This is a genomic window from Acinetobacter sp. CIP-A165 (assembly GCF_000367985.1).
GTDB lineage: Bacteria > Pseudomonadota > Gammaproteobacteria > Pseudomonadales > Moraxellaceae > Acinetobacter.
In genome coordinates, this window is the sequence record NZ_KB849202.1 from 230385 (window position 1) to 322610 (window position 92226).

A 92226-nucleotide genomic window follows, 5' to 3' on the forward strand; every position below is an offset into this window, starting at 1 on the left:
ATATCTACAGATGAAAATTGGCAGGGGCGGCTGGATTCGAACCAACGGATGCCGAGATCAAAACCCGGTGCCTTACCACTTGGCGACGCCCCTAACGCATAACTTCGAAATTTCGTAAAGGTGATTCTGCTAAACTATTGACCACGTAAGCTTTACATGGTGCGTTTTGCAAGATCAACGCGATGTCCATCTCTTCGGTTACTTCAGTAAAAACACAAGCACCTGTACCTGTAAGCTTTGCTAGACCAAACTGATCTAAATATTGCATTGCTTCTTCAACTTCAGGATATAACTGTCGAGCCAAAGGTTCAAAGTTATTTCTAAAAAGAGAAGGTTGTAACTGATAGGCGCAAAATGTAGTGATCTTAGAATCTCTTGTCAATGATTTTTGTGAAAATAGCTGTTGAGTGCTGATAAAACAGTCAGGTTTTAAAATTATGAACTTTTTTTGCGCTAAGTCTATGAATGATAAATGTTCACCGATCCCTTCTGCCCATGCATTTCGTCCATAAACGAAGATGGGAACATCGGCACCAAGTTGTACGCCATACTCAGCGAGTTGTTGATCATTTAAACCGCATTGCCAAAGCTGATTGAGTACAATCAGGGTGGTCGCTGCATTGGAAGAACCGCCACCTAGCCCCGCACCCATTGGAATATTTTTTTCAATTTGGATCTTGAGACCACAGGGTTTTTTGGCATGGGGGCGGAGTAACTGGGCTGCTCGATAGATTAAATTCTGTTCGAGTTGTACTTCTGCTAAGCCTTGAATTTGAATGATTTCTTCATTAGTTTCTTCAAAAGTCATCCAGTCATACAAGTCAATCAGTTGAAAAATCGTTTGTAATTCATGATAACCATTTTCTCGACGACCTGTGATATGAAGAAATAAATTCAATTTAGCAGGGGAAGGGACTCTAATCATAATAGAATAATCTAAGCTATCGGTTTTGAATGACCATTGTAATACGGTTTTCTTGATCTTCGGCAAGCGCTTGTTTCAATAACAGCTTATTGGGTAGCGTTTGGGCATCGTTATAACTAAAGTCGACGGTCCAGCCATCTTCAATCAGTTGTTTTAAACGTTGGTTTTCATCTCGGGTTGCTTGCGCGTGTAGGGTCGCAGGTTTGGCCTGTACCCAATGTGTTAAATGCATAATAGGCGCTTGCCAACCTGTGGCTTTTTCTAATAATTCCTCAGGTGATGTTGCCGTAATTAAACCAGTTTTAGCACTATTGAGCGTGACCTCACCCGATCTACCCTGAATCTGTGTTTTTCCGACACCAAGGATGCCTGTCAGTTCAATATCAAATTGTTCTTGCTGTTGTATCCATGTGAAGAATGCACTACCAGACTGTTGTGGTGTGCGTACGCCAATTTTTCCTTGCAAACTGAAGTTGTTTTCATCCTGTACTTGGGGAGATGTAATAACTTTTTTGGGTTGGCTTAAATGTTGGCAGCCAGTTAAAAACAGCGCGCTACTGCTACATATTGCGACGCATAGTTTTGGAAAAAAACGCATGGATTTAACTCTTTTTTACAGTGACAGGTAAGATTAAGCTATCAAGTTGTTGTAATTGTGGGGCATTCGCATGTTTTTGTTTCAATTGCTGTAACACATCGCTAAATTGCGTGAGTGAACCTTGCATATACAGCGCTTTGGCATAGCGAACCCCGATATTGATGTTCTGACTCAGACCATAAGCTTGTTCAAGAACCGCAACAGCAGTATCAAAATCATTTTGCAAAAAAGCAATATAACCGAGTGTATCTAAAATAGATGCTTGTTCAGGCGCGTATTCAAGCGCTAGTTCTGCATATTTTCGTGCTTCTTTCAAACGGCGATTTTGTAAGGCGAGTGTATAGGCATAAGCATTTAGATAGGTTGGGCTATTCGGCTCAATCAATAACAATTGTTTTAAGGTTTTATCGAGCTTATCTCGGTCGGTAAATGGATCGAGTAATAAAACTTCGGCATAAATCAATTCAGGATCATCTGGAATATTCTTGATGGCTTCATCAAGCAACGCTAAAGCAGCTTTTTTATTGTCCATTTTCTTTAAAATATCCGCTTGGGCTTGATATAAGAAACTGGCGTGTTGCGGATAATTCACTCGCTCTTGTGTTAAAAAACGCAGCGCATCATTGAGTTGTTGTTGCTGTTCAAAAATAGAAATCATGTTGCGTCGAGAAACAATATATAGACTGCCATCGACCAGACGGTAATAGGCTTTTGCCGTTTCAAAATGTTGCTTACGTTGCGCATTAATTGCAAGGTAATAATAGGCCTCATTTTGGTATTTTTCAGAATGACGCAACTCAACCAGATATTGCTCGGCATGTTCGTATTGTTTGAGATCAATACTGGTCAAACCAGCAATAAATAAGGCATCTTCGGCTTGGGGATGATCTTTAATAATCGCTTTCAGCTTATCAAAAGCTTGTTGCTGTTGATTGAGCTGAATGTAGTAGCGCGCCTCTGCTAAACGGATATCAATATTATTCTTGTTTTTGCGACTGGCCTGAGCGAGCCATTTTTGAGTTGCGGTTTCATCACCTAAAGCCATGAGTAAATTGGCTTTCATTAAAACGAAACTCGTGGATTTTGAGCGTTTACGCAGTGCACGATTAATATTGGTGAGCGCTTGTTCATATAAGCCATCTTGTGCTTCTAACCCTGCGATGAGTGCCAAAATTGATGGGTTGTTTTTTTCTTTACTTGCACTGAGTGCATTTAATAAAATCTTGCGATCTTGCGCTTGTTCAGGTGCGATCCCAGCTAAAATTTGTTCTAAATCAGCAGTTGGATCAATATTTAAAATCTTATCCAGTGTTTTTGCGGCAAGGTCATATTCATGGGTTTTGAGCGAAATATGTGACAAGTAGAATAATGCAGGAACATCTTCTGGCTCTTGTTCAACCCAATGGGTGGCAATATCTAAAGCGGCTTGCAAATCGTCATATTCAAGTGCAATGTCTAGCGCGCGCTGTTTGATGGTGGTTGAATTGCTGCGAATCGCAAGCACAGTATAATTGTGCAATGCTGTTGGAATATCATCGTAGGCGAGAGAAAATTCAGCAACCATGCTTTGTTTCAGTGCGTATTCAAAGCTCTGATCTGCATACATGTCGTGTATTGCTTGTGCGGAGGCGTAAGCGCTCATACTACCTAACAATAAGATTGTGGTAGAATACCGTCTAATCGTCTTGCCGTGAAAATGGATACGGCGATATAGTTGACGCAATTTTTATTGATCCAAAGTAATGCTTTTTATGACACCGATGTTGCACAATAGCATAAATTTAGCGGAATGATGATCTGATATGTCTTTCTTTGCACTGGGTGTCAACCATCAGACAGCTTCTGTCGAACTCCGTGAGCAAATTGCTTTCAATGCAGAGCGATTGGCCACGCTATTGCTTGATCGACACCAACACCCAGCGCTTAAAGATATGGTGGTGGTTTCGACATGCAATCGGACGGAAGTGTATGCCATAACTGAGGATGCGGATAGCGTCCTGCATTGGCTCGCCCAAGTGAATAATATTGATGTTAAACAATTGATTCATCATGTTTATCGTTACGAAAATGCCCAAGCTGTTACACATTTGATGCGCGTGGCAAGTGGTTTGGATTCACTCATGCTGGGTGAGCCACAAATCTTAGGGCAAGTGAAAAGTGCATTAGCCCTGTCTAAAGATGCCGAAACCATTTCTCCAGAGTTAAATGGTATTTTTGAATATGCTTTTTATGCGGCGAAACGCGTTCGCTCAGAAACCTCTGTTGGCAGCCATGCTGTTTCAATGGGGTATGCAGTTGCTCAGCTCGCTTCTCAGGTCTTTAGTCATCCAGAAAAATTAACAGTGATGGTGGTTGCGGCAGGTGAGATGAATACTCTTGTTGCCAAACATTTGGCTGAAATGGGAGTGGCTAAAATCATTATTTGCAATCGTAGCCGTGAACGAGCTGATCAATTGGCACAAGAACTTGCACATCAAGCTGATGTTGAAATTATTTCTTTCTCAGAGTTAGCACAAAATTTACATAGAGCTGATGTGATTTCAAGCTGTACAGGTAGTTTGCATCAAGTGATTGAATATAATGACGTTAAAGTCGCATTAAAAAGACGCCGTTATCAACAAATGCTGATGGTTGATTTGGCTGTTCCACGCGATATAAATCCGAAAGTAGAATCATTGGATAACGTTTATTTATATGGTGTGGATGATTTACAAAGCGTCATTGAAGAGAACTTAGCGCAACGACGTCAGGCTGCTGTTGAAGCCGAGATCATGGTCAATCAATTGGCGACTCAATTGATGACCCAACAAAAAGTCAAAGAAGCAAGTGGCACGATTCAAGCCTATCGACAACATAGCGAAGAAATAAGTCAGCATGAGTTGGCACATGCTTTAGAGTCATTACAACATGGTCATGCACCTGAACAGGTTTTACAAGAATTTGCCCACCGTTTAAGTCAAAAGTTAATGCATCCTACTTCGATTTTATTAAGAGAGGCTGCCAAAGCTGAAAATCCTGACTACTTCGAATGGTTACAACAACATCTGCACGACGTATTTGAGCATGAACGTAAGCCGAAACAGTAAAGCTTGTGACTAAGACAATAAGCGTAGACTAATTTGTTTCGTTAGTTCATTGAGTTGCTGACGTAAATTACGTGATTCAATTAAAGAAATTGGTGATTTAAGTTTTAATCTTAAATATTTTTCTTGTAGTCCCAAAGCATATTCTTTTGCCAGTTTATCTGCAATTTCAGGCGCTTCAGTGAGTGACTGAATATTGGTACGCTGCATAATATCGGCAAGCTCATGAGCATAGCTGCTACATGCACCAAGTACATAATAGGTTGCTAACTCTTGATCATCAGGTAAATCATCAAACACAGTATTCAGTACTGCCAATATTTTGGCTAAGAGTTCAGTTGGATCAATGACCGCACGAAGTTCTTCAAAGTGAATATACAGATAAGGGTGATGCATTAATATTGCAATCGCAAAGTCTTCATCTTTGGTGTGAATATTGAAAGATAAAGATGCATCATGGCTGACTTGAGGAGTAAAACGTTTGCCTAGACCTAATTTTTCACGGAAAGATTGTGTCAGCAAATAACGAAATGAACCATGCTTCGGCAATAATTCTGTCAATTCACGCAGTTCTCCCATCACTAAGCTTTTACCTTCAGGTGAACTGATGTCATGCTGTCCAGTCAGATGGGCAAATACAAAGTCAGAGAGTAGAGGCGCTTGTTGTAATAATTTCTGGAAACTTTCTAAACCTTCACGACGAATTAAAGAGTCTGGGTCATGTTCATTTGGAAGTACGAAAAACTTTAACTCACGTCCATCGTTGAGTAAGGGGAGTGCGATTTCCAAAGTTCGACGTGCTGCTTTTTGTCCCGCAGCATCACCATCAAAGGCGATAGTGATTCGTGAGTTTTGTTTAAACAAGGTATTTAAATGATCTGCATTACTTGCAGTTCCAAGCGTCGCCACTGCGCCATTGATGCCATACTGCTGTAGGGCAATCACATCCATATAACCTTCAACCATTAGCCAGTCATTGGCTTTTTGTTTACGCCCTTCGTATAGCCCATAAAGCAATTGATTTTTATGAAAGACTTCAGAATCTGGGGAGTTGATATATTTAGGTTTGATCTCATTGTTGAGTGCACGACCACCAAAACCGACCACTCGACCCTTATGGTCACGAATCGGAAAAATTACCCTTTCACGTAATAAATCAAAATCTCGACCGCTATCACTTGAGCGAATCAGCCCCAGTTGTTTCAAGCCTTCAATATCTTGAGGAAAGGCTTTTTCGAGATGTTGCCAATCTTCGGGTGCATACCCTAAACGCCAAAATTGAATGGTTTGAGCAGATAAACCGCGCTGTTTAAAATAATTTTGTGCCTTTTGATTATTGGGTAATTGGCGTTCATAAAATTGCGCTACATTTTCCAAAAGGTCATATAGATTTCCTTCCTGCACATATTCATCCCTGTTAAATGATGGATCAAATTGGGCAAAAGGATCATCCATGTAGCGATCCATATCAACAAAATGACCATCAATTGGTTCATCAATGACGGCTGGATTTGGCGTTGGACTATGAGTTGTTTGTGTTGGTGGATTCACCGCTACTTGGGTACTACGCTTATAAGAAAGTTTTTTATTGTCATGGTTGTCTTTGGGTAGCTCGACGCCCGTTTTATTTGATAAGTCCTGCATCACATCGACGAAGTTCCGACTATCAATATCCATCAAGAATCGAATTGCATTGCCATTGGCCTGACAGCCGAAGCAATGGAAATACTGTTTGTCTCGATACACATGAAAAGACGGTGTTTTTTCTTGATGGAATGGGCAACAGCCTGAATAGGTTCTTCCTGTTTTTTTTAACTTCACACGCTGACCGATCAAATCGACAATGTCGGTTCGATCTAAAATTTGATCAATCGTATGTTGTGGAATAGCCATAAGGTTTAACCAATAAGAAGAATTAAATGTCTTTAGCGGAGTCTTGTTTAGCGCTCATCCAATTTTAGGATAAACCTTCGGTTCGACCTACTTTGGTTTTGCCCAAATGAGAAGCAACGCTTCGCAAGAAAGGCATCTTGCGCTGCTATAATCGCAGCTCACCACAAAACCTGTTCACTTTATGTATTTCTTTAAATACAGTATTTAGTATACAAGCCTTGTTACTCTTTTGATACCACGCAGGTTGTGGGTGACGTTTCCGAGTATCGTATTGCAGGGGAAATTGTATCTGTGATTTAGTAACTAGAAAATGAAAAACAGGCAAGGGGTGACTTGCCTGTTTGCCGAACTAGATTGTGATCGCAGGATTAATTTGCGGCATCTTCTTCGCTAGTTTGTTCAGTTTCTGGTTTGTCGAATAAACCAAAACTTAAGCGATTGGTTAAACTGCGTTGTTGCTCAGTTTTAACATCATTTTCTTCAGTTTCGACAGTTTGAGACTCACGACCCAATAAACCTAAGGTAGCGCGATTGACCCAACTGCCTTCTTTACGTGCTGCACGTAAATTCACGTCACCATTTGATTTGACCAAATTTGGATAGTTCAATTTTAATATTTCAACGTATTGTTGTGACGTTGCTTTGTCACCCAGTTTGTCATAGCTATAAGCAAGTGTTGCTAATGCTTCCGGCGTTTGAGGCGTTTGAGGATAATGTTCAATCACCCATTGTGCACGCTCAGCAGCAGCAAGCCATGCTTTACGCTTGATATTAAAACGTGCTGCATTCATTTCATTTTCAGCAAGTTCTTGACCAATAAATTTCATCCGTTGCGCAGCATCAACCGAATACTGGCTGCTAGGAAAACGACGGATTAAATCAACAAAGTTTTGATAAGCAACTTTGACATAGCTCACATCACGGTGTGATTGTTGTAGTGATGTATAGCGAATCAAGCTATCGTAATTCATTTCCATATTCGCAACACCGCGAACATAGTAGGCATAATCAACATTTGGATGTTGAGGATTTAAACGAATGAAACGATCTGCAAGCGCGATTGTCCCTTCATAATCCTTTTGTTTAAATTTGGCATAGAGAAGTTCGAGTTGCGCTTGTTGCGTGTATTGACCAGTCGGATAATAGGTATCCAAGGCTTCCAGTGACTTTACGGCATCAGTGTATTGATTGCGCTCTAGCGATTTTTGCGCTTTTTCAAAATAAATTTGTTCACTCGATTGTGGTCCTTTATCAACCACTTCTTTCTTGCTTGGATTGCTGCTACAGCCCACAAATGCAGATGCCACACCTAAAGATAGTGCAAGCATCGTAATTTTATAACGTGGTAGCGACATAAAAACTCCTCTGTTATTCTGGGCAATGAGCTACAATGGTTGTATTAAACCATTTTTGTACCGATCATCAAATGACTTCAGCACAATCTTCCAATTCAAACGTATCTGAAACAGATTTCTTACTCGAAGAATCTGTCGATGCAGATAATCATACTTCTGACTCAACTGCAACACGTTTATCGTTGCAAATTCAACTCGATGAAGACTATTTAGGTCAACGTATTGATCAAGTAGCGGCATTGGTTTGGAGCGAGTTTTCTCGTGAAAAACTTAAACAGTGGATGAAAGACGGCCATCTGTTGGTAAATGGTAACATTGTTAAGCCCAAGTACCGCTGTGAAGGCAATGAGTTACTCACACTCGATGTTGAGCTTGAAGCGCAAACCTCGAGCCAACCTGAAAATATTCCACTCAATATTGTCTATGAAGATGATGATATTATCGTGATTAATAAAGAAATCGGCATGGTGGTTCATCCGGGTGCGGGTAATCCCTCAGGAACACTGGTCAATGCTTTACTTTATCACTGTCCTAAACTTGCGGAGCTTTCTCGTGCAGGTTTAGTGCATCGTATCGATAAAGATACCAGTGGCTTGTTGGTGGTTGCGAAAACATTAGAAGCGCAATTTTCACTCAGTAAACAACTGGCAAAGAAAACGGTTTATCGTGTTTATGATCTTGTTACATACGGCAATATCATTGCGGGTGGAACGATTGATGAACCGATCAAACGCCATCCTGTTGATCGTGTCAAAATGGCGATCCTGCCAGGCGGGCGCGATGCTGTGACTCACTATAATGTAAAAGAGCGTTTCCGAGACTTTACTCGTGTACAAGCGCAATTGGAAACAGGGCGTACGCATCAAATTCGTGTGCACTTTAGCTATCTTGGGCACGGACTCGTTGGAGATCCTGTGTATGTCAACCGTGTGCGCTTTCCAGCTGGGGCTTCAGCAACCTTAACTGATATGTTGCGTAATTTTAAGCGTCAAGCCTTACATGCCGCAAAACTTGGACTCGTTCACCCACGCACAGGTGAAGAAATGATGTTTGAAGCGCCGTGGCCTGAAGACTTTATTAAATTACTTGAAGTGCTTCGTAGTGAAAATGAGGCTTATTAAGCAACGATGTTAAGGAATTAAGGCATGGAATTTGTACAAGGTTTGCCTAAAGGTGTATACGTTGGGCAGACACGAATTGAACACCCTCAAATGATTGCAACGGACAATAAAAATCTTTATGGTTTTAATTTGGCATTGCATGTCAATGATGATGTGCAACGTGTTCAACAGCATCGTATGGTGTTGTTGCGTGAGTTGTCTCAGTTCGGAGTGGATAAACTGACATGGATGACTCAAACGCATAGCACCATTTGTCATACGATCAATGAACAAATTCCATTTACCGCGCTTGAAGGTGATGGCTTAGTCACGCAGCGTACAGGTCATGCCTTAATGATGATGACAGCTGATTGTTTGGCTGTGGTATTGGGCAATGCCGAAGGAAATGAAGTTGCCAATCTTCATGCAGGTTGGCGTGGCTTGGCCAGTGGTATTGTTGAAAACACAGTCAATGAAATGCAATCACAGCCGACTTGGGCATGGTTAGGTGCCGCGATTAGCCAACCTTGTTTTGAAGTTGGTGCAGAAGTAAAAGCGGCTTTTTGTGATAAATATCCCGAACTAGAAAGTGCTTTTATCGCTGGTCAGATTGAAGGGAAATACCAAGCTGACTTATATGCGATTGCTCGATTTATCCTCAATCGTTTAGGGGTTGAGACGATTCTAGGAGGAGATCAATGCTCTTATCAACAGGCGCAAGACTACTTTTCTCATCGCCGTGATGCGAAAACAGGCCGCATGGCGACCTTTGTTTTTATGCAATAAATTGCATTCTTTATGCGCTTGATTCGCCTTGTATCTGAGAAAAATGTTAAACTTGATTCAATTCATTGGTTTTTAAATTTTCCATGTTCGTTATTGATCAAGACACTCCCAAAGTTAAAGTTTGTGTGATTTATCATAGTCCTTATGGTCATACAGCTAAAGTCGCGCAACATATAGCGCAAGGTGCAGAGCAAGCTGGTGCAGAAGTTCACCTGATTTCTGTTGCAGCACCGCTATGGGAATTGCTTGATCAAGCGGATGTTTTAGTCATGGGCTGCCCAACGTATATGGGGAGTCTGACCTCTGCATTAAAACAGTTTATGGAAGATTCTTCTAAACGCTGGTTAGCACGGTCATGGCAAGGGAAACTGGCTGCTGGTTTTACCAATGGCGGTGGGCTGAGTGGTGATAAGCTCGCGGTATTGCAGCAAATTAATTTATTTGCGATGCAACATGGCATGTTATGGGCAGGATTGCCATTTATGCCGACAGGGCGCAGTCCACAGGATATTAACCGTATGTCGAGCTTTTTAGGTTTGATGACACAGTCTGATAATGCCAGCGTAGAAATCACGCCACCTGAAGGCGATCTGGAAACGGCACGAAAATTTGGGAAATATTTGGCTGAGCTAAAGTTAAAGCATTTATAAAATGAATTTTTCAGCCATAAAAAAACCTCCAATCATCATGATTTGGAGGTTTTTTTATTACTTATGCAACATTCTTGATTTGTCACGTTGCCAGTCACGGTCTTTTTCCGTGGCACGTTTGTCATGCAATTGCTTACCTTTTACCAGTGCAATTTCTAGCTTAACCAAATGACCTTTCCAATAACAGGCTAAAGGAACACAGGTATAACCTTTTTGGTTGACTGCACCTAATAGGTGTTCTAATTGACGACGAGAAAGGAGCAACTTACGCGTGCGGGTTGCTTCTGGAACGACGTGCGTTGAGGCAGACAACAAAGGCTGAATTTGTGCACCAAATAAAAATGCTTCATTATTTTTAAAAGTCACATAACTTTCAGTTAAGCTCATCCGACCAGCGCGTAGGGATTTAACTTCCCAGCCTTGCAACGACATGCCAGCTTCAAATTTTTCTTCAATAAAGTAATCGTGACGCGCTCTTTTGTTTTGAGCAATCGTGCCACCATTATGTTTTTTTACTACTGTTGCTTTCGCCATAATTCAAACTTCCACAATTGTGCTTATTGTGCCGTAAAACGTAATCTTTTTCCATCATTTAGGAATTTCGCGTTTATGCTTAACTTTTGTTAAAATACCCAACTTATCTCATTGAAGCAGAGTACAACGCATGTCTAAAACACGTGTGATTTATCCAGGGACTTTTGATCCAATTACCAATGGACATGTCGACTTGGTTGCAAGAGCATCAAAAATGTTTGATGAAGTGGTTGTTGCGATTGCGATTGGTCACCATAAAAATCCAGTGTTTAGCTTAGAAGAGCGTGTAGCATTAGCCAAAACATCATTAAGCCACCTAAATAATGTAGAATTTGTGGGGTTTGATGGTTTGTTAGTCAACTTCTTCCGTGAACAACGTGCGACAGCGGTACTGCGTGGTTTAAGAGCAATTTCAGATTTTGAGTATGAGTTTCAGTTGGCAAATATGAATCGCCAACTTGATCCACAATTTGAATCGGTTTTTTTAACGCCATCTGAGCAATATTCATTTATTTCATCGACTTTGGTCAGAGAGATTGCGCGTTTAAAAGGTGATGTAGCTAAATTTGTGCCTCCCGTTGTGGTTGAGGCTTTTGAACGTAAACATCAACAAGGCTGGTAACGTGTCCTTATATATTACAGATGAATGTATTAACTGTGATGTCTGTGAACCTGTGTGCCCCAATGAAGCGATTTATATGGGCGAGCTGATTTATGAGATTGATCCTGCACTTTGTACAGAGTGTATCGGGCACTTTGATCAGCCACAGTGTCAGTTGTTTTGTCCAGTGGATTGTATTCCACTGGATCCTCAGCATGCCGAATCACATGATGAACTCATGCAGAAATATAAAAAATTAACAGCGCAAAAAAAATCGAGCAATTAAGTTCGAACTTTGCTAATATGCGCGACGAAGTGGGCTGGACGGTCGCTGCTGTGGAGGTCTCCGTGACTGAAACAGGGGAGGAAAGTCCGGGCTTCATAGGGCAGGGTGCCAGGTAACGCCTGGGCGGTGTAAACCGACGGCAAGTGCAGCAGAGAGTAGACCGCCTCATTCGTGAGGTAAGGGTGAAAGGGTGCGGTAAGAGCGCACCGCGTGTCTGGTAACAGTTCACGGCAAGGTAAACCCCACCAGAAGCAAGACCAAATAGGAATCCTGAGGCACGGCCCGTGCTGGATTCGGGTAGGTCGCTTGAGCGTACGAGTGATTGTACGCCTAGAGGAATGATCGTCCTCGACAGAACCCGGCTTACAGGCCCACTTCCCAGATTTTTTAAAAATTGTGCTTGACGTGTGTAGTAAAAGTTTAGATAATGCGCGCACAGTTTTCGGCTATGTAGCTCAGTTGGTTAGAGCACCGCACTCATAATGCGGGGGTCACAAGTTCAAGTCTCGTCATAGCCACCATTTTATAGACCACGCTCCTGCGTGGTCTCTTTTTATCTGCTGTTTTTGTCAAACTTAAAAAATTATTTTAATCGTTAACTTTGATGTGGTTCTAGGATTTTAGACCACGCCTATAAGTGATAATCTACTCCCCAATAAGCATGGGAAATGCTTGTTTTTGGAGTCAACCATGACACGAAGAAAACGTCGTAATCATTCAGCAGAGTTTAAAGTTAAAGTTGCTCTCGCAGCAATTAAAGGCGACCACACACTCGCTGAACTTTCTACTCAATTCGATTTACATCAAAACCAAATCATCGATTGGAAAAATCAACTGCTTGAGCAATCAGTCAATATTTTTTCACGACCAACAGCACAACAAGAACCAGAGATTGACCTCAAAGCTCTACATGCCAAGATAGGACATCAGGCATTGCAAATTGATTTTTTAGAAGGTGCGCTCAGAAAAATAGGGCAGCTGAGCGGCAAAAAATGATCGATAAGACCCATCAACTTTCGGTACGACAACAATCGCAATTGATTCAAATCAATCGCAGTACGTTGTATTACAAGTCCAAAGAGATTTCATCAACTGATTTGAGTTTGATGCGCCTGATCGATGAAATTCATCTCGACTACCCATTTATGGGCAGTCGAATGATACGAGATATGCTACAGCGTCAAGGGCATCAAATAGGTCGGCGTAAAGTCCGACGTTTAATGCGCTTGATGGGAATACATGCCTTGTATCCAAAACCCAATACCAGTAAGCCTAATCTTGCACACCGTATTTTCCCATATCTGTTGAAAAACATGGTCATCGATCACTCTAATCAAGTCTGGTGTACAGATATCACGTACATTCCTATGGCTAAAGGCTTTGTCTATCTGTGTGCAATTATAGATTGGCATAGTCGTAAAGTACTGGCTCATCGTGTATCGATCAGTATGGAAACAGGCTTTTGCATAGATGCGTTGCAAGAAGCAATTGTGAAATATGGTTGTCCTGAGGTGTTTAATACAGACCAAGGCAGTCAATTCACAAGCGAGGCATTTTTGAATGAGTTAAAATTGCGAAATATCCGTATCAGTATGGATGGGAAAGGACGATGGATGGATAATGTAATGATTGAGCGTTTATGGCGCAGCGTGAAGCATGAGGAAGTCTATTTGAAGGCTTACGATACGGTTAAACAAGCGAAACAATCAATTGCTGAATATTTGGATTTTTATAACATGATACGTCCTCATTCAAGTTTGAATAAGGCAACACCGGATGAATTTTATGATCAACATTTACTAAAAGTAATGGCAGCATAATTTAAATATTTAGAGCGGATTTATCACTTATAAAACTGAATTGAGTGGTCTAATTAACGGAACCACATTAACTTTTTGGATTTTTAAATTCAATCTATTGGAAATATTGATTGAATTTTAATATGTGTTGTTGCTTGTGCTGAAAAATGAACAATCGCAAATTAAGCGCGTAAAAAATGTGCATATGTTTTGTATTTTCAAAGTCATAGGCTTGACCTACTCAGTAGAACCCTAGATAATGCGCTCACAGTTTACGGCTATGTAGCTCAGTTGGTTAGAGCACCGCACTCATAATGCGGGGGTCACAAGTTCAAGTCTCGTCATAGCCACCATTTTATAAACCACGCTCCTGCGTGGTTTTTTTTATCTGTTATTTGTATATGGATGATAAATTGGAGCGCTAAAAAAGCCCGTCAATAAGTCATTTATGGACAGGCTATTATTTTTTATAAGTGTTTTTCGATGCAGGCTAAAGTCTGGGGATTTTCATAGAAAGGTTTTAAAATCATGGTGATGATCGGTTCCAAAACACCGTGTTCATCTAAAGCCGCCACAACCTTTGGATAAAAACGAACAGCTTCATTTTGAAGGTCGCTTTCTTCTAGTCCAATTGCAGTGAAAACATCTTCTAAGCTTTCGTCTTTATAAAAGTCATAAAAGACTTTTACGCCATATAAAATAAGATCTTGAAGGAATGAGGATTGGCGTAATTCTTTCCAATATTCGTAGATCATGACAAAGAATTCTTCGACATCGAGTGGGGTGACTTGCTTGGTATACTCTGATAGCGGTTTGGCTTTGTTGTCATCCCAAATATTACGTGCAAGGCTTTCTAAATCATCATTTGAAAGTAGGCTTAAATCGACGAGTTGTTCTTGAATAAAGCGAGCAATACTTTCTTCTATTTTATGTTCGATACGCTGTTGTTGACGGTGGGAAAAGGTTTTTAGTTTTTGTTGCCATTCATATTTGCTGTCAGAAATTCGTTCTTCATCTGTTTGTGAAAATAGTTTTGGTAATTTATTTTGCAGTGTTGTTGTTGCGATGTATTGGCAGAGCTGTTGAATCGATGGGCTTTCTTTTAAGAAATGGTTTAGGTAATGGCGAATATTTTCAAGTTCTAAAAATTTAGACAGCCATATTTCAAATTGTTGATCTGAAAATACATCCTGTAATTGTGCTGATGACTGCAAAGAAAAGACATGAAGTTTTTGTGCGATTTCACCAATAAACTCTAATAAACCTGCGCCTAACTGCATCTCAAACGCATAGCGTTTAACAACGGCTTGGATTTGTTCTAACTCAATGACTTCTTTGAGTTGAATATTGGGTGCGTGTTGTAAAAAAAGTTGAATGAATTGCTGAAAAAAATCAGCAGAAAGTTGCGTGGTGAGTTGAGTTTTATAAAATGAAACTTGCTCAAGCAAAAGTGCTTGAGCAAGTAATTGTGACTTTTCAGAAACAATTTGTTCAGTCATTCGCGGTCCATCCGTTGACGATAGGGTAGCGTCGTTCGCGATTGAAAGCACGTGAACTAATACGTGGCCCAATTGCGCCTTGACGACGTTTATATTCATTACGATCGACCAAGCGAATCACTTTTTCTACCACTTCGGCTTGGTAGCCTTTTGCGATAATGTCTGCTTGGCTGAGATCTTCTTCTATATAAGCATATAAGATTGCATCAAGTACATCATAGGCTGGCAATGAGTCTTGATCTTTTTGATCAGGACGTAACTCTGCTGATGGTGGTCGAGTGATCACACGTTCAGGAATCACAGGTGTTTCACTCAGTGTATTACGGTATTTTGCGAGTTCAAATACAATCGTTTTGTAGACATCTTTCAGTACAGAGAAGCCACCAACCATATCACCATACAACGTACAATAACCGACAGAGATTTCAGATTTGTTACCTGTAGATAGAACTAAATTACCAAATTTATTGGAGAGTCCCATCAACAGTGTGCCACGCGTACGCGCTTGTAGGTTCTCTTCAGTTGCATCCGCAGGACTATTGCCAAAGAATGGAAATAAGGTTTGCATGAAGCTATTTACGATCGGATGAATTTCAGCGATACCAAATGTCACACCCATGCGACGCGCTTGTTCTGTCGCATCTTCTACACTCATTTGAGAGGTGTAGGTATAAGGCATCATCACCGCTTGTACTTTATCTGCTCCAATCGCATCAACAGCAATTGCAAGTGTCAAAGCTGAATCAATACCGCCAGACAGACCTAAGATAACACCAGGGAAGCCTGAGCGTTGAACGTAATCACGGGTTGCCATGACCAGTGCTTGATAAATCTCAGCAAAAGTATCTAAAGTTGGTGTTGTTTCTGCGGTTTTAAATTGTTTTTGTTCTGCATCATATTCTGCAAAATAAACAGATTCTTGGAAACTTGGCGCTTGGAGCGCAACTTGCCCGTTGTTATTACTTACAAAACTAGAACCATCAAAAATTAAGTCATCTTGTCCGCCGACTTGGTTCACATACACAATATTTAAGCTCAATTGTTTTGCAAGTTCATTCAAGCTTTGAATACGATGCTGTGGTTTGCCAACTTCATAAGGAGAAGCATTGAGGATGAGTACAGTTTCAACATTGAGCTGGCTGAGTTGTTTTACTGTATTCAATGACCATACGTCTTCGCAAATCAGCACACCAAATTTGTGACCTTGATATTCAAATACCAGATGTTGATGACCTTCTTGGAAGTAACGACGCTCATCAAACACACCGTAATTTGGCAAGTTATGTTTATTGTAGATTCCTAGAACTTGTCCATTCTTCATTACCGCAGCAGAGTTGTAACGCTGGCCATCTTCAGTTTGATTTACAAAACCGAATACCATAACGATATCTTTGACTTCACTTAATTGAGCAAATGCTTTCTGGGTGCGTTTTTGTAGATTTGGGCGAATTATCAAATCTTCGGCAGGGTAACCGAGTGTTGATAGTTCAGGGAAGATGATTAAATCGGCCTTTTGTTGTTTCGCTAAATTAGCTTGTTCAACCATCTTTTGAGTATTTGCGTCAATATTGCCAATATGCGGAGAGAATTGAGCAAGGGCAATTTTAAAATTTTTCATTCAAACCTAATCCTAAGTCTTAACTGATGCTGATATACAAGTTTTTGATTTATATAAGTATAGTTTTAAAAACATGTGTATATCATGGCGCCAAACATTCTATATCTAGAAGAGAAATCATAAGTTGACTAATATATACTAAATGCACATTTTACTGCGTAAAAATAACAAGTTTTTCTGTATAAAATACGAAGATGTGTAGGTGGTTTTTCGTATTTTGGCGTGTTTTCGTGCTTATGCTGTGATTGTGAATCGCTTTAATCATGCAACCTGAGTTTTTTCATACCATTTTCTCAGGTGTAAATGACATATCAATGACGAGAAAAGCCAGCTTTAAATGAATTTAAAAAATAAAAAATAATCAGAAAATGAGTTTAATGGGTTCTTATTAATGATCTTTTAAAACTATTATTACATTTTATTCAATAGCTTATGTTTTTCTGGTTATTTTATATACCGTTCGTCGGGAATCTCTTTGCGACACTTGAGTGTACATTCGTGCACTGCTATTATCCTAATCAATGTGAACACATGTACACTGTGGTGAAAATCCTAGCATGTGGTGAATAAACAAAAGAGAGGTAACACATATGTCAATTTTATTTTTTCTTATCATTGCATCAGTTCTAGCGATCGTTGTCGGACGTTTAGGTACGATTTTATTGCAATATAAAGAACAACAAGTTTGATCTTGTTTAATTTTTAAGGAGACGAATATGTCAATTATATTATTTCCAGTGGTAGCCGCAACTTTAGCAATTGTTGTTGGTCGTGTCGGGACAGTGATGTTGCAAAAGCAAGATCAATCTAAATCGAATTAATACGATTTTAGCTGTCACCTATAAATCAAATTAGAGAGGTAAGCCTAATGATAGTTCCAGTAATTTTATTTCCTGTCGTTGCGTTTGGATTAGCAATTGGTATAGGACGTGTTGGTACAATTGTTAAAGATGCAATGCGTGTAGATTTTACGACTGAAATGGATGATAGTCATGAACGGCTTTGTTGCACAAACCTATCTGTAAAGGGTTTTTCAGCGATATAATTTTCAAATGAAGAAGCCTGCACACAAAATCTACCGCACAACCAATTGGCCCGCATATAACCGAGCACTCATGAGTCGCGGAAATATTGCCATTTGGTTTGATCCTGCTACGCAATGGTATGCTCCGTCCATCGGTAAACAAGGGCGAAATCAAACCTACTCCGACGCAGCCATCCAATGCTGCTTAATGATTAAATCCTTATTCCGTCTGTCTTTACGTATGGTCACTGGCTTTGTGCAAAGTCTGATTAAACTTTGCGGATTAAATTGGATAGCTCCAGATTACACCACGCTTTGTAGAAGACAAAAGCATATTGATATTGTAATCAGCTACCAAAAAAGTAGCGATGGGCTGCATCTACTCATGGACTCTACAGGCATGAAGTTTCTAGGTGAGGGCGAATGGAAACGCAAGAAACATGGACCTGAATATCGTCGCCAATGGCGTAAACTTCATATTGGTATAGATGCTAAAACCCTACAAATACGAGCAGTTCAGCTTACAACCAATAATGTCAGTGATTCACAGGTGCTTGGTGATTTACTTAATCAGATTCCACAAGATGAGCAGATTAACTCTGTTTATACCGATGGAGCTTATGACACCAAGCAATGCCGTCAGGTCATTGCAGATCGGCAAGCGCATGCGGTGATTCCACCTAGAAAAAATGCGAAACCATGGAAAGATACAAAGAGTAGCTCGCTAGAGCGAAATGAATTACTTCGAACAATTAAACGTTTAGGCAGGACACTATGGAAAAAATGGTCAGGCTATCATCGGCGAAGTTTGGTTGAAACTAAGATGCATTGCATCAAATTATTAGGAGATAAACTCAGTGCAAGGAGTTTTGATAGCCAAGTCAATGAGATCCATGCACGTGTGGCAGTCCTTAACAGATTTACGGAATTAGGTCGACCACTTACCCAAGTTACGCCTTAAATTTGGCTCAATTAGGGGCGCTTTGCATTTCAAATCTTTGTGCAACAAAGCCGTCATGAACTCAAATCTGAAACTCGCAAAGGTTCTGCTGCGTAAAGCTGATTGCGATTTACTTAAATAAAAAGCCCTGTAGATAAAATGACAGGGCTTTTTATTTTTCCAAAATAATATTAGGGATTTTCTTCAGAAAAATATCGCGAGCAATATCACCTTGTTGTTCAATGTTGTAATCATTAAAAGCTTTGCCTGATATAAATTGGTAGTGATAGGGATTGTATTTTTTAAAGCTTAAATAATAACCCAATTGTAAAATTGCCCCTTTAAAAATGACATTGGTATGTTGCTGATGCTGCAAGATGTGGGCAAGTTCGTGGATAAAAATTGCTTTTAGGTGAATTGGGCAGATTGAATAATCTGGACAATAATTTTGCTGGTGTACAAATAGGTTGCCGTTCGGCGCAATGAAAATATTGACGGGCTGCCACGGTAAGTAGGGAATATTAAAAATTCTAACTTGTGAATAGTCGATAAGATTGCCAAAGACGGGGCGAGCCATCTCAATCTCAGCTTGAGTGAGTCCGCGATAAGCAAATTCATTTATTTTAAAAAAAACAATCAAATTTGAAATGAATCTCGCTTTTAATTTTTGAGTTAATCGATACCAAAGTTTGGACATTTTGAGAATCTAAGGTGGATGGTGTTTAAAAAATATCTAGGTTTTTAATATTGAGTCTAAAGAAAAAACCCCAGTTAAAACTGAGGTTTTACAACAACTAAAATGATGATAGCAAATAAAAGCAGCGTTGGCATTTCATTGAAAAAGCGCCAAAACTTATGCGATTTGTAGTGCGCGTTGCCAATCAACTTTTTGCGATAATAACCGCACACAAAATGGTAAATTACCAATAGCCCGACTAAGCCGACTTTAAGATAAAACCATAATGCTTCATGGTAATGTCGGGTTGCATCGCCCCATTCAACGAGAAAGTGGGCAGTCACTAATGTGGCAATCATAGACGGCCACATGATACCGCGATACAACTTACGCTCCATGACTTCAAAGCGTTGATGACTAATCGCATCTTCACTCATGGCATGATAAACATAAAGACGTGGTAAATAGAACAATGCAGCGAACCAACATACCACAGCAATTATATGTAATGCTTTTACCCACAAGAAAGCATCAGAAGGTGCATCCATCGATAATCCTACGTGTGTATTTCACGTGGGATTTAGGCATCCCACTTCTTGAAAATAAGGCAGGCATTAACGCCGCCAAAGCCAAAACTGTTACTCATCACAGTATTCAGTTTTGCATCACGTTTTTCAAGTACAATATCGAAACCTTGCGCGCCTTCATCAAGCTCAGTGACATTGATGTTCGGTGCAATAAAGTCATTTTGTAACATCAAAACAGAGTAGATTGCTTCGTGAACGCCAGCAGCACCTAAGCTGTGACCAGTCATCGATTTAGTTGAGCTTACAGGTGGAACTTTACCCTCACCAAATGCACGCTCCATGGCTTTAAGTTCGGTAATGTCGCCCGCAGGAGTTGAAGTACCATGTGTATTTACATAATCGATTGATTCAACGCCGTGTTGTTTCGCTTCTTCGAGTGCCATCAAGATACAGCGAGTTGCGCCTTCGCCACTCGGTGCAACCATGTCTGCACCATCACTATTTGCTGCGTAGCCAACAACTTCAGCTAAGATTTTTGCACCACGTGCTTGAGCGTGTTCGAGAGATTCAAGAATTACGAAACCACCGCCACCTGCGATTACGAAACCATCACGGTCTTTAGAGTAGGGGCGTGAAGCAGTTTCAGGTGTGTCGTTATATTTAGAACACAAAGCACCCATTGCATCAAACAGTAAACTTTGTGACCAGTGATCTTCTTCACCACCACCTGCGAGCATAAGATCTTGTTTACCTAAAGCAATGAGGTTATATGCATAACCGATTGCATCAGCAGACGTTGCACAAGCACTTGCGATAGAGTGAGCTACGCCTTGAAGTTTAAATGCAACACCGACGTTTGCAGTAATGGTATTTGTCATGTTGCGAGGTACGAAGAACGGACCTACTTTACGTGCGCCTTTCGTTTCTAAAAGTTCAGTCATTTCTACAACAGAAGCAGTTGAACCGCCGCCGCTACCACCTGCAATACCATAACGTGGGTTATCACCTAAGTCTTCTGCTTTTAAGCCTGCATGTTCAACAGCCGCAACAGCAGCATTGTAGGCATACATCGCACAAACACCCATAAAGCGTTTTACTTTACGGTCAATACCATCAAAATCTTGCTCTGCGGCTGCGCTGACATGGCTTTTAAAATTCAGTTCGGCATAAGTTGGGTTAAAACGTGTCCCAGAGATTCCATTTTTTAACGAATGAGTGACCTCTTCTAAAGAGTTACCGATGCATGAGTTGATGCCCATACCAGTGATTACAACACGTTTCATTTACTGATCCCTTTTATGGTAATACTAAGCCTTGTTTATCATCTCTATGAACAATAACGAGGAGAATATAATGATTAAAATGGCTTATGAGTGAATGACATCATGATAACAGAAAGGTTTTTTATTTCTTATGGCAAATTTTATGTCTATTTTCAGTTGTGTAAATATTCGTAATGATCCGTGAGCTAGAACAGAAACACGATGAAAGTATACAGATAAACATTGAGATAAATCTGTATTCAACCTAGTATTTACCTAGAAATGCACAGAATATAGAACAGAGGTACTTGATGACAAAATCTAAAAACAAACCATCTTCGGGTTTATTTGCACAAGCCTTTGGAGTGGCTAAAAAGCTCAGTTCGGAATTGCAAAAATTACAAGTTGCCCCAACGACTTCTGGTGTAGCAGGTCTTGATTCATCCAATGTGATTGAAGGAAATGCACGTTTGAAGGGCTCGTTTGAGGTGGAGAAATATGAAAGTCCGCAACAGATGTTGCGCCAACAATTTCCCAAATTATCGCACCAACTGTTGGGTCGTCACTACACCAAAGTCAATAATGTGGCCACTTTTATATCTCCTGATTTAAGTGAAAAAGTCTCAGACTATTTATTTCAATGGTTAAATGAATTTAGTTCAAATAGCTCAATGACTGAAAAAATCCTTGAAGAAGCTGGCGTAACCGCGATCGCTGAGTTAACCAATGATACTGGGCGTTCGCAACGTTTAAGCCAAGCATTGATTGAACAAAATAAACTATTGGCTGCTGCTCAGGGTTTAGTGACAGGTGCTACGGGTATATGGGGTGCCGCGATTGACATTCCTGCTTCAATTGTTTTGGCACTGAGAACGATCTATCAAACAGGTCGCTCTCATGGGTTTGACTTAACCGAAGAAACTGATCAAGACGTTGTTGCTTTTATTTTTAAAGAAATAGATCTAGGCATTGTTGCTGAGAAACAGACATTGTTGCTTGCTTTGAAAGCCCTTAAATCCATGTTGGAAACTCATGATTTACAGCAGTTTCAACAAATATTGGGTTCAAATAATGATATTGAGCTCGTCAAAAAATGGTTAGTGGATGAGGAGGGCCAATTTAAATGGGGATGGCTGAATCGTATTCCGCAAGTTTCTGTGATCGGAAAATTAACGCCAGTTGCTGGTGCTGCATTGGGTGGTTTTTATAGTTGGCGGTTTTTGGAAGATGTTGGACATAAATCTCAATCGGTCTTTGGGGCAGCACGTTTCTATTTAAATGAACATCCATCAGAGAATATTTCGCCATTAGAAGCCTATTATAAAGCTGAAGACTTATTGAAAAAGGCGAATCCGAAGCGATTGGGTGCTACAAGTGCTGAGTCACATCAAGCGATTGTATCGGATGATGTGAAAAATAATGTGATTACCAATGTCACTGTCCAATTCAAAGAAGATGTGAGAAAGCAAACTCAAAGTGATGAAAAAGTCGAGGATGGTATCCAACAACTTGCTGAGCAACATGTTGTTGAACATGAGCATACTGAACAACAACCCGCTTTAAAAGTAGAGCAAAATGAGTTGTTTGCGGATGAAGATCAAGAGGCTGTGAGTGAGAAAAAAACCATTGATATAGAGCCTGCTTCAACAAAACATAGTTAAATTTTTGATGATGTATCGATCAACTCAAAAAACGATTTAATTCTAAGAATGGTCAACATTTGCTGTGTATTGCAATGTTGACCATTTATACTTCTTGGCTTACAATTGTGTGCCCTTGAAAAGAGGTGTTTTTCTTTTTGAGGTTGTTTAATAACGGGAGAATTGCCAAATGGCAACAACAAATCAGTTGATCCGTAAGGGTCGTACAACTTTGATTGAAAAATCAAAAGTTCCTGCGTTGAAGGCTTGTCCACAACGTCGTGGTGTATGTACACGTGTTTACACGACTACACCTAAAAAACCAAACTCAGCAATGCGTAAGGTTTGCCGTGTTCGCTTGACTTCAGGTTTTGAAGTATCTAGCTACATCGGTGGTGAAGGTCATAACTTACAAGAGCACAGTGTTGTTCTTATCCGTGGTGGTCGTGTTAAAGACTTACCAGGTGTACGTTACCATACCGTTCGTGGTTCTTTAGACTGTGCTGGCGTTAAAGATCGTAACCAGTCACGTTCTAAATACGGTACGAAGCGTCCTAAGAAGTAATTCTAGGAAGCTCGCACAAGCAATCCTTTAGCGTTTCGCTTGTTTGAATTCTTCATAGATTTGTAATTCAAGCGACGTATAGTAAGGCCAGCGTAGAGTACATGACACTTGTACAAACTGCTGGATTATCCTGAAGTGTCATATTATTAGGTGTATTAAAATGCCAAGACGTCGCGTAGTCGCTGCTCGTGAGATCCTTCCAGATCCAAAATTTAGCAGCCAAACAATCGCTAAATTCATGAACCACGTAATGCAAGATGGTAAAAAATCTGTTGCTGAAGGTATCGTTTACGGTGCTTTAGAACGTGTTCAAGAAAAAAACAAAGTAGATCCAGTTGAATTTTTCGAGACTACTCTTGAGAAAGTTCGTCCTATGGTCGAAGTTAAAGCACGCCGTGTTGGTGGTGCTACTTATCAAGTACCTATGGAAGTACGCCCATCCCGTCGTACTGCCTTAGCAATGCGTTGGTTAGTAGATGCTGCTGCTAAGCGTTCTGAAAAAACGATGGCTTTACGTCTTGCTGGTGAGTTGCTTGATGCAGCTGAAGGTAAAGGTGCTGCGATCAAAAAACGTGAAGATGTGCATCGTATGGCTGAAGCCAACAAAGCCTTCTCTCACTACCGTTTCTAAACGGATAAAACAGTCCCTAATCAGGAGAATATTCATGCATACCGTAGCTCGATTCAACATCGCTCTCTATCAAAGTGGAGGCTTTGCGGGTATTTAAGTTGCCTGCTTGAATATTCGTGCGCATCAATTTCATTGATGCGCCCTGTTTTAAATATAACATTTAGGAATGTAAGACATCATGGCTCGCCAAACCCCTATTAATCGTTACCGTAACATCGGTATTTCTGCGCACATTGACGCAGGTAAAACAACTACAACTGAACGTATTTTGTTCTACACAGGTGTATCTCACAAAATTGGTGAAGTACACGACGGTGCAGCAACAATGGACTGGATGGAACAAGAGCAAGAGCGTGGTATTACCATTACTTCTGCTGCAACGACTTGTTTCTGGTCTGGCATGAGTAAACAATTCCCACAACACCGTATTAATGTAATTGACACCCCGGGACACGTAGACTTCACGATTGAAGTTGAACGTTCTATGCGTGTTCTTGACGGTGCGTGCATGGTTTACTGTGCAGTTGGTGGCGTACAGCCTCAGTCTGAAACTGTATGGCGTCAAGCGAACAAATATAAAGTGCCTCGTTTAGCATTCGTGAACAAGATGGACCGTACTGGTGCAAACTTCTTCCGTGCGGTTGAACAAGTTAAAACACGTTTGGGCGGAAATCCTGTACCAATCGTTATACCAATTGGTGCTGAAGATACATTCACAGGTGTTGTTGACCTGATCGAAATGAAATCAATCATTTGGGATGAAGCGTCTCAAGGTATGCAGTTTGAATACGGTGAGATCCCAGCTGACTTAGTTGATACTGCTAATGAATGGCGTACTAACATGGTCGAAGCTGCTGCTGAAGCTTCAGAAGAGTTAATGGACAAGTACCTTGAAGAGGGTGAGCTTTCTAGAGAAGATGTCATCGCAGGTTTACGTGCTCGTACATTAGGTTGTGAAATCCAAGTTATGCTTTGTGGTACTGCATTCAAAAACAAAGGTGTTCAACGTATGTTGGATGCTGTTATTGAATTCTTACCATCACCGACTGAAGTTAAGCCAATCGAAGGTATCCTTGACGATAAAGCTGAAACTAAAGCGATTCGTGAAGCATCTGACGAAGCACCGTTCTCTGCACTTGCGTTCAAAATCATGAACGACAAATTCGTAGGTAACTTAACATTCGTACGTGTTTATTCTGGTGTGCTTAAACAAGGTGATCCAGTTTATAACCCAGTTAAATCTAAGCGTGAACGTATCGGTCGTATCGTGCAAATGCATGCGAACGAACGTCAAGATCTTGATGAAATCCGTGCAGGTGATATCGCAGCGTGTGTAGGTCTTAAAGACGTGACCACCGGTGATACATTATGTGATGAGAAAAACATCATTACACTTGAGCGTATGGAATTCCCAGAGCCAGTAATTTCATTGGCTGTTGAACCAAAAACTAAAGCTGACCAAGAAAAAATGTCAATTGCTTTAGGTCGTTTGGCTAAGGAAGATCCATCGTTCCGCGTTCGTACAGATGAAGAATCTGGTCAAACGATCATTGCTGGTATGGGTGAGCTTCACCTTGATATTCTTGTTGATCGTATGAAGCGTGAATTTAACGTTGAAGCGAACATTGGTAAACCAATGGTTGCTTACCGCGAAACGATCAAAAAGTCTGTTGAGCAAGAAGGTAAATTCGTACGTCAAACTGGTGGTAAAGGTAAGTTCGGTCATGTATATGTCCGTCTTGAACCGCTTGATGTTGAAGAAGCTGGTAAAGATTACCAATTCGTTGAAGAAGTTGTTGGTGGTGTAGTACCTAAAGAATTCTTCGGCGCAGTTGATAAAGGTATTCAAGAACGTATGAAGAATGGTGTATTGGCTGGTTACCCTGTTGTGGGTATCAAAGCGACATTATTCGACGGTTCTTACCATGATGTCGATTCTGATGAATTGTCGTTCAAAATGGCGGGTTCTTACGCTTTCCGTGATGGTTTCATGAAAGCAGATCCGATTCTTCTTGAACCAATCATGAAAGTTGAAGTTGAAACTCCAGAAGACTACATGGGCGATATCATGGGTGACTTAAACCGTCGTCGTGGTATGGTTCAAGGTATGGACGATCTTCCTGGTGGAACAAAAGCGATTAAAGCAGAAGTTCCTCTTGCTGAGATGTTTGGTTACGCAACTCAAATGCGTTCTATGTCTCAAGGTCGTGCGACTTACTCTATGGAATTCGCTAAATACGCTGAAACTCCACGTAACGTGGCTGAAGGCATCATCGCTAAGTTCCAGACTGGCGGTAAAAAAGGTGACGACGAGTAATCTTTCGATTATTATATTACCCAACTAAAACTTAGTTAAAAACCAAGTGCTCATGGGTGACCCTCATGAGCAGTTTATAAAGGAAGATCATCATGGCTAAAGCCAAGTTTGAACGTAATAAACCACACGTAAACGTGGGTACAATTGGTCACGTTGACCATGGTAAAACAACTTTAACTGCTGCGATTGCAACTATTTGTGCAAAAACTTACGGCGGTGAAGCGAAAGATTACTCACAAATCGACTCAGCTCCTGAAGAAAAAGCACGTGGTATTACCATTAATACATCACACGTAGAATACGATTCTCCAATCCGTCACTACGCTCACGTAGACTGCCCGGGCCACGCCGATTATGTTAAAAACATGATTACTGGTGCTGCTCAGATGGACGGCGCGATCCTTGTATGTGCTGCGACTGATGGTCCTATGCCACAAACTCGTGAACACATCCTACTTTCACGTCAGGTTGGTGTACCGTACATCATCGTATTCTTAAACAAGTGTGACCTTGTTGATGATGAAGAATTACTTGAATTAGTAGAAATGGAAGTTCGTGAACTTCTTTCTACTTATGACTTCCCAGGTGATGACACTCCAATCATCCGTGGTTCAGCGCTTCAAGCATTAAACGGTAACGACGGTCCTTATGGCGAACAAGCTGTAATCGACTTAGTTGCTGCACTTGACTCTTACATTCCAGAGCCAGAGCGCGCAATCGATAAAGCATTCCTAATGCCAATCGAAGATGTATTCTCGATTTCTGGTCGTGGTACAGTTGTAACTGGCCGTGTAGAATCGGGTATCGTTAAAGTTGGCGAATCAGTTGAAATCGTTGGTATTCGTGACACTGTTGTGACGACTGTAACTGGCGTTGAAATGTTCCGTAAATTGCTCGACGAAGGTCGTGCTGGCGAGAACTGTGGTGTTCTTCTTCGTGGTACTAAGCGTGAAGACGTACAACGTGGTCAAGTACTTGCTAAGCCAGGTACAATCAAGCCGCACACTAAATTCGACGCAGAAGTATATGTACTTTCTAAAGAAGAAGGTGGTCGTCATACTCCATTCTTAAATGGTTACCGTCCACAGTTCTACTTCCGTACAACTGACGTAACTGGCGCAATCCAATTACAAGACGGCGTTGAAATGGTTATGCCAGGTGACAACGTTGAAATGTCAGTAGAATTAATTCACCCAATCGCAATGGACCCAGGTCTACGTTTTGCGATTCGTGAATATGTGCTGCGACTGATGGTCCTATGCCACAAACTCGTGAACACATCCTACTTTCACGTCAGGTTGGTGTACCGTACATCATCGTATTCTTAAACAAGTGTGACCTTGTTGATGATGAAGAATTACTTGAATTAGTAGAAATGGAAGTTCGTGAACTTCTTTCTACTTATGACTTCCCAGGTGATGACACTCCAATCATCCGTGGTTCAGCGCTTCAAGCATTAAACGGTAACGACGGTCCTTATGGCGAACAAGCTGTAATCGACTTAGTTGCTGCACTTGACTCTTACATTCCAGAGCCAGAGCGCGCAATCGATAAAGCATTCCTAATGCCAATCGAAGATGTATTCTCGATTTCTGGTCGTGGTACAGTTGTAACTGGCCGTGTAGAATCGGGTATCGTTAAAGTTGGCGAATCAGTTGAAATCGTTGGTATTCGTGACACTGTTGTGACGACTGTAACTGGCGTTGAAATGTTCCGTAAATTGCTCGACGAAGGTCGTGCTGGCGAGAACTGTGGTGTTCTTCTTCGTGGTACTAAGCGTGAAGACGTACAACGTGGTCAAGTACTTGCTAAGCCAGGTACAATCAAGCCGCACACTAAATTCGACGCAGAAGTATATGTACTTTCTAAAGAAGAAGGTGGTCGTCATACTCCATTCTTAAATGGTTACCGTCCACAGTTCTACTTCCGTACAACTGACGTAACTGGCGCAATCCAATTACAAGACGGCGTTGAAATGGTTATGCCAGGTGACAACGTTGAAATGTCAGTAGAATTAATTCACCCAATCGCAATGGACCCAGGTCTACGTTTTGCGATTCGTGAAGGTGGTCGTACTGTAGGTGCTGGTGTTGTTGCGAAAGTAACTCTCTAATCATCTAGAGTAATAAAAAACACCCCTCTGGGGTGTTTTTTTATGCCTATTGTTTGCTCTTTATTTTCTTGCGTCGGGAAAATTAATACTTAATTAATTTTTCTCTTGCGTCGAAATAAAGCGATGGTTTATTTCTCCTCCATCGGGAAATAATTCCATAAATGATATTTCCCCTTGCGTCGGAAAAATTAATACTTAATTAATTTTTCCTCTTGCGTCGAAATAAAGCGATGCTTGATTTCTCCTCATGTCCCAAACTGATACTTAGCTGTCCTAAACTGCACTTAATTGATACCAATAAAACAGTAAGATAAAACTCAAGAAAATGAACAAAATTACTCAGTGAGAGATTTCACTTAAAAGGAGTAGGCGGCATGAATGCTAAAGTAAATATTTCTAATCGTGCAGGTGCAAGTTTTCCTGTACGTCGCATGAACTTTGACTTTGACCAAGTCCCTGAATATTGGATGAGTGGATCAGCGGGTTTAACTCATTTCATGACAGCTTTGTCTGCGTTGTTTCCTGATGGTGAAAAGCTGTTTATTGATTCTGTTCGCGCAGTACGTCATCATCCTGCGATTAAAGACAATGAAGCATTACAAAAAGAAATCAGTGCTTTTATTGGTCAAGAAGCCATGCATACGCAAGAGCATGTCGGTTTTAATCAGTCCGCACAGAAATATGGTCATGATGTTACAACTTTGGAAAAACGTACAGCGAAACTGATTCAATTCACACGTAAGAATTTTGCGAGAGTGGTTAAGCCATTTGGCATGACACAAGAAATGGTTGATTTAACTGCAACGACAGCATTGGAACACTTTACTGCGACGATTGCTTCTGAACTATTGCGTAATCCGCACATTCAAGAACTGATGACAGATGACACTATGTCATATATGTGGTTTTGGCATGCAGTCGAAGAAAATGAACACAAAGCAGTTGCCTATGATGTTTATGAGGAAATTTTTGGTCGTGGCATCAAAGCCTATGCATTGCGTAATACAGCATTAGTGGTGGCAATGGTCTTTATTTTCTTAGCACAATCATCATTTGTCTTACGCTTGCTTAAACAAGATGGCAAACTGAATCTAAAAGAATTGGGTATGATTTATAAATATGGCTATAGTCCATCAAAAGGGATTATTGCAGGGATGGTTGGTGAGATGCTGGCATACCTTAAACCAGGCTTCCATCCGAACGACTTGGATACTGTACAGTTGCTCAAAGATTGGAAAGTAAAGTTAGGTTTGTGATTTCTAGTTTCAGCTATTAACTATATGTTATGAAAGGACAATTTGATTGTCCTTTCTTGTTTTTTATGAAAACTAGATTTTATATTCTTATTCGATAAATTTCCCTTGCGTCGAAATAAAGCGATGCTTTATTTCTCCTCATGTCCTAAGATGATGCTTTAATGACCTTATCTGCACTTATTTAATGCATATAAAAGCGCGTATAACTAATAAATAGAGCGTAATTAAAAAGAATATTTGCATTATAGGAGAACAAGGTATGAATGCTAAAGTTAATATTTCAAACCGTGCTGGTGCCAGTTTCCCTGTACGCCGGATGGATTTTGAATTTGGTGAAGTACCACGTTACTGGGCACATGGCGATGCAGCATTAACTCATTTTATGACTGCACTATCAGCACTCTTCCCAGAAGGTGAGCAATTCTTTGTCAATAGTACTCGTGCCGTGAGAAATGATCCTAAATTAGCTGACCCTATATTACAGAAAGAAATTAGTGCTTTTATCGGTCAAGAGGCGATGCATTCCAAAGAACATTTGGCTTTTAATGCAGCTGCACAAGCCTATGGTTACGATGTGCGAGAAATGGAAGCACAAACTGGACGTTTGATTAACCGTACAATCGGCATAATTTCACAAGCGCTTAAACCTTTTGGGTTTAGCAAAGAAATGATTGGTTTGACAGGAACGTGTGCCTTAGAGCATTTTACTTCGACGATTGCAGAAGAATTGTTGAGCAACCCAGACATTCAGGCAATGTTCCAAGACGAAACGATGTATCACCTTTGGATGTGGCATGCAGTAGAGGAAAACGAACATAAGGCGGTTGCTTTCGATGTATATGAAACGATGTATGGTCGAGGTGCAAAAGCGTATTTTATGCGTTCATTGGCGCTTGTGATTGCAATGGGATTGATCTTCATCACACAATCATACTTTACAGCGAAGCTACTCAAAACTGATGGCAAGCTTACTTGGCGTGATACCAAATATATGATCAAATTTATGTATGGTTATAAAGGCTTTATGTCACGTCAGATTCCGACATTACTCGATTTCCTAAGACCTCGCTTTCATCCGAATGATGATGATACAACTGAGCTATTAAATAAATGGCGTACTGAATTGGGTTTCAATCCAAGTTAACTTCAACGGACAGTGAAAACTGTCCATTTTTTTATTCAAATTTTGGCTAAAATTGCTGATAATCGCATCATCATATTTATAGAGTAGTAGATTTTGATCCGATTGATGCAAGAAGGTGACGTGGATCATGTTGCTGCGATTGAGCGCTTAGTTCAGACACATCCATGGTCTAAACAACAGTTCCAAGAATCTTTAGTATCTCATCAATGCACTGTTTATGAACAAGCCAATCAGGTGGTAGGCTTTTGTATCTTACAGCCTGTGTTGGATGAAGCAAATTTATTACTGATGGCCATTCATCCAAGTCAGCAAGGGAAAGGATTGGGCTATGCATTACTTGATTATTCAATCGAGCAATTAAAAAATCATCCGATTCAGATTTTTTTAGAAGTGCGAGAAAGTAATCGCGCAGCAATTCGTTTATATGAAAAAGCGCAATTCCATCAGATTGATTTACGCAAAAACTATTATCCAAATGGTGATGGTTCAAGAGAGCATGCTGTGATCATGGTCAGAACATGCACTGATGATTTTGCAGCGCTATTTCAATAAACGCTATTTAATAATTAAATTATTCCATTCGGATGGAAGTGTACTCATTAATGAATCTCCAAGTTGCTGTATTTCATTGTTGGAGAGTGGACGATTTAGCCTACGCCATTGTCCATCAAGCAATAATTCGAGTGGCGTATATTGTGATTTGTAATTCATTTTTTGTGAGTGTGGAACCCAGTAACCTAGATAGAGGTATTCAAGGTTTAGACTGCGGACATATTCGATTTGTTTGAGGATCGCAAAGACGCCTAAAGAACGACGTTGTTCGTCTGGGTCAAAGAAGGTATAAACGGCGGATAGCCCATCATCCATGAGATCACAGGTTGAAACCCCAATTAGTTTCTGATCTTTCCATAGTTCCAGAAAGAAACTATCGGTACAGCTATGCACAAGGAATTTTTCAAACTGGTCAAGGTTTGCTGGATACATATCGCCATCTGCATGGCGTTCATTGATATAGCGTTCGTATAAATCGTAATGTTGTTGCATCGCTTGAGAAGTGGGCAAAATATTCATTTTTAAATCTTGATTACGTTTCCATGCCTTTTTCTGGCTACTATTCATTTGAAATTCTTGAATAGGTACGCGACAAGATAAACATTGGCGACACAAATGGCACTCAGGGCGATAAACAAAATCACCACTACGTCGAAAACCGACGCGAGAAAGTTCCGACAATGTCACCACATCGATACGGTGAATTGGATCTAAAAACACCATTCGAGCTGATTTGCTATCGAGGTAGCTACAATCATGCGGTGGCGTGATGTAATACTGTAAGTCATTTAAAAGGGACTTGGGTTGGTATGATTTCATGAATCTGTCCCTCCAAGGTGTTCGTCCGTTAACCGTCTAATTTTGCATTAAGTGCTATTGTTTTACTTGAAAATACACGTTCTTGATAGCTTTTCCAATTGATAGGGGGGGCAATAATTACATCTTGTAACGATTTTAGATATATTTGGCGAGAAAGTGTACGTGCGCCTAAACTTATGAGGTGTTCATTGACCAGTTGGCAATCCACCCAAGCGAACTGATTTTCTTGTCCGATTAGCATTAAGGTATAAAATGCCATTTTCGATACATCGGTTTCAGTGCTGAACATTGACTCACCAAAACAGCCTTTGCCAATGCTAACACCATACAAACCACCGACAAGTTGCTGTTGATGCCAGACCTCAATACTATAAGCATAGCCCGCTTTGAATAAAGCACAATAGCCTTGAATAATATCTTCGCTAATCCATGTTTCATTGGTATAGCTACGTGGCATTGAACAAGAGCGCATGACCTCTTCAAAAGCATGGTTAATGGTAATCCGATAATCATGCTTTTTCATATTACGGATTAAGGATTTGCTTGGCTTGTATGATCGCGGTTCGATAATGCAGCGAGGTTCGGGACTCCACCAGCATATCGGTTCATCCTCATTGAACCAAGGAAATAAGCCGTGGGTATACGCTTCGAATAAAGTGGAAGGGGATAGATCCGCGCCAATACAGATAAATCCATGACCGTCAGGATCTGCTTCTATTGGATTTGGAAAATTGTATTGAGATAAGGGGAGTTGTTGCATATCAGGGAAAGTTAATAGGAATGATTCTAAACTAACTGAACTGAAACAGAATGGCAATCGTTGAAAGATCACCATTCCATTGACAGGCTAATTAAATAAACGAAGTTGTTTCGCGATTTCAATTTTTTTACTATCAATAAAGATTTGCGCTTTGCCTTTTATGATCTCAAGGCTCTGAGTTTTATCAGCCACGGTATTGCCATCTTTATCTAAAACTAGCCATCCAAGTTGACTGATAACATTTTGGACATAAATCGCAAAATCACTTGCTGTTTCTAATCCATCAATAAAATGTGCACGATAGAATAGCTGATGGAAGTGTTCTGTTGGAATGCCGATACCAGTAAGTGGGCTGACTAAGACGTTATAGTTTTGATGAAAACTGGCTTGTTTCAGAATGTGATGGTTTAAATCATGGCAGTGTTTAACCGTTTTCTCTTTTGGTTTAAGATTTTGACAAGGTTGCGCCAAACCGAGATGACATAAAATTACTAATGCATTTAAAATCTTTGCGTAGTTTAGTTCTGGAAAACTTTGTTCAAACTCCGCGATTGTTAATGGTTGATAATTATCCTCAGCAAATCGATTAGCAATAGGTTGATAAATTTCTTCAATTAAATTGAATGTACCTAATAGACCATTGATACTTGTTGGTAATTGTTCTTTAGCCGTAAGTAACACAAAAGCGGTCTTGCGTAATTTTTCTTGGACTTGTAGTGGAGTTAAATTGTTCTTTCCACGAATGAATAAGTCTCTCCTAAACTGTGTATTTGCAAAATAGTCTCGGCATTGCTCTTTGAAGATTGGATGTTCAATTGCATCTAAAAACTTTTGATGTTCTTCAGAAAAGTTAATATTATCAAGATGAGAACCTAAATCAGTAGAACCAGCATAAGACAGTTTGATTTCATCAAGAATGCGGACAATCTGTTGAAATGAAAAACATTGCCAATCTTGGTTTAGATATTCATGAATCAAATAGTTGGGATTTTGTTGTTTTAAGTCTGCAACTTTTTGTGTGGCGTTTGGATTACGCTGAGCAAAAACAGGGTTTTGTTTGAGTAACTCATCACTAAAGTTTAGTGCTTCATTCACCTTTTGAATTGGGTTGGTACTTTTACTATTAAATTTGAAATGACTATGAAATAGCTCACGGATTGGCATGTTTGCAGCCCAACCAGTGACGCAGTTATAGCTGATATATACAATACCATTTGGTTTTAGAAATTTTCGAATGAATTTTAATATAATGTGTTGATTTTCATAGCTAATCCAGCTCCATATACCGTGCAAACTGATCGAGTTAAACATCGGCAAATCATGGCGATTCAGAAGTTCCTCAAAGCTATCATCATAAAAAAAATGCTCAATATGGCTTTGTTCTGCTAATTGATTGGCATGTGCTGCATGGGCAGGATTAAAGTCGGTACCGTAAAATTTAGCTTCATTACTTGTGGCGTGAATATTAATACTAACGCCTTGTCCAAAACCAAGTTCACAATGGGTTTGGTTATCCTGAAAGTCAGGACTTTCGATGCCATTGAGTAGTAAGCAGAATTTTTGAAAATTCGGGCTCAAGTCACGATAATAACCATAGGTATAATTTACTTCTGTTTGATAGCCGTTAGTCCATGTTGTTGTCATTCATACATCCATTATCAAATTTTGTTTAAAAGGTATTCATGTTTTTGATTGTATGAATGATTTATAAAAAAAACCACCAAAAATTTGGTGGTCTTTTCATAAATTGTAAATTAGTTCGAATTGTCTAAATACTTCTCAGCATCTAAAGCAGCCATACAGCCTGATCCAGCTGAAGTAATCGCTTGACGATAAATACTATCCGCGACATCACCTGCAGCAAAAACACCTTCAATAGAAGCTGCTGTTGCATTACCAGAAGTACCACTTTGCACTTGGATGTAGCCATCGCGTAGGTTAAGTTGACCGTCAAACATACTGGTATTCGGTTTATGACCAATCGCAACAAATAGACCTTGGACTTGAACGTCTTGAGTGCTTGAGTCTTGCGTTGATTTGATACGAACAGAAGTTACACCTGTTTTATCACCCAGCACTTCATCGACTTGATGATTCCAAATGATACTGATTTTGCCTTCTTTTTCTTTAGCAAAAAGATGCTCTTGTAAAATCTTTTCTGAACGTAAGCTGTCACGACGATGGACTAAAGTGACATGTGCAGCAATATTTGAAAGATAAAGCGCTTCTTCTACCGCAGTGTTACCACCACCAACAACCATGACATTTTGGTTCTTGTAGAAGAAACCGTCACATGTTGCGCAAGCACTGACGCCTTGACCCATAAATGCAGCTTCAGACTCGAGACCTAAGTACTGTGCAGTCGCACCTGTTGCAATGATAAGCGCATCACATGTGTATTCAGCCATATCGCCCTTTAATACGAATGGGCGAGTTTTGAGGTCAACTTCATTAATATGATCGTAGACGAGTTCTGTACCGAAACGTTCTGCATGAGCTTGCATACGATCCATAAGTACTGGACCAGTCAATCCTTCAGGGTCACCCGGCCAGTTATCGACTTCAGTGGTCGTGGTCAATTGACCGCCTAGTTGTATACCGGCGATGAGTGTCGGTTTGAGGTTGGCACGCGCAGCATAAACTGCCGCGCTGTAACCTGCAGGACCAGAACCCAGAATAATTAATCGTGAGTGACGAGCGCTCATTAAAGAACATCCTTCTTATATTGAAAATGCTAAAATTATACGTGAATCCGCACAAGATTGGGGGCAAAACCATGTGGATAATATTGATAAGTTCAATCGAAATAGGCTATATCATGTTTGAAGAATTGATTATTTCAAAATTACGTGTCGAAAATGTGAATCGGCCTTCGATGTTAACAACAACAGTAAACAATCGTGCATCTTTTTTTTTAGAACGCGTGCATAATATAAAACTTATTGATTAAGGTAAGTTAGACCTTAAAAGATACCAACAAATAACGAATTGGGTTACAGGATTGTATATGGCTGCGGTGTCAAGTGTTTATGCACAACGCTTTTTAATGACATTATTTTTAATTTCTTTTGGCATTTATTTATTTCTTGCCACAGTGACCTACACACCTTTTGATCCGGGTTGGATGCATATCTCTAGTGATACCCAGCATGTTTCAAATGCAAGTGGGGTCGCTGGCGCTTGGATCGCAGATTTATTATTTGGTTTCTTGGGCTGGGCGAGCTTACTTATTCCTTTATTTTTATTTATAGAGGCGGTACAGGTTTGGTGGCCAAGAAGCTTTCTAAATTTACCTTTTCGCTATGCAGCACAATTCTTTTTGATCTTATCGATCTCTAGTTTATTGTATTTACACTGGAACACGCCTGCGGATACGCTGGATAATGCTGCAGGTGGCATCATTGGTTATGAGTTAGGGCAAAGTTTGTCTCACCTATTAACCATTTATGGAGCGACATTTTTTTTACTGGCATTTAGTATTTTATTGATTACTTTGGCTTTTGGTATCCAATGGAATAAAACATGGTTGATGTTGAAAAAGACACCTGCCTATTTACAAGATTTATTCTATAGAAATGTGCCGCAGAATGAATCCGCTTATGACCGTACTGAACAATTGGTGGAATCAGAAATACCTGCAATAAAAAATAAAGTACCAGTACAGACTGAATCGGATGTGCAGCAAGCAACGTTAACTAGCGCAACGGTAGATGATGTTCAAGCCAAAGCAACAAAAATGGATGATTCACATCATCAGATTTTGGCTGAAAAGTTGTTTGCTGATGTCGTTGCGCGAGAGCAACAAGGTAATCAACCACAACAAACGCCGCAAACCGAAGACTTTGAGCAAACCTTACAACGCGCACATCAGTTTGAAACTGAAAGCCAACGCCTCGTTCAAACAGGTGAGGTATGGCGCGCGCTACAAAGTGATGATGCGAATCATAAACAGGAAATTGATGCGCTCTTAAGAGCTGCTGATGATGAAAGTTCTTCTACAGCGCCACAGCCATCGCAGTCAGAACCAGAGATTCAGAAAAGCAATCATCGCCATTTAGACTGGAATGATGATCAAATTTTTGATGAATTATTGGCTGCAGTTCCAAACACCAAGACAGCGACGGATTTACACACACCATTTACGCCAGAGTTGCAACAAAATGCACATCATACGGTGGACATGGATATTGATTTTGATTCGCCACTAAGTGAATCAACGCCAACAAAAAATCTTTATTCCCAAACATCGCCTGCCAAAAATGCACATCTAGATGCGCAGGATGATTTCGATCATTTTAATGATCTTTTAGTTGAAAGTGAGCAAGACAAAATAACCACGCCAACAAGCAGTAACCCTCATGCACAACTTGCTGCTGTAAGTGCCACCGCTGAGATGCAAAAAGAAAAGTTATCCAAAGAAGCATTTATTGAAGCATGGCAAGAAACGGCTGGAAAAGCTGAAACAGATTTAGATTTAGAAGATGATTTTGATTTGGATGCGCCATTAACGGATACATTTGGGCGTCCAATGTCACGTGCGATGCAGGTTGCGCAGAAACGTCGTGACTTGCCAACTTTACCGGGCTTAGAGTTGCTGGATAAAGTTGATCCAAACAAAAAGGTGAATTTTACAGCGGAACAATTGGCGCGACTTTCTGAATTATTAGAAATTAAGCTACAGGAATTCAATGTAAAAGCACAGGTGGTTGAAGCTCAACCTGGACCTGTGGTCACGCGTTTTGAATTGGATCTTGCACCAGGCGTTAAAGCATCTAAAGTGACTAATATTTCGCGTGACTTAGCGCGCTCAATGTCGATGGCATCTGTGCGGGTTGTAGAAGTCATTCCGGGCAAACCTTATATTGGTATTGAAGTTCCAAACAGCACGCGTGAAATGGTACGTCTGATTGAATTATTGACCATTCCTGCTTTTACCGATCCAAATAGCATTCTTTCTATGGCGATGGGTAAAGATATTTCAGGTAATCCTGTTATTGCTGATTTGGGGAAAGCACCACACATGTTGGTCGCGGGAACGACAGGTTCAGGTAAATCAGTTGCGGTCAACTCGATGATTTTGTCGATGTTGCTGAAATATACGCCTGATCAATTGCGTTTTATTTTAATTGATCCAAAACAGCTAGAATTAGCCAATTATAATGATATTCCTCACTTATTAACGCCTGTTGTAACCGACATGAAAGATGCGGTGAGTGCATTGAATTGGTGTGTAAATGAAATGGAACGTCGTTATAAACTGATGTCATTTCTTAAAATTCGTAAACTCAGTGACTACAATCGTAAAGTTGAAGAAGCGATTGCAAATGGTGAGGATTTAATTGATCCAACGTGGAAACCAAGTGACTCAGCAACACAAGAACGTGCAGCACGTCTGACGCCGTTACCTTCGATCGTCATTGTTGCGGATGAGTTTGCTGACATGATTATGCAGGTTGGTAAAAAAGCGGAAGAAATGATTACGCGTTTAGCACAAAAATCTCGTGCGGCAGGTATCCATTTGCTGCTTGCAACGCAACGTCCATCTGTAGATGTAATCACAGGTTTGATTAAAGCCAATATCCCAACCCGTGTAGCATTGCGTGTAAACAGTAAAATTGACTCGCGTACGATCTTAGATGCGGGCGGGGCAGAGGACTTGCTTGGTCATGGTGATATGTTGTTCTTAGGGCCGGGTAAAATTGAGCCTGAGCGTGTTCATGGTGCATTCATTAGTGATGACGAAGTCAATCGCATTTGTGATGCATGGCGTGAGCGTGGTGAACCGAACTATGTTGATGAAATATTGACGCCTTTTGATGAGGAACCGTCTTCACGTGGTTTTGAAGATGGTGATGGTGATCCAAACCGTGATGCGCTTTATGATCAGTGTGTTGCTTTTGTTTTGGAAACACGCAAAGCTTCAACTTCTTCATTACAGCGCAAATTTAGTTTAGGTTATAACCGAGCTGCCCGTATTATTGACCAAATGGAAGAAAATGGTATCGTCAGTGCGATGGGTGCAAATGGCAAACGAGATATTCTCGTTTAACGAGAAAAATCCAATAATAAAGCCTCTATTTAGAGGCTTTCTTTTTATATTTACTTATTTTTATATAGTAATAATCACATTTTTTATTTAAGCTTACGCTTTGGAGTCCCATTGCTAGGGTGAGCTATGTTAGTTGCATTGAGTACGCTAATTTTCATTCATTTTTGTGCATTAATTACGCCCGGACCAGATTTCTTTTTGGTCTCACAAACGGCGATCAGTCGTTCGCGTAAAGAGGCTGTATTGGTCGTTTTGGGTATTTGCATCGGTGCAATGCTTTGGTCACTATTGGCGTTGATGGGACTCAATATCATTTTTGAGAAAATGGCTTGGCTTAAACAAGGGCTGTTAATTGCGGGCGGTTTATATTTGTGTTGGCTTGGCTTCCAGATGCTTCGCTCGGCTTTCTCTAAAGGGGATCAGACGGTAAATCCGATTGTCTTGCCTCAATCACCTTATTTATTTTTTATGAAAGGATTGCTAACAAATCTGTCAAATCCAAAAGCAATCATCTATTTTGGTAGTGTATTTTCTCTGTTTTTAACCAATCCTTTATTTGATCAGCATCATTCATTGCTTTTTATTATTGTTTCGGTTGAAACCGCGTTATGGTTTACTTTGGTCGCATTTGTATTTTCTCTACCTACATTTCGCACAGCGTATCAAAACTTTGCAAAATGGATCGATGGTGTTTCAGGTGGGATTTTTACTTTGTTGGGTGTGTATTTGATTGGCAGTCGATAATTATTCAAAAAAAAGCCTGCATGATGCAGGCTTTTTTTTATTAAGCAAACTTTGCTAAGACTTCTAAGAAACCATCTTTTTGGCGTGGAAATTGTGCAATTACGTCATGGATGCGTAATCCTTCAGGATTGGTTGCATTCAAGTCACGGCCATCAGCCAAAAACTGAGTAATCAATCGCTCATAGTCATTTGGACGCATGTGTTTAAATGCATGATAGAGGACATGAAAGTCAGCATTGACACCTGTTGGTGGAAGTTGGTTGAGGTAGGCAAAAACACGCTCATCTGACCATTCTTCATTGAAAGTTGCTGGCTGTGATAATGCCATGACAGTCTCCTCAGTCTTTAATAAAGGAAAAATATTCTACTCGAAGCGTAGCTTCTCGTCTTGCGACTGGGCAAAGCGTTGCTTTGCTTACCCAGCCTCATATTTTGCCTTTATTTGCAAAAAATCGCTAATGAAAAAACTACTATCGATCTTCAGGTAAATTGATATTCATTTCTAACATTTCAATATTTGCTTCTGAACGAACTTGCATTTGAATATGCTGTTCATCCACACCTCGAACGTAACGACTGACGACCTGCATGATTTCTTTTTTCATTTGGTCAATCTTGTCTTGGCTTAAACGACGACCTAAGCCTTGTTCAGATGCAACAATTACCTTTAGACGATCTTTGGCAGTTTGTGCACTTGATGACTTTTCATCACTGCTAAATAATTTACTCCAGAATCCTGCCATCATTACGCTCCAAATAGTCTAGCTAACCAACCTCTTGGCTGTACCACAATGTGTCGATAAGGACGTTCTTCACCAAGAAAACGAGCCACTAAATCATCATAGGCTTGACCAGCTTTTTCTTCTGTATAAAGAATAACAGGCTTACCTTCGTTCGATGCTTGAAGTACGCTCGGACACTCAGGAATAACACCCAAAGTCGGAACACGTAAAATATCTTTAGAAATGTCATCAATCGTCAGCATTTCTTGTCTATCTGCACGTTCTGGATTGAAACGTGTGATACACAAGTGCTTACGGATACGGCCTTCGTTTTGCTCAACTTTTTTAGTTTTGCTATCCAACATACCGATGATACGATCTGAGTCACGAACAGAAGAAATTTCTGGGTTTGTGACAATGATTGCTTCATCAGCATGATACATCGCTAAAATTGCACCACGCTCGATCCCTGCTGGTGAGTCACAAATGATGTAATCAAACTCTTGTGACAATTCATCAATCACGCGGGCAACACCTTCATCACTTAAGGCATCTTTATCACGGGTTTGTGAAGCAGGTAATATATATAGGTTTTCAATTTCTTTATCACGGATGAGCGCTTGTTGTAAGCGAGCTTCGTTATTGATGACATTAACAAAGTCATAGACGACGCGGCGTTCGCAGCCCATGATTAAGTCAAGATTACGTAAACCTACATCGAAATCGATCACAACAGTTTTATGACCACGTTGGGCTAATCCTGTTGCAAAAGATGCGCTGGTCGTAGTTTTACCTACACCACCTTTGCCTGACGTTACGACAACAATTTTGGCCACCGAATCCACTCCTATTTATGGTCATACGCCCCTAAAAGGGCTTTTTTGGTGTTTATAAATTAAAACTGCAAAGTTTCAAATTCAAGCTCTTGCTTGGCGTTTAAATAAATATGTACAGGTTTCTTGATCAGATCTTTAGGAATATCATCTGCAACACAATATGTCCCTGCGATAGAGACCAGTTCTGCTTCGAGAGAATTGCAAAAAATGCGCGCTGAAGTATGTCCACCTGCACCTGCAATGACTCTACCACGTGCATTACCATAAATGTGAATATTTCCAGATGCAATCACTTCAGAGCAGCTGTTCATACCTGCATTTAAGATAATATCGCCTTGATCTTGTACCAAACATTGCCCAGTACGCAAAATCTCATCATGATAAGAGGTGATATGCGTATGCGCTGTGTTTTTTTGTGGTGTTTGTATTGCAGCACTATTCGCTTGCTCTTTAGCTGGGTGAGCCACCACTTGTTCTTTCGATGCTTTAATCCGCTGTAAGGGTTGATCCGCAGGTAAAACAGGGAATTGAATCGCTCGTGCTTCATCACCTAAGAGACCATCAATCACTGCCATTGGTTGTAGGCCTAGATCGATTAACACTTGAATTAAGGCGATGAGTTCTTGTTCAACGGTACTGTCTATAATTACCAAAGTTCCTAAATAAGAACCTTCATTGAGTGTGCTCGTCAATTGCTGTCGGATTGCATTGTGGTCATTTGTGTCGAAAGTTAATCGACTAAAATTCACCATTCTGCCCGTAATCCGTATATCAGCCATAATGTATCCTTCAGGGCTTTTAAGCACTCTAGTGTGTTAAAATAAAAGCAAATGCTAGAACAAATTACAGCAATTCTCTAGCTCGAATAGTAAATTTTCTTGTAATCATTCTGCTTTTTTGTTCAATTGAGCATTTTCATCCAGCATTTCTTGCCATTGCTTGACTCGAACTTGTTTGCTTATCGCCTCAATGCTTTCAAATACGACAGATTTAACCAATTCTTCCAAGTATTGATTATTAATATTTAGCTCACTGACTTTTTCTGCAATCAGTTGAAAATTTTCATTGGGCTGCTGAGGTGAGCCTGCTGTAAAAGGCTCGATTAAACCTGCGCTAATATTTTCCCCCAAGCGTTGTCCAATACTTTGAATCTGTTGCTCAATCCGCCCACCGACGATCGGAATAAGGCGTAATAGCTGGGTCAGTTCAGGGGTATCTTCGATGGCTTGATTGACAATCGCACCTACTTTTTGGGTAATCGCAGGTTGTTGCTGTTGTAAAGCAGTCGCCAAAGATTCTTGTAGCAAAGAGGAAAGTGTCGTCACAAATAACTGGCGGTGATGATCAACCAAATTATGAATGGTTTGTTGATGGCTATTATTGGTTTGTAACTCACGCTTTAGCCCATCAAGTACAGTCAGTACCACGCGATCGGATAACTCTTCCATCACCACACGATAATAAAATAAAAGTGTGCGCTGTATCTTTTCTGGGATCACTTGATAGCCCATTTCATATAAGCGGTAGGCAATAATCCCAGCCCGAAATAAACGTAGGAAACGCAAATAAGGAATAATGGCTAGAATTTCATAGAAATGCACAAATGGAAACCACCACCAACGAGCATGGTGTTTATTGATGATCGCAAAAATCCAACGTACAACCAGTTCTGCAATCAAAAAGATAATAAACCAAGCTTCAGTGGTGATAACCCAAGGGTTGAGATGGGTTCGATAGAAATCAAGAACGCTGAGTAGATGAATCTGTTGAAATAACCATTCCCCAAGAGAACTCATCAGGAAAAGGTTCATACCTAAGCAGAATAAGTTAAATACAATAATAAACACCATAAAGATGTCATAGAGCAAAAACAGTCGGAAAGGCCAACTGTTTTGATCGACACTGTGGTATTTAGATTTTGGCTTCTTATTCTGCTGAGTCATAAATTTACTTAATGTCCGATGTGGTTGTATATTTTTCTTTCATTTGCTGAATGAGCTGATCTTTTTCAGTCCAGATTTGATCGACCCATTTTTGGAAACGTTCACGAAACTCTAGATCATCCTCGTAGTTGCCCCCAAGCACCCAATCAGGAATCTCAATTTTACGTAAATCGACCGCTATGCGGGAAACATCACCCAGCCAAAAATCGCTATATTCAGGCGGACCATCTGGATAAACAATGGTCATATCAACAAAGGCATCTACTTTATCACCCAGAATATTTAACGCCAATGCTAAACCACCCGCTTTAGGCTTAAGCAGGTTTTTATATGGTGACTGCTGTTTGGCATGTTTTTCTGGGGTAAAACGTGTGCCTTCTAAATAGTTGAGTAAAGTAAAAGGCTGACTCAGTAATTGTTCACAGGCTTTGCGTGCTTCGAGCATATCGCGTGATTTTAGCTCAGGATTTTTAGCAATCTGTTCTTTTGTATGACGTTTCATCATTGGGAAGCCTAAAATTTTAAAGGCTTGACCAACAAAAGGAATGAAAATCAGCTCCCACTTGGTAAAGAAGCGGGTAAGCGGCATACGGGTTAAACCAAAATATTGATTAACCGTGGTGTCGACCCAGCTTTGATGATTACAAATCATCAAATATCGACCTTGTAAGCTTAGATCGAGTTTTTCATCGATGCTGATATCCCATTGTAGGTTGGGCAGTACATGCTCAATGAGTTGGTTATTTATCCCAATCCAGCTATTTGCGAGTTGGATATTCGTTTCATCGACTTTCGCAGATTTTTTGAATAATTTTGTCAAACCTAAAGCCAGCACAGGAGGGCCATGCAAGAAGGTGCTTCCTGTAATGACAGAACCAACGGTCAATCCTTTACTAATTTTTTGCAATAAAGATGCTTTTTTATTTGAGGTAGACATAAATCAAACCTTGAGTGCAAATGTTTAAAAAATAGATGATCCAACTATAAACAACAGAAATTGAAATACAACCGTATATTTGAGGATCTTGACAATTTTTATATATTTAGATGGGTTAGAGCGCATTTCTACAAAATATTAAAGCTTCTACTGAGGTGTGAAATACCAATTTGTAGTAAACTTAACAATGAAAATGGTGATATTATTTTTGAAAAGAACAGTCAACGTATAACGATGAAGGAAATGTGTTGCTTTATTCAAGTAAAGTGCATCAAAGTATTACAAAAATATAAATAAACTGTTTATTATTAACAAAATATCAATGGTATGGCATCGTTTTCTCATCCATTATTCACCAAGACAACAAAATACATAGACAGGAGCTACGCAATGCGTGCATTAATGATTTCAACACTCGTAGGGGCTGGATTGGTACTTTCTGGTTGCCAAACTACTGGTAATAATATTGGCGGCGTAGAATATGATAAGTCTGCTCTAGGCGCATTGATTGGTGCTGCTGCGGGATATGGCGTTTCTAAAGGTAATGCAAATACAAGTAAGCAAAATAACCGTGCTGCGGCGATTGGTGCAGTTTTAGGTGGTGCTGGTGGTTTATATCTTGACAACAAAGAGAAAAAACTTCGTCAACAAATGCAGGGTACTGGTGTAGATGTTGGCCGTAATCCAGATGGTTCTGTTCAATTGATTATGCCTGGTAGCATTACTTTTGATACTAACAAATCAAATATCAAGCCAAACTTCTATACGACTTTAAACAAAGTTGCGCAAGTATTGGCTGAAGATAACCAAAGTGCGATCTTAGTAACTGGTTATACTGACAACACAGGTAATGATTCAATCAATATTCCATTATCTCAAGCACGTGCTCAATCAGTTAAAAACTATTTAGCTGGTAAAGGTATTTCAAGTGGTCGTATTGATGCACAAGGTTATGGTTCATCAAATCCAATCGCAGACAACAGTACTGCTGCTGGCCGTGAACAAAACCGTCGTGTAGAAATCAGCATTTATGCAAAACAGTAATTTTTACTGATTTTTAAAGAACCACCTTCGGGTGGTTTTTTTATTGCTTAAATTTCTTGCGACAAGCTGTGGCGTGTTATTTGCAGAAGACATCATAATTTATACATATCCCAAGATTTATTATTGGGATTCTAAAACAGAGATGTCTATAATCATGCTCGGAAACGTGAGAGGTATTACAACGATGTCATCTGCCAGTCAATTGAATGACAAGCAACTTGAAGCCATGAAATATGTTCAAGGGCCTTTGTTGGTGCTTGCAGGTGCAGGTTCAGGTAAAACTTCAGTAATTACGAGAAAAGTTGCTTTTTTGGTGCAGCAGTGTGGTATTCCTGCTCATCGCATCACTGCAATGACTTTTACCAATAAAGCAGCACGTGAAATGAAAGAGCGTGTCAGTAAGCTCCTTTCTCGTGAAGAGGCAAAAGGGCTTTCTGTCTCGACCTTCCATACATTTGGCTTAAATTTATTACGCTTAGAATTAAAAAACTTGCCGCTGAAAGCCAATTTCTCAATCTTAGATGCAGATGACTGTAAACGAATTTTGATGGATTTGATGCAGCGTGACAATTTATCAGGTGCTGAAAGCAAAGATTTGATTGCGAAAGCAATGCGAAAAATTTCAGATTGGAAAAACGATCTGGTTTTGCCTGAACATGCACATTCAACCTGTGAAACGGTCGATGATGTTCAGCTTGCGCATCTCTATCAACTTTATGAACGTAACTTACGTGCTTATAATGCGGTTGATTTTGATGATTTGATTGTGATGCCAACGCGTTTACTTCAGGAAAATGCGGAAGTGCGTGATAAATGGCAAAACAGAGTCCGTTATTTGTTGGTGGATGAATATCAAGATACCAACACCGCCCAATATACCTTAGTTAAGCTCTTAGTCGGGGTGATGGGACAGTTCACTGCGGTAGGAGATGATGACCAATCCATCTATGCATGGCGCGGAGCAAAGCCTGAAAACATGGCTTTACTCAAAGAGGATTTTCATAATCTAAAAGTGATTAAGCTTGAGCAAAACTATCGCTCGACTAGCCGTATCTTAAAAGCTGCCAATGCCGTGATTGAAAATAATCCGCACATTTTTGACAAGAAGTTGTGGAGTGATAAAGGCCATGGTGAAACCATTCGTATCATCACTTGTTTGAATGATGATGATGAAGCAGAGCGTGTGGTTAAAGATTTAATCACACATAAGCTCATGAATGGTAAAAGTTGGAAAGATTATGCAGTGCTCTATCGTGGTAATTTCCAAGCGCGTGTTTTAGAAACCCAACTGCGTCAACTACAGATTCCTTATAAATTATCAGGTGGGCAATCATTCTTTGCGCGTGCCGAAATTAAAGATGTGATGAGCTATTTACGCTTAATCATCAATCCTGAAGATGACAGTGCATTCTTACGAATTATTAATACCCCAAAACGTGCCATTGGTCCGGTCACTTTAGAAAAGCTCGGTCTATTTGCACAAGAAAATACTCTGTCATTGCTAACAGCATCATCAGACCAACGTCTGTCGATGGTGTTGCCAAAGAAAGCGACGACACAATTACATGAGTTCGCGGATTTTATTGCTACATTCACTCGTGAACTTTTAGATGATGATGAACCTGTACCTAAAGTCCGTCAGATGATCAATGAAGCTGGCTATATTGATTATGTGCGTGAACAAGCGGCGACACCAGCACAAGAAAAAACCAAGATAGACAATATTGAGACGCTATATACCAGTATCCAAAACTTGATCAATCGTGCCGACGATGTTGATGAGAAAAATATCGAAAGCGTAATTCGTAAACTGGTCTTATTGGATATGCTCGAACAGCAGCAAGAGGAAGAAGACACTGACAAGGTGAACCTATTGACGCTGCATGCAGCCAAAGGTCTAGAGTTTCCTTATGTCTATATGATTGGTTTGGAAGAAGAGTTACTGCCACATAAAAACTCGATTGCAGCGGAAACCATCGAAGAGGAACGCCGTTTGATGTATGTGGGGATTACCCGTGCACGTCAAGGTTTAACGTTGACACTGGCAGAGCAGCGTAAAAACGGTGGGCAAATGCGTCAGATGACACCAAGTCGCTTCTTGGATGAGCTACCGCAAGATGAGCTGGAATGGCATGGTCGTAAGAAGAAACTTGCGCCAAATGTTGATCCGAAAGAGCAGGCGCAGCATTATCTCGCAAATTTAAAAGCTTTATTGAAACGTTAAGAAAGTGTAAGTAGGAAGTCGAAATGAAAGTCCAAGTTAAAGTATTAGATGCACGTTTAGGTCAAGAGTGGGCATTGCCTTCTTATGCGACGACAGGTTCAGCAGGTTTAGATTTACGTGCTTGCTTGGATGAAGCGATTGAGATTGCTGCAGGTGAAACGGTTTTAGTCAAAACTGGCTTGGCGATTTACATTGAAGATCCAAATTTTGCGGGTTTGATTTTACCACGTTCTGGTCTAGGTCATAAGCACGGTATCGTGTTGGGTAACTTGGTTGGTTTGATTGATTCAGACTATCAAGGTGAGTTGATGGTGTCTGTTTGGAATCGTGGACAAAACACCTTCCGTTTAGAACCTGGTGAGCGTTTAGCACAATATGTGCTCGTACCTGTTGTACAAGCACAATTTGAACAAGTGAATGAATTTGTTGCGACTGAGCGTGGTGCAGGAGGTTTTGGGCATACAGGCCAACAATAACGTTTCAATTAATCTTTTGGAGTGCAATGTTCTCGCGTGGAACGTTGCATTTTTCGTATTGATTGTTGCTTAAATATATATTAAAAAGCAGCTGACGATTTATTTTAATTTTTATCAACAAGGGTGCGTTAATTTCTTAATAGTAATATTTTTTGAATAGTCTTTCGATTATAAAAAATAGGGGCTTACTGTGAATATAAAACATACATTTCCTCTGAATATTTTTCGTGCTTATGATATCCGGGGAAAGCTAAGTAATTTAACACCTCATGTTATTCGTTCAATTGCTTACGCTTTAGTACTACAGTATAAAAAAGCTGAACAAAACCAAATCGTAATAGGGTACGATGCGCGTTTAACCAGTCCAACTTATGCCAATATTATTCAGCAAATATTTGAACAACAGGGCTTTAAAGTCACCAACATTGGGTGTTGTTCATCACCAATGATGTATTACATTGCAAGAGATTATGGTGGTAATGGCATCATGGTCACTGCAAGTCATAACCCAAAATCGGATAATGGGATTAAGTGGATTTTGAGCGGTGAACCACCGAATCCTGAAGCGATTCAAAAAATCGGTCAATTGGCTCAAGTCTCTTTGTCTGATTTAAATCAAGCACATGATTTGGAAAATGTCTTGCATAAGATTATTCCTCAGTACTGTTTGCAGTATCAGCAATCATTGCTCAGCGATATTCACTTATCACGCCCTTTGAAAGTTGTTTTAGATGGTTTGCATGGTTCGGCTGGTCGTTGTGCAAAACAGGTTTTAGAAAAGTTAGGCTGCGAGGTGATTGCTTTACGCTGTGAGGCAAATGGGGATTTTCCAGATCATGCTCCAGATCCATCGCATGCAGCACACTTAAGACAATTACAAGCCGCAATTATTTCTGAAAAAGCAAATTTAGGCATTGCTTTAGATGGAGACGGGGATCGGGTGGTTCTACTGGACGAACACGCGCATATTATTAGTCCTGATCGTTTATTATCTTTGTTCGCACAGATGTGTTTGTTACAACATCCACATAAAGAAATCGTATTTGATGTGAAGTGTTCTCGGATGGTTGCAGATACGGTGCAGCAACTCGATGGACAAGCGAAAATGATCCGGACAGGCAGTAGTTTCTTACGTGCTTATTTATCACAGTCGCAAGGTGAAGCCGTGTTTGGCGGGGAATATGCTGGTCATTATGTCTTTAATGATGGGCGTGGTTTTGGCTATGACGATGGTTTATACGCCGCATTGCGTGTAATGGAGTATTTTACCCAATCCAATGCAGGCAGTTTTTCTGAATTATTTGCGATTTATCCTGAACGATATTGCACTGAAGATACCTATATCAGTACGCACGAAGCGAATCCTAAACAAGTTTTAAATGATATTGAAATTTTAAGTCATCGTTTAGGCGCTCGTTTAAGTAAAATTGATGGCGTAAGACTTGATTTTGACGATGGTTTTGGCATTATTCGAGCATCCAATACGGGTGAGTATTTTACCGTTCGTTTTGATGCAGATAACCCAGATCGATTAATTGAGATTCGCCAAGAATTTGTTTCTATGTTGCAAGATCAATATCCTCTAATTGCACAAGAACTCGCACAGGCTTAATAAGGAGAGATACATGCCACCTCACGAGCATATCGGCATTGATAAAGCTAAAATTTTGATTGAAGCTTTGCCGTACATCCAACGTTTTGCAGGCAAAACTTTGGTGGTGAAATACGGTGGCAATGCGATGACTGATCCAGAGTTGGAAAGTTCATTTGCTCGTGACATCGTGTTATTAAAAACAGTGGGTTTAAATCCAATTGTGGTGCATGGTGGTGGACCTCAGGTTGACTCATTATTAAAGCGTTTAGGCCAAGAGTCTGATCGTATTGATGGTATGCGTGTCACCGATCAGGCGACGATGGAAGTTGTCGAAATGGTCTTGGGTGGTAGTGTCAATAAATCTATCGTGAACTTGATTAATCAACATGGCGGTCGTGCCATTGGTTTAACGGGTAAAGATGGAAATTTGCTTCGCGCGCGTAAATTGTTGATGGAAAAACAAGAAGCAGATGGTTCAATCTCTCAAATTGATTTGGGCATGGTTGGCGAAGTCATCGGCGTTAAAACCGACGTACTTGAGATGTTTACCCAAGGTGATTTTATTCCTGTAATTGCACCATTAGGTGTCGATGACGAAGGTAATACCTATAATATCAACGCGGACTTAGTGGCTGGAAAAGTTGCAGAAGCGTTAGGTGCTGAGAAACTGATTTTACTCACCAATATTACTGGTGTACTCGATGAAAATAAAAACCTGTTGACAGGTTTAAGTACGCAGGAAGTTGATCGTTTAATTGAGACGGGTGTGATTTATGGCGGGATGATTCCTAAAGTTGGTTGTGCGCTTGATGCGGTCAAAGGTGGTGTAGTGAGTGCGCATATTGTTGATGGTCGTGTGCCACATGCAACCTTATTAGAAATCTTTACCGATCATGGTGTTGGTACGTTGATTACTAATCGTATGAAGCATTAAATATTCATACCAAGATGAAAGAGACCTCATATAGGTCTCTTTTGTCATCAGCTCTTCATGTTTTAGTCATGGCAATGTCATTTAAGCGATTTAAGGTAAGTCTAGTCATAAGGAGCTTTCATTATGCTAGAAAAATTAAACCAATATCGCCAAAATTTGACTTTACCTTTACGTCAAAAACCTTCGCAAACCCAGTTTCGTTTTGAATGGGTAGATAATTTAAAAGAATTACAACAAGTACAACGTTTTAGAGCAACGCAATTTAGCCATCAATTTGGGATGACTTTTGAGGATGGTCTCGATCAAGATATTTATGATTTTGGTTGTGAACATGCGGTGTTACGTGAGAAATGGACAGGGGAGATTGTGGCTTATACACGGCTTAAATTGTTCCAAGGACATGAAATCGGACAAAGTTATAGCGCACAAGAGTTTGATGTGGTCCCACATTTTTCACATTTGCCGAATGTATTGGAAATCGGACGAACCTGTGTTCACCCACAATTTCGTTCAGGTAAAGCTTTATCCATGTTATGGCTGAATTTAGCCCCGAAAGTTCTTTGGTCAATGCGTGCCAAGTATTTAATGGGCTGTGTCAGTATTCATCTTGAAGATAATTCAGCCCGTGCCTATTATACACATCGTCAAATTCAACAACTTGCTGCACATCAGAGCATTGATATCCGTTCAAAACGTGCTTTTGAGCCAGAACGTCCTGACTATAGTTTTCCGCAAGATGAGCGCATGCCTAAGCTATTTCAAACGTATTTAGGAATGCAGTCGAAGTTATCCAAACAGGCATTCTATGATGAGGATTTTAAATGCTTAGACTATTTCGTATTCTTAGAAGTGAATAAAATTGCAACCTCATTTGTGATGAATAAAATGGTGCAACGTTAGGGCTTTGTCATATTTAATCTCATTCTGTGCACATATTGAGATTTACAAGGCATCTAGGGCTCATGCACAATAGGTAAAGATGTCAGAAAGTAAAAAAGATATGTGCCAACTATTAGGAATGAACTGCGCAACACCGACAGATATTACTTTTTCCTTTCGTGGTTTTTCCCAACGAGCAGGTGTGACGTCTGATCATTGTGATGGTTTTGGTATCGCTTTTTTTGAAGACAAAGCCTGTCGTTTATTTGTCGATAATCAATCCGCAGTTGAGTCACCAATTGCGGATTTAGTACGCAACTATCCAATCAAATCACGCAATGTCATCGCACATATTCGAAAAGCCACGCAAGGTAAAATTACCTTAGAAAACTCGCATCCATTTTTACGTGAGTTGTGGGGCAGACATTGGATATTTGCGCATAATGGTGATTTACATAATTTTAACCCTGTATTGAATGGGCGCTTTGAACCTGTTGGCAACACTGATAGTGAATACGCATTTTGCTACTTATTAGATCAAATGGTTGAAGCGTTTGGCTATACAGAGCCTAGTCTTGAAGAGCTTTTTTCTCTGTTAGAACGTATCGCCCCTCAAATCGCTGAACATGGCACATTTAATTTCTGCTTATCCAATGGTCAAGCATTATTTAGTTATGCCACCACCAAACTGCATTGGCTTGTGCGAGAGTATCCATTTCAACATGCACATTTGATTGATTTGGATGTAGAGGTTGATTTTAGCCAAGTGACGACAGAGGAAGATCGGGTCGCTGTGATTACCACTGAGCCTTTAACTCATAATGAGGAGTGGACGGCTTTTCAAGCAGGTGAAATGATCTTATTCCAAGATGGAAAATCGATTAAACATGCATTAACACGCGTTGAACGACTTATTCGTGAAGCAGAAAATCCATCACTAAAACGGGTCACTAAAGCCGATCAATATTAGACGCTTTGTATTACTCCCAACTCGAGAAAAAATGGGATTTATAAAACAAGTCTATCCATTTATAAGAATGAAGTAGCATCGCTCAAATGTAGATTTTTTCTTAATTTAAAGATGTATATATCATATATATATCAATAAAATTAGATAGATAATTTTTCTAACTGGTTAAAAAATACTTGAGTGTTTTAGTGGGTGAAAAATTTAAAATAAATATAAAACAATAGGTTAATTTATTTATTTGAAAAATATGTAAAATCTGACAAAAATGCTTTGTTTTTATTTCCCTCCTTTATCGATATTATTCTTTTATTCAATAAATAATATTGATCTTGGGGGATTTTGGGGATGAAATGGTCTGTTGATTATAATACAGGTATTGAAGTTATTGATGATCAACATCGTCGTATTCTAGATTATATTAATGAAATAGATGAATTAAAACACAGCAATGATCGGGTAAAAATGAAAGGTGTTTTGGATAATATTATTGATTATACCCAATCCCATTTCACCTTCGAAGAAAGCTTACAAGAAGAAGCGAACTATAAGTATCGTGTTCCACATAAGCGTGTACATGACTTATTTATCAAGAAGATAGAAGTTTATCGAGAGCGTTTTGAATTGGGACAGGAAATCGATAAAGAGTTACATGAAGCACTGTCTAAATGGCTGATTAATCATATTCGTCATGATGATGCTGATTATGTTGGTGCGGTCAAAGAAAATATGATTGGCATCATTAAAGAGAATGAAAAGAAAAAAGGGAAAAACTGGTTTTCTCGCTTTTTCTCATAATAATAAGATAATAAAAAAAAGGCCCTTTATTGTAGAAAAATAATAAAGCAAGTATTAGTGTAAATAAAGGGTCTAATGAGTAAAATAATAATTCATGCGCGGCAAATCATCTAGATGGTGGTTTGCCTTTTTCTTTCTCTATCTTTTATTTTGATTTTCAGGCTTGAGAAAGGCAAAATAGATTGAATATTTCATTGTAAGCACCATAAAGTGCAATGAGTTCAAAGATTTTTCAAGGAATGCATTATGCAGGACACAACTCTGTCACGCTGGTTAGCTCCAGTGATGGCGTTTTGCTTATCTTTTGTCATGATTACTACTTTAGCCCCTACGGTTGGTGTCCAAATTGATCGTCAATTGGATTTCTGGTTGTTATGGTTAGGCACAATGTTTTTATTGGCATTGCCCATTGCTTATCTTGAAATTGCTTTAGCAAAGCGATCACAGACAACAGCATTGCAAGCATTATCCACACTCACACGTGATGCTGATGCGTCACCAAGATGGCGTATTGTTGGCTGGTTAGCAGTTGTTTTTATCCCGTTTTTTGCGGGTAGTGTTTTAACAACAGCAAGCAGTGTGGTGAGTCCACAAATTGCATTCGATCTTTCTGATCAAGTCCTTTTTGCTATTTTTGCCGTTATTGCACTCGGTTTATCCTTTATTCCACGCCAGTTTTTGCTTGCGTTGACAACCTTGGGTGTAGTTGCAGCTTTTATTCTTGCAAATGTGATGGGTACTGAGCTATCTGCATGGCATTGGACCGGTATTGAATTTAAAGAGTGGGGCAATGCCACTGTGCTTGCGTTAGTCGCAAGTGGTTTAGGGCTTGGTTTATATTGGCAAAGTAGCTTATCAACGGTGAGGCAGCAGCCAGCAGCGACTACAGCTGTATTGCCGATTTGGCTTGCTCAACTTGTTGCTGTAATTGCTTTTGGTTTCTTCTCGGTTCAGGCTCAACTTCCTGCATTGGCATGGGTGTTCGCTGCGATCATGACGGCAGCATTGTTGATTCAATTGACAAGAGAACAGTTAGCACAACGTCAACTCGCTCCTGTCATCCAATGGGTGATTGTTGTTGCTGCGATCGCAGTGTGGGCTATTCCACAAGTTGAACAAATTTTTAATACGTTGCTAATGTTATGGGGCTTGGCGATTTGCTTAATCTATGCTGTTTTTGCTGGCTGGATTATGAAGATCAGTCATTTACGTAAAGCGATGGGTTTTAGCAATGAGTTGTTTTATAACTTATGGCGTATCGCTGTACGTGTGGTGTTACCACTGTCAATCGTTATTGCTGCCATCGCTGTGATCGGACAGAGCTTTTAATGGAACAAATCAAGCAGGTTTGGGTTGCTTTTAGCAGCCCTGAGCAACAGTTTCATATTGCGGTTGCATTTGTTGAAGGGATGACTGCATTACAAGCCATTCAGAACAGTGGTTTAGCCGATCAAGTCAATTTACCTGAACCTTTACAACTCGGTGTCTTTGGTACAAAGATTGAAGTTGAAACCGTTCTTCAAGCAGGCGATCGGGTTGAAATTTACCGTGCGTTGACGATTAACCCAAACGATATTCGGCGTAAACGAGCTGCTAAAAACCCAGTAGGGCGTTTCGCCAAAGGTAATCGTTTCAAACTATGAGCTTGATAAATAAAACCCCTCACGAATGATTCGATGAAGGGTTTTATTTTATAGCAAAGCTACTATAGTGGTGGTGCAGTCAAAATCGCTTCTTTTGATGCCGGTAAGCCTGGTTGTGATTCTGGAATCGTATCTAAACCTTCGATACGCTCTACATTTCCAGTTGCATCAAAGTAAATTTTGAGATGTTGGCCATGTGCTGCAGGTATTTTTGCTTTTTTGGCATAAGTGCCTGGGATATAGTTATAGATATAGTCCCAACGTTGAGGATTCAGTGGATCTGAAACAGTCGGGCTTCCTAGCAAGAAACGGACTTGCTGGAAACTCATGCCGACTTGTACCTGAGATGCTTGTGCCTTGGTTAAGGGCGTTCCTTGTGGAATGTCGACTTTATAAACACCAAAGACAGAACAACCGCTTAGTACTGAAGTGACGAATAACGCCAGCATGATTTTTTGCATTTTGCTACACTATCCTGATAAATGATGATGCATTTGATCCGAGGATAGATCATACTGCATCTAAACTCTATTTCCTATTCCAACTTAAGATTTGTTGAGAGACCTTTTTTCATGCCTATTTCCAATCAAGACTTACGCAAAGCTGGACTTAAAGTTACCCTTCCTCGTATTAAGATTTTGGAATTATTAGAAAATTCAAAACAACATCATTTAAGCGCAGAAGATATTTATAAAACTTTGCTTGAACAAGGTGAAGATGTCGGTTTGGCGACAGTTTACCGTGTGTTAACACAATTTGAAGCTGCAGGTATCATTCAGCGTCATCATTTTGAAAATAATCATTCAGTTTTTGAAATCATGCAAGAAGATCATCATGATCATTTGGTTTGCTTAAATTGTAATAAAGTAATTGAATTTACTAATGATATTATTGAAAGAGAGCAGCATTTGGTTGCAGAAAAGCATGGTTTTGCCTTAACTGGACACTCTTTGAATCTTTATGGTTATTGCAAAGATACAGAATGCCAAGAGGCTTATCGTAAAAAATAAGTTTGATTCGGTTAAAACTAATCAGTTCACTAAAAATGAACAATTAAAAAAAGGAAGGTTACAAAAACCTTCCTTTTTTAATCCCTCCCAACCTCCCTTTATCAAAGAGGGGCTAGGGAAGATTTTACTGACCATCAAAGGTAATATTGCGACTCGCATTTAAGAGTTGGTCTGCACCTTCTTCTGAAAGTTTAATGGTGAGACGTAAATCATTTGGTGAATCTGCATGTTTAAGTGCATCTTTATAAGTGATTTCACCTGCTTTATAGAGATCAAATAAGGCTTGGTCAAAGGTTTGCATGCCAAGTTCACGTGAACGTTTCATCAGATCTTTGATCTCATGAATCTCACCTTTACGGATATAATCAGCTAATAATGGTGTATTGATTAAAATTTCAATTGCTGCACGTCGTGAATTGCCATCTGGTGTTGGAATCAATTGCTGAGCAACCATCGCTTTTAAATTCAGTGACAAATCCATATACAGTTGCGTATGACGATCTGCTTCAAAAAAGTGAATAATACGATCCAGTGCTTGGTTGGCATTGTTGGCGTGTAGGGTTGCCAATACCAAGTGACCTGTTTCTGCGAAAGCAATCGCATAGTCCATGGTCTCACGAGAACGAATCTCACCAATCAAAATAACATCAGGTGCCTGACGTAACGTATTTTTTAAAGCAACTTCAAATGAGTCAGTATCAATACCGACTTCGCGTTGCGTGACGATACAACCTGCATGTTGATGTACAAACTCAATCGGGTCTTCGATGGTAATAATATGACCTTTGGAGTTGTGGTTACGGAAACCAATCATCGAAGCCAAAGAGGTAGATTTACCTGTTCCTGTTGCACCCACAAAGATAATAATGCCGCGCTTGGTCATGGCAAGATCTTTGAGTACGGTTGGAAGTTTCAACTCATCCATCGTTGGAATGACGGTTTCAATTCGACGTAATACCATACCTGGCATATCACGTTGTTGAAATGCACTAACACGGAAACGTGCGGTTTTTTCACGGTTCATAATCGCAAAGTTACATTCACGTGTTTCCGCAAATTCTTTGCGTTGTTTATCACTCATAATTGAGTGCAGTAACTGACCGACGATTTCACCTGATAATTTTGTTTTGGCTACAGGGACAATCTGTCCGTTAATTTTCATCGATGGTTCTACATCATCAGTGACAAATAAGTCAGATGCATTTTGTTGAATCATCAAATTGAGCAAGTCATTAAAGTCCATGAGATTTCTCTAATCCATTTGTAATTTTTATAGGAATGATTCAGGTTGCTTGGCGGCGGTACGTGCCGTTTGAGGGCTAATCAAGCCTTTAGAAACCAGTGTTTTAAGACTTTGATCTAATGTGGTCATACCGTAGTTGGCGCCCGTCTGAATCGCAGAGTACATTTGTGCGACTTTATTTTCACGAACAAGGTTACGAATCGCAGGAATCCCGATCATGATCTCGTGTGCAGCCACACGACCACCGCCGTTCTTTTTCAACAAGGTTTGAGAAATTACCGCCTGTAATGATTCCGAGAGCATGGCACGAACCATATCTTTTTCTTCAGCAGGGAAGACGTCGATCACACGGTCAATGGTTTTGGCTGCTGAGGTGGTATGCAGTGTACCAAAGACCAAGTGACCTGTTTCTGCTGCGGTTAAAGCAAGACGAATGGTTTCTAAGTCACGCATCTCACCGACTAGAATAATATCAGGGTCTTCACGCAGTGCTGAGCGTAATGCTTCATTAAAGCCATGTGTATCACGATGCACTTCACGTTGGTTGATTAGACATTTTTTAGACTGATGTACAAATTCGATTGGGTCTTCAACTGTTAAGATATGGTCATAACGATTTTCATTGATATAGTCGATCATCGCCGCAAGGGTGGTGGATTTACCTGAACCTGTTGGCCCTGTAACCAATACAATACCACGTGGATAATCGCAGATTTGCTTGAAAATCGTACCTAAACCCAAGTCTTCCATCGTCAAAACTTTAGATGGAATGGTACGGAAGACAGCACCAGCACCACGGTTTTGGTTAAATGCGTTCACACGGAAACGGGCAATATTTGGGACTTCAAATGAAAAATCGGTTTCAAGGTCTTCTTCAAAATCACGACGTTGTTTGTCATTCATGATGTCATAAACGAGACGATGGACATCTTTGTGCTCTAGAGCGGGTAGATTAATTCGGCGAACCTCACCATCTACACGAATCATCGGTGGCATGCCCGCCGAAAGGTGCAAATCCGATGCACCATTTTTTACTGAAAAGGCGAGTAATTCTGTGATATCCATAATTTCCCCGAAACAATTAAAAAAGTAATTCATTATTTTGTAGAATAATATAAGACTTTCCCCGAAGCTTACCAAGACTTCTGATTGTTGTTATGCAAAAAAAGATGTCGTGAATGAGAACTGTGTCAATGAATTTACTCCAACAGCAGCGCCAACAAGTATTAAGCCAAATCGAGCAGGCTTGTCAGCGAGTTAATCGAACGGCAGCATCTGTACAATTATTGGCTGTCTCCAAAACGCATCCGAGTAGCAGTCTCCAAAAAATGTATGCGGCTGGACAACGTTGTTTTGGCGAAAATTATTTGCAGGAAGCTTTAGAAAAAATAGATGAGCTAAAAGATTTAGAGATCGAATGGCATTTTATTGGTCATGTACAACGTAATAAGACCAAACAGTTAGCGGAAAAATTTGATTGGGTGCATGGGGTAGATCGTTTGATTATTGCTGAACGGTTGTCTAATCAGCGTTTAGATGGTCAGCACGCTTTGAATATTTGTCTTCAAGTGAATATTGACGGACAAGACTCTAAAGATGGTTGTCAGCCTGATGAAGTGGCGGAGTTGGTTCAGCAAATCAGCCAACTGCCAAATCTGCGCTTACGTGGTTTGATGGTGATTCCTGCACCTGAAAATCATGCTACGTTTGCTGATGCTCAAGCTTTATTTGAGCAAGTAAAGTCTCAGCATGCACAGCCTCAAGATTGGGATACATTGAGTATGGGCATGTCGGCAGATTTGGATGCCGCAATTGCAGCAGGTTCAACGATGGTCAGAGTTGGGACGGCGTTGTTTGGGTTGAGGGATTATTCAAGTAAGAGTTGAGCATAACCTAAATTATAAATGCTTTAAAATCTCGCTGAATTTTTCATAATTATGTAAGTTAGCATCGGCAATCAATGATTCAACTTGCGGATCAGGGTGAAAGAAGATGGTTCTCATACCAACTTTTTTTGCACCTTGTATATCCGCTATTTCATTATCTCCAACGAAGATACAATCTTGTGGAGGCACGCCAAGTTGTGTACATGACAATAGAAAAATTTTAGGATCAGGTTTTCGAAGTCCTACAGCCTCAGAAACAAGAATACTTGAAAAGAATTCAGATAAGCCTAATGCATAAAAATTATGTTCTTGAAAAGGTGTTCTGCCATTCGATATTAAACCAATTAAATAACCATGTTGCTTCAACTGATTAATCGTAATTTCTACGTTTTCATAGCAGCATGAAAATTTATTAAAATCATTGATATAACTTTCTAGTAGCTGATCTTTAGAAATATGTTTGATCATAAATTCTTGAGTTAATTTTTCATAAACAAGATCTTTCCAAACTTTGCCATTATCGTCTAATTCTAGAAAGCGTTTGATAAATTGCTCTCTAACTTTATTGGGAATTAATCGAAAGTAATTCGTTTGCCAAGTTAGGAATCTGATGAGAGAAGTTGTCCGATCAAGCAGAGTCTGATCAAGGTCAAAAATAATAGCTTTGTTCTGTTTCATTTCAATAGAACCGTTGTGACTATTTATTCACTATAAAGTGAGTTAACCAATAATTTCAATCCGACTCGAACCAGATCCAATTGGTTGTACTTGAATCTGTACAGGAATACGTTCATGCATTTCTTGAATGTGTGAAATTAAAATGACTTTACGCCCTTGGCTTTGCAGTTGATCGAGTGCATTCATGACCATATGCAACGAAGATGCATCCAGAGTTCCAAAGCCTTCATCAATAAATAGCGATTCGATTTTCATCGAACCAGAAGCCATATTGGCAATTGCCAATGAAATCGCAAGGGCCGTGAGGAAGGACTCACCACCAGAAAGTGAAGCAACAGAGCGGGTTTCGCCATCCATATCATGATCAATAATGGCAAGACTGAGTGAATTATCCAAACGTTTGAGGGTATAGCGTTGCGATAACATCGCCAGCTGTTGATTGGCATATTCCAATAAAATATCGAGATTATATTGCTGTGCTAAATCACGGAAATCTTTGCCTTTTGAATCTCCGATGAGACTGGAAATCTTACTCCAGCGGTGTTCTTGCTGCTGGATTTGTTGAATTTGATCAGCAAACTGTTTTTGTTTGACTAGGTTTTGTTGATGTAATTCTAGTTGAACTCTGATTTGATCTCGTTGATCTGTCACTTGCTGTAAATTTTCTTGGTTGATATTCATTAATTCAGTCAGTTGCTCAGCTTGAATATTCGGCTGCTGTTGTAGATGTGCATTTCGTTGTTCTTGGATTGTTTTAAGTGCGTAGTCTGCTTCACTCAAGAGACGATCTGCATTTTGTATGGCTAAACGAATCTGCTGTTCTTGGATGGATGAAATTGCAAGTAACTCGCTAAGTTGGCCTTCAGTAAAATGTTCGTGTTGAGTCAGCCATGTCGCTACTTCAGCTTTACATTGCTCAAGCGAATGATGATTCTGCTGCTGTTGCGCTTTAAGTTGTTCCAATTCTTTTTTTTGCTGTTCAAAGTTTTGACGGGATTGCTCAAAGCTTTGTTTAACTTGCTGATATTGACGCTGCAATTGCTGACGTTGTTGATCGTGTTGAGTTAACCATTCAGTGGCTTTGAATTCAGTTGAACCCGTCATGATAACGATCAGTTGATTGGCTGCTTCAGTATTTTGTTTACCTTTGGCTTCGATATCTTTTAATTGTTGTTTTAAATCGGAGTGTTGTGCGGTTAGTCCAGCCAAATTCGATTTTAATAGGCTCAATTGTTGATCCGCATGCTCCTTTTGCTTGATGAGACTTTCAGCTTGATCAAGTTGCTGATTACGCTGCTGCAAACACTGCAAAATTTGCTGTGAAAATGACAAGGTTTGCGCAGACCATGATATTTTCTCATCGGGATTCAGGCAGTCAACGATATGCTGAATGTGTTGTTGTAACTGTTGTACTGTTTCAAGTTGATGACGTGTATTTTGAATGATCTGCGTTAGGTTGTATTGATCTTTATGGGCTTGGCTGAGTTGTTGTAGATCTATTTCAATCTGTTGTTTAGATTGCATTGATTGGGTGACTAAAAGTTGCAGCGATGCTGTGATTTCATGCTGAGCCAAATTGAAATCCAGTTGAATTTCGGATTGCACTATAAGCTGCTGTAATTGATGATCCTGAATCTTTAATTTTTCACTGATCTGTTGCAAAGCATTTTGTAACTGTACTTGTTCAGTCTGAATCTGAGTCAATTGTTGCTGGGTGGTTTGCCAAAGCTGAAAATACTGCTGTTCCTGCTGAATTGCTTGTTGTTCTTGCTGCTGTTGAAGTTCATACAACGCTTTAGAAATCTGACTGGCATCAGCACGGTAGGGGTGTTCGGTACTACCGCAAACTACACAGGCTTCACCTTGTTTCAGTTGAGCGCGTAAATGTTCAATATTTTCTGCATGTAATAAACGTTGTTGCTGCAAGATATCTTGTAATTTTTCACGTTCATTTTTTGCAGATTGATAATCTTGCTCAGTTTTTTTCTTATTCTGTTCAAGCTGTTGAGATTGCTGCTGTACAATCTCGAATTTGCTTTGCAAAGACAAGACTTCATTTTTTAACTCAAAATAGTGCTGAAGTTTTTGCTGAATGATATCGAGTTGATTTAGTCGATTTTGTTGTTGTTCTTTTAATTTCTGTTTTTGCTCAAGCTGAATATCGATCTGCTGCGCTGTTCCAAATTGTTGAGCTAAACCATTTAGCCTTATTTGATCTTGCTCAAGTTTGGCTTGGGCGTGTTGAATATTACCTAAAGCATTTTCAGCTTTTTGGTGTTGTTGGATAAATTGTCTGAGTTGTTGGATATGCGCATTTAAACCTTTATCTAAAGGTGAGAATTGAGTGCTTTGTTGTTGCTGCTCGCTGCAAATTTTTTGTTGTTCAATTAGGGTTTGAATACTTTGCTCAAACTGTTGCTGCTGAGTCTGTAAAGGTTGTTGTTGGTTTTCAATTTGGCTGAATCTGCTTTTGGTCTTTTTATATTCTTCGCCGATGTACTCACGTTCTTGTATATATTTTCGGACTTGGGTCAGTTCATTTTGATAGGTTTGCTCAAAGGATTGGAACTGCTGTAGTGCTGATTCTGCTTGGGAATACAGCGTTTTTTCTTGATCGAATTGAGTCGATAAAGTCGCGAAGCTATTTTGTTTTTGTTGAATTTGAGGTTCGAGTTGTTGTTGTGTCTTTTGGAGTTGTTGTTGCTGGAAAATAACTGGTCGTATGTCTGAGAAGGTCTCTAGTTGTACGAGCAATTGACGATCTGCTGCTAAGCTATCATGGGCCTTGAGTTGAGTGGCGTGGTACTGCTGTTTTAAAACAATCTCACTTTCCAGCTTATGTTTTTGTTCAAACCATTGCTGTTGTTGTTTAAGTTGGTTTTTTTCATTTTCAAATTGTTGAACTTGTTGTTGTAGCTGTTGAAATTTGTTTTTTAGCTCAGCAATTTCTTCATCCGAACGGATTTCAATATGACCTAAGACATTTTCCAGTTGTTTACGTTGATTCGTTATTTCACGCGTCTTTTCAAACGCCAATTGACCAATCTTGGCAAAAATACTGGAATTGGTCAGATATTCTAATAATTCACCACGTTCATTATCACGGGCTTTGAGAAATGCAGTCACTTCTGATTGTGCCAGTAAAACTGCACGCGTAAATTGCTCAAAACTGAGTTGGGTGATTTGTTGAATATGATTTTCTACGGCTTTGGTTTTATCGGCAATGACCACACCATCGGTTAAGCATTTTAGCGAGCGCTGTACGCTTTGTAATTTACCATTGGCATTTTCACGCGCGCGTTTGATTTCCCAACGGGCTAAATAATGTTTTTGATCTTGCGCCACAAAACACAGTTCAGCAAATCCATGACCCGTACCACGCCGTAACACTGTGAGAGGAGAATTAGTGAGTAATTCTGAACCGTCCACATCCAAGAGTTTGCCATCACTGTCTTTAAGTCTTGGAATTTTATTAAATAACGCAAGACACATGGCATCTAAAATAGTGGATTTACCTGCGCCTGTTTTGCCAATAATTGCAATCAGTCCAGCATTGGCTAAAGGTTCAGTTTCAAAATCAATAAAATGCTCACCTGCTAGAGATGCCAAATTTTTAAGTCGAATCGATAAAATTTTCATGGCAGCTCTTTAGTTACAGTGATCATCTTCAAGTTGTTTTTGTGCTTCAGCAACCAAACTTAGGAAGTCTTTGCTGACGTCATCATCAACGCTATAACCTTTTTTTTGCCAAATTTGCTGAAATAGTTTTTCAGGTGTAGGTGGTTCAAGGCTAATACTTTGCTTCATCTCAGCATTATTTTCATTGGATAAGTATTGTCTTGAAATCCGCACTAAACGATAGCGATCTTTGGGTAAGGCATCTTCAAATTGTTGTCTTAAATTGGGTTGAGGAGGGGTCGCCGTGTGATATTCAATATCGACATATTCTCGATGATCAATATTCTCAATCACTTCGTTCTCTAAACTTTTTAGGCGTTGCATCACCTCAGTGAGTTCACCTTTAATTTTATGAAGTTGAATGGATCGTGGGATAGCGATGGCTTCAAATTCAAATTTATTTTGGTCTTTTGCTGGATCAATGGTGACCTCAACCACTTGGTGTTTATAGTTGATTTCACTAAATGACAGAGGAATAGGTGAGCCACTGTAACGAATATGCGGATGTTGTACTTTTTGTGGTTTATGTAGATGGCCCAAAGCCACATAATCAATCACATCATCAAATAGCGTGGTGGAAAGTGCTTCTTCATTGCCAATGATAATCGGTCGTTCTGAATCTGAAGTTTCGCCGCCTTGCATATGTGCATGGGACATCAGGATGAGGGCTTGATCATCGGTTTTTCTGCGTTTTGCCTCAGCGATCAATTGTTGATGTAAATAGGCAATCGCACTTTGACTATGAGCGGTATGTTCATTAAAACCTGTAATTTCGGCTGATCGTAAAAATGGCAGGGCAATGCACCATGCCACAATCTGTTTCTGTTCATCATAGATCGGTAATATTAAGCGTTCTAGATCAAGTGTTCGGTCATCATTCCAACGAATCACACCGACTGTTTTGGCATTGTATTTTTCTAAAAGTGGCTCCACTTGTTCGATGCGATAACCTGAATCGTGATTACCTGCGATCATCAAGGTTTGCATGTGTGGAGCAATGTCATGCGCATCGGCTAGGAATTGATAGAGTTGTTTTTGTGCTTGTGAGCTTGGATTGATCACATCAAAAATGTCACCTGCGATCAGCAAAGCATGTGGTTGTTTTACCTTTATTTGTTCAAGTAACCATGCCAAAAATTGTTCATGTTCGTAATGGCGGGAATGGTTATAAAAAAACTGCCCCAAATGCCAATCGGAAGTATGAAAAAAACGCACAGTCATGAAATGGAAAGTCCCAGTTTTGAATAGGAATAAGGTAGCATAATTTACAGCTAGAAAATGGAATGGCGTTATTTGAATGCAACAAGTACGCTTAAATTGATTTAAGATCGTTCAGCAAAGCATCGAAATGCTTTGCTGAACTTATAATCTCTCTATGGCGTTATGAATTAATGATGAAAGTCATTCTCCATTTTCCACGGTAATGTTTTAGGCGAAATATGTAAGAAGTGAAGGTATTTTTCAAACTGATTTAAAATATCATTGATGAGTGAGCTTTGATCGAAACCATATACATCATAAGCTCGACCTCCACGAAGTAAGAAAACTTCTGCTCTATAATATTTTTCTTGGTCAGCATATTCCTTACGCTTCAACTCTTTCATATAGCTTGGCGTGCTGTATTCACACATTCGTATTTCGTAGATAAACTCGACATTATTGGGTTCAGATAATTTAAGTTGTACCCGCGAATTTACCTCATCATAGGTCACTTCAAATGGCCAATCTTTTTCTTGAAAGCCTTGTTTAACTGCCTCAATACTTTGATACGCGGTAGATGCAATAAACTCTCTGACTTGTTCTTGGGTTGGAAAGGCCACTAAATAGTTGAGACGCCTTTCTATTAATGTTTGAGTGTCATCATTTTTTTGTGCGTTATGCTGTGAGGGTTGATGATGGGTCAAGCTGGCATTTCGATGTTGTTCGATCGCCAGTGCTTTGCACAACCCAATGATGGCGATTAACATAATAATGGTGAAAGGTAATGCACTCACGATGGATGCAGTTTGTAGGGCTGAAAGTCCACCTGCAAGTAATAAGCCTGAAGCAATGAGACCTTGTGTTGTTGTCCAAAATACACGCTGCCATATCGGGGTATCTGTGACGCCACCTGAGGTCAATGAGTCAATAACCAATGATCCAGAATCCGCAGAGGTGACGAAAAAAGTAATAATGAGGATTACACTTAAAAAGGACAACAATGAGGTGAGAGGTAAGTGCTCATATAACTTAAACAATGCAATGGCTTTGTCTTGCTGCACATCTTGAACGAGAGATTGGTAACCTTCGACTAAAATTAAATGTAGTGCTGTATCCCCGAACACAGAGAACCATAAAAAAGTAAAAATGGTCGGAATGAGCATGATACCCACGATGAACTGTCGAATGGTTCGCCCGCGACTAATTTTCGCAATAAAGATCCCTACGAATGGTGCCCAAGAAATCGTCCATCCAAAGATGAATAATGTCCAGTTACCAATCCAGTCATTTGCTGTATAGGCTTGCAAACTAAAAGTTCTCTCGACGAGGTTGCTGAGATAACTTCCTGTATTTTCTACAAAGGTTTGTAAAATAAATAAGGTTGGTCCGACGATAAAGACAAAAAGCATCAGTGCCACTGCGAGCCCAATATTGATAACCGATAGCCGTTTAATACCTTTATCCATGCCTGCGACGACTGAAAATGTGGCTAATAAGGTAATAATTAAAATGGTCGCAATTTGTACAGGGATACTGACGGGAATAGAGGGGAATAAGTAATTTACACCTGTATTGATCTGAGTGACAGATAACCCTAGCGTGGTTGCAATACCAAATAAAGTCCCTAAAACTGCAAAGGTATCAACAGTATGTCCCATCCAGCCATTTATTCTATTTCCAATAAATGGGAACAGTGTGGAGCGCATGGCAAGTGGTAGCCCATGTCGAAAAGTAAAATAAGCGAGTGACAACCCGACCACACCATAGATGGCCCAGATATGAAATCCCCAGTGGAAATATGAAATCTGCATTGCTTGCTTTGCAGCTTCAATCGTTCCGGGAGTGCCTTGAGGCGGGGAACTAAAATGTAAAACGGGCTCTGCAACGCCAAAAAATAGCAATGCGATGCCGTAACCTGCGGAAAAGAGCATGGCAAACCACGACAAAAAACTATACTCAGGTTCAGCATGATCTGGGCCTAACTTGATATTTCCCCAGTTACTCATCGCAATCCCGACAATAAAAATCAGAAATGCGGCGACTGCGAGCATGTAAAACCAACCAAAGGTGTTGGTCACATAATTGAGAACTTGAGAGAAAAACTGCCCTGCTAATTCTGGATTGCTGATGGTACCGAGAAGAACCAACACAATGACGATGATGGTTGGGATAAATACAGGAAATAAAATTGCGGTTCTAAAAAAACCTTTCGTTTCAGTAAATGTCATATAAAACCTTGCTAATTCGATATTTTTCTTTAATTTCTGAGTCGATCGAGGGTTTATATAACATCATTGATAAATGATATTTCGTTTGAATCGGTATGAATAGGAATGTGCTTGGGTCGACATAATTTTGTTCATATTGAACATACTATCGTCAAAAACCAGATAGTACAAATCAACAAAAAATACAAAACACAAAGCCAAAAGAATTTTTACAGTGGTTTCGTGCTTATGAACTGGGATGGATCACTGCAAAAATATCATCTGCAATCGCCAAATATTGAGGAAAAAATACTGTACAAGATGATCATTGATCATCTTTAAACGATCATCTAGTTTGGTATTTAAATGATGATTCGACGCTTTCATTATTCGTACCTTCTTTGTATTTCCCTCACCGAGAGAATGAGGAACGATTGAAGTTCCGCAAGGGCATGTATGAAAGAAGTCTATTTAAAAAAAGAGGAAATAGAAAATGAGCTTAGGTAAAGTAAGCCGCGAAATAATTGATCATATCATGTTGATTGGGTTAGACCGAGTCCCCAAACGCAATGCTTTTGATAGCCATATGATTTCAGCTTTGTCCCAAGCTTTGACGGAATATGAAGATGATCCTGAATTGCGTTGCGCCGTGATTTTTGCTCATGGTGATCATTTCACAGCGGGCTTAGACCTTGTTGAGCTACAGTCAAAAATTTCAGAGGGAATTTTTAATTTTCAGGAAGGTCAAATTAATCCTTGGGGCGTTGGCGGTCGGCACAGAACCAAACCCTTGATCGTTGCGGTACAAGGAATCTGCTATACCGCAGGAGTGGAATTGATGCTCAATGCTGATGTGGTGATTGCCAGTGATGATACTGTATTTGGTCAGCTCGAAGTACAACGTGGCATCATGCCTTTTGGTGGAGCAACGGTACGCTTTGTGCAGGCAGCGGGCTGGCAAAAAGCCATGCCATATTTGTTGACAGGCAAGACTTTTAATAGCACAACAGCGAATGAACTTAATCTAATTTCTGAAATCGTTGAACAAGGTAAACAGCTTGAACGGGCAATCGAAATTGCCAAAGAAATTTGTACTTCAGCACCGCTTGCGGTACAAGCATTATTAGCCTCGGCAACGGATGCAGTAACTCAAGGACAGACATTTGCATTTGAAAAAATGAATAGCTATCTCATGCCACTCTTTGTATCGCAGGACGCACAAGAGGGTATACGTGCCATGCTAGAAAAACGTCCACCAGAATTTACAGGTCGATAAAAAACAAACTGACAATTCGAATAATGATCAATTGTCGGTTATAGCATATAAATTTTAGGCAAATAAAAACCGACGATTCGAGTGATGGTAAATCGTCGGTCAAATCTTCATCATAAGTTCTGGCTGCTAACAAAACCAATTCCGAAGAGGAAAAGTCATAATGAAAGGTCACCGAAAACGTTGCGGATGCCGTGCAATGTAGCTTCGGTTGCTGCGACCTTGTACTCTATATAACGAGACTAGATGCAGATTGGTTGACATAAAAATGAAAAAAAAGTGAAAAAAATCTATAATCATTGATCAAGGTCGATCTAATTGGGTATATGTTTATGATTTCATTGCGTTTGTATTATTTATGGTTTTTTATCATTTGTCTCATTTCGACTTTATTGGCTGGTGTGCTGGCTGCGATTTTACCAAATAGTATCGGCGGTATCCTCACCGCACTTCCTTATCTGATTGCGATCATCTTTGTATTATTCAAATTTTTAAAACAACAACAACGTGCACCCAGTACCCAAGAGAAAAAACGTTTAACACTCGCCTTTACCCTAATTTTTTGGGGATATAATATATTGGGCTTATTGTTGGGGCTATTTATCTTTGCTCGTAAAGATCCTGAAGTTTGGCAGAACTTCCTTTTATATTTGCAACAACCTAAATTCTTGCTGACTGTACTCGCGATGTGGTTGATGCTGGCGATTCCATTATTCTTAATTACTTATTGGTTTTATGGCAAGCAAGCACAGCGAATGGCGCATAAGATGTTTGGATAGTTTCAAAGTCATCTTGTAATTCATTTTTATTCTGTTATAGCTACTTATACATATCATTTTTGATAGGTAGCATCATGCAAAAATTGACTGTACTGGTAACTGGGGCGAGTGGTTTCATCGGCTCTCATCTTTTACCGTTTCTGTTAGAACAAAAATATCAAGTTATTGCCTTAACTCGACAAAAACAAAAGCGTTCTCAATATCCTCATTTAACTTGGGTGACTGATTTAGAACAGGTTCAGCACTCTGAAATAGACTATGTGATTAATCTCGCTGGTGAAAATATTGGGCAGAAGCGCTGGAGCGAACAACGGAAAAAGCAACTCATAGAAAGCCGCGTCAGCACGACAGAAAAGCTCTATGAATGGTTAGAGCGTAAACAGATTTATCCTAAATGTATTATTTCAGGTTCAGCGATTGGTTATTACGGGATTGATCCGACTGAACAATGGGCGACAGTGTGCGATGAAAATTCGCCTCCACACAATATTTTTATGTCAGAACTATGCCAAGCCTGGGAACAGGCAGCATTAAAATTTTCTAATCAAAATACCAAGATCATTCGTTTAGGTGTGGTTTTTGCGAGTGATGGTGGAATCTTGCCGCAGATGCTCTTACCTATTAAATTGAATATGGTCAGTAAAATTGGTATAGGATTACAACCCGTAGTATGGATTCATATTCAGGATGTGCTGCGCGCCATGTTGTTTTTGTTGACCTTGGAAAGCTCGCAAAAGGTTTATAATCTTGTTGCTCTTGAACAATCTAATCAACAGCGATTTGCCTGTATTGCAGCCAACGTTTTAAAGCGTAAACCATTTATGCGGATGCCAAAATGTATCTTTGAATGGGGCTTAGGTGAACAGTCGCAATTGATTTTAAATGGGCAATATGTACAACCAAGTGCCTTATTAGCGCATGGGTTTGAATTTAGTTATCCCGATCTTGAGTCTGCATTACAAAAAATTCTAAGGCGTGACTAAGGCTAAGTGCTGCAATCGTTGAGGTGAATAAGCTGTTGGATTGACAAAATTTTCTTGTCCTAATATCAACTGGCGTAGAAGTTGAGCCGATCCAGCACCCATACATAGCCCATTACGGAAATGTCCAAAGTTTGCCCATAGATTTTCTATTTCAGGCATTGCACCAATATAAGGAATACCGTGTGGCGAACTAGGGCGTAAGCCTGCCCAACGTTTAACAATTGGGAACTGTTCCAACTCAGGAATCATCTCCAAACAAGCCGTTAAAATGTCCTGTTGTGTTTGTTGATCAACGGCAGTGCTAAATCCACACTCCGACATACTCGAACCACAAACGATATGACCATCTTGACGTGGAATCAGATACATCACACGATTCATACACATGGTGGGGAGCCAGTTTTCAGGGGTTTTAAACAGTAGCATCTGACCTTGAACGGGATGAACAGGGATGTTTCGTTGTATTTGTTCAACCCAGTGTTGACTCCATGCTCCAGACGCGAGTACCACTTGATCGGCAAAATATTGTTGCCCATCTTCCGCCTGTAAGCCATGCACTTTTTTATTTTTAATAATGAGTTTTTCAATCGGGCAGTATTCAAAAAAACGGACTGAATGGTGTTGTTTTAAATAGCTGATCAGTGATTGGAGTAAACGAGGATTGCGGACATTTGAAAGCTCTGGGAAATAGATTGCTTGTTCGAAGTCCGCAGAGATATGCTGATTTACCTGTTGGATGTCATCGCCTGTTAAATATTCACAGCGTTGCATCGGCTCATGATATTTTTCAGCATATTCCAAGCCTATTTGGAAGTCACCCTTATCAAAAATCAGCATACCTGTATCGTGAATTTGAAAATCAATGCCTGTGATGGGGTATAGTTTCTCATTCCACCTTTGATATAGGGATTTGCCATATTTGGCGAGTTGATTCACTTCAGGTGCATATCGCCAAGGGTACATCGGGGAGAGGATACCGCCACCCGCCCACGAAGCGGCTTGACCAGCTTGTTGTTGATCAAAAATATCGACTGAGCAGCCTTGTTCAGCAAGCTCAAGTGCAGTCATTAAGCCGCTAATCCCTGCACCAATGATGGCAATATGCATAAGTGGAGTTCTATTTCATCTCTTTCAGTTTACGCGCTGCTTCTTCTGCAAAATAAGTCCAGATACCATCTGCACCTGCACGACGACAGCACATCAAAGACTCTAAAATCACACTGTCAGATAGCCAACCATTTTGAATCGCGCCCGCAAGCATGGCGTATTCACCACTCACCTGATAGATGAAGGTCGGTACGCCAAAGGTGTCTTTTACTTCACGGACGATGTCGAGATAAGGCATACCCGGTTTGACTATCACCATGTCTGCGCCTTCTTGAAGATCCAATGCGATTTCATGCAACGCTTCAGCACGGTTGCCGATGTCCATTTGGTAATTATATTTATTGCCGCCTTTTAAGTTGCTTGCTGAGCCGACTGCATCACGGAATGGACCATAGAAGCTAGATGCATATTTCGCTGAATAAGCCATGATGTTGGTATAAATAAAACCATTTTGTTCAAGCGCTTGGCGAATCGCACCAATACGACCATCCATCATGTCACTTGGTGCAACTACATCAGCACCCGCCGCAGCATGGCTCAAGGCTTGTTTAACCAAGCATTCAACTGTTTCATCATTCAAGACATAACCTGTCTCATCAATAATTCCGTCTTGACCATGCGTGGTATATGGATCAAGTGCGCCGTCTGTAATTAAAACCATTTCTGGTAATTCTTTTTTTAATAAACGGCAGGTGGTTTGTACTAAACCATTTTCATCCCAAGCCGCTTCTGCTGTTAAGCTTTTATCTTGTTGTGGTGTAACTGGAAATAATGCAAGTTTTGATACACCCAGTTCTAACAAGCTTTCAGCTTTTTTGAGTAATAAATCAGCAGATAAGCGCTGCACATTTGGCATGCTTGGAATATCTTGCGTTTGTTGCTGTCCAGGTAATACAAATACTGGATAAATCAAATGATTAGCTGTGAGTTGTGTTTCACTGACCATAGCACGAAGTTGGTCGTTTTTACGGATACGGCGCATGCGAGTCGCAGGAAAAGCAGGACGATTGAACGTATAAGTCATAACAATCTCGATGTTCAGTATTACACTATAGGAGTAATTGAATCTTTTTAAGTCACGCTAGGGGAGAACTTAGCGGCTTAGGTCAATTAAATATCCTCGCTATTGTAGCCCCATAATTTTAGATTTGTACAAAATAATGGGATGTTTATCGTTCCTTTGGATTTAGACAGCGTATGAATGATGTAAAGAAAAACTGGACAGGTAATATTCAGTTAGGTGCTAAAGCCGATCATGGCGTGGTATTAAAACAGCTTTGTAAAGCATTTAATTCTTCACCATTTTTTAAGCACTGTGGCATGGTCATGCGAGTGGTGGATGATCAAATCGAGGGTTATATCGACATGCAATCTGAACTGATTGGTAATGTCGCTTTCCAAATTTTGCATGGTGGTGTTGCTGCAACAATGCTGGATAGTATTGGTGGCGTGGTGGCGATGGAACAACTTTATCGTCGTGCAAACCCTGAAGATTTACCCGATACCATTAAAAAAGTCTCTCGCTTAGCGACGGTCGATATGCGTGTTGATTATTTAGCACCGGGTCGAGGGAAATTCTTCATCGCACGTGCAGAAACCTTACGTCTAGGTCGCAAGGGCTGTACCATGCGTATGACCATGGTCAATGATGAAGAGAAACCGATTGCAACCGCAATTGCATCTTATGCATTTTAGCTATCTCCTGAATACTAAAGCGTCTTTGGACGCTTTTTTTATTTTTATAATCCATATCAAAAAATAATCATAAACATAAGCCTGATGAATCTTGTTTTTTTAAGTATAGCGATTCGGATGGTCAGAATAATTATAGCCCTTTGTTTGTCTTTAGCTTTTAAATTTTAATATTCCGTTAAGTATTCAAAATTAAGCTGGTCGGCTGATTAAACCAAAAGTTAAAAAGTCGTTTTAATTTTCAGGAATAACCTATGACTGACGCCCCAGCAAATTCACAGAATATGGTTTCAGACTCGGCATTAGATGATGCGATGAAAGCAAAACGTAAAAAATTTCTTGGATTTTTTGCGCTCATTCTGATTCTTGCCGCAATTTTGTATGCGATTTGGGCGCTATTTTTCAATCATTCCGTCAGCACAGATAATGCTTATGTCGGCGCAGAAACTGCCCAGATTACTTCAATGGTTAGTGGGCAAGTGGCTGAAGTATTGGTGAAAGATACCCAACAAGTGAAACAGGGGGATGTGTTGGTTCGGATTGATGAACGTGACGCCAAGATTCAATTGGCTCAGGCGCAAGCAGAGCTTGCAAAAGCACAACGTCAATATAAACAAAGCCAAGCCAACAGTAGTTCTTTGAACTCTCAAGTTGGGGTACACAATGATGAAATTATCAGTGCCCAAGCCCAAGTCAATAAAGCTCAAGCGGATTTTGATCGTGCTGTATTGGAGCTGAAACGACGTAATGAGCTTGCTGTTTCAGGGGCGATATCCAAAGAAGAACTCAGCAAAGCACAAAGTGCCGTTTCTACGGCTAAAGCCAGTTTGGATTTAGCTCAGGCGGGTTTAGCTCAAGCAACCTCAAGCCGTAAAGCTGCTGAAAGTACGCTCGCGGCCAATGAAGCATTGATTCAGGGTGTCAATGAGGCTTCAACGCCTGACGTTTTAGTGGCAAAAGCACATCTCGATCAAGCAATACTGGATTTGGAGCGTACCGTGATTCGTGCACCTGTTGATGGTGTAGTGGCACGTCGTAATATTCAAATTGGACAACGTGTTGCACCAGGCACAGTGATGATGTCGGTTGTTCCAATTTCTGCGTTATATGTCGACGCCAATTTTAAAGAAAGCCAACTCGCTAAAGTGAAAACAGGGCAAAAAGTCACTTTAAGCGCTGATCTCTATGGCGATGACGTGATTTATCACGGTGTAGTACAAGGTTTCTCTGGAGGTACAGGTTCAGCATTTGCTTTGATTCCCGCACAAAATGCGACAGGGAATTGGATCAAGGTCGTACAGCGTTTACCTGTGCGAATTATGCTTGATCCTAAAGAACTTGCAGAGCATCCACTGCGGGTTGGGCTGTCGATGCAAGTGAATATTGACCTCGCATCGAAGTAATCAGCCATGAAAACTCAAAATCCTTTTGCTGAACTGAGTGGTGGGCGATTACTGCTTGCTGCTTTTGTCATCGCACTCTCAAATTTTATGGTGGTACTGGATACCACCATTGCCAATGTTTCAGTGCCACATATTACGGGGAACTTAGCCGTTTCTAGTTCGCAAGGCACATGGGTGATTACCTCCTACGCTGTTGCTGAAGCGATTTGTGTACCACTCACAGGTTGGCTGGCTGGACGTTTTGGAACAGTTCGAGTGTTTGTGTTTGGGCTGATTGGTTTTACGATTTTTTCATTCCTGTGTGGTTTAGCGACTTCATTGGAAATGCTGGTGTTTTTTCGTATTGGTCAAGGATTGTGTGGTGGACCACTCATGCCATTGAGCCAAACCTTATTAATGCGTATTTTCCCACCTGAAAAACACGCACAAGCGATGGGACTATGGGCAATGACCACTGTCATTGGGCCGATCCTTGGACCCATTTTGGGTGGTTTGATTAGTGATAATTTGTCGTGGCACTGGATTTTCTTTATCAATATTCCAGTCGGTATCTTCTGTGTATTTGCGGCAAGTCGTTTATTAAAAGTTGCTGAAACCAAAACTGAAAAATTACGTATAGATGCGATTGGTCTTGGTTTACTGGTGCTATGGATCGGTGCGCTGCAATTGATGCTCGATTTGGGTCACGAAAGAGATTGGTTTAATAGCAGCGGTATAATTATGCTCGCTTTGGTCGCTATCATCGGCTTTATTGTATTTATGATTTGGGAGCTTACGGAAAAGTATCCTGTGGTGAATTTATACGTGTTCCGACATCGTGGTTTTAGCATTTCAGTACTTGCTTTGGCTTTTGGTTTCGGATCATTCTTTGGCAGTATTGTTTTAATCCCGCAATGGCTGCAAATCAACTTGGGTTATACCGCAACATGGGCTGGGTATCTCACGGCAACGATGGGTTTTGGTAGTTTGACCATGTCACCGATTGTGGCAAAACTTTCCACTAAATACGACCCACGAGCATTGGCCAGCTTTGGTTTGGCTTTACTTGGCGTGGTGACGTTGATGCGGGCATTTTGGGTCACGGATGCTGATTTTATGGCATTGGCTTGGCCACAAATTTTGCAAGGCTTTGCAGTCCCTTTCTTCTTTATTCCACTGTCCAATATTGCGATGGGTTCGGTATTGCCACAAGAAATGGCGTCTGCCGCAGGGTTAATGAATTTCTTGAGAACAATGGCTGGAGCAATAGGTGCCTCTATTGCGGTCACGATTTGGGATGATCACGCCAAAGTGGCACGGAGTGAAATGGTCAATGGCTTACACCCACAAGAAGTACAGAATGCGTTAATCCAAAACGGATTTTCTTCGGATGCGACTTTAGGTTTGATCGCGAATTTAGTGGACAAAGAAGCCATTACGATTTCTGCCAATCATGTCTTTATGATTATGGCGATGGTGTTTGTATTTGCCAGTATCCTGATTTGGATGAGCCCTAAACCGAAAGGTAGCGTGGATGGTATGCCTTCTCACTAATCATAAAAAACACTTTTAGATGATGGTTTTCGGCTTGTTTTTTAAGTACTGGTTGAGTTTGGAAATGGCAGATTATGTTTGTATTTATCAAAATACGGCATGCTAGAATCGGGCAGATCAGTTAAAAATTAAGCTAGAGAAAACAAGGAGGAATATTATTAGGTACTGGGAATAAACCTAACTCATTCAATATTATTAAAACTTTAATTTTATCAAATATTAAAAAATCTCAATACCTGAGAACAAAGAAGCTTGCATAGCAATTGCATGGATAGGCAGGCATAAATAGTGGAGTGATCACGTGAATAAAAGATATACATTTCTTTTCAGTAGCTTATTAGCAGTCGGTTTATTACAAGGGTGTGGAAGTGATTCCTCATCAGATCAGTCCAAAGATGATTCAAATATTGGTCAGCCACCGCAGTCGAATTTAATTGTAGATAATGACCCGAGCAGTTGTAGCAAATTGGCGCAAGATGGTTCAAGTGTCGTGGTTGGATCTAACCAAAATGGTGATCCATCAGCTCCTGAAGCTGCATCGGGTTATAAGTTAGGTCATACCGTAAAATATGCAGATAAATATATGGTGGTGGCAAATACCCCACTCGCGGTAAAAGCAGGCTGTGATATTTTAAAAGCTGGCGGTAGTGCAGTTGATGCTGCTGTTGCCGTACAAGCTGTACTGGGTTTAGTTGAGCCACAATCAAGTACCATTGCTGGTAGTGGTTTTATGATGTACTACGATGCCAAGACTAAAACCGTAACCGCCTATGATGGTCGGGAAACAGCACCTGCCGCAGCCAATGAATATTATTTAATTCGTCAAAATATAGATGATCCAAACTCACCTGCACCTGTACCAAGTGCTCGTCGTAGTGGACGCTCTATAGGTGTGCCGGGCGTCATGCGTTTGTTGGAGCAGGCTCAGCAAGAACATGGCAAACTTAAATGGAACCAGCTTTTTGATGAAGCGATTCATTTGGCTGACCATGGCTTTCGTATTCCGGGGCGTTTGGCCAGTGCTATTGAAAGTAATGCCAGCAATCTAGCGCTAGATGCAAATGCGATGAAGACCTATTTTTATCCTGATGGTACACCTAGAAAAGTAGGTGAAAGCATGACCAATCAGGACTATGCAAAAACGCTAGAAGCACTTGCAAAGCAAGGGGCTGGGGCAATGTATAGTGGTCCGATTGCTAGAAATATTGTTGAAAAGGCTGGGCAGATGGTGGGAGATGATCCAGCACGTACACCAATGACACCAAGCTTGATGACTTTGCAGGATTTATCCGATTATCAAGTTAAAAAACGAAATCCCGTTTGTACGACTTATCGTGACCGTTACTACATTTGTACGATGCCACCTCCATCTTCGGGTGGTATAGCTGTTGCTCAAACGCTGGGTATTTTAGAAAGCTTTGATATGGCCCAATACCCACCTAAAAACCCAGAAAATGAAGGTGGAGTGCCAAATGTAATGGGTGTACATTTGGTGTCTGAGGCAGAGCGTTTGGCCTATGCCGACCGTGACAAATATGTAGCAGACACTGACTTTGTGCCTTTACCTGCACGTGGTATTGCAAGTTTGCTTGATAAAAACTACTTAAAACAACGTGCCGCATTGATTAACCCAAGCCAGAGTATGGGTGTGGCACAGGCAGGTGATTTCAATTCAGCTTTTGGTGTCGATAGCACTGTTGAGCATGGTACAACTCAGTTCACGATTGTGGATGCTTATGGCAATGTGGTTTCAATGACATCGACTGTTGAATCGAGTATGGGGTCTTTTCACATGGTGGATGGTTTCTTACTGTCGAATCAGTTGACTGACTTTAGTGCTAATCCTTATGACAGCACAGGGGCGCTGGTTGCCAACCGTGTGGAAGGTGGTAAACGTCCTCGTAGTACGATGGCACCTACTTTGGTCTTTAAGGGCAGCACGCCAGATGAGTTTTATATGGCAACTGGCTCACCTGGGGGCGGAACCATCATTCAATATGTGGTAAAAACTTTGGTTGCTGCGCTGGACTGGAACTTAAATGCTCAGCAAGCGACTTCTTTGCTGAACTTTGGTGCAACCAATAGTCCAAATACCAATATTGACAGCTCCAATGATCAGCTTTCTTTGATTGAACTGGTCGAAGGTTTAAGAGCAAAAGGGCATAGTGTTGCCAATACTGCGCAAACCAGTGGTATTTCAACGATTATGAAAGTCAAAATTGATAAGCAAAGCAAATATGCGGGTGGGGCAGATCCACGCCGCGAAGGCATTGTTTTAGGCAATGGCGCTTTGTAGACCAAACTTAAAAAGCTGTCATTTTTGGCAGCTTTTTCTATGCAGGCCTTGAAAAAAACAAAAGCTACTCAATTATATAAATATGCCCATCAATGGCGGACTGTTGATAAAATGCGCAGTATTTTATTTTAGTTATGCTATGATGTGCGTTCAACTATGGGGATGTTTCTGGCTTCGACGCTGGTGATGAAACTTATAGATGCATGCCGAGAGCGCATTTTCTCTCGTAAATCAAATTTGCATTTTTTAGTCGCAAACGACGAAACTTACGCTCTAGCTGCCTAAGGGCAGCTTGTCCGCTTCACTGAATACTTGTGGTTAGTGAACCCGACTGTAGCGCACGCACACAAGTCCGTATAGAGCCAAGCCTCGGGGCTTTATACCAAACTAAGAGGATCGCGATTTGTACCCTGTTCGTCGGGTCACAAAGAGTTAAAATAGTAGACGATATCTAAGCATGTAGTATTCTCGAGTGTAGTGCTGGCGGACGCGGGTTCAACTCCCGCCATCTCCACCAAATGTAGTAATCAGGGTCAATCATTACACATCAGAATTGATCAGGATTCAGCAGAAAAGCCTTGAAACTTAACGGTTTCAAGGCTTTTTTGTGTCTATTCATCTGTCACGATAAATCAGATTGAATCATTGAAAATCACGGTCTATCAAACTAGGATGTTATACCAACGTTATACGGGTATAACATTTGAAATGTTGTCAGACTTAAAAGTAAAAAATTTAAAGCCACAAGAAAAACGCTATTCGATTGCAGATGGGGAAGGGTTGATTATTTCTGTGTTTCCATCTGGAAAAAAGAAATGGGTACTGTCGTATCGTCACCACGGTAAACAGAATCAAAAAACATTGGGTGAATATCCTGAAATTGGCTGTAAGGATGCACGAAACCTTGCCCGGGATTTTAAAGCACAGCTGAGTGGTAAAAAAATCAATGTGCCGACATTGGGCGAAGTCATTCAGGAATGGCTGGCGATCATGGGGCCACGTTGGACCAGTGATAAATATAAATATACGGTGATTTACCGATTAAATTACATTTCTGAAGATTTATCTAACACCAGTGTTGATGAAATTGAACGAAAAGATGTCGTAAAAAAAGTAAAAGAGATTGTGGCCAAAGGAACCATTGAAACTGCCAAGCGAGCCTTGCGCCTGTTAAGTGATGTTTTTAACTTTGCGATTGCATCTGATTACACTGAAAAGAATCCATGTATTTTGGTCAGCGATGTAATTCCTAAACAGGACGTTGAAAATCTGGCTGCATTGAAGCCACATCAAATGACAGAGTTCTGGACAAAGGTGCAGCAAAGCTATGTCACTGATGATTTGATGATTGCACTAAAACTTGCCTGTTATACCGCTGTTCGTATATCAGAGTTGCTTCATGCTAGGTGGGATACAGGGGAAATTGATCTGAATAAAAAAGAATGGATCATTCCGGCATCGCGGATGAAAATGCGTCGTGATCATGTAGTCCCACTGACGGATCAGACCTTTGCGCTGTTTAAAATTATGTATGACCGCAAAACTGATGATGGTTTTATCTTTAAACATACGCGAAAGCCGAATATGCCATGCCGATCAGAAAGTATATTGGCCATTATTAAGCGTAATGGCTATGCTGGTCGGATGACTACACATGGATTCCGTACCGTTTTTTCAACACATGCCAATGAATCGACCTTATTTCGTGAAGATGTCATTGAATATCAAATTGCTCATGTGCCTAAAAATAAGATCCGGGGCATTTATAACAGGGCAGAATACTGGTCGGAACGGGTGGAATTAATGACCTGGTATGCCAATGAAGTTGATCGATGGATGAAAATTTTTGAAAAAGGTTAGAAAACTGAGATTTTTTAAGTAATTGGTTGAAAAGTAGAGTAAAACAGCTTTTAAATTGAGGCTAGAAACTGGCTAGAAGTCGGTTGAGTATGGGTTAGAAATCAAAAAAAGGGGCATAAATTATGCCCCTTTTTCTATGACTGTGTACCAATCGTGGTGTCATTTCGCATTGCTTCGAGTGTTGTTTCTTTCCACTCTTTGCGGTTTCCGAAAACACGCTCCGGAGGATACTTTTTGATGTAATGCTTCTTAAAGGTATTCACACAAATCCCCAATTCTTTGGCCACTTTGACCATTGGATGCCAGGACATAATTAGTTTTCCTCCCTTTAAATAACAGCAATAAAATCAAAATGTTTTAGGTTCATGTGAAATGGTGTGAACCAGGTCTTTACCCACATGGTGCGGTTAAAGGTCAGCAAACGATCCTTGCCGTCTTCCTTGAAGTAGGTCACACGATCAGCTTTGACTGCCACGATGGTTGCACCTTCAGGTTTTTCGGCCTTGAGCTTTTCAAGTTGCTGGTTAGTCATTATCTGTGTCCTGTTGCAGTGCTTCAAATTCAGTCAGCCATTGTTCACGACTTACACCATTTTCAGCGGTTGTTGGGGAAATACCGGCAATGTAATAGCCTACTTTTGTGTCTGAAATTGGATATTCCTTGGCAATGATATTTACATATTCACAATTCATGGCTTTTACAGTTTCATAGGCTTCAGCAGCTTTTTCATGGTCAGAGGTTACTTTAATCATTTCTTTGTTTTCTCCGTAACACTTTGATACTGACTAGCAGTCAATTCAATGTGGGGCAAAACAACGTCAAAGTTTGCTGACACAAAATATTTATTTCCTTTCTTTTGGAAAGCTAAATCAGCTCCATAACGGATGACTTCACCAAAGAGTGTCGTTGTCAGATCAGAGTAATTAAGGTTATTCATATCCTTCATAAATTCTGAATAAAACTGTTTATTCGTTTTACGTGGTCTCGCTTCAAAAATAGGCTTTCCATCCATTGGCTTGCCTTTGCTAATTTTAAAAAGCGTTTTGTCAATTTTTGATTCATCAAAAAACCAAATGTGATGGAAGATTTTTCCATTTGATAGCGTATTGTGAACGCCATACCCATCAGCACTATATTGTTCACCCACTAAATGAAGCTTTTCATCGAATTTATTTGAAGCAGAAAGAGCCGCATCAATTTTATTTACAGCTTCTGTGTCATTAATTTCATAATATTTTTGCATTGCTTTCCCCTTAATAGCCATTTGCCTGTGGTGCAGAGTCGAGCAGCTGCATCTGTTCTGCATGAATTTCCGTGGTGTAGCGTTCAATACCGTTCTGATCCGTCCATTGACGTGTTTTTAATTTGCCCTCGATGTACACCTTTGAACCTTTTTTCAGGTACTGCTGGGCAATTTCACCTAAGCGGTTTTTGACCACGATACGGTGCCATTCAGTTTGTTCAATCCATTCACCGCTCTGTTTGTTTTGCCATTTTTCAGACGTTGCAATGGAGAAATTGCAAAGTGAACCACCGTTTGGAAAGCTTTTGCTTTCAGGATTGGCACCCAATGAGCCTACCAGTACAACTTTATTTACACCGCGCATGATGTTTCTCCTTCAAATTTGGCAAAATGACTGAAATGCGCTGTGAAGCATTTCTGGTTATTAGTGAATGGAATGTTCGGATTATGGATATGACAAACATACAGCTGATCATTGCCGACGATCTGAGTCACTTCAAAACGCTGATGACTGCTGACAATAAATCTGTAGCGTGCAAATTCATCCGGGATCCACACGATGTCGCCTATGGCAAATTCATGCGCAGTAATCATTTCAGGATCTGTGAACGGTAATTCAGAGTCAAAATTGAGTTCAGCAGTTTCAAGTCCACCTGGCTGTGCTTTGCCAGTTTCAACAATATTTTTCATTTCGTTGATCAGGATGCATGCTTCAGTTGGCATGTGCTGAATGCATGGGTGCTGATTCAAAACAGTATGTAAGCGAAGTACACGTGCTGAAATGTCCTGATGTTCAGCGATCATTTTGAAATAGCTTTGATCTTGAGTTTGAGCGTTCATGCGTTTTGCTCCTTTATTTCTTCAATTTCATAATCTTCAACATATAAATCTAGGCGATCGAAGAACGTGCTTTCATCTGGAATGCTTCCACGACCTTTGTTCCAGCAAGGAGTTACCAAACCAAACACATCCCAGGCTGAGTCTTGACCACCATTTAAAACAAGCTTTGCAGCAGCTACATAAAGATCATCCGAGTTGGAGACTTCATAACCGCAAGCATTAATATCTTTAATTAACTCAGGGGTTAAGTTGTTGAATGTTTCACTTAGTTCAATTTCCATTTCGACTTCAACAGTCAGAGTTACTTTCTTTTTAATACCCATTATTTTTTTGCCCCTAAATTTGGATTGGTGAAGATCCAACACTTCACGTTACGGCTTGGTTTCCCTGGTGCTTCACGACTTTTATTCACTGCTGCCACGTCATCGGCAGGGAAACGGTCTGAGTACACCTGTTTATTACTTTCAATGAATTTGTACTTGCGTGAGGTGCGAAGTAATTTCTTCATTTCATTGATTTCAGGCAGCTGCTGATAATTGCGTGCAGCCACTTTGTAAATTTCGTTTAAGTTGATTGCGACGGTTTGAGCATCGGCAGGGTGGTGGTTCAAGCCCCATTCTGGTGAACGATTGCCTTGAAGGTATTCGTAAGCGTCCCAGAATTTCTCAACGTCAGGATGATCACCATTCAACTGTTCAACACGTTCACGTGCCATTTGTTCAAGCATTTCTTGTGCTTCAATCATATCTTCCAAGTCGATTGGCAAAACGTGTTTGGTCATTGCTTCAATCAGTGCAGCCACTTGTGCATGACATAGGGCAATACGTGTATGAGTAATGCCAATTTCATGATAGTGATCTTCAATTGACTGTAACTTTGATGCGTATGTCTCCAAGATTTTGTCTTCATTACGCAGGCAATGTGTCATGAACGTACAAGCGTCTTCGAGTTCCATGCGATCCAGTTCATCGACAATGCGTTTGGTTTCCAGTGACTGTCCTTTACGGTCAAAGTACAAGTGCAAAGTACGAGTCAAAATTGCTTCTGAAGCCTGAATTGCCGTGTTCTGTGAAATTAAAATTGCACCACGAAACGGTGGTTCATAGGTTTCATTACCTGCCGTCTTTAAACCTTTGGAACGGATGGCACGACCATTGAAAGCATCTTTGAGTTCATCCCAACTAAATTTGGACTTTTGAACAGCATTACCGTTCACGTCATTACGGTCGCCTTCGATCAGGACCACTGGAAGGTTTGCGATCTGTGCAAAGTTACGGTACACCGCCACGTTGGTTGATTTGTTTGCATCAAAGCCTTCATAGTCTTTACGACCAGATAACTTCCACATCATTTCGATTAAACGTGACTTACCTGCACCGGCTTCACCGACAATTTCCATGAAAGGATATGAGCTGTGCATGGCACGGATTTGTTCAGCAAAATATGAACCCATCCACCATGCAAGCGCGACAATACCCTTGGCACCACGGACTTTATGGAAGTCATTCCACCATGAAGGATCAAACTGTTTTTTAGGGTTCAATGTGATTGCTGGTGAACTTGCCAGTGTTTTAATTTCCTGACGTTTTACTTTGAAAAAGTCATGCTCATTGATTGGGATGATTTGCCCTTGATGAACAGCGTATTTTTCAAAAATATAAGTCTGGTATTCACGGCTATAACCAATGTAATCAATGGTTTTGACTTCACGTAAACGTTCGGTTTCACGTTTGATGAATGTCTCCAGCTGCATATCTGTACCTGTCCACATTGCACCAGACATGACCGACATGACACGTGGTTTGAACTTTGAACGTGATGACATTTGATCAGCTGTAAAAGTTGTTTTTGCTTCTGACCATGGGCTTTGCAATTTGAAGTAGTACCAAGATTCGTCGGTAATTTCATTACGCTGGAAGTACAACGGTTCAATCTGAGCATTACAAATTTCTTTTGCTGCTGAACAGTTTTTCAATGCACTAGCACGGATCTCTTTATCAGTCAGGATCTGCCCACCATTTTCTGCTGCTTCGTTGTTGCGGTCTTCCAGGTGCTGAACTGCTTTGTTGAATTTGTCATAGTCGAGTTCCCACCAGTACAAACGGAATTTGTGGTTGTAATAGAACGTGTGACGACGACCTTCATAGAAGTTGTAAATTAAAAGACCTGCTTCTTCTGCAGTTTCAGCAATCAGCAATTCACCATAGTGTTTGTACTTTGGGAATTGATCAGGGTTGAGTTTGTCCCACTGAAATAAATCATTCCAATCAAGTTTTTTACCACCATTTGCAGGTGGCTGTGCAGCAGTCGATGACCAACCTTCAGCACGTGAACGTTCATGCCATTTAACTGTGTAACCTTTACCTGCAGAATCATTATCGAATGCCCAACGTAAACGTGGCTTATCAATTTTGAGTTCATGGCAGCGATCAGCGATGGCTTTAAGCATTTGAGAAGGGTAGTTGACACATGACAGGCAAGACATGGCTTTCACACCTGACTGACTCAGTGCAATGGCATCAAAGATTCCTTCAGTGATCCAGATCGCTTGGCCTTTTTCCCCTAAACGGCAAAGTTCATCCAATTCATGCACTGACCATGCTTGGCCAGCATTTTTAAAACCATAGTTAAAACGTGCTTTTTTATTGCCGAAACGTTCTGGTCTGTCGATTAGACGTTCCCAATAGTTTTTTTCATCCAGCATAAAGCGAACAGTTGCTGATGATTCTTTGCTGTCTTTATCTGTATAGAACTGCTGGGTATATTTACCAATTAAATTTTTAAGATCGAAACCACGACCTTCAGATAAAAATGCATCTGCTGCAGCGTTTGGATTGGTGTCGGTTTGTGGGTGATATTCAGACCAATCTTTAAATAGATCGTCACAAATATCTTTCACGTGTTCTTCATAGCCACATTTGACCAGACGACCACATTTCACGATACGTGGGTTGTGGGCATGGGTATAAAGTTCTTTTTTACCGCATTGTGGGCAGACACCTTCACGGAACCATTCGCCACGTGTCTTGAAGCTGAACATTTGTTCAAGACGGGCAATGATGCGGTGTTTCATATCAGACATTAGTGAAGTCCTTTTACGTTGCTGTCTACAATCCATTCCCAGTCCTTTGCGTCTTGGAATGTAATGATTTGGTGTTCAAATAAGGCTTCGATATAGCCTTTTAATTTTTCAGCAAAGCGTTGACGTTCTTCACCGGACAAAGTTTTAAGTTGTGCTATACGATTGCGTAAGGCTTCTGTACCATTGCGGTTCGAAATTTGATTCTTTCGCTTTATACAAAGTTCTTGAAGTGTTGTCATTCTGTTTACTCTTAGCTTGAATTAAGTAAACTAATAAGCTTTTCAGGGGCTTATTGTTTATTTTTGGCTTCAGAAAATGGGTTGTCAGATTTTTCAACTTTCGATAAAGCTTCAGAAATGAGTTTTTCTGTAAAGCTGGAAATTGTCATTCCTGCTTCAGCAGCGCAGACTCTCAGGAACTGATGACGGTTCGGAGTTGTGTGTGTGATGATTGCTTTTGTTCTGCTTTCGACATTACTCATAGCAAGTCCTTAAAATGTTGATAGAGCATCAGTGAATCACTGTATTACTGGATAATATTACGATAAATCGAAAGTTTCAATACTTTGGTGGGATAAAATGTCGATTAATGATAAGTTTTTGGAGCGCGGGGCGCGCTTAAAGGCGGAACGTAAGCGTCTCAAGCTAACTCAACCAGCCATGGCTGAGTTATTGGACGTTGCTGTAGGTTCTATTGTTCGTTATGAAAAGCAAGGCGATCCGTTGAATCAGAACCAATTAACTGTTTTGCAAGATGCGGGATTTGATACGTTCTATGTGACGTTTGGGGTACGATTTACGGAATTAAGTGAAGATGAGCACCAAGTAATTTCTGCTTATCGGTCACTAAAAAACGATACAGCGAAAATAGGTTTTCTCGGAATGGCCAAAGCCTATGCAACGCAAAATGCCACCGATTAGGTGGCATTTTTTTTACAATGACATTTCAATTTTTTTAATTATTTTATTTACTTGAGCATGCATTGTGGTGAATAGTGAATTGATCTCTGCTGCGTCAATCTGTTCACCTTCCTGGACTTTCATTTTACTCATCAAACCTAGACAGTTTTTTAAGTGAATTAATTCAATTAGCGTTTCTTCGTTTTGGTCATCATTGTTGTTTACGGTATTGTTCGACATTTATCCTCCTTTAGTAACATTGAACATTGTATTGAAAAGATAGAAAAGAGGAAGGTCATCAAGATACCCAGTGCGACAGATTATGTCTTCTAGTCAAAAAATAATCGTAAAATTATAAAAAAGCCCTCAAAATGAGGGCTTTCTTTTAAACTATGCTTTGGAAAGAATCGATAATTTTTTTCATATCCCTACTAAATGAGCTAAACAAAGCATTTAATTCTTCACGTTTCAAAACTTCCCCACTGGAAACTTCAACTTTGCTTAAAAAGCTTAAACGATGATCTAACTCAATCAGGTTGATCAAAATTTCTTCGCGAACATCGTTATTGGATTGTGTATTCATGGCTCATACTCCCCAAAACAATAATGAGAAGACGATAGAACATGCTGAAAAGAACACGGTGGTGTCTAAGATGTTTTTAAAAATTTGTTTACGTTTAAGTTTGCGCTGGCGTTGTTCATACGCTGCTAGGTCGTAAATAGGGGAGTGTTCACGTACGTTTTTTTGAGTGCACGAATGTGCAGAAGCGAACTGTTTCATTTGCTAATTCCTTATGTCAGTTTTGAAACTTGACACCATTACTTCCTACGGTAATGGTGGCAGACTGAATGGCGGTAGGAATACCGTGACATAAGGAACGGCAAATCGCCTGTGCGATCTCACCATCCAGCCTGCCATAAAAGGCATAGCCGAATTTTACGCAAAAAAATAGCCCGTGGGCGGACTTTTTGCGCCTTATGTCAAATATTTCAGGTTCCTACGCCTGACCACAGATTTTGCTGTAGTATTAAAACTGTATCAGTGAATCACTTTGCGCGTCAAGTGACTTTATAAAAAATTGAGAGGTAAAAGGATGCAAGCTATAACTAAGAAACAATTACTGGAACTGGTAAATGCAGAAGTAGATAAGCTTATTGAAGATGATGAAACCCTGGTGATTAGTGATGTTAAGCAAGAAGGACATATTTTTGTTTTTTATGCAGATGACTTGCTTAATAATCCGGAAAGAATAATTTTAGCCCAGGAAATAATTGAAAAAGTAGAACCCTTGTTTAGGGATAAATATATCTTAATTGATTAATAAAAAGCCCCCAAAGGGGCTTTTTATTATTTCGATGGCTCACAAAGCTTCATACCTTCATCAATGAGGATATTTGGACTCATTTTGAATTTGTATCCCATATTTTCTGTATCTTTGGTGATTTCAATAATGGTCACATAATCATTTGATGCTGATCCGTTCACACCATACTTCTGACCATCTGGTGCAGTAAATACAATGCGTGTTGGTGGTTCACAATGTAGGGTTCCTTTATCCACAGTCAGTGGCCATTTGTCCCCAAATTGATCTGCGGTCACTTCTACTGTTTGATATTCTGGTGTACTGCTGCATGCGGAAATAAAAGCTGCTGCCACTGCTGCGATAAACTTTTTCATTGAATGCCCTCTATATAAATTAAAAGCCCCAAGTGGGGCTTTTAAAGGATGCCTGATCAGGTCAAGCCCTGCACAGCATATTGATTATTCTGCTGTCATCCTGTTGTTATTATAACCGTTTTTTTAAAACCATCCTACTGTGTGTAGAAATAATAAAGCACTGCCGATCACACCCAGCATAGCACCGACTAAAAAAGGATAGAGCCACATATTTTTATCCTTTACGCTTGGTTTGTGTTTGAATAAATGCACAGCTTGGTTTGTTATTTTGCTGAATTAAGCTTTCAATGCGTTTGGTATAACGGTCGAACAAGTACCAGATGATGAGTACCACGGCAGCCAATAGGTTTACAACAATTAAAATCAGTGCAGTTTGTTGGTCCATTTTTATTTTTCCTTTGCTTATTAATCTTGTGATTGCATTCAGGGCAGGGGCATTCGATTGGATCTGATGTATCAGCGATAACGATTGGCATGGCGTTCTTCCAAACTTTTACATTCAATGCATAAAGTGACTGCACCTAGCTTTTGTCGTTCTGGTGGAATGTCATTACCGCATTTTTCACATTCAGCAAGTGATGGTGTGCTGTAATCACGTGGCTTGATGTTGACTTGGTTTAGTTGGTTTTCTTGTGCGCGGTCAATTGGGTCAGACACATGCTCCCCCTTTTCCTTGTTTTGCTAATGACTTAGGAAGATGAATTTCAGGGTTTGGCATTGCAGAAGGGGATAGTTCAGCATCCCAAGTTAAAAAACCTTGAGCTGTAAAACCACAATGTAAATTGGTGCATTGACCGTATAACCGTTTTAAAAGTGGATCGACTTGTTCGCTTGAACGGATCCAAAGAGATTCGCCGCAATGAGGGCATTTATTACTTATCGTACGTCCTGGTTTAGACATTTTTTTGCTGCCTCTGCTGAATAAATAATATTCAACAAATATACAACAAAATTACGTTATATCTAAAGTTTCTATTGTAAAAGTTATTAAATATCGTTATTTTGTTTTTACCCATTTAATCCTGACTCTACCCCAAAGTCAGGATTTTTTTTGTCCTATTTTTTGGCTTTGTCTATTTTTTCTTGTTCACGTTTTACGGCATTGTTTGCGGTCTTTTTCGATTTGTAGACGTGAGTCAACTTTAATGGCTTGCTTTGATCACCTGAGGTGATTTTGACTGACTTGCCACCTTCGCTGTAATAGGCAATGACACCGGTATAATCTGCATAATTTTTACCAGTGCGCTTTTTGGTTTTGGACTTTTCTTTTTCTTCTTCAGTCTTTTCTTCTTTGCCTTCAAACAGTGTCGATACATCATCGGCATCGGGCAGCTGCACTTCAAGTTCAACTGATGTGGTGAAGCCATTGTCATTGAGTGAATGGGTGACGTTTGTTCCTAACCAGATAATGTCATCAATTTCAGTTTTTAAGCCAATGAATTCAAATTCCTGTTCAGGGATTAAAGTTGGATCACCAAATGCCAAGGTATATGTCAGTTTTTGGGCAGTACGTTTGCAACGATTGTATTCCGCATTGGCTGCCAGTTCAGCGGTGGTTTTATCCCGATGCACATAGCGGATCTCTTTCATGTTGTCTTCACTGTCACCGACCACCACATGCAATTTCTTGGCTTTGTTTTCAGTGTAGTAATAGGCTTTGACACCTGTAATATTGTCCGTACCTGTGCCATTGGTGTAGTTGTGCTGATCGCCCTTATTTCTGGTGATTTGCACACGTGGCAAATCTAAACCTGAAACCGCTTGACTTGCGCCACGTGGTAATAAAATCAAATGTCCATTCTTCACTGTGGCAATTGCGTCATTTTCATCGGCAATACGTGTAATGAGATTTGCATCAGATTCATTCTGGGCAATGTATTTAATTTTTTTTGATGCGAATTTTTCATGAACAATGACTTTCAGTTCATATTCAGCACCGACTTTTTCAAATATTTCTTGAATGGTTTTGTCGCTCCAGCTGCGTTCACGCTTTTGTTTTAAACCTTCTGATACATCATTGGCCATGGCAGAAATACTAAGTACATCTGGTGCGCCACGATGGGATGTGGAATCGACTTTGTATTTGCCTTTGTCAAATAAACCAGTATTGGACCAACCTAGCCAGACCTGAATGATGGCACCTTTGGGTGGAATACTGAGCATGCCATCTGCATCATTCAATTCGATGTCCACTGAATCCACCACAAGCCCACGATTGTCTTTAATACTCAGTGACATTAAACGTGAAGCCATAAGGGATGAGATATCGACACCATCGACTTCAACTCGAAAAATTGGGTAAGGATATTCCGTCATTTTTTCAACAGAATTTAATGCCGTACCAACGACGTTCATGACTTTATTCAGCATTATAGAATCCTATTCAGTGCGCCAATACCCATGCCGATCAGGGTGCCTAATAAGGTCGGTTGCCAATCGCGTACAATGGTCAGTTTTAAAGTGAATTCAGTTTTACGTGCTGCACCATCTTTAAAGAAATAGGTTTTGGTTTCATCTAAATCATTGATGATGACTAAGCCATAAATTTTGCCTGTGCCTTCAATTAAGGTATATGCCTTGCCTGTATCCCCCATTTGTCTGAGGGTGTCCAATGTGGCACGACTTCCTGTCAATTCGTGGTAAATCACACCTTTGAGTGTAATGACATCCTCACCTTTACCAATAAATTGATAGGCAGGGGAGTCCCCGACACGGCTATTTGAAGGGTGTCGCCAATTGGTGACACGTTGCAGTTCTTGATATGACGCTGTTCGTAATGAGAAGACAAACAAGCCTAGAGCCATCATCATGTGTCTTTACTCCGTGTCTGTTAAAAATTTACGTTTTTTCATCTGCTGTTCTTCAGCCACTCGCTGGAGTTCCTGACGCATTGCTTCAGCCGTTCCTTTAACCACGGATCCATCTTTGACATGAATATGCACTTCAATCGTGTCTTGGCTGATATATGAACGTGGGTTATTGCGACCAACATTGATGGGTTTGACTGGCTTAGTTTGGGCAGCAGTGTTGACCACACCTTGTGTGGCGGTGGATGTTGCTGCAATCGGTAATCCATTGGCATTGGCAATACCGTTGGCCATACCTTGCATGGTGTAGCCACCAATGCCCATGAAGACACGTGAGGGTGAATGAATGCCTAGAATGCCCTTGGCTTTATCAATCACGCCACTGACAGCACCTGTGATAGCATCTTTTACGGCATTTACTTTGGATAAAATACCGTTCTTGAGCCCTTCTAAAATCATGGCACCAAAGCCGGTAAACTTCGCTGGAAGATCCACACCGAACCATGACAGTACTTTTGCAAATGCTGAATAGAACAGTCCGATTGGACTCCAATTGATGATCAGTGCTGAAATTCCGGTGATACCACCATTGAATGCCGTCTTGATGGTGTTCCAAATGCCGACAAAGAATGCTGAGATCGGGGCCCAATTCTTATAGATCAGCAGGGCAGCACCAGCAATGGCAAGGACAATCCATGTAATTGGGTTGGTCAGTAACGCCATGCTCATACCTTTGGCAGCCAAAGCAACTGCACCAAATGCACGACCAACCATCATCATTGGTCCAAAGATTGTGATTAAGCCAATTGATAGGGCAGATAATCCACCAACAATGGCAATGGCTCCAATGGCAACTTTGACTAAACCTGATGCTAGACCAGGATTCGCTTGTGCCCATTTTTGAACTGAGCTCATAACACCATTGAAACTGCCAATCATGGAATTGACACCAGGCAATAAAACATTGCCGATGGTGATGCCTAAGGCCGCCATCTGGTTCTTGGCCAATTGAATATTATTGGCTGTAGTTGCAGCGCGTGCTGCATATTCTGCTTCCATTGATCCAGCGTAGACTGATGCACTTGATACAGCATTCAGATTCTTGGTCAGTGTATCCAGACCTTGTGAATACTGCATGACTACTGGTAGTGCTTCAGATCCAAACAGGCTATTGGTTACAGCCACCTGTTCTTCTTTTGGTAGTTTCTGGATGGCTTTCAGTACCGTTGCAATGGTACCTTCAGCATCCTTTTGCATGTTCTTAGCAACATCAGTAGATTTCAGTTTTAGTTTTTCAAAGGCTTCGACTTGTCCTTTGGTTGCTGATTCGCCTTTGGTCATTGCCAGAATAATATTCTTAATACCAGTGGCTGCAACATCAGGTTCAACGGAAGTCAGAGATGCAGCCATGGCAGCAATACTGCTGGAAGCAAAACCACCGACTTCACCCAGAGCACCAATACGCTGCACCACTTCCATAATCTTGTCAGCTTTATTTGGTGATGTATTGCCGAGATAGTTGATCTGGTCGGCTAAGGCAATGACCTGTGGCTGGGTCATTTTGAATGCTGCACGCATTTCTGCCATGCTTTGACCTGCCTGATCTGCAGTGATGTCAAATGCCACACCCATTTTTACTGCAGATTCAGCGAAGCCAATAAGTTCATTCTTGGCAATACCTGACTGAGCGCCAGCGGCAACAATGGCTGCAATATCTTTGGCCGCCATTGGAAGGCGTGTGGTCATTTCAAGAATTTGATTGGACATGGCTGTATAAGCCGGTGTGATTTTGCCGGCTTCATCTTTCAGGCCATCCACGACCTTGGCCACGTCTGCCATGGCTGATTCATAATCGATGGCAATTTTAACTGGTACTGCTAAAGCAGCTGCACCAGCACCTGCAATCATGAGTCCCTTTTTAGCCATATCATTGGCTTTGCCCATGCGTTCTTGCATCTTTTCGTATTTCTTTTGGGCTTCTGTATGTTTGCCCAAGGATTCTTTTTGTTTGTTTAGCTCCATGGTAGTCAGATGAATCTTATTTTTTAGATCTGATTCTTCATCATTCAATCGATCCATCTGAATGCCAGCTTTGTTGAATTCCTG

Annotated in this window: 90 protein-coding genes, 3 tRNA genes, 2 other RNA genes and 2 pseudogenes; 46 read left to right on the forward strand and 51 right to left on the reverse strand. The window is 40.4% G+C overall.

From position 1 onward, the window contains the following. Positions 1–18: 18 nt before the first annotated feature. The 4 genes from F991_RS06660 to F991_RS06675 form a co-directional block, all read right to left on the reverse strand. Positions 19–93: transfer RNA gene (locus F991_RS06660), tRNA-Gln, on the reverse strand. Next, complete coding sequence (gene ispE, locus F991_RS06665; RefSeq protein WP_004670045.1) at positions 92–925, reverse strand: 4-(cytidine 5'-diphospho)-2-C-methyl-D-erythritol kinase; 834 nt, start codon at positions 923–925, stop codon at positions 92–94. The genes F991_RS06660 and ispE overlap by 2 nt, the downstream gene beginning before the upstream one ends. A 16-nt stretch (positions 926–941) precedes the next feature. After that, positions 942–1523 carry a lipoprotein insertase outer membrane protein LolB gene (gene lolB, locus F991_RS06670; protein WP_004670047.1) on the reverse strand — a complete coding sequence of 194 codons (582 nt, stop codon included), beginning with the start codon at positions 1521–1523 and terminating at the stop codon, positions 942–944. Between the two features lie 4 nt (positions 1524–1527). Next, positions 1528–3246: a tetratricopeptide repeat protein gene (locus F991_RS06675; protein ID WP_004670048.1), complete on the reverse strand. Its 1719-nt coding sequence runs from the start codon at positions 3244–3246 to the stop codon at positions 1528–1530. A 79-nt stretch (positions 3247–3325) separates the two neighbouring features. On the opposite strand from F991_RS06675, the gene hemA reads away from it, so the two are divergent. Further along, entirely contained in the window at positions 3326–4609 is a 1284-nt protein-coding gene (hemA, locus tag F991_RS06680; RefSeq protein WP_004670050.1) for a glutamyl-tRNA reductase, read from the forward strand. A gap of 9 nt (positions 4610–4618) precedes the next feature. Here hemA and F991_RS06685 read toward each other — a convergent pair whose 3' ends face one another. Together F991_RS06685 and F991_RS06690 are read right to left on the reverse strand one after the other, a co-directional pair. Next, positions 4619–6499, reverse strand: coding sequence for a DNA primase (locus tag F991_RS06685; protein WP_004670053.1), 1881 nt, complete (start codon positions 6497–6499; stop codon positions 4619–4621). Between the two features lie 368 nt (positions 6500–6867). After that, positions 6868–7854, reverse strand: a complete 987-nt coding sequence (locus F991_RS06690) for an outer membrane protein assembly factor BamD (protein WP_004670056.1) — start codon at positions 7852–7854, stop codon at positions 6868–6870. A 71-nt stretch (positions 7855–7925) separates the two neighbouring features. Here F991_RS06690 and rluD point away from each other — a divergent pair, with 71 nt between their 5' ends. From rluD to F991_RS06705, 3 genes are all read left to right on the forward strand, one after another. Beyond that, positions 7926–8975 carry a 23S rRNA pseudouridine(1911/1915/1917) synthase RluD gene (gene rluD / locus F991_RS06695; protein WP_034595178.1) on the forward strand — a complete coding sequence of 350 codons (1050 nt, stop codon included), beginning with the start codon at positions 7926–7928 and terminating at the stop codon, positions 8973–8975. A 24-nt stretch (positions 8976–8999) separates the two neighbouring features. Next, positions 9000–9740, forward strand: coding sequence for a peptidoglycan editing factor PgeF (gene pgeF / locus F991_RS06700; protein WP_004670060.1), 741 nt, complete (start codon positions 9000–9002; stop codon positions 9738–9740). Between the two features lie 83 nt (positions 9741–9823). Beyond that, positions 9824–10390 (forward strand): flavodoxin family protein, encoded by a 567-nt coding sequence (locus F991_RS06705; protein WP_004670061.1) that lies wholly within the window; start codon positions 9824–9826, stop codon positions 10388–10390. Positions 10391–10447: 57 nt separating this feature from the next. Here F991_RS06705 and smpB read toward each other — a convergent pair whose 3' ends face one another. After that, entirely contained in the window at positions 10448–10924 is a 477-nt protein-coding gene (smpB, locus tag F991_RS06710) for an SsrA-binding protein SmpB (protein WP_004670064.1), read from the reverse strand. Between the two features lie 130 nt (positions 10925–11054). Here smpB and coaD point away from each other — a divergent pair, with 130 nt between their 5' ends. The 6 genes from coaD (at position 11055) to F991_RS06740 (ending at position 13963) form a co-directional block, all read left to right on the forward strand. Then, positions 11055–11546: a pantetheine-phosphate adenylyltransferase gene (gene coaD / locus F991_RS06715; RefSeq protein ID WP_004670066.1), complete on the forward strand. Its 492-nt coding sequence runs from the start codon at positions 11055–11057 to the stop codon at positions 11544–11546. Position 11547: 1 nt separating this feature from the next. Next, positions 11548–11811, forward strand: coding sequence for a YfhL family 4Fe-4S dicluster ferredoxin (locus tag F991_RS06720; protein ID WP_004670068.1), 264 nt, complete (start codon positions 11548–11550; stop codon positions 11809–11811). A gap of 26 nt (positions 11812–11837) precedes the next feature. Next, an RNA gene (gene rnpB, locus F991_RS16870) (RNase P RNA component class A) lies at positions 11838–12193 on the forward strand. A gap of 62 nt (positions 12194–12255) precedes the next feature. Beyond that, positions 12256–12332, forward strand: a tRNA-Met gene (locus F991_RS06725). Between the two features lie 169 nt (positions 12333–12501). After that, positions 12502–13631, forward strand: a protein-coding gene (locus F991_RS06735; protein ID WP_100222370.1) for an IS3-like element ISAcsp5 family transposase whose coding sequence is annotated in 2 segments (ribosomal slippage) — positions 12502–12754 and positions 12754–13631 — 1131 coding nt in all. Because the reading frame shifts where the segments join, the coding sequence is not laid out codon by codon here. A 255-nt stretch (positions 13632–13886) separates the two neighbouring features. Further along, positions 13887–13963: transfer RNA gene (locus tag F991_RS06740), tRNA-Met, on the forward strand. Between the two features lie 114 nt (positions 13964–14077). Here F991_RS06740 and F991_RS06745 read toward each other — a convergent pair. Beyond that, entirely contained in the window at positions 14078–15109 is a 1032-nt protein-coding gene (locus F991_RS06745) for a hypothetical protein (protein WP_004670070.1), read from the reverse strand. Next, on the reverse strand, positions 15102–16727 hold the full coding sequence (locus F991_RS06750) for an NAD+ synthase (protein WP_004670072.1): 1626 nt from the start codon (positions 16725–16727) through the stop codon (positions 15102–15104). The genes F991_RS06745 and F991_RS06750 overlap by 8 nt, the downstream gene beginning before the upstream one ends. A gap of 868 nt (positions 16728–17595) precedes the next feature. Between F991_RS06750 and F991_RS17655 the strand changes: the two genes are divergently transcribed. Next, positions 17596–17772 (forward strand): hypothetical protein, encoded by a 177-nt coding sequence (locus F991_RS17655; RefSeq protein WP_004670077.1) that lies wholly within the window; start codon positions 17596–17598, stop codon positions 17770–17772. Between the two features lie 7 nt (positions 17773–17779). Next, a complete protein-coding gene (locus F991_RS06755) occupies positions 17780–18712 on the forward strand; it encodes an IS5-like element ISAba12 family transposase (protein ID WP_051064200.1) in 933 nt (310 codons plus the stop codon). 151 nt (positions 18713–18863) lie between these two features. Here F991_RS06755 and F991_RS06760 read toward each other — a convergent pair whose 3' ends face one another. The 3 genes from F991_RS06760 to F991_RS06770 form a co-directional block, all read right to left on the reverse strand. Continuing rightward, positions 18864–19388: a hypothetical protein gene (locus tag F991_RS06760; protein ID WP_004670079.1), complete on the reverse strand. Its 525-nt coding sequence runs from the start codon at positions 19386–19388 to the stop codon at positions 18864–18866. A 74-nt stretch (positions 19389–19462) separates the two neighbouring features. Beyond that, positions 19463–19915 carry a CopD family protein gene (locus F991_RS06765; RefSeq protein WP_004670082.1) on the reverse strand — a complete coding sequence of 151 codons (453 nt, stop codon included), beginning with the start codon at positions 19913–19915 and terminating at the stop codon, positions 19463–19465. 32 nt (positions 19916–19947) lie between these two features. Then, the gene (locus tag F991_RS06770) at positions 19948–21177 is read right to left on the reverse strand and encodes a beta-ketoacyl-ACP synthase II (RefSeq protein ID WP_004670084.1); all 1230 of its coding nucleotides are present in this window, start codon (positions 21175–21177) and stop codon (positions 19948–19950) included. A gap of 290 nt (positions 21178–21467) precedes the next feature. On the opposite strand from F991_RS06770, the gene F991_RS06775 reads away from it, so the two are divergent. The 9 genes and pseudogenes from F991_RS06775 (at position 21468) to rimI (ending at position 31374) form a co-directional block, all read left to right on the forward strand. Beyond that, a complete protein-coding gene (locus F991_RS06775; protein ID WP_004670086.1) occupies positions 21468–22817 on the forward strand; it encodes an EcsC family protein in 1350 nt (449 codons plus the stop codon). 169 nt (positions 22818–22986) lie between these two features. Beyond that, positions 22987–23361, forward strand: a complete 375-nt coding sequence (gene rpsL, locus F991_RS06780) for a 30S ribosomal protein S12 (protein WP_004648013.1) — start codon at positions 22987–22989, stop codon at positions 23359–23361. A 160-nt stretch (positions 23362–23521) separates the two neighbouring features. Continuing rightward, positions 23522–23992, forward strand: coding sequence for a 30S ribosomal protein S7 (gene rpsG / locus F991_RS06785; RefSeq protein WP_004638185.1), 471 nt, complete (start codon positions 23522–23524; stop codon positions 23990–23992). A gap of 178 nt (positions 23993–24170) precedes the next feature. Next, positions 24171–26309, forward strand: a complete 2139-nt coding sequence (fusA, locus tag F991_RS06790; RefSeq protein WP_004670089.1) for an elongation factor G — start codon at positions 24171–24173, stop codon at positions 26307–26309. 92 nt (positions 26310–26401) lie between these two features. Continuing rightward, the gene (gene tuf / locus F991_RS06795; protein WP_004670092.1) at positions 26402–27637 is read left to right on the forward strand and encodes an elongation factor Tu; all 1236 of its coding nucleotides are present in this window, start codon (positions 26402–26404) and stop codon (positions 27635–27637) included. Further along, a pseudogene (tuf, locus tag F991_RS06800) lies at positions 27544–28422 on the forward strand (elongation factor Tu); the annotation flags it as partial. The gene tuf (F991_RS06795) and the pseudogene tuf (F991_RS06800), both read left to right, overlap by 94 nt. Positions 28423–28796: 374 nt before the next feature. Next, entirely contained in the window at positions 28797–29678 is an 882-nt protein-coding gene (locus tag F991_RS06805) for a metal-dependent hydrolase (RefSeq protein WP_004670096.1), read from the forward strand. 259 nt (positions 29679–29937) lie between these two features. Next, positions 29938–30822, forward strand: a complete 885-nt coding sequence (locus tag F991_RS06810) for a metal-dependent hydrolase (protein ID WP_004670098.1) — start codon at positions 29938–29940, stop codon at positions 30820–30822. Between the two features lie 93 nt (positions 30823–30915). Further along, on the forward strand, positions 30916–31374 hold the full coding sequence (gene rimI, locus F991_RS06815; protein ID WP_212749350.1) for a ribosomal protein S18-alanine N-acetyltransferase: 459 nt from the start codon (positions 30916–30918) through the stop codon (positions 31372–31374). A gap of 3 nt (positions 31375–31377) precedes the next feature. On the opposite strand, the gene F991_RS06820 is transcribed toward rimI, so the two are convergent. The 4 genes from F991_RS06820 to trxB form a co-directional block, all read right to left on the reverse strand. After that, positions 31378–32193 carry an arginyltransferase gene (locus F991_RS06820; RefSeq protein WP_004670102.1) on the reverse strand — a complete coding sequence of 272 codons (816 nt, stop codon included), beginning with the start codon at positions 32191–32193 and terminating at the stop codon, positions 31378–31380. A gap of 28 nt (positions 32194–32221) precedes the next feature. After that, positions 32222–32953, reverse strand: a complete 732-nt coding sequence (aat, locus tag F991_RS06825; protein ID WP_034595487.1) for a leucyl/phenylalanyl-tRNA--protein transferase — start codon at positions 32951–32953, stop codon at positions 32222–32224. Between the two features lie 87 nt (positions 32954–33040). After that, positions 33041–34597 carry a methyltransferase regulatory domain-containing protein gene (locus F991_RS06830; protein ID WP_004670107.1) on the reverse strand — a complete coding sequence of 519 codons (1557 nt, stop codon included), beginning with the start codon at positions 34595–34597 and terminating at the stop codon, positions 33041–33043. A 110-nt stretch (positions 34598–34707) separates the two neighbouring features. Further along, positions 34708–35658: a thioredoxin-disulfide reductase gene (trxB, locus tag F991_RS06835; RefSeq protein WP_004670109.1), complete on the reverse strand. Its 951-nt coding sequence runs from the start codon at positions 35656–35658 to the stop codon at positions 34708–34710. 302 nt (positions 35659–35960) lie between these two features. Here trxB and F991_RS06840 point away from each other — a divergent pair, with 302 nt between their 5' ends. Beyond that, positions 35961–39002, forward strand: a complete 3042-nt coding sequence (locus tag F991_RS06840; RefSeq protein WP_004670113.1) for a DNA translocase FtsK — start codon at positions 35961–35963, stop codon at positions 39000–39002. A gap of 126 nt (positions 39003–39128) precedes the next feature. Continuing rightward, the gene (gene rhtC / locus F991_RS06845) at positions 39129–39746 is read left to right on the forward strand and encodes a threonine export protein RhtC (protein WP_004670116.1); all 618 of its coding nucleotides are present in this window, start codon (positions 39129–39131) and stop codon (positions 39744–39746) included. A 40-nt stretch (positions 39747–39786) separates the two neighbouring features. Here the strand turns inward: rhtC and F991_RS06850 are convergent, their stop codons facing one another. From F991_RS06850 to F991_RS06875, 6 genes are all read right to left on the reverse strand, one after another. After that, the gene (locus F991_RS06850; protein ID WP_004670118.1) at positions 39787–40074 is read right to left on the reverse strand and encodes a PA4642 family protein; all 288 of its coding nucleotides are present in this window, start codon (positions 40072–40074) and stop codon (positions 39787–39789) included. A 142-nt stretch (positions 40075–40216) separates the two neighbouring features. Beyond that, a complete protein-coding gene (minE, locus tag F991_RS06855) occupies positions 40217–40489 on the reverse strand; it encodes a cell division topological specificity factor MinE (RefSeq protein ID WP_004670120.1) in 273 nt (90 codons plus the stop codon). A gap of 2 nt (positions 40490–40491) precedes the next feature. Next, positions 40492–41304, reverse strand: a complete 813-nt coding sequence (gene minD / locus F991_RS06860) for a septum site-determining protein MinD (RefSeq protein ID WP_004670121.1) — start codon at positions 41302–41304, stop codon at positions 40492–40494. A 59-nt stretch (positions 41305–41363) separates the two neighbouring features. Beyond that, the gene (gene minC / locus F991_RS06865; protein WP_004670124.1) at positions 41364–42083 is read right to left on the reverse strand and encodes a septum site-determining protein MinC; all 720 of its coding nucleotides are present in this window, start codon (positions 42081–42083) and stop codon (positions 41364–41366) included. A 105-nt stretch (positions 42084–42188) separates the two neighbouring features. Next, positions 42189–43247, reverse strand: a complete 1059-nt coding sequence (locus tag F991_RS06870) for a hypothetical protein (protein WP_004670126.1) — start codon at positions 43245–43247, stop codon at positions 42189–42191. A gap of 4 nt (positions 43248–43251) precedes the next feature. Continuing rightward, positions 43252–44184: an acyltransferase gene (locus F991_RS06875; protein ID WP_004670128.1), complete on the reverse strand. Its 933-nt coding sequence runs from the start codon at positions 44182–44184 to the stop codon at positions 43252–43254. Positions 44185–44574: 390 nt separating this feature from the next. On the opposite strand from F991_RS06875, the gene F991_RS06880 reads away from it, so the two are divergent. From F991_RS06880 to F991_RS06925, 10 genes are all read left to right on the forward strand, one after another. After that, complete coding sequence (locus F991_RS06880; RefSeq protein ID WP_004670130.1) at positions 44575–45228, forward strand: YiaD family glycine zipper/OmpA-like lipoprotein; 654 nt, start codon at positions 44575–44577, stop codon at positions 45226–45228. 184 nt (positions 45229–45412) lie between these two features. After that, entirely contained in the window at positions 45413–47452 is a 2040-nt protein-coding gene (locus F991_RS06885; protein WP_004670132.1) for a UvrD-helicase domain-containing protein, read from the forward strand. Between the two features lie 23 nt (positions 47453–47475). Further along, positions 47476–47928, forward strand: coding sequence for a dUTP diphosphatase (gene dut, locus F991_RS06890; RefSeq protein WP_004670134.1), 453 nt, complete (start codon positions 47476–47478; stop codon positions 47926–47928). Between the two features lie 190 nt (positions 47929–48118). Beyond that, on the forward strand, positions 48119–49540 hold the full coding sequence (locus F991_RS06895; protein ID WP_004670136.1) for a phosphomannomutase/phosphoglucomutase: 1422 nt from the start codon (positions 48119–48121) through the stop codon (positions 49538–49540). A 13-nt stretch (positions 49541–49553) separates the two neighbouring features. Next, complete coding sequence (gene argB / locus F991_RS06900; RefSeq protein WP_004670138.1) at positions 49554–50456, forward strand: acetylglutamate kinase; 903 nt, start codon at positions 49554–49556, stop codon at positions 50454–50456. Between the two features lie 123 nt (positions 50457–50579). Beyond that, a complete protein-coding gene (locus F991_RS06905; RefSeq protein WP_004670140.1) occupies positions 50580–51356 on the forward strand; it encodes a GNAT family N-acetyltransferase in 777 nt (258 codons plus the stop codon). Between the two features lie 100 nt (positions 51357–51456). After that, entirely contained in the window at positions 51457–52305 is an 849-nt protein-coding gene (locus F991_RS06910; RefSeq protein ID WP_034595594.1) for a class II glutamine amidotransferase, read from the forward strand. A gap of 339 nt (positions 52306–52644) precedes the next feature. Then, positions 52645–53100 carry a bacteriohemerythrin gene (locus F991_RS06915; RefSeq protein WP_034595086.1) on the forward strand — a complete coding sequence of 152 codons (456 nt, stop codon included), beginning with the start codon at positions 52645–52647 and terminating at the stop codon, positions 53098–53100. 246 nt (positions 53101–53346) lie between these two features. Next, entirely contained in the window at positions 53347–54429 is a 1083-nt protein-coding gene (locus F991_RS06920; protein WP_004670146.1) for an SLC5/6 family protein, read from the forward strand. Continuing rightward, positions 54429–54743, forward strand: coding sequence for an RnfH family protein (locus F991_RS06925; protein ID WP_004670147.1), 315 nt, complete (start codon positions 54429–54431; stop codon positions 54741–54743). The genes F991_RS06920 and F991_RS06925 overlap by 1 nt, the downstream gene beginning before the upstream one ends. A 62-nt stretch (positions 54744–54805) precedes the next feature. Here the strand turns inward: F991_RS06925 and F991_RS06930 are convergent, their stop codons facing one another. Then, the gene (locus F991_RS06930) at positions 54806–55204 is read right to left on the reverse strand and encodes an outer membrane protein assembly factor BamE (protein WP_004670150.1); all 399 of its coding nucleotides are present in this window, start codon (positions 55202–55204) and stop codon (positions 54806–54808) included. 111 nt (positions 55205–55315) lie between these two features. On the opposite strand from F991_RS06930, the gene fur reads away from it, so the two are divergent. Beyond that, positions 55316–55753, forward strand: coding sequence for a ferric iron uptake transcriptional regulator (fur, locus tag F991_RS06935; RefSeq protein ID WP_004670152.1), 438 nt, complete (start codon positions 55316–55318; stop codon positions 55751–55753). 124 nt (positions 55754–55877) lie between these two features. Here fur and F991_RS06940 read toward each other — a convergent pair whose 3' ends face one another. Then, a complete protein-coding gene (locus tag F991_RS06940; RefSeq protein WP_004670154.1) occupies positions 55878–56996 on the reverse strand; it encodes a PilT/PilU family type 4a pilus ATPase in 1119 nt (372 codons plus the stop codon). A gap of 27 nt (positions 56997–57023) precedes the next feature. Beyond that, positions 57024–58061: a type IV pilus twitching motility protein PilT gene (locus tag F991_RS06945; protein ID WP_004670156.1), complete on the reverse strand. Its 1038-nt coding sequence runs from the start codon at positions 58059–58061 to the stop codon at positions 57024–57026. A gap of 128 nt (positions 58062–58189) precedes the next feature. Here F991_RS06945 and F991_RS06950 point away from each other — a divergent pair, with 128 nt between their 5' ends. Continuing rightward, the gene (locus F991_RS06950; protein ID WP_004670158.1) at positions 58190–58882 is read left to right on the forward strand and encodes a YggS family pyridoxal phosphate-dependent enzyme; all 693 of its coding nucleotides are present in this window, start codon (positions 58190–58192) and stop codon (positions 58880–58882) included. A 12-nt stretch (positions 58883–58894) separates the two neighbouring features. On the opposite strand, the gene F991_RS06955 is transcribed toward F991_RS06950, so the two are convergent. From F991_RS06955 to F991_RS06970, 4 genes are all read right to left on the reverse strand, one after another. Further along, a complete protein-coding gene (locus F991_RS06955) occupies positions 58895–59560 on the reverse strand; it encodes an HAD family hydrolase (RefSeq protein WP_004670159.1) in 666 nt (221 codons plus the stop codon). Between the two features lie 42 nt (positions 59561–59602). Continuing rightward, complete coding sequence (locus tag F991_RS06960) at positions 59603–63199, reverse strand: AAA family ATPase (protein ID WP_004670162.1); 3597 nt, start codon at positions 63197–63199, stop codon at positions 59603–59605. 9 nt (positions 63200–63208) lie between these two features. Beyond that, positions 63209–64459 carry an exonuclease SbcCD subunit D gene (locus tag F991_RS06965; RefSeq protein ID WP_004670164.1) on the reverse strand — a complete coding sequence of 417 codons (1251 nt, stop codon included), beginning with the start codon at positions 64457–64459 and terminating at the stop codon, positions 63209–63211. A 167-nt stretch (positions 64460–64626) separates the two neighbouring features. Then, positions 64627–66666 (reverse strand): BCCT family transporter, encoded by a 2040-nt coding sequence (locus tag F991_RS06970; RefSeq protein ID WP_004670166.1) that lies wholly within the window; start codon positions 66664–66666, stop codon positions 64627–64629. Positions 66667–67138: 472 nt separating this feature from the next. Between F991_RS06970 and F991_RS06980 the strand changes: the two genes are divergently transcribed. The 3 genes from F991_RS06980 to F991_RS06990 all read left to right on the forward strand — a co-directional run bounded on the left by F991_RS06980 (position 67139) and on the right by F991_RS06990 (position 69680). Beyond that, positions 67139–67921, forward strand: a complete 783-nt coding sequence (locus tag F991_RS06980) for a crotonase/enoyl-CoA hydratase family protein (RefSeq protein ID WP_004670168.1) — start codon at positions 67139–67141, stop codon at positions 67919–67921. Positions 67922–68250: 329 nt separating this feature from the next. Continuing rightward, positions 68251–68697: an ABZJ_00895 family protein gene (locus tag F991_RS06985; RefSeq protein WP_034595489.1), complete on the forward strand. Its 447-nt coding sequence runs from the start codon at positions 68251–68253 to the stop codon at positions 68695–68697. Between the two features lie 74 nt (positions 68698–68771). Continuing rightward, positions 68772–69680, forward strand: a complete 909-nt coding sequence (locus tag F991_RS06990; protein WP_004670171.1) for a TIGR01777 family oxidoreductase — start codon at positions 68772–68774, stop codon at positions 69678–69680. On the opposite strand, the gene thiO is transcribed toward F991_RS06990, so the two are convergent. Next, a complete protein-coding gene (gene thiO, locus F991_RS06995) occupies positions 69666–70787 on the reverse strand; it encodes a glycine oxidase ThiO (RefSeq protein WP_004670173.1) in 1122 nt (373 codons plus the stop codon). The genes F991_RS06990 and thiO overlap by 15 nt on opposite strands. 10 nt (positions 70788–70797) lie before the next feature. Beyond that, positions 70798–71811, reverse strand: a complete 1014-nt coding sequence (gene hemB, locus F991_RS07000) for a porphobilinogen synthase (RefSeq protein ID WP_004670174.1) — start codon at positions 71809–71811, stop codon at positions 70798–70800. 173 nt (positions 71812–71984) lie between these two features. Here hemB and F991_RS07005 point away from each other — a divergent pair, with 173 nt between their 5' ends. The 6 genes from F991_RS07005 to F991_RS07025 all read left to right on the forward strand — a co-directional run bounded on the left by F991_RS07005 (position 71985) and on the right by F991_RS07025 (position 79571). Continuing rightward, entirely contained in the window at positions 71985–72482 is a 498-nt protein-coding gene (locus F991_RS07005; protein WP_004670177.1) for a thioesterase family protein, read from the forward strand. Positions 72483–72733: 251 nt separating this feature from the next. Further along, the gene (locus F991_RS07010; protein ID WP_004670180.1) at positions 72734–73882 is read left to right on the forward strand and encodes an HlyD family efflux transporter periplasmic adaptor subunit; all 1149 of its coding nucleotides are present in this window, start codon (positions 72734–72736) and stop codon (positions 73880–73882) included. A 6-nt stretch (positions 73883–73888) separates the two neighbouring features. Beyond that, positions 73889–75415 (forward strand): DHA2 family efflux MFS transporter permease subunit, encoded by a 1527-nt coding sequence (locus F991_RS07015; RefSeq protein ID WP_004670182.1) that lies wholly within the window; start codon positions 73889–73891, stop codon positions 75413–75415. 301 nt (positions 75416–75716) lie between these two features. Continuing rightward, a complete protein-coding gene (gene ggt / locus F991_RS07020; RefSeq protein WP_004670183.1) occupies positions 75717–77711 on the forward strand; it encodes a gamma-glutamyltransferase in 1995 nt (664 codons plus the stop codon). Positions 77712–77869: 158 nt separating this feature from the next. After that, positions 77870–78228: a transfer-messenger RNA gene (gene ssrA / locus F991_RS17135) on the forward strand. Positions 78229–78419: 191 nt separating this feature from the next. Then, complete coding sequence (locus tag F991_RS07025) at positions 78420–79571, forward strand: tyrosine-type recombinase/integrase (RefSeq protein ID WP_034595595.1); 1152 nt, start codon at positions 78420–78422, stop codon at positions 79569–79571. A gap of 134 nt (positions 79572–79705) precedes the next feature. On the opposite strand, the gene F991_RS17660 is transcribed toward F991_RS07025, so the two are convergent. The 10 genes and pseudogenes from F991_RS17660 to F991_RS07070 form a co-directional block, all read right to left on the reverse strand. Then, positions 79706–79882, reverse strand: a complete 177-nt coding sequence (locus F991_RS17660; protein WP_004670187.1) for a hypothetical protein — start codon at positions 79880–79882, stop codon at positions 79706–79708. A gap of 17 nt (positions 79883–79899) precedes the next feature. Next, complete coding sequence (locus F991_RS07030) at positions 79900–80103, reverse strand: hypothetical protein (protein WP_004670190.1); 204 nt, start codon at positions 80101–80103, stop codon at positions 79900–79902. Next, positions 80096–80323 carry a hypothetical protein gene (locus tag F991_RS07035; protein ID WP_004670191.1) on the reverse strand — a complete coding sequence of 76 codons (228 nt, stop codon included), beginning with the start codon at positions 80321–80323 and terminating at the stop codon, positions 80096–80098. The genes F991_RS07030 and F991_RS07035 overlap by 8 nt, the downstream gene beginning before the upstream one ends. Then, entirely contained in the window at positions 80320–80814 is a 495-nt protein-coding gene (locus F991_RS07040) for a hypothetical protein (RefSeq protein WP_004670193.1), read from the reverse strand. The genes F991_RS07035 and F991_RS07040 overlap by 4 nt, the downstream gene beginning before the upstream one ends. Before the next feature lie 25 nt (positions 80815–80839). Further along, positions 80840–81178: pseudogene (locus tag F991_RS07045) on the reverse strand (single-stranded DNA-binding protein); the annotation flags it as partial. Further along, the gene (locus F991_RS07050) at positions 81166–81654 is read right to left on the reverse strand and encodes a hypothetical protein (protein ID WP_004670197.1); all 489 of its coding nucleotides are present in this window, start codon (positions 81652–81654) and stop codon (positions 81166–81168) included. The gene F991_RS07050 and the pseudogene F991_RS07045, both read right to left, overlap by 13 nt. After that, complete coding sequence (locus F991_RS07055; RefSeq protein ID WP_004670198.1) at positions 81651–81977, reverse strand: hypothetical protein; 327 nt, start codon at positions 81975–81977, stop codon at positions 81651–81653. Before F991_RS07055 ends, F991_RS07050 begins: the two co-directional genes overlap by 4 nt. Beyond that, entirely contained in the window at positions 81977–84736 is a 2760-nt protein-coding gene (locus tag F991_RS07060) for a toprim domain-containing protein (protein ID WP_004670200.1), read from the reverse strand. Before F991_RS07060 ends, F991_RS07055 begins: the two co-directional genes overlap by 1 nt. Beyond that, on the reverse strand, positions 84736–84975 hold the full coding sequence (locus F991_RS07065) for a hypothetical protein (protein WP_004670201.1): 240 nt from the start codon (positions 84973–84975) through the stop codon (positions 84736–84738). The genes F991_RS07060 and F991_RS07065 overlap by 1 nt, the downstream gene beginning before the upstream one ends. Positions 84976–85025: 50 nt before the next feature. Next, positions 85026–85217 (reverse strand): hypothetical protein, encoded by a 192-nt coding sequence (locus F991_RS07070; RefSeq protein WP_004670204.1) that lies wholly within the window; start codon positions 85215–85217, stop codon positions 85026–85028. Positions 85218–85314: 97 nt separating this feature from the next. Here F991_RS07070 and F991_RS07075 point away from each other — a divergent pair, with 97 nt between their 5' ends. Next, positions 85315–85656, forward strand: a complete 342-nt coding sequence (locus F991_RS07075; RefSeq protein ID WP_004670206.1) for a helix-turn-helix domain-containing protein — start codon at positions 85315–85317, stop codon at positions 85654–85656. A 12-nt stretch (positions 85657–85668) separates the two neighbouring features. Here F991_RS07075 and F991_RS07080 read toward each other — a convergent pair whose 3' ends face one another. The 3 genes from F991_RS07080 to F991_RS17140 all read right to left on the reverse strand — a co-directional run bounded on the left by F991_RS07080 (position 85669) and on the right by F991_RS17140 (position 86416). Continuing rightward, positions 85669–85875 carry a hypothetical protein gene (locus tag F991_RS07080; protein WP_004670207.1) on the reverse strand — a complete coding sequence of 69 codons (207 nt, stop codon included), beginning with the start codon at positions 85873–85875 and terminating at the stop codon, positions 85669–85671. A gap of 145 nt (positions 85876–86020) precedes the next feature. Next, on the reverse strand, positions 86021–86218 hold the full coding sequence (locus tag F991_RS07085) for a hypothetical protein (RefSeq protein WP_004670209.1): 198 nt from the start codon (positions 86216–86218) through the stop codon (positions 86021–86023). Between the two features lie 3 nt (positions 86219–86221). Continuing rightward, entirely contained in the window at positions 86222–86416 is a 195-nt protein-coding gene (locus F991_RS17140) for a hypothetical protein (RefSeq protein ID WP_004670210.1), read from the reverse strand. Positions 86417–86729: 313 nt separating this feature from the next. Here F991_RS17140 and F991_RS07090 point away from each other — a divergent pair, with 313 nt between their 5' ends. After that, positions 86730–86957 (forward strand): hypothetical protein, encoded by a 228-nt coding sequence (locus F991_RS07090; RefSeq protein ID WP_004670212.1) that lies wholly within the window; start codon positions 86730–86732, stop codon positions 86955–86957. 26 nt (positions 86958–86983) lie between these two features. Here F991_RS07090 and F991_RS07095 read toward each other — a convergent pair whose 3' ends face one another. The 7 genes from F991_RS07095 to F991_RS07120 all read right to left on the reverse strand — a co-directional run. After that, the gene (locus tag F991_RS07095) at positions 86984–87313 is read right to left on the reverse strand and encodes a DUF2511 domain-containing protein (protein ID WP_004670213.1); all 330 of its coding nucleotides are present in this window, start codon (positions 87311–87313) and stop codon (positions 86984–86986) included. 214 nt (positions 87314–87527) lie between these two features. After that, the gene (locus F991_RS17665) at positions 87528–87698 is read right to left on the reverse strand and encodes a hypothetical protein (protein WP_004670216.1); all 171 of its coding nucleotides are present in this window, start codon (positions 87696–87698) and stop codon (positions 87528–87530) included. A 71-nt stretch (positions 87699–87769) separates the two neighbouring features. Further along, positions 87770–87970: a TraR/DksA C4-type zinc finger protein gene (locus F991_RS07100; RefSeq protein WP_004670217.1), complete on the reverse strand. Its 201-nt coding sequence runs from the start codon at positions 87968–87970 to the stop codon at positions 87770–87772. After that, the gene (locus F991_RS07105) at positions 87963–88214 is read right to left on the reverse strand and encodes an Ogr/Delta-like zinc finger protein (protein WP_004670219.1); all 252 of its coding nucleotides are present in this window, start codon (positions 88212–88214) and stop codon (positions 87963–87965) included. The genes F991_RS07100 and F991_RS07105 overlap by 8 nt, the downstream gene beginning before the upstream one ends. A gap of 155 nt (positions 88215–88369) precedes the next feature. After that, complete coding sequence (locus tag F991_RS07110; protein ID WP_004670220.1) at positions 88370–89683, reverse strand: contractile injection system protein, VgrG/Pvc8 family; 1314 nt, start codon at positions 89681–89683, stop codon at positions 88370–88372. Next, the gene (locus F991_RS07115; RefSeq protein ID WP_004670221.1) at positions 89683–90123 is read right to left on the reverse strand and encodes a phage tail protein; all 441 of its coding nucleotides are present in this window, start codon (positions 90121–90123) and stop codon (positions 89683–89685) included. The genes F991_RS07110 and F991_RS07115 overlap by 1 nt, the downstream gene beginning before the upstream one ends. A 6-nt stretch (positions 90124–90129) precedes the next feature. After that, positions 90130–92226, reverse strand: a 2097-nt coding sequence (locus F991_RS07120) for a phage tail tape measure protein (protein WP_004670222.1), incomplete at its 5' end; no start/stop codon positions are given.

Excerpts from the sequence above, each read along its gene's own strand:
- F991_RS07090 (WP_004670212.1), top strand. The coding sequence starts at position 86,730 with ATGCAAGCTATAACTAAGAAACAATTACTGGAACTGGTAAATGCAGAA.
- F991_RS06850 (WP_004670118.1), bottom strand. The coding sequence starts at position 40,074 with ATGGCATTATCACAGCCAGCAACTTTCAATGAAGAATGGTCAGATGAG.
- F991_RS06905 (WP_004670140.1), top strand. The coding sequence starts at position 50,580 with ATGCTAGAAAAATTAAACCAATATCGCCAAAATTTGACTTTACCTTTA.
- F991_RS06705 (WP_004670061.1), top strand. The coding sequence starts at position 9,824 with ATGTTCGTTATTGATCAAGACACTCCCAAAGTTAAAGTTTGTGTGATT.
- rpsG (WP_004638185.1), top strand. The coding sequence starts at position 23,522 with ATGCCAAGACGTCGCGTAGTCGCTGCTCGTGAGATCCTTCCAGATCCA.
- F991_RS06955 (WP_004670159.1), bottom strand. The coding sequence starts at position 59,560 with ATGAAACAGAACAAAGCTATTATTTTTGACCTTGATCAGACTCTGCTT.
- F991_RS06910 (WP_034595594.1), top strand. The coding sequence starts at position 51,457 with ATGTGCCAACTATTAGGAATGAACTGCGCAACACCGACAGATATTACT.
- F991_RS06745 (WP_004670070.1), bottom strand. The coding sequence starts at position 15,109 with ATGACTGAACAAATTGTTTCTGAAAAGTCACAATTACTTGCTCAAGCA.
- F991_RS06965 (WP_004670164.1), bottom strand. The coding sequence starts at position 64,459 with ATGACTGTGCGTTTTTTTCATACTTCCGATTGGCATTTGGGGCAGTTT.
- ispE (WP_004670045.1), bottom strand. The coding sequence starts at position 925 with ATGATTAGAGTCCCTTCCCCTGCTAAATTGAATTTATTTCTTCATATC.
- F991_RS06685 (WP_004670053.1), bottom strand. The coding sequence starts at position 6,499 with ATGGCTATTCCACAACATACGATTGATCAAATTTTAGATCGAACCGAC.
- F991_RS07015 (WP_004670182.1), top strand. The coding sequence starts at position 73,889 with ATGAAAACTCAAAATCCTTTTGCTGAACTGAGTGGTGGGCGATTACTG.
- rluD (WP_034595178.1), top strand. The coding sequence starts at position 7,926 with ATGACTTCAGCACAATCTTCCAATTCAAACGTATCTGAAACAGATTTC.
- rhtC (WP_004670116.1), top strand. The coding sequence starts at position 39,129 with ATGTTAGTTGCATTGAGTACGCTAATTTTCATTCATTTTTGTGCATTA.
- F991_RS07085 (WP_004670209.1), bottom strand. The coding sequence starts at position 86,218 with ATGAATACACAATCCAATAACGATGTTCGCGAAGAAATTTTGATCAAC.
- fusA (WP_004670089.1), top strand. The coding sequence starts at position 24,171 with ATGGCTCGCCAAACCCCTATTAATCGTTACCGTAACATCGGTATTTCT.
- lolB (WP_004670047.1), bottom strand. The coding sequence starts at position 1,523 with ATGCGTTTTTTTCCAAAACTATGCGTCGCAATATGTAGCAGTAGCGCG.
- rpsL (WP_004648013.1), top strand. The coding sequence starts at position 22,987 with ATGGCAACAACAAATCAGTTGATCCGTAAGGGTCGTACAACTTTGATT.
- F991_RS07105 (WP_004670219.1), bottom strand. The coding sequence starts at position 88,214 with ATGTCTAAACCAGGACGTACGATAAGTAATAAATGCCCTCATTGCGGC.
- F991_RS06755 (WP_051064200.1), top strand. The coding sequence starts at position 17,780 with ATGAAGAAGCCTGCACACAAAATCTACCGCACAACCAATTGGCCCGCA.
- F991_RS06945 (WP_004670156.1), bottom strand. The coding sequence starts at position 58,061 with ATGGATATCACAGAATTACTCGCCTTTTCAGTAAAAAATGGTGCATCG.
- F991_RS07010 (WP_004670180.1), top strand. The coding sequence starts at position 72,734 with ATGACTGACGCCCCAGCAAATTCACAGAATATGGTTTCAGACTCGGCA.
- F991_RS06765 (WP_004670082.1), bottom strand. The coding sequence starts at position 19,915 with ATGGATGCACCTTCTGATGCTTTCTTGTGGGTAAAAGCATTACATATA.
- F991_RS06930 (WP_004670150.1), bottom strand. The coding sequence starts at position 55,204 with ATGCAAAAAATCATGCTGGCGTTATTCGTCACTTCAGTACTAAGCGGT.
- F991_RS17140 (WP_004670210.1), bottom strand. The coding sequence starts at position 86,416 with ATGAAACAGTTCGCTTCTGCACATTCGTGCACTCAAAAAAACGTACGT.
- minE (WP_004670120.1), bottom strand. The coding sequence starts at position 40,489 with ATGGCAGGATTCTGGAGTAAATTATTTAGCAGTGATGAAAAGTCATCA.
- F991_RS07040 (WP_004670193.1), bottom strand. The coding sequence starts at position 80,814 with ATGCAAAAATATTATGAAATTAATGACACAGAAGCTGTAAATAAAATT.
- F991_RS06940 (WP_004670154.1), bottom strand. The coding sequence starts at position 56,996 with ATGGACTTTAATGACTTGCTCAATTTGATGATTCAACAAAATGCATCT.
- F991_RS06985 (WP_034595489.1), top strand. The coding sequence starts at position 68,251 with ATGATTTCATTGCGTTTGTATTATTTATGGTTTTTTATCATTTGTCTC.
- F991_RS06885 (WP_004670132.1), top strand. The coding sequence starts at position 45,413 with ATGTCATCTGCCAGTCAATTGAATGACAAGCAACTTGAAGCCATGAAA.
- F991_RS06840 (WP_004670113.1), top strand. The coding sequence starts at position 35,961 with ATGGCTGCGGTGTCAAGTGTTTATGCACAACGCTTTTTAATGACATTA.
- F991_RS06775 (WP_004670086.1), top strand. The coding sequence starts at position 21,468 with ATGACAAAATCTAAAAACAAACCATCTTCGGGTTTATTTGCACAAGCC.
- tuf (WP_004670092.1), top strand. The coding sequence starts at position 26,402 with ATGGCTAAAGCCAAGTTTGAACGTAATAAACCACACGTAAACGTGGGT.
- thiO (WP_004670173.1), bottom strand. The coding sequence starts at position 70,787 with ATGCATATTGCCATCATTGGTGCAGGGATTAGCGGCTTAATGACTGCA.
- F991_RS06690 (WP_004670056.1), bottom strand. The coding sequence starts at position 7,854 with ATGTCGCTACCACGTTATAAAATTACGATGCTTGCACTATCTTTAGGT.
- trxB (WP_004670109.1), bottom strand. The coding sequence starts at position 35,658 with ATGAGCGCTCGTCACTCACGATTAATTATTCTGGGTTCTGGTCCTGCA.
- F991_RS07080 (WP_004670207.1), bottom strand. The coding sequence starts at position 85,875 with ATGTCGAACAATACCGTAAACAACAATGATGACCAAAACGAAGAAACG.
- fur (WP_004670152.1), top strand. The coding sequence starts at position 55,316 with ATGCCTATTTCCAATCAAGACTTACGCAAAGCTGGACTTAAAGTTACC.
- F991_RS07005 (WP_004670177.1), top strand. The coding sequence starts at position 71,985 with ATGAATGATGTAAAGAAAAACTGGACAGGTAATATTCAGTTAGGTGCT.
- F991_RS07025 (WP_034595595.1), top strand. The coding sequence starts at position 78,420 with ATGTTGTCAGACTTAAAAGTAAAAAATTTAAAGCCACAAGAAAAACGC.
- hemB (WP_004670174.1), bottom strand. The coding sequence starts at position 71,811 with ATGACTTATACGTTCAATCGTCCTGCTTTTCCTGCGACTCGCATGCGC.
- F991_RS06750 (WP_004670072.1), bottom strand. The coding sequence starts at position 16,727 with ATGAAAAATTTTAAAATTGCCCTTGCTCAATTCTCTCCGCATATTGGC.
- F991_RS07115 (WP_004670221.1), bottom strand. The coding sequence starts at position 90,123 with ATGATGATGGCTCTAGGCTTGTTTGTCTTCTCATTACGAACAGCGTCA.
- F991_RS07075 (WP_004670206.1), top strand. The coding sequence starts at position 85,315 with ATGTCGATTAATGATAAGTTTTTGGAGCGCGGGGCGCGCTTAAAGGCG.
- F991_RS06830 (WP_004670107.1), bottom strand. The coding sequence starts at position 34,597 with ATGACAACAACATGGACTAACGGCTATCAAACAGAAGTAAATTATACC.
- F991_RS06870 (WP_004670126.1), bottom strand. The coding sequence starts at position 43,247 with ATGACTCAGCAGAATAAGAAGCCAAAATCTAAATACCACAGTGTCGAT.
- F991_RS17665 (WP_004670216.1), bottom strand. The coding sequence starts at position 87,698 with ATGGACCAACAAACTGCACTGATTTTAATTGTTGTAAACCTATTGGCT.
- F991_RS06920 (WP_004670146.1), top strand. The coding sequence starts at position 53,347 with ATGCAGGACACAACTCTGTCACGCTGGTTAGCTCCAGTGATGGCGTTT.
- F991_RS06880 (WP_004670130.1), top strand. The coding sequence starts at position 44,575 with ATGCGTGCATTAATGATTTCAACACTCGTAGGGGCTGGATTGGTACTT.
- F991_RS07110 (WP_004670220.1), bottom strand. The coding sequence starts at position 89,683 with ATGCTGAATAAAGTCATGAACGTCGTTGGTACGGCATTAAATTCTGTT.
- dut (WP_004670134.1), top strand. The coding sequence starts at position 47,476 with ATGAAAGTCCAAGTTAAAGTATTAGATGCACGTTTAGGTCAAGAGTGG.
- F991_RS06980 (WP_004670168.1), top strand. The coding sequence starts at position 67,139 with ATGAGCTTAGGTAAAGTAAGCCGCGAAATAATTGATCATATCATGTTG.
- F991_RS07035 (WP_004670191.1), bottom strand. The coding sequence starts at position 80,323 with ATGATTAAAGTAACCTCTGACCATGAAAAAGCTGCTGAAGCCTATGAA.
- coaD (WP_004670066.1), top strand. The coding sequence starts at position 11,055 with ATGTCTAAAACACGTGTGATTTATCCAGGGACTTTTGATCCAATTACC.
- F991_RS07060 (WP_004670200.1), bottom strand. The coding sequence starts at position 84,736 with ATGTCTGATATGAAACACCGCATCATTGCCCGTCTTGAACAAATGTTC.
- F991_RS06760 (WP_004670079.1), bottom strand. The coding sequence starts at position 19,388 with ATGTCCAAACTTTGGTATCGATTAACTCAAAAATTAAAAGCGAGATTC.
- F991_RS07030 (WP_004670190.1), bottom strand. The coding sequence starts at position 80,103 with ATGACTAACCAGCAACTTGAAAAGCTCAAGGCCGAAAAACCTGAAGGT.
- F991_RS06990 (WP_004670171.1), top strand. The coding sequence starts at position 68,772 with ATGCAAAAATTGACTGTACTGGTAACTGGGGCGAGTGGTTTCATCGGC.
- F991_RS07055 (WP_004670198.1), bottom strand. The coding sequence starts at position 81,977 with ATGGGTATTAAAAAGAAAGTAACTCTGACTGTTGAAGTCGAAATGGAA.
- F991_RS06820 (WP_004670102.1), bottom strand. The coding sequence starts at position 32,193 with ATGAAATCATACCAACCCAAGTCCCTTTTAAATGACTTACAGTATTAC.
- F991_RS06970 (WP_004670166.1), bottom strand. The coding sequence starts at position 66,666 with ATGACATTTACTGAAACGAAAGGTTTTTTTAGAACCGCAATTTTATTT.
- F991_RS06925 (WP_004670147.1), top strand. The coding sequence starts at position 54,429 with ATGGAACAAATCAAGCAGGTTTGGGTTGCTTTTAGCAGCCCTGAGCAA.
- F991_RS07095 (WP_004670213.1), bottom strand. The coding sequence starts at position 87,313 with ATGAAAAAGTTTATCGCAGCAGTGGCAGCAGCTTTTATTTCCGCATGC.
- F991_RS06805 (WP_004670096.1), top strand. The coding sequence starts at position 28,797 with ATGAATGCTAAAGTAAATATTTCTAATCGTGCAGGTGCAAGTTTTCCT.
- F991_RS06875 (WP_004670128.1), bottom strand. The coding sequence starts at position 44,184 with ATGTCTACCTCAAATAAAAAAGCATCTTTATTGCAAAAAATTAGTAAA.
- F991_RS17660 (WP_004670187.1), bottom strand. The coding sequence starts at position 79,882 with ATGTCCTGGCATCCAATGGTCAAAGTGGCCAAAGAATTGGGGATTTGT.
- pgeF (WP_004670060.1), top strand. The coding sequence starts at position 9,000 with ATGGAATTTGTACAAGGTTTGCCTAAAGGTGTATACGTTGGGCAGACA.
- F991_RS06950 (WP_004670158.1), top strand. The coding sequence starts at position 58,190 with ATGAATTTACTCCAACAGCAGCGCCAACAAGTATTAAGCCAAATCGAG.
- F991_RS06770 (WP_004670084.1), bottom strand. The coding sequence starts at position 21,177 with ATGAAACGTGTTGTAATCACTGGTATGGGCATCAACTCATGCATCGGT.
- F991_RS07050 (WP_004670197.1), bottom strand. The coding sequence starts at position 81,654 with ATGAACGCTCAAACTCAAGATCAAAGCTATTTCAAAATGATCGCTGAA.
- F991_RS07065 (WP_004670201.1), bottom strand. The coding sequence starts at position 84,975 with ATGACAACACTTCAAGAACTTTGTATAAAGCGAAAGAATCAAATTTCG.
- argB (WP_004670138.1), top strand. The coding sequence starts at position 49,554 with ATGCCACCTCACGAGCATATCGGCATTGATAAAGCTAAAATTTTGATT.
- aat (WP_034595487.1), bottom strand. The coding sequence starts at position 32,953 with ATGCAACAACTCCCCTTATCTCAATACAATTTTCCAAATCCAATAGAA.
- hemA (WP_004670050.1), top strand. The coding sequence starts at position 3,326 with ATGTCTTTCTTTGCACTGGGTGTCAACCATCAGACAGCTTCTGTCGAA.
- smpB (WP_004670064.1), bottom strand. The coding sequence starts at position 10,924 with ATGGCGAAAGCAACAGTAGTAAAAAAACATAATGGTGGCACGATTGCT.
- minC (WP_004670124.1), bottom strand. The coding sequence starts at position 42,083 with ATGGCTGATATACGGATTACGGGCAGAATGGTGAATTTTAGTCGATTA.
- F991_RS06960 (WP_004670162.1), bottom strand. The coding sequence starts at position 63,199 with ATGAAAATTTTATCGATTCGACTTAAAAATTTGGCATCTCTAGCAGGT.
- F991_RS06810 (WP_004670098.1), top strand. The coding sequence starts at position 29,938 with ATGAATGCTAAAGTTAATATTTCAAACCGTGCTGGTGCCAGTTTCCCT.
- F991_RS07070 (WP_004670204.1), bottom strand. The coding sequence starts at position 85,217 with ATGAGTAATGTCGAAAGCAGAACAAAAGCAATCATCACACACACAACT.
- F991_RS17655 (WP_004670077.1), top strand. The coding sequence starts at position 17,596 with ATGATAGTTCCAGTAATTTTATTTCCTGTCGTTGCGTTTGGATTAGCA.